The organism is Streptomyces maremycinicus (assembly GCF_001184025.1).
Lineage (GTDB): Bacteria > Actinomycetota > Actinomycetes > Streptomycetales > Streptomycetaceae > Streptomyces > Streptomyces maremycinicus.
On record NZ_BBYG01000008.1, the window covers coordinates 226,206 to 335,518 of the forward strand.

The 109,313-nt window shown below is 70.1% G+C and carries 122 protein-coding genes and 3 tRNA genes (2 of these 125 cut by a window edge); 82 read left to right on the forward strand and 43 right to left on the reverse strand.

What is annotated here, in order from left to right:
- The 5 genes from AOQ37_RS01085 to AOQ37_RS01105 form a co-directional block, all read right to left on the reverse strand.
- On the reverse strand, positions 1-614 hold the beginning of the coding sequence (locus AOQ37_RS01085) for a hypothetical protein (RefSeq protein WP_062640223.1). 931 nt of this gene lie to the left of the window's left edge; the window shows 614 of its 1,545 coding nt (coding positions 1-614); the start codon lies at positions 612-614; its stop codon lies off the left edge, out of view.
- 82 nt (positions 615-696) lie between these two features.
- Positions 697-1,038, reverse strand: a complete 342-nt coding sequence (locus AOQ37_RS01090) for an RRQRL motif-containing zinc-binding protein (protein ID WP_062640225.1) — start codon at positions 1,036-1,038, stop codon at positions 697-699.
- Positions 1,035-2,012 (reverse strand): hypothetical protein, encoded by a 978-nt coding sequence (locus AOQ37_RS01095; RefSeq protein WP_062640228.1) that lies wholly within the window; start codon positions 2,010-2,012, stop codon positions 1,035-1,037. The genes AOQ37_RS01090 and AOQ37_RS01095 overlap by 4 nt, the downstream gene beginning before the upstream one ends.
- Positions 2,009-2,296, reverse strand: coding sequence for a DUF6303 family protein (locus AOQ37_RS01100; RefSeq protein WP_062640230.1), 288 nt, complete (start codon positions 2,294-2,296; stop codon positions 2,009-2,011). Before AOQ37_RS01100 ends, AOQ37_RS01095 begins: the two co-directional genes overlap by 4 nt.
- Positions 2,296-2,553, reverse strand: a complete 258-nt coding sequence (locus AOQ37_RS01105) for a DUF6284 family protein (protein WP_062640232.1) — start codon at positions 2,551-2,553, stop codon at positions 2,296-2,298. The genes AOQ37_RS01100 and AOQ37_RS01105 overlap by 1 nt, the downstream gene beginning before the upstream one ends.
- A gap of 361 nt (positions 2,554-2,914) precedes the next feature.
- Here AOQ37_RS01105 and AOQ37_RS01110 point away from each other — a divergent pair, with 361 nt between their 5' ends.
- Both AOQ37_RS01110 and AOQ37_RS01115 read left to right on the forward strand, forming a co-directional pair.
- On the forward strand, positions 2,915-3,673 hold the full coding sequence (locus AOQ37_RS01110; RefSeq protein ID WP_062640234.1) for a GntR family transcriptional regulator: 759 nt from the start codon (positions 2,915-2,917) through the stop codon (positions 3,671-3,673).
- Positions 3,670-4,350 (forward strand): P-loop nucleotide/nucleoside kinase family protein, encoded by a 681-nt coding sequence (locus AOQ37_RS01115; RefSeq protein ID WP_062640236.1) that lies wholly within the window; start codon positions 3,670-3,672, stop codon positions 4,348-4,350. The genes AOQ37_RS01110 and AOQ37_RS01115 overlap by 4 nt, the downstream gene beginning before the upstream one ends.
- A 210-nt stretch (positions 4,351-4,560) precedes the next feature.
- On the opposite strand, the gene AOQ37_RS01120 is transcribed toward AOQ37_RS01115, so the two are convergent.
- Positions 4,561-4,872 carry a hypothetical protein gene (locus AOQ37_RS01120; RefSeq protein ID WP_062640238.1) on the reverse strand — a complete coding sequence of 104 codons (312 nt, stop codon included), beginning with the start codon at positions 4,870-4,872 and terminating at the stop codon, positions 4,561-4,563.
- Positions 4,873-4,970: 98 nt separating this feature from the next.
- Between AOQ37_RS01120 and AOQ37_RS41030 the strand changes: the two genes are divergently transcribed.
- Positions 4,971-5,192: a hypothetical protein gene (locus AOQ37_RS41030; RefSeq protein ID WP_078889988.1), complete on the forward strand. Its 222-nt coding sequence runs from the start codon at positions 4,971-4,973 to the stop codon at positions 5,190-5,192.
- A 55-nt stretch (positions 5,193-5,247) separates the two neighbouring features.
- On the opposite strand, the gene AOQ37_RS01125 is transcribed toward AOQ37_RS41030, so the two are convergent.
- Both AOQ37_RS01125 and AOQ37_RS01130 read right to left on the reverse strand, forming a co-directional pair.
- Positions 5,248-5,904, reverse strand: a complete 657-nt coding sequence (locus tag AOQ37_RS01125; RefSeq protein WP_062640240.1) for an SDR family oxidoreductase — start codon at positions 5,902-5,904, stop codon at positions 5,248-5,250.
- 212 nt (positions 5,905-6,116) lie between these two features.
- Positions 6,117-7,385 carry an amidohydrolase family protein gene (locus AOQ37_RS01130; protein WP_062640242.1) on the reverse strand — a complete coding sequence of 423 codons (1,269 nt, stop codon included), beginning with the start codon at positions 7,383-7,385 and terminating at the stop codon, positions 6,117-6,119.
- Positions 7,386-7,675: 290 nt separating this feature from the next.
- On the opposite strand from AOQ37_RS01130, the gene AOQ37_RS01135 reads away from it, so the two are divergent.
- The 8 genes from AOQ37_RS01135 (at position 7,676) to AOQ37_RS01170 (ending at position 12,699) form a co-directional block, all read left to right on the forward strand.
- Positions 7,676-7,748: transfer RNA gene (locus tag AOQ37_RS01135), tRNA-Thr, on the forward strand.
- 46 nt (positions 7,749-7,794) lie between these two features.
- Positions 7,795-7,867 (forward strand) — tRNA-Met (locus AOQ37_RS01140).
- 89 nt (positions 7,868-7,956) lie between these two features.
- Entirely contained in the window at positions 7,957-8,121 is a 165-nt protein-coding gene (gene rpmG, locus AOQ37_RS01145; protein WP_018834916.1) for a 50S ribosomal protein L33, read from the forward strand.
- Positions 8,122-8,256: 135 nt separating this feature from the next.
- Complete coding sequence (locus AOQ37_RS01150; RefSeq protein WP_054238750.1) at positions 8,257-8,739, forward strand: MaoC family dehydratase N-terminal domain-containing protein; 483 nt, start codon at positions 8,257-8,259, stop codon at positions 8,737-8,739.
- 7 nt (positions 8,740-8,746) lie between these two features.
- Positions 8,747-9,175 (forward strand): MaoC family dehydratase, encoded by a 429-nt coding sequence (locus tag AOQ37_RS01155; RefSeq protein WP_062640244.1) that lies wholly within the window; start codon positions 8,747-8,749, stop codon positions 9,173-9,175.
- A gap of 103 nt (positions 9,176-9,278) precedes the next feature.
- On the forward strand, positions 9,279-9,848 hold the full coding sequence (locus tag AOQ37_RS01160) for a TetR/AcrR family transcriptional regulator (protein WP_199824911.1): 570 nt from the start codon (positions 9,279-9,281) through the stop codon (positions 9,846-9,848).
- Between the two features lie 103 nt (positions 9,849-9,951).
- A complete protein-coding gene (locus AOQ37_RS01165) occupies positions 9,952-11,412 on the forward strand; it encodes a DHA2 family efflux MFS transporter permease subunit (RefSeq protein WP_062640246.1) in 1,461 nt (486 codons plus the stop codon).
- A gap of 231 nt (positions 11,413-11,643) precedes the next feature.
- Positions 11,644-12,699 carry a UDP-N-acetylmuramate dehydrogenase gene (locus tag AOQ37_RS01170; RefSeq protein ID WP_062640248.1) on the forward strand — a complete coding sequence of 352 codons (1,056 nt, stop codon included), beginning with the start codon at positions 11,644-11,646 and terminating at the stop codon, positions 12,697-12,699.
- A 15-nt stretch (positions 12,700-12,714) separates the two neighbouring features.
- On the opposite strand, the gene AOQ37_RS01175 is transcribed toward AOQ37_RS01170, so the two are convergent.
- Both AOQ37_RS01175 and AOQ37_RS01180 read right to left on the reverse strand, forming a co-directional pair.
- Positions 12,715-13,743 carry an adenosine deaminase gene (locus AOQ37_RS01175; RefSeq protein WP_062640250.1) on the reverse strand — a complete coding sequence of 343 codons (1,029 nt, stop codon included), beginning with the start codon at positions 13,741-13,743 and terminating at the stop codon, positions 12,715-12,717.
- 130 nt (positions 13,744-13,873) lie between these two features.
- Positions 13,874-15,100, reverse strand: a complete 1,227-nt coding sequence (locus AOQ37_RS01180) for a pyridoxal phosphate-dependent aminotransferase (protein WP_062641342.1) — start codon at positions 15,098-15,100, stop codon at positions 13,874-13,876.
- 216 nt (positions 15,101-15,316) lie between these two features.
- Between AOQ37_RS01180 and AOQ37_RS01185 the strand changes: the two genes are divergently transcribed.
- The 11 genes from AOQ37_RS01185 to AOQ37_RS01235 all read left to right on the forward strand — a co-directional run bounded on the left by AOQ37_RS01185 (position 15,317) and on the right by AOQ37_RS01235 (position 29,467).
- Positions 15,317-15,389, forward strand: a tRNA-Trp gene (locus tag AOQ37_RS01185).
- Positions 15,390-15,502: 113 nt separating this feature from the next.
- Entirely contained in the window at positions 15,503-15,790 is a 288-nt protein-coding gene (secE, locus tag AOQ37_RS01190; RefSeq protein WP_062640252.1) for a preprotein translocase subunit SecE, read from the forward strand.
- An 80-nt stretch (positions 15,791-15,870) separates the two neighbouring features.
- Entirely contained in the window at positions 15,871-16,716 is an 846-nt protein-coding gene (gene nusG, locus AOQ37_RS01195) for a transcription termination/antitermination protein NusG (protein WP_062640254.1), read from the forward strand.
- A gap of 167 nt (positions 16,717-16,883) precedes the next feature.
- Positions 16,884-17,318, forward strand: coding sequence for a 50S ribosomal protein L11 (gene rplK / locus AOQ37_RS01200; protein ID WP_020132675.1), 435 nt, complete (start codon positions 16,884-16,886; stop codon positions 17,316-17,318).
- Positions 17,319-17,403: 85 nt separating this feature from the next.
- Positions 17,404-18,129, forward strand: coding sequence for a 50S ribosomal protein L1 (rplA, locus tag AOQ37_RS01205; RefSeq protein ID WP_062640256.1), 726 nt, complete (start codon positions 17,404-17,406; stop codon positions 18,127-18,129).
- Positions 18,130-18,275: 146 nt separating this feature from the next.
- Complete coding sequence (locus AOQ37_RS01210) at positions 18,276-19,190, forward strand: SCO4651 family lipoprotein (RefSeq protein WP_062640258.1); 915 nt, start codon at positions 18,276-18,278, stop codon at positions 19,188-19,190.
- 93 nt (positions 19,191-19,283) lie between these two features.
- Complete coding sequence (locus AOQ37_RS01215; protein ID WP_062640260.1) at positions 19,284-20,105, forward strand: SCO4651 family lipoprotein; 822 nt, start codon at positions 19,284-19,286, stop codon at positions 20,103-20,105.
- Positions 20,106-20,401: 296 nt separating this feature from the next.
- Positions 20,402-20,932 carry a 50S ribosomal protein L10 gene (gene rplJ, locus AOQ37_RS01220; RefSeq protein ID WP_062640262.1) on the forward strand — a complete coding sequence of 177 codons (531 nt, stop codon included), beginning with the start codon at positions 20,402-20,404 and terminating at the stop codon, positions 20,930-20,932.
- 110 nt (positions 20,933-21,042) lie between these two features.
- Positions 21,043-21,426: a 50S ribosomal protein L7/L12 gene (rplL, locus tag AOQ37_RS01225; RefSeq protein ID WP_062640264.1), complete on the forward strand. Its 384-nt coding sequence runs from the start codon at positions 21,043-21,045 to the stop codon at positions 21,424-21,426.
- 558 nt (positions 21,427-21,984) lie between these two features.
- Positions 21,985-25,470: a DNA-directed RNA polymerase subunit beta gene (gene rpoB / locus AOQ37_RS01230; protein WP_062640266.1), complete on the forward strand. Its 3,486-nt coding sequence runs from the start codon at positions 21,985-21,987 to the stop codon at positions 25,468-25,470.
- A 97-nt stretch (positions 25,471-25,567) separates the two neighbouring features.
- Entirely contained in the window at positions 25,568-29,467 is a 3,900-nt protein-coding gene (locus AOQ37_RS01235; protein ID WP_062640268.1) for a DNA-directed RNA polymerase subunit beta', read from the forward strand.
- 100 nt (positions 29,468-29,567) lie between these two features.
- Here the strand turns inward: AOQ37_RS01235 and AOQ37_RS01240 are convergent, their stop codons facing one another.
- The 16 genes from AOQ37_RS01240 to AOQ37_RS01315 all read right to left on the reverse strand — a co-directional run bounded on the left by AOQ37_RS01240 (position 29,568) and on the right by AOQ37_RS01315 (position 43,386).
- Positions 29,568-29,834, reverse strand: coding sequence for a hypothetical protein (locus AOQ37_RS01240; protein WP_062640270.1), 267 nt, complete (start codon positions 29,832-29,834; stop codon positions 29,568-29,570).
- Positions 29,831-30,109 (reverse strand): hypothetical protein, encoded by a 279-nt coding sequence (locus tag AOQ37_RS01245; protein WP_062640272.1) that lies wholly within the window; start codon positions 30,107-30,109, stop codon positions 29,831-29,833. Before AOQ37_RS01245 ends, AOQ37_RS01240 begins: the two co-directional genes overlap by 4 nt.
- Positions 30,110-30,124: 15 nt before the next feature.
- Positions 30,125-31,024, reverse strand: coding sequence for a peptidoglycan-binding protein (locus AOQ37_RS01250; protein WP_062640275.1), 900 nt, complete (start codon positions 31,022-31,024; stop codon positions 30,125-30,127).
- Between the two features lie 121 nt (positions 31,025-31,145).
- Positions 31,146-31,646 carry a hypothetical protein gene (locus tag AOQ37_RS01255; RefSeq protein WP_063781098.1) on the reverse strand — a complete coding sequence of 167 codons (501 nt, stop codon included), beginning with the start codon at positions 31,644-31,646 and terminating at the stop codon, positions 31,146-31,148.
- Between the two features lie 29 nt (positions 31,647-31,675).
- Positions 31,676-32,416, reverse strand: coding sequence for a hypothetical protein (locus AOQ37_RS01260; RefSeq protein ID WP_062640277.1), 741 nt, complete (start codon positions 32,414-32,416; stop codon positions 31,676-31,678).
- On the reverse strand, positions 32,416-33,561 hold the full coding sequence (locus AOQ37_RS01265; protein WP_062640279.1) for a hypothetical protein: 1,146 nt from the start codon (positions 33,559-33,561) through the stop codon (positions 32,416-32,418). The genes AOQ37_RS01260 and AOQ37_RS01265 overlap by 1 nt, the downstream gene beginning before the upstream one ends.
- 36 nt (positions 33,562-33,597) lie before the next feature.
- Positions 33,598-34,620: a hypothetical protein gene (locus AOQ37_RS01270; RefSeq protein ID WP_062640281.1), complete on the reverse strand. Its 1,023-nt coding sequence runs from the start codon at positions 34,618-34,620 to the stop codon at positions 33,598-33,600.
- Positions 34,621-34,661: 41 nt separating this feature from the next.
- Entirely contained in the window at positions 34,662-35,849 is a 1,188-nt protein-coding gene (locus AOQ37_RS01275; RefSeq protein WP_062640283.1) for a hypothetical protein, read from the reverse strand.
- Positions 35,850-35,887: 38 nt separating this feature from the next.
- Complete coding sequence (locus AOQ37_RS01280; protein ID WP_062640286.1) at positions 35,888-37,102, reverse strand: hypothetical protein; 1,215 nt, start codon at positions 37,100-37,102, stop codon at positions 35,888-35,890.
- A gap of 73 nt (positions 37,103-37,175) precedes the next feature.
- Positions 37,176-38,492: a hypothetical protein gene (locus AOQ37_RS01285; protein ID WP_062640288.1), complete on the reverse strand. Its 1,317-nt coding sequence runs from the start codon at positions 38,490-38,492 to the stop codon at positions 37,176-37,178.
- A gap of 4 nt (positions 38,493-38,496) precedes the next feature.
- Entirely contained in the window at positions 38,497-39,417 is a 921-nt protein-coding gene (locus AOQ37_RS01290) for a phage distal tail protein (RefSeq protein ID WP_062641343.1), read from the reverse strand.
- A gap of 19 nt (positions 39,418-39,436) precedes the next feature.
- Complete coding sequence (locus AOQ37_RS01295; RefSeq protein WP_062640290.1) at positions 39,437-40,726, reverse strand: phage tail family protein; 1,290 nt, start codon at positions 40,724-40,726, stop codon at positions 39,437-39,439.
- On the reverse strand, positions 40,723-41,916 hold the full coding sequence (locus tag AOQ37_RS01300; protein WP_062640291.1) for a phage tail protein: 1,194 nt from the start codon (positions 41,914-41,916) through the stop codon (positions 40,723-40,725). Before AOQ37_RS01300 ends, AOQ37_RS01295 begins: the two co-directional genes overlap by 4 nt.
- 18 nt (positions 41,917-41,934) lie before the next feature.
- The gene (locus AOQ37_RS01305; protein ID WP_159401280.1) at positions 41,935-42,618 is read right to left on the reverse strand and encodes a hypothetical protein; all 684 of its coding nucleotides are present in this window, start codon (positions 42,616-42,618) and stop codon (positions 41,935-41,937) included.
- An 80-nt stretch (positions 42,619-42,698) separates the two neighbouring features.
- Positions 42,699-43,127, reverse strand: coding sequence for a DUF3592 domain-containing protein (locus AOQ37_RS01310; RefSeq protein ID WP_062640294.1), 429 nt, complete (start codon positions 43,125-43,127; stop codon positions 42,699-42,701).
- Between the two features lie 43 nt (positions 43,128-43,170).
- Complete coding sequence (locus tag AOQ37_RS01315) at positions 43,171-43,386, reverse strand: hypothetical protein (RefSeq protein WP_062640296.1); 216 nt, start codon at positions 43,384-43,386, stop codon at positions 43,171-43,173.
- Between the two features lie 279 nt (positions 43,387-43,665).
- Between AOQ37_RS01315 and AOQ37_RS40720 the strand changes: the two genes are divergently transcribed.
- Positions 43,666-45,036: a hypothetical protein gene (locus AOQ37_RS40720; RefSeq protein ID WP_199824930.1), complete on the forward strand. Its 1,371-nt coding sequence runs from the start codon at positions 43,666-43,668 to the stop codon at positions 45,034-45,036.
- Positions 45,037-45,088: 52 nt separating this feature from the next.
- On the opposite strand, the gene AOQ37_RS42050 is transcribed toward AOQ37_RS40720, so the two are convergent.
- The 5 genes from AOQ37_RS42050 to AOQ37_RS01345 all read right to left on the reverse strand — a co-directional run bounded on the left by AOQ37_RS42050 (position 45,089) and on the right by AOQ37_RS01345 (position 48,631).
- Positions 45,089-45,466, reverse strand: coding sequence for a hypothetical protein (locus AOQ37_RS42050; RefSeq protein WP_078889928.1), 378 nt, complete (start codon positions 45,464-45,466; stop codon positions 45,089-45,091).
- A gap of 131 nt (positions 45,467-45,597) precedes the next feature.
- Positions 45,598-45,888, reverse strand: coding sequence for a hypothetical protein (locus AOQ37_RS01330; protein ID WP_062640301.1), 291 nt, complete (start codon positions 45,886-45,888; stop codon positions 45,598-45,600).
- 176 nt (positions 45,889-46,064) lie between these two features.
- Positions 46,065-46,667 (reverse strand): phage tail tube protein, encoded by a 603-nt coding sequence (locus AOQ37_RS01335; protein WP_062640303.1) that lies wholly within the window; start codon positions 46,665-46,667, stop codon positions 46,065-46,067.
- Between the two features lie 146 nt (positions 46,668-46,813).
- Entirely contained in the window at positions 46,814-47,227 is a 414-nt protein-coding gene (locus AOQ37_RS01340; RefSeq protein WP_062640305.1) for a phage tail termination protein, read from the reverse strand.
- A gap of 912 nt (positions 47,228-48,139) precedes the next feature.
- Positions 48,140-48,631: a helix-turn-helix domain-containing protein gene (locus AOQ37_RS01345; RefSeq protein WP_062640309.1), complete on the reverse strand. Its 492-nt coding sequence runs from the start codon at positions 48,629-48,631 to the stop codon at positions 48,140-48,142.
- Positions 48,632-48,868: 237 nt separating this feature from the next.
- Here AOQ37_RS01345 and AOQ37_RS01350 point away from each other — a divergent pair, with 237 nt between their 5' ends.
- From AOQ37_RS01350 to AOQ37_RS42305, 3 genes are all read left to right on the forward strand, one after another.
- The gene (locus tag AOQ37_RS01350; protein ID WP_107085069.1) at positions 48,869-49,210 is read left to right on the forward strand and encodes a WhiB family transcriptional regulator; all 342 of its coding nucleotides are present in this window, start codon (positions 48,869-48,871) and stop codon (positions 49,208-49,210) included.
- Positions 49,203-49,865 carry a hypothetical protein gene (locus AOQ37_RS01355; RefSeq protein WP_062640310.1) on the forward strand — a complete coding sequence of 221 codons (663 nt, stop codon included), beginning with the start codon at positions 49,203-49,205 and terminating at the stop codon, positions 49,863-49,865. Before AOQ37_RS01350 ends, AOQ37_RS01355 begins: the two co-directional genes overlap by 8 nt.
- Before the next feature lie 110 nt (positions 49,866-49,975).
- On the forward strand, positions 49,976-50,143 hold the full coding sequence (locus tag AOQ37_RS42305; RefSeq protein WP_468581997.1) for a MerR family transcriptional regulator: 168 nt from the start codon (positions 49,976-49,978) through the stop codon (positions 50,141-50,143).
- An 8-nt stretch (positions 50,144-50,151) separates the two neighbouring features.
- On the opposite strand, the gene AOQ37_RS01365 is transcribed toward AOQ37_RS42305, so the two are convergent.
- Positions 50,152-51,429: a putative hexosyltransferase gene (locus AOQ37_RS01365; RefSeq protein WP_062640312.1), complete on the reverse strand. Its 1,278-nt coding sequence runs from the start codon at positions 51,427-51,429 to the stop codon at positions 50,152-50,154.
- A gap of 140 nt (positions 51,430-51,569) precedes the next feature.
- Between AOQ37_RS01365 and AOQ37_RS01370 the strand changes: the two genes are divergently transcribed.
- From AOQ37_RS01370 to tuf, 5 genes are all read left to right on the forward strand, one after another.
- Complete coding sequence (locus AOQ37_RS01370) at positions 51,570-52,721, forward strand: glycosyltransferase family 2 protein (protein ID WP_107085070.1); 1,152 nt, start codon at positions 51,570-51,572, stop codon at positions 52,719-52,721.
- Between the two features lie 257 nt (positions 52,722-52,978).
- Complete coding sequence (rpsL, locus tag AOQ37_RS01375; protein ID WP_003948652.1) at positions 52,979-53,350, forward strand: 30S ribosomal protein S12; 372 nt, start codon at positions 52,979-52,981, stop codon at positions 53,348-53,350.
- Positions 53,351-53,353: 3 nt separating this feature from the next.
- A complete protein-coding gene (gene rpsG, locus AOQ37_RS01380; RefSeq protein ID WP_020132641.1) occupies positions 53,354-53,824 on the forward strand; it encodes a 30S ribosomal protein S7 in 471 nt (156 codons plus the stop codon).
- A 39-nt stretch (positions 53,825-53,863) separates the two neighbouring features.
- Positions 53,864-55,990, forward strand: a complete 2,127-nt coding sequence (gene fusA, locus AOQ37_RS01385; protein ID WP_062640316.1) for an elongation factor G — start codon at positions 53,864-53,866, stop codon at positions 55,988-55,990.
- Between the two features lie 155 nt (positions 55,991-56,145).
- Positions 56,146-57,339, forward strand: a complete 1,194-nt coding sequence (gene tuf, locus AOQ37_RS01390; protein ID WP_057602878.1) for an elongation factor Tu — start codon at positions 56,146-56,148, stop codon at positions 57,337-57,339.
- Positions 57,340-57,449: 110 nt separating this feature from the next.
- Here the strand turns inward: tuf and AOQ37_RS01395 are convergent, their stop codons facing one another.
- Together AOQ37_RS01395 and AOQ37_RS01400 are read right to left on the reverse strand one after the other, a co-directional pair.
- Complete coding sequence (locus AOQ37_RS01395; RefSeq protein ID WP_062640317.1) at positions 57,450-58,484, reverse strand: hypothetical protein; 1,035 nt, start codon at positions 58,482-58,484, stop codon at positions 57,450-57,452.
- Positions 58,477-59,082: an RNA polymerase sigma factor gene (locus AOQ37_RS01400; protein WP_062640325.1), complete on the reverse strand. Its 606-nt coding sequence runs from the start codon at positions 59,080-59,082 to the stop codon at positions 58,477-58,479. Before AOQ37_RS01400 ends, AOQ37_RS01395 begins: the two co-directional genes overlap by 8 nt.
- A gap of 533 nt (positions 59,083-59,615) precedes the next feature.
- On the opposite strand from AOQ37_RS01400, the gene rpsJ reads away from it, so the two are divergent.
- From rpsJ to truA, 31 genes are all read left to right on the forward strand, one after another.
- Entirely contained in the window at positions 59,616-59,924 is a 309-nt protein-coding gene (rpsJ, locus tag AOQ37_RS01405) for a 30S ribosomal protein S10 (RefSeq protein WP_003948644.1), read from the forward strand.
- 18 nt (positions 59,925-59,942) lie between these two features.
- Positions 59,943-60,587, forward strand: a complete 645-nt coding sequence (gene rplC / locus AOQ37_RS01410; RefSeq protein ID WP_020132636.1) for a 50S ribosomal protein L3 — start codon at positions 59,943-59,945, stop codon at positions 60,585-60,587.
- 7 nt (positions 60,588-60,594) lie between these two features.
- Entirely contained in the window at positions 60,595-61,251 is a 657-nt protein-coding gene (gene rplD / locus AOQ37_RS01415) for a 50S ribosomal protein L4 (RefSeq protein ID WP_057602879.1), read from the forward strand.
- Complete coding sequence (rplW, locus tag AOQ37_RS01420; RefSeq protein WP_020132634.1) at positions 61,251-61,670, forward strand: 50S ribosomal protein L23; 420 nt, start codon at positions 61,251-61,253, stop codon at positions 61,668-61,670. Before rplD ends, rplW begins: the two co-directional genes overlap by 1 nt.
- A 40-nt stretch (positions 61,671-61,710) precedes the next feature.
- Positions 61,711-62,547: a 50S ribosomal protein L2 gene (gene rplB / locus AOQ37_RS01425; RefSeq protein WP_020132633.1), complete on the forward strand. Its 837-nt coding sequence runs from the start codon at positions 61,711-61,713 to the stop codon at positions 62,545-62,547.
- Between the two features lie 12 nt (positions 62,548-62,559).
- Positions 62,560-62,841 carry a 30S ribosomal protein S19 gene (gene rpsS, locus AOQ37_RS01430; protein WP_020132632.1) on the forward strand — a complete coding sequence of 94 codons (282 nt, stop codon included), beginning with the start codon at positions 62,560-62,562 and terminating at the stop codon, positions 62,839-62,841.
- 41 nt (positions 62,842-62,882) lie between these two features.
- Positions 62,883-63,230, forward strand: coding sequence for a 50S ribosomal protein L22 (gene rplV / locus AOQ37_RS01435; RefSeq protein ID WP_003974262.1), 348 nt, complete (start codon positions 62,883-62,885; stop codon positions 63,228-63,230).
- On the forward strand, positions 63,230-64,057 hold the full coding sequence (rpsC, locus tag AOQ37_RS01440) for a 30S ribosomal protein S3 (RefSeq protein WP_020132630.1): 828 nt from the start codon (positions 63,230-63,232) through the stop codon (positions 64,055-64,057). The genes rplV and rpsC overlap by 1 nt, the downstream gene beginning before the upstream one ends.
- 5 nt (positions 64,058-64,062) lie before the next feature.
- Positions 64,063-64,482, forward strand: coding sequence for a 50S ribosomal protein L16 (rplP, locus tag AOQ37_RS01445; protein ID WP_006140905.1), 420 nt, complete (start codon positions 64,063-64,065; stop codon positions 64,480-64,482).
- Positions 64,482-64,706, forward strand: coding sequence for a 50S ribosomal protein L29 (rpmC, locus tag AOQ37_RS01450; RefSeq protein ID WP_005481220.1), 225 nt, complete (start codon positions 64,482-64,484; stop codon positions 64,704-64,706). The genes rplP and rpmC overlap by 1 nt, the downstream gene beginning before the upstream one ends.
- Positions 64,706-64,993, forward strand: coding sequence for a 30S ribosomal protein S17 (rpsQ, locus tag AOQ37_RS01455; RefSeq protein ID WP_057602880.1), 288 nt, complete (start codon positions 64,706-64,708; stop codon positions 64,991-64,993). Before rpmC ends, rpsQ begins: the two co-directional genes overlap by 1 nt.
- A 104-nt stretch (positions 64,994-65,097) precedes the next feature.
- A complete protein-coding gene (gene rplN / locus AOQ37_RS01460; protein ID WP_003992364.1) occupies positions 65,098-65,466 on the forward strand; it encodes a 50S ribosomal protein L14 in 369 nt (122 codons plus the stop codon).
- 2 nt (positions 65,467-65,468) lie between these two features.
- Positions 65,469-65,792, forward strand: a complete 324-nt coding sequence (gene rplX, locus AOQ37_RS01465; RefSeq protein ID WP_030039760.1) for a 50S ribosomal protein L24 — start codon at positions 65,469-65,471, stop codon at positions 65,790-65,792.
- Positions 65,792-66,349 carry a 50S ribosomal protein L5 gene (gene rplE / locus AOQ37_RS01470; RefSeq protein WP_030788262.1) on the forward strand — a complete coding sequence of 186 codons (558 nt, stop codon included), beginning with the start codon at positions 65,792-65,794 and terminating at the stop codon, positions 66,347-66,349. The genes rplX and rplE overlap by 1 nt, the downstream gene beginning before the upstream one ends.
- 5 nt (positions 66,350-66,354) lie before the next feature.
- The gene (locus AOQ37_RS01475) at positions 66,355-66,540 is read left to right on the forward strand and encodes a type Z 30S ribosomal protein S14 (protein ID WP_030890724.1); all 186 of its coding nucleotides are present in this window, start codon (positions 66,355-66,357) and stop codon (positions 66,538-66,540) included.
- A gap of 214 nt (positions 66,541-66,754) precedes the next feature.
- Positions 66,755-67,153 (forward strand): 30S ribosomal protein S8, encoded by a 399-nt coding sequence (rpsH, locus tag AOQ37_RS01480; protein WP_030788259.1) that lies wholly within the window; start codon positions 66,755-66,757, stop codon positions 67,151-67,153.
- Positions 67,154-67,177: 24 nt separating this feature from the next.
- The gene (gene rplF / locus AOQ37_RS01485; RefSeq protein WP_057602881.1) at positions 67,178-67,717 is read left to right on the forward strand and encodes a 50S ribosomal protein L6; all 540 of its coding nucleotides are present in this window, start codon (positions 67,178-67,180) and stop codon (positions 67,715-67,717) included.
- A gap of 3 nt (positions 67,718-67,720) precedes the next feature.
- Positions 67,721-68,104 (forward strand): 50S ribosomal protein L18, encoded by a 384-nt coding sequence (gene rplR / locus AOQ37_RS01490; RefSeq protein WP_020132625.1) that lies wholly within the window; start codon positions 67,721-67,723, stop codon positions 68,102-68,104.
- Between the two features lie 64 nt (positions 68,105-68,168).
- Positions 68,169-68,774: a 30S ribosomal protein S5 gene (gene rpsE / locus AOQ37_RS01495; protein WP_020132624.1), complete on the forward strand. Its 606-nt coding sequence runs from the start codon at positions 68,169-68,171 to the stop codon at positions 68,772-68,774.
- Positions 68,774-68,956 carry a 50S ribosomal protein L30 gene (gene rpmD, locus AOQ37_RS01500; protein WP_005313525.1) on the forward strand — a complete coding sequence of 61 codons (183 nt, stop codon included), beginning with the start codon at positions 68,774-68,776 and terminating at the stop codon, positions 68,954-68,956. The genes rpsE and rpmD overlap by 1 nt, the downstream gene beginning before the upstream one ends.
- Before the next feature lie 2 nt (positions 68,957-68,958).
- Positions 68,959-69,414 (forward strand): 50S ribosomal protein L15, encoded by a 456-nt coding sequence (gene rplO / locus AOQ37_RS01505; protein ID WP_062640327.1) that lies wholly within the window; start codon positions 68,959-68,961, stop codon positions 69,412-69,414.
- Positions 69,415-69,671: 257 nt separating this feature from the next.
- Positions 69,672-70,985, forward strand: coding sequence for a preprotein translocase subunit SecY (gene secY, locus AOQ37_RS01510; RefSeq protein WP_062640328.1), 1,314 nt, complete (start codon positions 69,672-69,674; stop codon positions 70,983-70,985).
- Positions 70,985-71,647 (forward strand): adenylate kinase, encoded by a 663-nt coding sequence (locus AOQ37_RS01515; protein WP_062640330.1) that lies wholly within the window; start codon positions 70,985-70,987, stop codon positions 71,645-71,647. The genes secY and AOQ37_RS01515 overlap by 1 nt, the downstream gene beginning before the upstream one ends.
- A gap of 104 nt (positions 71,648-71,751) precedes the next feature.
- On the forward strand, positions 71,752-72,588 hold the full coding sequence (gene map, locus AOQ37_RS01520) for a type I methionyl aminopeptidase (RefSeq protein ID WP_062640331.1): 837 nt from the start codon (positions 71,752-71,754) through the stop codon (positions 72,586-72,588).
- Between the two features lie 292 nt (positions 72,589-72,880).
- Positions 72,881-73,102: a translation initiation factor IF-1 gene (gene infA / locus AOQ37_RS01525; RefSeq protein ID WP_003948620.1), complete on the forward strand. Its 222-nt coding sequence runs from the start codon at positions 72,881-72,883 to the stop codon at positions 73,100-73,102.
- 72 nt (positions 73,103-73,174) lie between these two features.
- Complete coding sequence (gene rpmJ / locus AOQ37_RS01530; protein ID WP_003998809.1) at positions 73,175-73,288, forward strand: 50S ribosomal protein L36; 114 nt, start codon at positions 73,175-73,177, stop codon at positions 73,286-73,288.
- A 211-nt stretch (positions 73,289-73,499) separates the two neighbouring features.
- On the forward strand, positions 73,500-73,880 hold the full coding sequence (rpsM, locus tag AOQ37_RS01535; protein ID WP_020132619.1) for a 30S ribosomal protein S13: 381 nt from the start codon (positions 73,500-73,502) through the stop codon (positions 73,878-73,880).
- Between the two features lie 71 nt (positions 73,881-73,951).
- A complete protein-coding gene (rpsK, locus tag AOQ37_RS01540) occupies positions 73,952-74,356 on the forward strand; it encodes a 30S ribosomal protein S11 (protein ID WP_010354218.1) in 405 nt (134 codons plus the stop codon).
- 255 nt (positions 74,357-74,611) lie between these two features.
- On the forward strand, positions 74,612-75,634 hold the full coding sequence (locus AOQ37_RS01545) for a DNA-directed RNA polymerase subunit alpha (RefSeq protein ID WP_062640332.1): 1,023 nt from the start codon (positions 74,612-74,614) through the stop codon (positions 75,632-75,634).
- Positions 75,635-75,811: 177 nt separating this feature from the next.
- Positions 75,812-76,324 (forward strand): 50S ribosomal protein L17, encoded by a 513-nt coding sequence (gene rplQ, locus AOQ37_RS01550; protein ID WP_062640333.1) that lies wholly within the window; start codon positions 75,812-75,814, stop codon positions 76,322-76,324.
- An 88-nt stretch (positions 76,325-76,412) separates the two neighbouring features.
- Positions 76,413-77,270: a tRNA pseudouridine(38-40) synthase TruA gene (gene truA, locus AOQ37_RS01555; RefSeq protein WP_062640335.1), complete on the forward strand. Its 858-nt coding sequence runs from the start codon at positions 76,413-76,415 to the stop codon at positions 77,268-77,270.
- A 58-nt stretch (positions 77,271-77,328) separates the two neighbouring features.
- Here truA and AOQ37_RS01560 read toward each other — a convergent pair whose 3' ends face one another.
- Entirely contained in the window at positions 77,329-78,201 is an 873-nt protein-coding gene (locus AOQ37_RS01560) for a hypothetical protein (RefSeq protein ID WP_062640337.1), read from the reverse strand.
- 440 nt (positions 78,202-78,641) lie between these two features.
- On the opposite strand from AOQ37_RS01560, the gene rplM reads away from it, so the two are divergent.
- The 3 genes from rplM (at position 78,642) to glmM (ending at position 81,278) form a co-directional block, all read left to right on the forward strand.
- A complete protein-coding gene (rplM, locus tag AOQ37_RS01565; RefSeq protein WP_020132189.1) occupies positions 78,642-79,085 on the forward strand; it encodes a 50S ribosomal protein L13 in 444 nt (147 codons plus the stop codon).
- 40 nt (positions 79,086-79,125) lie between these two features.
- Positions 79,126-79,647 carry a 30S ribosomal protein S9 gene (rpsI, locus tag AOQ37_RS01570; protein WP_062640338.1) on the forward strand — a complete coding sequence of 174 codons (522 nt, stop codon included), beginning with the start codon at positions 79,126-79,128 and terminating at the stop codon, positions 79,645-79,647.
- 272 nt (positions 79,648-79,919) lie between these two features.
- On the forward strand, positions 79,920-81,278 hold the full coding sequence (glmM, locus tag AOQ37_RS01575; RefSeq protein WP_062640339.1) for a phosphoglucosamine mutase: 1,359 nt from the start codon (positions 79,920-79,922) through the stop codon (positions 81,276-81,278).
- Positions 81,279-81,541: 263 nt separating this feature from the next.
- On the opposite strand, the gene AOQ37_RS01580 is transcribed toward glmM, so the two are convergent.
- Together AOQ37_RS01580 and coaA are read right to left on the reverse strand one after the other, a co-directional pair.
- Complete coding sequence (locus AOQ37_RS01580; RefSeq protein WP_062640340.1) at positions 81,542-82,480, reverse strand: TIGR00271 membrane domain-containing protein; 939 nt, start codon at positions 82,478-82,480, stop codon at positions 81,542-81,544.
- 16 nt (positions 82,481-82,496) lie between these two features.
- Entirely contained in the window at positions 82,497-83,465 is a 969-nt protein-coding gene (gene coaA, locus AOQ37_RS01585; protein WP_062640341.1) for a type I pantothenate kinase, read from the reverse strand.
- 162 nt (positions 83,466-83,627) lie between these two features.
- On the opposite strand from coaA, the gene glmS reads away from it, so the two are divergent.
- Positions 83,628-85,475, forward strand: coding sequence for a glutamine--fructose-6-phosphate transaminase (isomerizing) (gene glmS, locus AOQ37_RS01590; RefSeq protein WP_062640343.1), 1,848 nt, complete (start codon positions 83,628-83,630; stop codon positions 85,473-85,475).
- A gap of 238 nt (positions 85,476-85,713) precedes the next feature.
- On the opposite strand, the gene AOQ37_RS01595 is transcribed toward glmS, so the two are convergent.
- Both AOQ37_RS01595 and AOQ37_RS01600 read right to left on the reverse strand, forming a co-directional pair.
- Positions 85,714-87,474 carry a M16 family metallopeptidase gene (locus AOQ37_RS01595; protein WP_062640345.1) on the reverse strand — a complete coding sequence of 587 codons (1,761 nt, stop codon included), beginning with the start codon at positions 87,472-87,474 and terminating at the stop codon, positions 85,714-85,716.
- Entirely contained in the window at positions 87,471-88,460 is a 990-nt protein-coding gene (locus AOQ37_RS01600; protein WP_062640346.1) for a hypothetical protein, read from the reverse strand. The genes AOQ37_RS01595 and AOQ37_RS01600 overlap by 4 nt, the downstream gene beginning before the upstream one ends.
- A 184-nt stretch (positions 88,461-88,644) precedes the next feature.
- On the opposite strand from AOQ37_RS01600, the gene AOQ37_RS01605 reads away from it, so the two are divergent.
- From AOQ37_RS01605 to tsaE, 6 genes are all read left to right on the forward strand, one after another.
- Positions 88,645-89,016, forward strand: coding sequence for a holo-ACP synthase (locus tag AOQ37_RS01605; protein ID WP_062640348.1), 372 nt, complete (start codon positions 88,645-88,647; stop codon positions 89,014-89,016).
- 57 nt (positions 89,017-89,073) lie between these two features.
- A complete protein-coding gene (locus AOQ37_RS01610) occupies positions 89,074-90,513 on the forward strand; it encodes a bifunctional ADP-dependent NAD(P)H-hydrate dehydratase/NAD(P)H-hydrate epimerase (protein WP_062640350.1) in 1,440 nt (479 codons plus the stop codon).
- 107 nt (positions 90,514-90,620) lie between these two features.
- Positions 90,621-91,451 (forward strand): L,D-transpeptidase family protein, encoded by an 831-nt coding sequence (locus tag AOQ37_RS01615; RefSeq protein ID WP_078889930.1) that lies wholly within the window; start codon positions 90,621-90,623, stop codon positions 91,449-91,451.
- 34 nt (positions 91,452-91,485) lie between these two features.
- Positions 91,486-92,667, forward strand: a complete 1,182-nt coding sequence (gene alr, locus AOQ37_RS01620; protein ID WP_062640352.1) for an alanine racemase — start codon at positions 91,486-91,488, stop codon at positions 92,665-92,667.
- Between the two features lie 54 nt (positions 92,668-92,721).
- Positions 92,722-93,975, forward strand: coding sequence for an alpha/beta fold hydrolase (locus AOQ37_RS01625; protein WP_062640354.1), 1,254 nt, complete (start codon positions 92,722-92,724; stop codon positions 93,973-93,975).
- Positions 93,941-94,492 carry a tRNA (adenosine(37)-N6)-threonylcarbamoyltransferase complex ATPase subunit type 1 TsaE gene (gene tsaE, locus AOQ37_RS01630; RefSeq protein ID WP_078889931.1) on the forward strand — a complete coding sequence of 184 codons (552 nt, stop codon included), beginning with the start codon at positions 93,941-93,943 and terminating at the stop codon, positions 94,490-94,492. The genes AOQ37_RS01625 and tsaE overlap by 35 nt, the downstream gene beginning before the upstream one ends.
- 73 nt (positions 94,493-94,565) lie before the next feature.
- Here tsaE and AOQ37_RS40730 read toward each other — a convergent pair whose 3' ends face one another.
- Complete coding sequence (locus AOQ37_RS40730; protein WP_199824912.1) at positions 94,566-94,736, reverse strand: hypothetical protein; 171 nt, start codon at positions 94,734-94,736, stop codon at positions 94,566-94,568.
- A 300-nt stretch (positions 94,737-95,036) separates the two neighbouring features.
- Complete coding sequence (locus tag AOQ37_RS01635) at positions 95,037-95,588, reverse strand: L,D-transpeptidase (protein WP_062640358.1); 552 nt, start codon at positions 95,586-95,588, stop codon at positions 95,037-95,039.
- Between the two features lie 111 nt (positions 95,589-95,699).
- Between AOQ37_RS01635 and tsaB the strand changes: the two genes are divergently transcribed.
- Genes tsaB through AOQ37_RS01655 form a run of 4 tightly spaced genes read left to right on the forward strand, consistent with a single transcriptional unit; the run spans position 95,700 to position 98,251 of the window.
- The gene (tsaB, locus tag AOQ37_RS01640) at positions 95,700-96,353 is read left to right on the forward strand and encodes a tRNA (adenosine(37)-N6)-threonylcarbamoyltransferase complex dimerization subunit type 1 TsaB (RefSeq protein WP_062640360.1); all 654 of its coding nucleotides are present in this window, start codon (positions 95,700-95,702) and stop codon (positions 96,351-96,353) included.
- Positions 96,354-96,394: 41 nt separating this feature from the next.
- Entirely contained in the window at positions 96,395-96,901 is a 507-nt protein-coding gene (gene rimI, locus AOQ37_RS01645) for a ribosomal protein S18-alanine N-acetyltransferase (RefSeq protein ID WP_062641350.1), read from the forward strand.
- Entirely contained in the window at positions 96,894-97,991 is a 1,098-nt protein-coding gene (gene tsaD, locus AOQ37_RS01650) for a tRNA (adenosine(37)-N6)-threonylcarbamoyltransferase complex transferase subunit TsaD (protein ID WP_062640362.1), read from the forward strand. Before rimI ends, tsaD begins: the two co-directional genes overlap by 8 nt.
- On the forward strand, positions 97,988-98,251 hold the full coding sequence (locus tag AOQ37_RS01655) for a hypothetical protein (protein ID WP_062640364.1): 264 nt from the start codon (positions 97,988-97,990) through the stop codon (positions 98,249-98,251). The genes tsaD and AOQ37_RS01655 overlap by 4 nt, the downstream gene beginning before the upstream one ends.
- A gap of 345 nt (positions 98,252-98,596) precedes the next feature.
- Here the strand turns inward: AOQ37_RS01655 and AOQ37_RS01660 are convergent, their stop codons facing one another.
- The gene (locus AOQ37_RS01660; RefSeq protein ID WP_062640365.1) at positions 98,597-100,900 is read right to left on the reverse strand and encodes a beta-xylosidase/alpha-l-arabinosidase; all 2,304 of its coding nucleotides are present in this window, start codon (positions 100,898-100,900) and stop codon (positions 98,597-98,599) included.
- Positions 100,901-101,053: 153 nt separating this feature from the next.
- On the opposite strand from AOQ37_RS01660, the gene AOQ37_RS01665 reads away from it, so the two are divergent.
- The 6 genes from AOQ37_RS01665 (at position 101,054) to AOQ37_RS01690 (ending at position 108,936) form a co-directional block, all read left to right on the forward strand.
- Entirely contained in the window at positions 101,054-102,115 is a 1,062-nt protein-coding gene (locus AOQ37_RS01665; protein ID WP_062640366.1) for a LacI family DNA-binding transcriptional regulator, read from the forward strand.
- A gap of 102 nt (positions 102,116-102,217) precedes the next feature.
- Positions 102,218-103,573 carry a glycoside hydrolase family 10 protein gene (locus tag AOQ37_RS01670; RefSeq protein WP_062640367.1) on the forward strand — a complete coding sequence of 452 codons (1,356 nt, stop codon included), beginning with the start codon at positions 102,218-102,220 and terminating at the stop codon, positions 103,571-103,573.
- A gap of 117 nt (positions 103,574-103,690) precedes the next feature.
- Entirely contained in the window at positions 103,691-104,746 is a 1,056-nt protein-coding gene (locus tag AOQ37_RS01675; RefSeq protein WP_062640368.1) for an LCP family protein, read from the forward strand.
- A gap of 149 nt (positions 104,747-104,895) precedes the next feature.
- Complete coding sequence (locus tag AOQ37_RS01680) at positions 104,896-105,252, forward strand: YciI family protein (protein ID WP_062640370.1); 357 nt, start codon at positions 104,896-104,898, stop codon at positions 105,250-105,252.
- A gap of 189 nt (positions 105,253-105,441) precedes the next feature.
- Positions 105,442-106,671 (forward strand): RNA polymerase sigma factor, encoded by a 1,230-nt coding sequence (locus AOQ37_RS01685; RefSeq protein WP_062641351.1) that lies wholly within the window; start codon positions 105,442-105,444, stop codon positions 106,669-106,671.
- 222 nt (positions 106,672-106,893) lie between these two features.
- Positions 106,894-108,936, forward strand: a complete 2,043-nt coding sequence (locus AOQ37_RS01690) for a cell wall-binding repeat-containing protein (RefSeq protein WP_234436761.1) — start codon at positions 106,894-106,896, stop codon at positions 108,934-108,936.
- Here the strand turns inward: AOQ37_RS01690 and AOQ37_RS01695 are convergent.
- A protein-coding gene (locus tag AOQ37_RS01695; protein WP_062641355.1) for a THUMP-like domain-containing protein crosses the window boundary here: on the reverse strand, positions 108,914-109,313 show its end. It continues 797 nt past the right edge of the window; the window shows 400 of its 1,197 coding nt (coding positions 798-1,197); its start codon lies off the right edge, out of view — the gene reads right to left on this strand; the stop codon is at positions 108,914-108,916. The genes AOQ37_RS01690 and AOQ37_RS01695 overlap by 23 nt on opposite strands.

Below are 109,313 nucleotides of genomic sequence, written 5' to 3' on the forward strand. Positions count from 1 at the left end.
TTCGTGGTCTGCGCCCGCTGCCCGCCGCGCGAGCCAGCCGCGGCCTTCTGTGCGGCCCGCAGCGTCTTGACCTGCCCGGCCCGAACCGCGGCTTTGCCCGCCGCGGTCGGCGCGTGCTTGGACAGGCTGTGACCGGTCTTGCTGGGAGTCTTCGCGGCGGTGTTGCGGCGGTGCTGGCCGGGCACCTTGCCCGACCGGCCACCGCCACCACCAGCGCGCGAGCCTGCCGAACGGCTTCCCGAGCCACCACGGGCGCCCGTTCCGGCGCTGCGCAGACCCGCGGAGCGTGCGGCGGAACGACCGGCAGCGCGCGCCGCGGACCGGCGGGCCTCACGGCGCGGGCTCGCCTTGCGGGAGCGGGACGCGGCGACCGTACCGAGGACAACCATGCCGGTCGCGGCGACGGCCGCGGCGATCGGCCCACCGGCCAGCGAGGCGGCGGCGACCGCGCCGACGGTGCTGTTCGCGCCGGACAGGGCGAGCGGGACGATGGGCCACCCGCCGGGCGTGTGGTCCACCTCCTTCACCGCTGTGGCCTTGGCCACGGGCGGGGTGTTGGGCGGCGGGGGCGGTGCGGCCGGGACTACTACCGGCTCAGTGCTGAGTTCCGTCATGCTGTGGGCACTCCTTAAGGGGAGTAGGGCCCGACCGGAAGCCCTGGAAAGTTGCCGGTCGGGCCTGCTGACGTGTGGGGTTTCAGGCGGCGCGCTGTTCGTCGTCGGGGTAGGCGCAGGGCACGCACACGCCCAGCTGGGCGGGGATGACGTAGCCGGCATCCCGGAGGCACTGCGGGCAGGTGCGGCGAGCCTGGTTGGCCTTGTCCAGCGCGGCCTGCTTGGCCGGCGTCATGGGCCGTACGGGCTTCGCTGCCTCGATGAGGTAGAGGTAGGCGACCAGCGGGCCGCGCCGGTAGCGGGGCCGCTCGATCTGCGCGACCACGTCCTGACCTCCCGGGCGCAGTCCCTTCGCGCGGAGCTGACGTCGGGTGGCCAAGCCTTCCGGCGCGAGGCGCCAGGAGTAGACCGGTAAGGCGCTCATCCCTGGCCCACGATCGCGAGTTGCGCGCCACCGTCACCGGGGTCGCGGTACTCGGCGTAGCGGGCGGAGACCCAGCCGACCGACCAGCCACACAGATCCGCGGCGCGCCGCACCGACACGCCCTCAGCGACCGCGGCGGCGACGATCCGCCGGGCGTGGTCCTCGGGCAGCTTGGTGTTCACGGGCGGACCATCGAGCAGCGCGGCGCGTTCACGGCGGGAGGCTTCCGCACGCTCGCGGGCCTCCTGCGCTACCCGTTCGGCGGCCTCGCGTTCAACGTGTTCACGGTTCCGCTCGCGCTGTTCACGCTCGCGTTCACGGCGTTCACGCCCCTCGCGTTCGGCAGCCTCGCGGGCGGCGCGGTCCTCGCGCTCCTCCCGACGTTGGCGTTCCTCCCGCTCGGTTGCTTCCGCGGCCAATCGGGCTTCGTGTTCACGCTGTTCACGCGCCAGCGTCGCGGCGTGCTCGCGCTCCTCGCGCGCTTCCCGCCGGGCGGCTTCCTCGCGCTCGCGGGCGGCCTGCTGGGCTGCTTCGCGTTCGGCCCGCTGCCGCGTCTCCAGCGCGGTGACGGCGGCGGTGATGGCGCGGCGGTAGGCGAGCCCGGTTTCCGCGGTGACGATCAGCAGGAGCGGCGCCACGGAATGGACCGCCACTCCGACCAGGTCTTTCTGCAACGCGGAGTCGGCGGTGTTGAGGGCGAGGGTCATGGTGCCGGTCATCCACCGCAGCACGATCGGCCACCGGCCGCCGTGCCCACCCAGGCGGGCAAGGACGGAGTCGAGACGGACCACGATGACCACCGCGGCGTCCACGACGAGCGGCAGGATCGGCGCCGTCCACCCCCACTTGGCGGGGGTGTGAGCGGACATGAGCGGGGTGACGGTGAGGATCGAGTACAGCATGGCGCCGCACACGATCAGCCACGTCCCCACGTTCAGCGCGCGCTCTGCTGAACGGATATGAACACCGTTCACGCGGCAGCCTCCTGCCGTGAACGCACCCAGACGGAGGCGAGCAGCCATACCGGCGAGGCGGGGTCGTCGGGGTCCGTGCTGAACTCCGTCCACTCCCACTCAGCCGCCGGCGCCTGAACGAACCCAAGCGCCGTGAGCGCCTGCGCCCGCTCCGTGAACGTCGGCACCCGCTCACCGGGACCGAAGCTGTGCTCGGGCCACGGATCGAGCGAACCGCGCACTACCACGTACAGGCGCCAGCCACCCTGGCTCGCGGACAGTTGCGCCCGCAGTTCCCGTGCCATCACGCCACCGCACCCGAGACGGTGCGGTTGGCGAGCGTCGCCCGCTCGGACAGCACCCGGCGCCGGTCGCGGCGCACCCGCCGCTGGTCCAGCTCGGTGGGCGCCTGGTCCAGCAGCGCGATCTGGACGTCCAGCGCCTCGACGTCCGCGAGGATCCCCGGCATCTCAGCCTCGATCGCGTCCAGCTCGCCGTCCGTCGGCTCCATCCAGTCGGCGAACGCGGTAACAGCGTCCTGAACAGTGACGATGTGTTCCATTGGGTCGTGTTCTCCCTGCAAGGTGGAACGGCCCGAATGCGGCTCCCGGGAGGCACCCCGGGAGCCGCTCGCCGTTGTTGTTGGTCTGCTCGGCCGAGCAGCCACGGCCCATGACGCCCCGTGGAAAGGCGTCAAGGACCGTGAGCACTCGGGCTCACTTCGCGATCCATCGACCGCCCGTGTACAGGCGGCTGGATCGGCACTCTGTTGAGTTTTCAATCAATGCGTGCTCACTTCGTACTCACCCCCCGTCGTGCGGGGGCTTTCTTCCGGGCACATCCCTAAGGTTCCCTAGGGTTCCCTGCGGTGTCAAGCGGTAAGGTAGGGAACCTCAGGGAAGTGACGACAGGGAGCAGGCGATATGGCAGGCCAGGCCGACAATCGGGCGCCGTACGCGAAGATTGCCGCCCACTACACGGAGCTGATTACGTCCGGTCAGCTACAGCCGGGGTCACTCTTGCCAAGCATCAAGAACCTCGCGGAAGAGTGGAAAGTGAGCACCGCGACGGCAGAGAAAGCCTTGCGCAAGCTGCGCAACGAGGGTCTCGTGCGAGGGATCCACGGGATCGGGACGGAGGTCCTGGACCAGCCGGCGCCTATGTCTTCGGGCTCCCAACGCCAGGACCGGGGGCGCCGTACCGGGTCTAGCTGGGGGGCGGGTGAACGGTCTGACTCGCATCAGGCCGGTGTGGTCCCCGCGCCCGCTGAAGTCTCTCAGGCGCTGGACATTCAGCCCGGCTCCGACGTGATCCGCCGAAGCCGGGTTTACCGAGACCGGCACGGCATCGTGGCCCACAGCACGTCATGGATTCCTGCTAGGTACGGGAAGTTGATCCCCCAACTGGCGGCGAGTGAGCGACTGACAGGGGGAACGTCACTCCAGCTCATTGCGCAAGTGACTGGCCATCCGATCAGTCACCGCATCGACACGGCCTCTGCACGTTTGCTCACCCCTGAGTACGCACGGCTCTTGGAGCTGAATCCCGAAGATCCGTCGGCGGAGCCGGTGGTCGTGATGACGGCGAAGTTCGTCGACAGCGAAGGCAACATCGTGGAGTACGGCGTGGATCTCGGAGGCCCTGGCCGTACATGGCGCACAGAATCGGAGGTCGCTCCATGACGGTCATGGATGACACTCTCGCGAGCGTGCTCGAAGACCGCCTGGGGGCGCTGCTCGAGGCCCGTAGGGCTGGCACAATCACGCTCGAAGCCGAAGCGGAGATGGCCGCCATCTCCCAGACCATGACGAGACCGATGCCGCCACGCCCACCGTTCTGTGTCCTGATGGCCGGACTACCCGGCTCCGGCAAGACGACTTTGTCCCGTGTCCTCACGGACCGTGGATTCGTCCGGCTATGCCCTGACGAAGAGATGTACCGTCGGCACGGCGTGTATGGGGTGGACTTTCCCCGGGGGATCTTCCCCACGCTTGAACAGCCGGTCCTGGATGACGTGGCAGAGGAACTCAGGGAGCAACTCAAAGCCGGGCGTGATGTCGTGGTTGACCACGGCTTTTGGACGCCTGAGGTACGGGCTGCGTGGCGAGCAATCGCCACCGACGTTGGCGCCACCCCCGTACTCGTGTATCTCGCAGCAAGCCACGAAGAATTGTGGGCGAGGGTCAGCAAGCGCAACGAATTCCACGCTGACGATCCCAACTCGATCTACTTCTCAGAGAGCGACCTTCAGCGGTACCGAACACGGTTCATCCCGCCTGAGGCGGACGAACCGTACATCCTGTACGACGGTGATGCAGCGGCCGTGATCGCGGCTCTGGAGACCGCTCCCGGGGCCTGATTCCCCCAGGTGTCCCCCAGAAGCGGTAGCCGCAGGAAAGACCGCAGGTCAAGACCATCGAACCCGTCCCGCTGTAAATCTGCCGGCTCAGCCTTCCCAGGTTCGAATCCTGGCGCCGCCACGCTGAGAGAGGGAACCCCTCCGAACTGCGGAAACGCAGAGCGGAGGGGTTTCTTCGTCTGCACGGGGAAACCCGGGCGGTCGCGCGACTCACTTCCCTTCGGCGGAGTCCTCCGGGGGTTCGGAGGCTTCGGACGTGGGCGTCTTCGCCGCTCTTTTCACCTCTGCCTCGACGTCGTTCCGTGGTCTGTTCTCGTCCTTGGCGTGTTCGGTCACCGCCGCCTGGACGTCGCGGGCGAGGTCGCGCCAGGCGCGCCAGGCGGTTTCGTAGGTGTCGGTCTGGATCTCCGGCCAGGGGGTGGCCGTGGGTGCGCCGTACGTGTCCCGCAGCGCTTCGACCCTCGCGTGTGCCTCGTCGGCCGCGCGTTGCTTCTCCACGAGTTCCTCGAAGGTATGTGCCACGTGTACGGATGCTAAGGAGGTGGCCGCACTTCCGCGCGGCGAGCGGGGCGCGTCCCGTCGCGGGGTACCCGCGTGGCCCACTGGGGCAGACTGATCACATGTCCAGCGCGTCCAGCCGTCGTAGAACCTGTCCGGTATGCCGTCGCGAGATCGCCGTCGTCGCCGGACGGTTCGCCCGGCACGACCCGCCGGGGGCGCGCGGGACCGGGGACCTCGTCTCCTGCCCCGGCTCCCGCAGTACGGCACAACTGGGTGCTGCCCAGCCGTCGTTGGACGGCTATGTGGTCCCGGATTTCCCGGGACAGCTGCCCCTCTTCTAGGCCCGCTGCCAGGCCCGCTTCGTGACGACGGTGTTCCTCGGTCGCGCGGCGTTCCTCAGTTGCCCGCGACCGCCTTGACCGCGACCGGCACCGGCGCCGAGCCGCTGATCAGCTCCAGGGTGAGGCCCGCCGTCGCCGGGGTGTCGAGCAGTTCGGCGATCACGGCGGCCACGTCGTCGCGCGGGACGGAGCCGCGGCCCGTTCGGGCCTCGAGACGGACCAGGCCGGTCCCGGCGTCGTCCGTCAGCGTGCCCGGGCGCAGGATCGTCCAGTCGAGGGAAGTCAGGCCCTGCACGTGCGCGTCCGCCTCGCCCTTGGCGCGCAGATAGACGTCGAAGACCTCGTTGCCGCGGTGATCCGGGTCCGCGCCCATGGAGGACACGATCACGAAGCGCCGGACGCCCGCCCGGACCGCCGCGTCCGCGAACAGGACCGCCGCTCCCTTGTCCACGGTGTCCTTGCGGTTCACCCCGCTGCCGGGGCCGGCACCCGCCGCGAAGACCGCCGCGTCCGCGCCGCGCAGCCGCTCCGCGACCGCCTCGACGGACGCCGACTCCAGGTCCAGGACGACCGGTTCGGCACCGGCCGCCCTCAGGTCGTCGGCCTGTTCCGCCTTGCGGATGATCCCCGCGACCTCGTTCCCGCGCGCGGCGAGCAGACGCTCCAGCCGCAGCGCGATCTGACCATGACCACCAGCGATGACAATGCGCATGTTTCCGACCGTACGCCCGCACCACCGCATCTGCCGCACGGCTTCGCCGCACCACCGCATCTGCCGCACGGCTTCGCCGGAAGCCCGGCCCGGTGCCGCCCGACTCCCCGGTCCCGTCCGCGCCGTCCTGTGCGCGCCATCCTGTGCCCGCCGCGCCGCGCCGCGCCGTGCCGTGCCTGTCGTCCCGGCCCGCCGTGCCGGGCCCCGTGGTCCTACGACAGTTCTCCGCGTCCTTGCCTGGGCAGGCCCCACTCCGGTGCGGCCGTCGAGTTGCGGTACTCGCGGACCGCGCTGGTACGGGCCACGACGCGGCCCTGGTGGATGACGATCCTGCTGTACGCCAGGCACAGGGCGCCCGCCAGCCGGTCGCCGCGCACGGCCAGGAGATCGGCCGGGAAACCCGCCTCCACCCGGACCTCGGGCAGGCCCAGCGCGGCCCGCGCGGACGTGCTCACGGCGTCGTAGGCGTCCTCGGCGCGCAGGCCGTGGTGGGAGGCGAGCAGATAGGCCGCTTCCAGAGGGTCGCCGCGGCCGACCGGGTTGGAGACGTCCCGCAACGCCCCGCTGCCCGCCGCGACCCGCACACCGGCCGCGCGCAACAGCCGTACGGGCGCCGCGTCCCGGTGCTCGACGGTGCCGCAGCCGCCCTGCGGGAGGCAGACCACCGTCACGCCGGCGGCGGCGAGTTGGTCGGCGGTGCGGCCGGCCGCGTCCGCCGGTAGGCCGTCGAGGCCGCCGCAGGGGCTCAGGGTGACGCCGGGGCGCAGGCCGCCGGCCATCGCGGCGAGACGGGCGAGGCGGGCCGGGTCGGCGGCGTCGGTGTGCAGGTCGACGGGGCAGCCGTGCTCGGAGGCGACTTCCAGGACGGTCTCCACGTAGCCGGCCGGATCGGGGTCCAGGTCCGGGCAGCCGCCCACCACCGAGGCGCCCATCTTCACCGCGTCCCGCAGCATCGCGAGCCCGTCCGCCCCGGCCGCGCCGGTCAGGACCCGGGGCATCGCCACCGCGGTCAGTTCGACGAGCCCGCGCAGTGAACGCCGGGCCTGGAGCACGGCGTCCAGCGCGCCGAGGCCCTGGACGTCGCCGACGTGCACATGCGCGCGCAGCGCCGTCGCGCCGTGGCCCAGTTGGAGCAACGCGGCCTCCGTGGCGCGGCGCTGGACGTCCTCGGGCGCGTACGAGACCGGGCCGTCGGCGTCGGCCGTGAGCGCGGTGTCGGCGTGCGCGTGCGGCTCGGCGGGGGCGGGGAGCAGGAGGTAGCCGCCGAGGTCCACGCGGGTGCCGCCGCGGGCGGGGCCGTTCGTCAGGCTGCCCGCCGTGCCGACCGCCTCGATGCGCCCGCGGCCCAGCCGTACGTCCACGGTCCGGCCGTCCGCCAGGCGCGCCCCGCACAGCAGGAGGGCGGCCGGGTCCGGCGCACCTCCGGAGGTGCCGGACGAGGACGACGGCCAAGGGGGTGGCTGCGGCTGGCTGTCGGGCATCGCGCTCCAGGGGCTCGGCTCGGGACCGCGCGGGGACGCGGGTGACGCGCGGTCGCGCGGTCGCGGGGACGCAAGATCACGCAGAGTGAGTCGAGCCTAGGACGGCGTTTCGGCGCGAGCGGGGAGGAGCGCAATAGTCGTACCGGTGTGGTCCGCGTGTGGTCCGGCGGGCGGGAGGGGCTCGGGAGGCCGCCGGGACCTCGGGGAAACGGCCCTCCGGGCGGTCCTGGAAGGCCTCGCCAAACGGATTTGGGTGAACGGCTGCGGACCGTGTAATGTCTTCATCGCTCGCCCCAATAGCTCAGTCGGTAGAGCGTCTCCATGGTAAGGAGAAGGTCTACGGTTCGATTCCGTATTGGGGCTCTGGTGGGTGAGGTTCCCGTCGCAAGGCGGGACCTGATCCCATCAAAGCGGTGTAGCTCAGTCGGTAGAGCAAGCGGCTCATAATCGCTGTGTCACCGGTTCAAGTCCGGTCACCGCTACTGACAGTAGCCGATTGTGGGGTCGGTCCTTCGATCGGCTACTCTTTCATGCGTTATATCGTCCCATCCGTTCGTCAAGGAGCACTCCTGTGGCTGCCACCGACGTCCGCCCGAAGATCACGCTGGCCTGCGTGGAGTGCAAGGAGCGGAACTACATCACCAAGAAGAACCGGCGTAACAACCCGGATCGAATGGAGATGAAGAAGCACTGCCCGCGTTGCAACGCGCACACCGCGCACCGCGAAACGCGATAGATCAGGCTCGTATGCGAGGCCGTCCCCGAGTGATCGGGGGCGGCCTCGTGTCGTTGAACGACCCGTACCGGTCAGTAGAGCAACGCTGAGCGCTACGACGACAGAGCAGCAGAGCAACCAGGAGGTGCCGAGGCCATGGCGCTCGACCAGTCCTTCGTCGGGCGGACCTACCCGCCCACCGATCCCTATGAGGTCGGTCGGGAGAAGATCCGCGAGTTCGCCGAGGCCGTGGGGGACGCGAACCCGGCGTACACCGATCCGGAGGCAGCCAAGGCGCTCGGGTACGCCGATGTGATCGCGCCGCCGACCTTCGTGTTCTCCATCACCTTCAAGGCGGCGGGGCAGGTCGTCCAGGACCCCCGGCTGGGCCTCGACTACAGCCGGGTGGTGCACGGCGACCAGAAGTTCGCCTACCGGCGCCCGGTGCGCGCCGGAGACCGGCTCACGGTCACCTCGACGATCGAGGCGGTCAAGTCGATGGCCGGCAACGACATCCTGGACATCCGTGGCGAGGTCCACGACGAGAGCGGCGAGCACGTCGTGACCGCCTGGACCAAGCTCGTCGCCCGCGCGGCGGAGCCGGCGGAGTCCGTGGACGCCACGGACGGGAAGGCGTGAGGAACCGATGACGGCGAAGATCGCTTACGAGGACGTCGAGGTCGGCACCGAACTGCCGGCCCGGTCCTTCCCCGTCGACCGCGCCGCGCTGGTGCGGTACGCGGGCGCCTCCGGGGACTTCAACCCCATCCACTGGAACGAGAAGTTCGCCAAGGAGGTGGGCCTGCCGGACGTCATCGCGCACGGCATGTTCACCATGGCCGAGGCGATCCGCGTCGTCACCGACTGGACCGGCGACCCGGGCGCGGTCGTCGATTACGGGGTCCGCTTCACCAAGCCCGTCGTCGTCCCGAACGACGGCCAGGGCGCCGTGATCGAGGTCACCGGCAAGGTGGGCGCCAAGCTCGACGACCACACCGTGCGGGTCGACCTGACCGTGACCAGCGGCGGGCTGAAGGTTCTCGGGATGTCCCGGGCGGTCGTACGCCTGGCCTGATCCCGGGGTCGTACGTGATGTAAGGGGCGCTCTCCATGAGGAGGCGCCCCTTACGCGTCGCCGGGCCTTGACCTAGTTAGTGATTGAGTACTAACTTATTCGCATGGTCAGGATGAGCGCAGACGAGAGGCGTGAGAGCGTCATCCGCGCGGCGACGAGCGAGTTCGCCCGCGGCGGCTATCACGGCACCTCCACCGAGGCGATCGCCAAGCGGGTGGGTGTCTCGCAGCCGTATCTCTTCCGGCTCTTCCCGGGCAAGAAAGCGATCTTCCTCGCGGCCTCCGAGCGCTGTATGGAGGACACCGTCCGTACGTTCGCGGACGCGGCCGAGGGGCTGGAGGGCGAAGAGGCCCTGCATGCCATGGCCAACGCGTACACCAAGGTCATCGCGGAGCAGCCCGAACGGCTGATGATGCAGATGCAGATGTATGTCGCGGTGGCCGCCGCGGAGGCGGAGGGTGACCACGCCTTCGGTGAGGCCGTGCGCGCCGGGTGGATGCGGCTCTGGGACACCGTCCACCTGCCCCTCGGTGCCGACGTGAACGAGACGACGGTCTTCATGGCGTTCGGCATGCTCATCAACTGCCTGGTGGCCATGGGGTTCCCGCCCGGACACCGGGTCTGGGAAGGGATGTATCCGTCGGCCCGGTTCCAGGGCCGGCTGGAGAAGTAGCGCGGCGGCGCGGTGCGCCGACGCCGAGTGTGGGCGCCCTTTTGCGGGCGCGAAAGTTAGTAATCAATTACTAGCCGAATTCTGATCGCCCGCTGGGGGAGCGATGTCACAGCAGACCGAACGTCGCGGGGGAGCCGTCTGGGCCCTCGTCATCACCAGCGTCGCCGGGTTCATGGCGGCACTCGACAACCTCGTCGTCACCACCGCCCTGCCGTCGATCCGTGAGGATCTCGGCGGCGGCCTGGGCGACCTCGAATGGACCGTGAGCGCCTACACGCTCACCTTCGCCGTGCTGCTCATGTTCGGCGCGGCACTCGGCGACCGGTTCGGCCGCAGGCGGATGTTCATCGCCGGGCTCACCGTCTTCACCGCCGCCTCCGCGGCCGCGGCCATGGCCCCCGGCATCGGCTCCCTCATCGCCGCCCGCGCGGTCCAGGGCGTCGGCGCCGCCGTCATGATGCCGCTGACGCTCACCCTCCTGACGGCCGCCGTGCCCGTCGCGAAGCGGGGGATGGCGTACGGCATCTGGGGCGCGGTCAACGGACTCGCGGTCGCCTCCGGGCCGCTCATCGGCGGCAGCCTCACCGAACACGTGTCCTGGCACTGGATCTTCTGGCTGAACGTCCCGCTGGGCCTCGCCCTGCTGCCGCTCGCCCGGCTGCGCCTGGCCGAGTCCTACGGCACCGGAGCCCCGCTCGACTTCCCCGGCACGCTGCTCGCCAGCGGTGGCCTCTTCGGGCTGGTCTACGGCCTGGTGCGCGGGCCGGCCGACGGCTGGACCAGCCCGCTCGTGCTGACCGGCCTGTTCGCGGGCGCCGTCCTGCTGGTCGGGTTCGTCCTGCACGGGCTGCGGGCCAAGAACCCCATGTTGCCGATGCGCCTCTTCCGGTCCCGCGCCTTCGCCGGGATCAACGCGGCGAGCCTGCTGATGTTCCTCGGGATGTTCGGCTCGATATTCCTGCTCAGCCAGTACATGCAGGGCGTCCTCGGCTACTCGCCCACCGAGGCGGGCCTCAGGATGCTGCCGTGGACCGGTATGCCGATGCTCGTCGCACCGATCGCCGGCATCCTCTCCGACCGCGTCGGAGGCCGGCCGGTCGTCGCCACCGGGCTCTTCCTCCAGGCCGCCGGTCTCGGCTGGATGGCCGCCGTGGCGACCGTCGACGCCTCCTACTCCGTCCAGCTGCCCGGTCTGATCGTCAGCGGCATCGGCATGGCGCTGTTCTTCGCCCCGGCCTCCAACCTGGTGATGTCCAGCGTCCGGCCGCAGGAGCAGGGGATCGCCTCCGGCGCCAACAACGCGCTGCGGGAGGTCGGCGGCGCCCTGGGCATCGCGATCATGGCGTCGATCTTCTCGGCGCAGGGCGGCTACGAGTCCGGTCAGGCCTTCGTCGACGGGCTGCGGCCCGCGCTGGTCACGGGCTCCGCGGTGGTGGCCCTCGCCGGGTTCGCGGCCCTGCTGATACCCGCCCGACGGGCGGCCGGCCCCGTGGCGAAGGACTCCTCGGCGGCGCCCGAGGGCGACTCCGGGACGGCGCCCGTGCTGGAGACGGCCGCCCGCTGAGACCCGGCGCGCGGCACCTGAGGTGCCCGGACACGTCCGGCACGCGCGCGTACGGCGCCGTCCACCTCGGCGGGGCCGTACGCGCGCGTGCAGTGCGGTGCGGTGAGGTTGCCTGCGGTGCGGTGCGGTGCGGTGCGGTGTCGGTCCTCGGTCGGGCGGTCGGGCGGGTGGAGCGGGACGTCGGGGCCGGGGAGGGCGGGGCTGTCGGTGGTGTCTCGTACGCTTGGGCGCGTGCAGGAACTCCACGACACCCCGCTCGCCCCGCTGACCACCTTCCGGCTGGGCGGTCCCGCCACCAGGCTGGTGACCGCGACGACCGACGCCGAGGTGATCGCCGCCGTGCGCGAGGCCGACGCCGCCGGTACGCCGCTGCTGATCGTCGGCGGCGGCTCGAACCTCGTCATCGGCGACAAGGGCTTCGAGGGCACCGCCCTGCGCATCGCCACCCGCGGCTGCGAACTCGCCGGGACGCGCCTGGAGCTGGCCGCGGGCGAGGTCTGGACCGACGCCGTGGCCCGTACCGTCGAAGCCGGGCTGGCCGGTGTCGAATGCCTGGCCGGCATCCCCGGCTCGGCGGGCGCGACCCCGATCCAGAACGTCGGGGCGTACGGCCAGGAGGTCTCCACGACGATCACCGAGGTGATCGCCTACGACCGCCGGGAGGGCGAGACCGTCACCCTCACGAACGAGGAGTGCGCCTTCTCCTACCGGCACAGCCGCTTCAAGGCCGACCCCGAGCGCCATGTCGTCCTGCGCGTCCGCTTCGCCCTGGAGGACGCGGACGGACTGTCGGCCCCCTTGAGGTACGCCGAGACGGCACGCGCGCTGGGCGTCGAGCCCGGGGACCGGGTGCCGCTCGCCGAGGCCCGCAAGACCGTGCTGAAGCTGCGCGCCGGGAAGGGCATGGTCCTCGACCCAGAGGACCACGACACCTGGTCGGCCGGCTCCTTCTTCACCAACCCGATCCTCACCGACGCCGACTTCGCCGTGTTCCACGCGCGCGTGCGGGAGCGGCTGGGCGAGGGCGCGGAGCCGCCCGCCTACCCGGCGGGGGCCGGACACACCAAGACCTCCGCGGCCTGGCTGATCGACAAGGCGGGCTTCACCAAGGGGTACGGCAGCGGGCCCGCCCGCATCTCGACCAAGCACACCCTCGCCCTCACCAACCGCGGCGCGGCCACCACGGAGGACCTGCTGGCGCTGGCCCGCGAGGTCGTGGCCGGGGTGCGCGAGGCCTTCGGGATCACGCTGGTCAACGAGCCGGTGATGGTGGGCGTCGGGCTCTAGCCGCCCGGCGGCTCGCTACGCCAGCCAGTCGTCCACGCCCGCCAGGAGCTTCGCCCTGACGTCCTCCGGGGCCGCCGAGGCCCGTACGGACTGCCGGGCCAGTTCCGCCAACTCCTCGTCCGTGAAGGCGTGGTGGCGGCGGGCGATGTCGTACTGGGCCGCCAGGCGCGAGCCGAACAGCAGCGGGTCGTCGGCGCCCAGGGCCATCGGTACCCCGGCCTCGAAGAGCGTCCGCAGCGGCACGTCCTCCGGCTTCTCGTACACCCCCAGCGCCACGTTCGACGCCGGGCACACCTCGCAGGTCACGCCCCGGTCGGCGAGCCTCTTCAGCAACCGCGGGTCCTCGGCCGCCCGCACCCCGTGCCCCAGCCGGTTCGCGGCCAGGTCGTCCAGGCAGTCGCGGACGGACGAGGGGCCGGTCAACTCACCGCCGTGCGGGGCGGACAGCAGCCCGCCCTCCCGGGCGATCGCGAAGGCCCGGTCGAAGTCCCTCGCCATGCCCCGGCGTTCGTCGTTGGACAGCCCGAAACCGACCACGCCCCGGTCCGCGTACCGCACGGCCAGCCGGGCCAGGGTGCGGGCGTCCAGCGGATGCCTCATCCGGTTCGCCGCGACCAGGACCCGCATGCCGAGCCCGGTGTCCCGCGAGGCCGTCTCCACCGCGTCCAGGATGATCTCCAGCGCCGGGATCAGGCCGCCCAGCCGGGGCGCGTACGAGGTCGGGTCCACCTGGATCTCCAGCCAGCCCGAGCCGTCCTTCAGGTCCTCCTCGGCGGCCTCCCGCACCAGCCGCTGGATGTCCTCCGGCTCGCGGACGCAACTGCGCGCCGCGTCGTACAGGCGCTGGAAGCGGAACCAGCCCCGCTCGTCCGTGGCCCGCAGCCTGGGTGGCTCCCCGCTGGTCAGCGCCTCGTTCAGCGCGTCCGGCAGGTGCACGCCGTACTTGTCGGCCAGTTCCAGCACGGTGGTGGCCCGCATCGACCCGGTGAAGTGCAGGTGCAGATGGGCTTTCGGCAGCTCAGAGACATCACGTACACGCTCCATTCCAGGATCCTGCCGTACCTTCCGGCCGTCCCGGTAGCGCTTTCCCCGATCGTGGTCTTGCTCGCACAAAGCAACGGGCCGCCTCCCGGAGGGAGACGGCCCGCGGACTGCTCGCGTGAGTGGTCCGAAATCAGTCCCTGGCCTCGGCCAGCAGCTTCTGGATGCGGCTCACGCCCTCGACGAGGTCCTCGTCGCCCAGCGCGTACGACAGCCGCAGATAGCCCGGGGTGCCGAAGGCCTCACCGGGGACCACCGCGACCTCGGCCTCCTCCAGGATGAGCGCGGCCAGCTCGACCGAGTCCTGCGGACGCCTGCCGCGGATCTCCTTGCCGAGCAGCGCCTTCACCGAGGGGTACGCGTAGAACGCGCCCTCGGGCTCCGGGCACAGGACGCCGTCGATCTCGTTCAGCATCCGCACGATCGTCTTGCGGCGCCGGTCGAAGGCCTCGCGCATCTTCTCGACGGCCGACAGGTCACCGGAGACGGCGGCCAGCGCGGCGATCTGGGCCACGTTGGAGACGTTCGAGGTGGCGTGCGACTGGAGGTTGGTCGCGGCCTTCACGACATCCTTCGGGCCGATGATCCAGCCCACCCGCCAGCCGGTCATCGCGTACGTCTTCGCGACGCCGTTGACGACGATGCACTTGTCGCGCAGCTCGGGCAGGATCCCCGGCAGCGAGGTGAACTTCGCGTCGCCGTAGACGAGGTGCTCGTAGATCTCGTCCGTCATCACCCACAGGCCGTGCTCGACGGCCCAGCGGCCGATCGCCTCGGCGTCCTCGGCGTCGTAGACGGCGCCGGTCGGGTTGGACGGGGAGACGAAGAGCACGACCTTCGTGTTCTCCGTGCGGGCCGCCTCCAGCTGCTCGACCGAGACCCGGTAGCCGGTCGTCTCGTCGGCCACGACCTCCACCGGGACACCGCCGGCCAGCCGGATGGACTCCGGGTACGTCGTCCAGTACGGCGCCGGGACGATCACCTCGTCGCCCGGGTCGAGGATCGCGGCGAAGGCGTTGTAGATCGCCTGCTTGCCGCCGTTGGTGACCAGGATCTGCGAGGCGTCCACCTCGTAGCCCGAGTCACGCAGCGTCTTCGCGGCGATCGCGGTCTTCAGCTCGGGGAGACCACCGGCCGGCGTGTAGCGGTGGTACTTGGGGTTCTTGCAGGCCTCGACGGCCGCCTCGACGACGTAGTCCGGGGTCGGGAAGTCGGGCTCGCCCGCGCCGAAGCCGATCACCGGACGTCCGGCGGCCTTCAGGGCCTTGGCCTTGGCGTCCACGGCAAGGGTGGCGGACTCGGAGATCGCGCCGACGCGGGCGGAGACCCGGCGCTCGGTGGGAGGGGTTGCAGCGCTCATGGCACCCATGGTTTCAGACCGGAAACCGGCCCGGCACACGGGTTTCACGGACTGGTCAGCCGACTGAACACCAGAGTGATTCCGATCAAGGCCGCTTTCCGTTCGACGATGCGCTCAAGACCACGTACACTCACACGTCGTTGGCCTCCAACAGCCGTGCCACATCAGGTGCACACCGAGCACCCGGTCGGATGCGGTACGTTGGGGAACACACAAAGGGTCGTAGCTCAATTGGTAGAGCACTGGTCTCCAAAACCAGCGGTTGGGGGTTCAAGTCCCTCCGGCCCTGCTACACACTCCGTCACCAGGATGTGTGCGCAGCGCATGTACGTACAGCAATGCATCGCCGTGCGGCTCAGACCGGGCGCGGCACGGCCACGACCCGGGAACAGGTGAGGACGAATGGCGGACGCCGTGGGCTCCATCGACACGCCTGATGCCCAGGACGAGGTGCCTGAGGCGCAGAAGAAGACCCGCAAGGGCGGTAAGCGCGCCAAGAAGGGCCCGCTGAAGCGTCTCGCGCTCTTCTACCGGCAGATCGTGGCGGAACTCCGCAAGGTCGTATGGCCCACGCGGAGCCAGCTGACGACGTACACGACCGTGGTGATCGTCTTCGTCGTCATCATGATCGGCCTGGTGACCGTGATTGACTATGGACTCAGCCACGCCGCCAAGTACGTTTTTGGCTGAGCCTAGAGCGAAGGGCGCCGAGGTATCCGGCGCCCCTTTCGCATGTTCCACCCCTATGTATCCAGGAAGAAGCAGCCACCGTGTCTGACCAGAACCTGAACGACGCCATCGAGCCGGACGAGTCCGTGGACGACGAGCTCGACATCGTCGAGGGCTCGGACGAGGTGGACGAGTTCGAGGCTGCCGAGGCCGAAGCGGGCGAACCCGCGGAGGAAGCCGCACTCCACGTCGAGGGCGAGGAAGCCGACGAGGACGTCGAGACCGAGGACGTCGTCGACGAGGCCGAGGAAGAAGAGCCGGCCGAGCCCGTCGACCCCGTCGTCGCCCTGCGCGAGGAGCTGCGCACCCTCCCCGGCGAGTGGTACGTCATCCACACGTACGCCGGCTACGAGAACCGCGTGAAGACCAACCTGGAGCAGCGCGCCGTCTCGCTGAACGTCGAGGACTACATCTTCCAGGCCGAGGTGCCGCAGGAAGAGGTCGTCCAGATCAAGAACGGCGACCGCAAGACCATCCGTCAGAACAAGCTCCCCGGCTACGTGCTGGTGCGCATGGACCTGACGAACGAGTCCTGGGGCGTCGTCCGCAACACCCCCGGTGTCACCGGCTTCGTGGGCAACGCGTACGACCCGTACCCGCTGACGCTGGACGAGATCGTGAAGATGCTCGCCCCGGAGGCCGAGGAGAAGGCCGCCCGTGAGGCCGCCGAGGCCGAGGGCAAGCCGGCTCCGGCCCGCAAGGTCGAGGTCCAGGTGCTGGACTTCGAGGTGGGCGACTCGGTCACCGTCACCGACGGCCCGTTCGCCACGCTCCAGGCCACGATCAACGAGATCAACGCCGACTCGAAGAAGGTCAAGGGCCTCGTCGAGATCTTCGGTCGCGAGACCCCGGTCGAGCTGAGCTTCGACCAGATCCAGAAGAACTAGCGTCCTCTGGAGCCCAAGCCTCCGATCAGGTCAGACAGGCTTTCACAGCCAGTCTGACCTGCTCGGTTTTTGGCCGCGCATGGATACCCGTTATCGTTGTGCGGTATGCCTCCATCCGGATCATCCGGAATGAGGCTGAAAACTCTCACTAGGACCCGGAGAGAGCAATGCCTCCCAAGAAGAAGAAGGTCACGGGGCTCATCAAGCTCCAGATCAACGCCGGTGCGGCCAACCCCGCGCCGCCGGTCGGCCCCGCGCTCGGCCAGCACGGCGTCAACATCATGGAGTTCTGCAAGGCCTACAACGCCGCGACCGAGTCGCAGCGTGGCTGGGTGATCCCGGTGGAGATCACGGTCTACGAGGACCGCTCCTTCACCTTCATCACCAAGACGCCGCCGGCCGCGAAGATGATCCTCAAGGCCGCGGGTGTCGAGAAGGGCTCCGGCGAGCCGCACAAGACCAAGGTCGCCAAGATCACCGAGGCGCAGGTCCGCGAGATCGCCACGACCAAGCTTCCCGACCTCAACGCCAACGACCTGGACGCCGCGTCGAAGATCATCGCCGGCACCGCCCGCTCCATGGGCATCACGGTCGAAGGCTGATCACCAGCCCCGTAGCACCTTCGTAGCACCGTGGCAGGGCCTGCTCGGCCCGTACCACGACTCCTCAAGACACACAGGAGCAGTAGTGAGCAAGCGCAGCAAGTCCCTCCGCGCTGCGGACGCCAAGATCGACCGGGAGAAGCTCTACGCCCCGCTCGAGGCCGTCCGTCTCGCCAAGGAGACCTCCACGAGCAAGTTCGACGGCACCGTCGAGGTCGCCTTCCGCCTGGGTGTCGACCCGCGCAAGGCCGACCAGATGGTCCGTGGCACCGTGAACCTGCCGCACGGCACCGGCAAGACCGCCCGGGTCCTGGTCTTCGCGACCGGTGACCGTGCTGCGGCCGCGGAGGCCGCGGGCGCCGACATCGTCGGCTCCGACGAACTGATCGACGAGGTCGCGAAGGGCCGTCTGGACTTCGACGCCGTCGTCGCCACCCCGGACCTCATGGGCAAGGTCGGCCGCCTCGGCCGCGTGCTCGGTCCGCGTGGTCTGATGCCGAACCCGAAGACCGGCACCGTCACCCCCGACGTGGCCAAGGCCGTCACGGAGATCAAGGGCGGCAAGATCGAGTTCCGCGTCGACAAGCACTCGAACCTGCACTTCATCATCGGCAAGTCGTCCTTCGACGACGAGAAGCTGGTGGAGAACTACGGCGCGGCGCTGGAGGAGATCCTCCGTCTGAAGCCGTCCGCCGCCAAGGGTCGCTACATCAAGAAGGCCGCGATCAGCACCACGATCGGCCCCGGCATCCTGGTGGACCCGAACCGCACCCGGAACCTTCTCGTCGAGGAGGACCCGGCCGCGGTCTGAGCCTCACAGCTCACCCTCAGTCGGTGACGAGCCCCGCAACCTTTCGAGGTGCGGGGCTCGTCCCTTTTGCCGTACGACTCTTTCTCGTACGACTGTCAGTGCCGTGCGTTAGCGTTCGGTGACAGGAATCCATGGGGGTGGGACGAATGAAGAGCACGACCCTGCGCCGCGCGGGCCTCTCGGTCGCCGCGGTGACCCTGTTGGCGGGGATGACGGCCTGTAGCGGCTCCGGAGGCTCGGACACCTCGGACGGCTCCGGCGGTTCGGGCAAGGGCGGGGACGGCGATCCCCGGCTCAGCCCCGTCGCGGCCCTGCTCACCGCCGAGAAGTCCACCGACGGAGCCGACTCCGCGAAGGTCGAGTCGACCACGACCATGGGCTCGGTGATGTCCATGACCGCCGACGGCGCCCTCGGCTGGGGGGACGGCCTCACCGGCACGCTCACCATCACGTACACCGGCGGCACCATGGCCGACACCATGCGCCAGATGGGCACCACGTCGATGGAGGCCCGCTATCTGCCCGACGCCTACTACGCCAGGATGGGCGACACCTTCGCGGAGCAGGCCGGCGGCAGGCACTGGATCAGATACGCGTACGACGACCTGGAGAGCCTCGGCGGCAGCTCCGGCGCGTATCTGAAGGACCAGATGCAGAACACCACCCCCAACCAGTCGGTGAAGCTGCTGCTGGCCTCCGGGGACGTACGGGAGGTCGGCGAGGAGAAGGTGCGGGGCCAGCGGACCACGCACTACTCGGGGACGGTCGAGGTCGCGGATCTCGCCGAGAAGAACTCCCACCTGAGCCAGAGCCAGCTCGACGATCTGCGGAAGACGCTCGAGCAGGCCGGCGTCACCACCGAGACGGTCGACATCTGGGTCGACGACCGGGATCTGCTGGTCAAGAAGGTCGAGAAGGGCGAGACCACGGCGGGCGCCTACGCCCAGACCGCCTACTACAGCGACTACGGCACCGAGGTGTCCGCCGAGGAACCTCCGGCCGGTGACACCGCGGACTTCTCGGAGCTGGTGAAGCAGCAGGGAGCGGGCACCGGCTCGTAAATCACGGGACCCCTCCCGATCCCCTGGGATACGTTCACGGTCTTGCTGTGTATCGGCCGTGCGTTCGCTGTACGGGGTTCTGGGGGAAGTGGGATGAGGTTTTCCGTGGGCGTCCTCGGGCTGTCCGCGCTGCTCGTCGCCGGGTGTGCGGCGGCTGGCGGCACGGGCGGCGGGAGTGACGCGGCCGCCGCGGCCGCCGTCACCCGGGCCGCGGAGAAGGCCGAGGAGGGCGTGTCCCTGCGGTACCGCATGACCGGCCGGACGCCGGAGGAGGGCCGGATCGAGGCCGAGGCCGCCATCGGCGTGGCGCCGCCGGTCATGAGCCTGAAGTCCACCGTGCTCGGCGGGCCCGAGCGGGGCACGGGTGAGTTCCGGCTGGTCGGCGGTGTGCTGTACGTGGGCAGTGACGAAGCGGGCCAGGACGGCAAGCACTGGATCAAGTTCGGGGCGCCGGGCAGCTCCGACACCCCCAGCGGGATCAAGGTCGACACCGGGGCGATGGTGGACCGGGTCCGGGACAACCCCTCCCACGAGGGCGGTTTCCTCGCCTCGGCCGACGACCTGAGGAAGGCCGGCTCCGGGACCGTCGACGGCGTCCGCACCACCCACTACACGGGCACCGCCACGGTCGACGACATCCGCGCCTCCTACAAGGACGAGGACGCAGGCGTCCGGCAGCGGACCGAGAAGAGCCTCGCCCAGTACGAGAAGCAGGGGGTGGACGAACTCACCATGGACCTGTGGGTCGACGCCCAGGACCGTACCCGGCGGCTGCGGGTGCAGGGCTTCGGACGGCACGGCGAACTCGACCTCACCATCACGTTCCTCGACTTCGGCAAGCCCGTGACCGTGCGGGCGCCGCCCGCCTCGGACACCCTCGACATGGCCGAGGAACTGAGGAAGGCCCAGGACTGAGGACGTCCGTCCGGGTCCCGTACGGGCGGATTTGCTTGACCGCGCCCCGTTCCCGTACTCTCCACGAGAAGCCAAAGACCGCTGGTCGTTGCCGTTCTCTCGCAAGAGGGGGCGGTGGCCGAAGGATCCGCTGCAACGCGGACGACCCGCGCAGGTGTCAGTGGATACGCTCCCGGACCGAAATCCTTCCACGGAATTCTTCCGGTCGAGCTACGCCCCGTGCGCCTGCGCCGGGGCGTTTCGTTTTCCCAGTCTCCTTCTGAGCGGTCCTCATCACCCGGAAGGAGGCCACGCTTATGGCAAGGCCCGACAAGGCTGCCGCGGTAGCCGAGCTCGCGGAGCAGTTCCGCAGCTCGAACGCCGCTGTGCTGACCGAGTACCGGGGTCTCACCGTGGCGCAGCTCAAGACGCTGCGTCGTTCGCTCGGTGAAGACGCCCAGTACGCCGTGGTGAAGAACACGCTGACCAAGATCGCGGCCAACGAGGCCGGGATCTCTACGCTCGACGACCTGTTCAACGGTCCGACGGCGGTTGCCTTCATCACCGGTGACCCGGTGACGTCGGCGAAGGGTCTTCGTGACTTCGCCAAGGACAACCCGAACCTCGTCATCAAGGGCGGTGTCCTTGACGGCAAGGCGCTGTCCGCCGACGAGATCAAGAAGCTTGCGGACCTCGAGTCCCGCGAGGTTCTGCTCGCCAAGCTGGCGGGCGCCATGAAGGGCAAGCAGTCCCAGGCTGCCTCGCTCTTCCAGGCGCTCCCGTCGAAGTTCGTCCGCACCGCGGAAGCGCTTCGCGTCAAGCTGGCCGAGCAGGGCGGTGCCGAGTAACTCGGCTCGCACTCTGACCGCTGCCTGACGCAGTGGTCGACGCGGGCCGAACGTACGCCCGCCGACACGTAATCCGGCACCTGCCGAATTGAATGGAAGGATCGCCCACCATGGCGACGAAGCTGTCCCAGGAAGAGCTGCTCGCGCAGTTCGAGAACCTCACCCTCATCGAGCTCTCCGAGTTCGTCAAGGCGTTCGAGGAGAAGTTCGACGTCACCGCCGCCGCCGCGGTCGCCGCTGCCCCGGCCGGCCCCGCCGCCGCCGCTGAGGTCGCCGAGGAGCAGGACGAGTTCGACGTCATCCTCACCGGCGCCGGCGAGAAGAAGATCCAGGTCATCAAGGTCGTGCGCGAGCTCACCTCCCTGGGTCTGAAGGAGGCCAAGGACCTCGTCGACGGCGCTCCGAAGCCCGTCCTCGAGAAGGTCGCCAAGGAGGCCGCCGAGAAGGCTGCCGAGTCCCTCAAGGCCGCCGGCGCCTCGGTCGAGGTCAAGTAACACCTCCCGGTCGGCGACGACCGGACGCGAAGGCTGAATCAGTCCCTCCGGGGCTGTAACGCTCACGCACCGAAGAGCGATCATCCATCTGGGTGGTCGCTCTTCGGCGTTCCTGGGAGCGCGGCCACGGTTGCCTTGCACCCCCTTGACCGGGGGGTATGGTGATCTTCATCGTGTCTCCGAGCGCCCGAGTCCGCGCGGGGGGGCCTTGACGAACCGCACGCAGCGCGCAATTCTCAGGACGCGTCGTCACAAGGATCCGAATCCGAGGCATGGATCGACGGCGAAGAGGGCAGTATCACCGTGCGTTGAGGGCTAGCAGACCGAGGGCGTTGAGAACTACGAGGGTCTCCAGAAACCCGCACTGGACATCAGTGTGCCAAGTGGCTACACTGACCCTTTGCGCTGCCTGTTAGCTGTTCCCTGCCCGTCACCAGGGGCATGCCCTCACTTGAGTCGGACGACCGGACTATCCCCCACCTGGGATTTCTGTCTCTGTGCGCAGGATGAGGAGCCGGTACGCGCGTAGTGAGTCCGAGCCCTCGGAAGGACCCCCTCTTGGCCGCCTCGCGCAACGCCTCGATCGCGAATACGAACAACGCCGCCAGCACCGCCCCGCTGCGCATCTCCTTTGCAAAGATCAGGGAGCCCCTCGAGGTTCCGAACCTTCTCGCGCTGCAAACCGAGAGCTTTGACTGGCTGCTCGGCAACGACGCGTGGAAGGGTCGCGTCGAGGCCGCCCTGGAGTCCGGTCAGGACGTCCCCACCAAGTCCGGTCTGGAGGAGATCTTCGAGGAGATCTCGCCGATCGAGGACTTCTCCGGGTCGATGTCGCTGACCTTCCGCGACCACCGTTTCGAGCCTCCGAAGAACAGCATCGACGAGTGCAAGGACCGCGACTTCACGTACGCGGCCCCGCTCTTCGTGACGGCCGAGTTCACCAACAACGAGACCGGCGAGATCAAGTCCCAGACGGTCTTCATGGGCGACTTCCCGCTCATGACCAACAAGGGCACCTTCGTCATCAACGGCACCGAGCGTGTCGTGGTGTCCCAGCTGGTCCGTTCGCCGGGCGTCTACTTCGACTCCTCGATCGACAAGACGTCCGACAAGGACATCTTCTCCGCCAAGGTCATCCCCTCCCGGGGTGCCTGGCTGGAGCTGGAGATCGACAAGCGCGACATGGTCGGTGTGCGTATCGACCGCAAGCGCAAGCAGTCCGTCACCGTCCTTCTGAAGGCTCTCGGCTGGACCACCGAGCAGATCCTCGAGGAGTTCGGCGAGTACGAGTCCATGCGCGCCACCCTGGAGAAGGACCACACCCAGGGCCAGGACGACGCGCTGCTGGACATCTACCGCAAGCTGCGTCCGGGCGAGCCGCCCACGCGTGAGGCCGCGCAGACGCTGCTCGAGAACCTCTACTTCAACCCCAAGCGCTACGACCTGGCCAAGGTCGGCCGCTACAAGGTCAACAAGAAGCTCGGCGGCGAGGCCCCGCTCAACGCGGGTGTCCTGACCGTCGAGGACGTCATCGCGACGATCAAGTACCTGGTCAAGCTGCACGCCGGGGAGACCGAGACGGTCGGCGAGTCCGGTCGCTCGATCATGGTCGAGACCGACGACATCGACCACTTCGGCAACCGTCGTATCCGCAGCGTCGGCGAGCTCATCCAGAACCAGGTCCGTACGGGTCTGGCTCGTATGGAGCGCGTCGTGCGCGAGCGCATGACGACCCAGGACGTCGAGGCGATCACGCCGCAGACCCTGATCAACATCCGGCCGGTCGTCGCCTCCATCAAGGAGTTCTTCGGCACCAGCCAGCTGTCGCAGTTCATGGACCAGAACAACCCGCTGTCGGGCCTGACGCACAAGCGTCGTCTCAACGCCCTCGGCCCGGGTGGTCTGTCCCGTGAGCGGGCCGGCTTCGAGGTCCGTGACGTGCACCCGTCCCACTACGGACGCATGTGCCCGATCGAGACCCCCGAAGGCCCGAACATCGGTCTGATCGGTTCGCTCGCCTCCTACGGCCGCGTCAACGCGTTCGGTTTCGTGGAGACGCCGTACCGCCGGGTCACCGACGGTGTCGTCACCGACGAGGTCGACTACCTGACGGCCGACGAAGAGGACCGGTTCGTCATCGCGCAGGCCAACGCCACGCTCGACGACGACCTGCGCTTCACCGAGAACCGCGTCCTGGTCCGCCGCCGTGGCGGTGAGGTCGACTACGTCCCCGGTGACGACGTGGACTACATGGACGTCTCGCCGCGCCAGATGGTGTCGGTCGCGACCGCCATGATCCCGTTCCTCGAGCACGACGACGCCAACCGCGCTCTCATGGGCGCGAACATGATGCGTCAGGCCGTGCCGCTCATCAAGAGCGAGGCCCCGCTCGTCGGCACCGGCATGGAGTACCGCTCCGCCGTCGACGCCGGCGACGTGGTCAAGGCCGAGAAGGACGGTGTGGTCCAGGAGGTCTCCGCGGACTACATCACCACGACCAACGACGACGGCACGTACATCACGTACCGCCTGGCCAAGTTCTCCCGGTCCAACCAGGGCACCTCGGTCAACCAGAAGGTCATCGTCAACGAGGGCGACCGGATCATCACCGGTCAGGTCCTCGCCGACGGCCCGGCCACCGAGAACGGCGAGATGGCCCTGGGCAAGAACCTGCTCGTGGCGTTCATGCCGTGGGAGGGTCACAACTACGAGGACGCGATCATCCTGTCGCAGCGCCTCGTGCAGGACGACGTCCTCTCCTCGATCCACATCGAGGAGCACGAGGTCGACGCCCGTGACACCAAGCTCGGCCCGGAGGAGATCACCCGGGACATCCCGAACGTCTCCGAAGAGGTCCTCGCCGACCTCGACGAGCGCGGCATCATCCGTATCGGTGCCGAGGTCGTCGCCGGTGACATCCTCGTCGGCAAGGTCACGCCCAAGGGTGAGACCGAGCTGACGCCGGAGGAGCGCCTGCTGCGCGCGATCTTCGGTGAGAAGGCCCGTGAGGTCCGTGACACCTCGCTGAAGGTGCCGCACGGCGAGATCGGCAAGGTCATCGGCGTCCGCGTCTTCGACCGTGAAGAGGGCGACGAGCTGCCGCCGGGCGTGAACCAGCTGGTTCGTGTCTACGTGGCGCAGAAGCGCAAGATCACGGACGGTGACAAGCTCGCCGGCCGGCACGGCAACAAGGGTGTCATCTCCAAGATCCTGCCCATCGAGGACATGCCGTTCCTCGAGGACGGGACCCCGGTCGACATCATCCTCAACCCGCTGGGTGTGCCGTCCCGAATGAACCCGGGACAGGTGCTGGAGATCCACCTCGGCTGGCTCGCCAGCCGCGGCTGGGACGTCTCCGGTCTCGGCGAGGACTGGGCGCGGCGCCTCCAGGGCATCGGCGCCGACCAGGTCGCCCCCGGCACCAACGTCGCCACCCCGGTGTTCGACGGTGCGCGTGAGGACGAGCTCGCGGGTCTGCTGAACCACACCATTCCGAACCGCGACGGCGAGCGCATGGTGCTCCCGACCGGTAAGGCGCGGATGTTCGACGGCCGTAGCGGTGAGCCGTTCCCGGACCCGATCTCGGTCGGTTACATGTACATCCTGAAGCTGCACCACCTGGTCGACGACAAGCTGCACGCCCGCTCGACCGGTCCGTACTCGATGATCACCCAGCAGCCGCTGGGTGGTAAGGCGCAGTTCGGCGGTCAGCGCTTCGGTGAGATGGAGGTGTGGGCGCTGGAGGCATACGGCGCCGCGTACGCCCTCCAGGAGCTGCTGACGATCAAGTCCGACGACGTCACCGGCCGCGTGAAGGTCTACGAGGCCATCGTCAAGGGCGAGAACATCCCCGAGCCTGGCATCCCCGAGTCCTTCAAGGTGCTCATCAAGGAGATGCAGTCTCTCTGCCTGAACGTGGAGGTGCTGTCCAGTGACGGTATGTCCATCGAGATGCGTGACACCGACGAGGATGTCTTCCGCGCTGCGGAGGAGCTCGGCATCGACCTGTCCCGGCGTGAGCCGAGCAGCGTCGAAGAGGTCTGACGGGAGTTCGGCAGGGCTCACCACGTTGAGCCCTGCCGGCCCCAGGACCCCCGTATCAGACCCCAAGACTTACAACCCTGAGAGGGATTGACGCATAGTGCTCGACGTCAACTTCTTCGACGAGCTCCGGATCGGTCTGGCTACCGCTGACGACATCCGTCAGTGGAGCCACGGCGAGGTCAAGAAGCCCGAGACCATCAACTACCGCACGCTCAAGCCCGAAAAGGACGGACTCTTCTGCGAGAAGATCTTCGGTCCGACCCGGGACTGGGAGTGCTACTGCGGCAAGTACAAGCGTGTCCGCTTCAAGGGCATCATCTGTGAGCGCTGCGGCGTCGAGGTGACCCGCGCCAAGGTGCGTCGTGAGCGGATGGGTCACATCGAGCTCGCCGCTCCCGTCACGCACATCTGGTACTTCAAGGGTGTCCCGAGCCGTCTGGGCTACCTGCTGGACCTGGCTCCCAAGGACCTCGAGAAGGTCATCTACTTCGCGGCGTACATGATCACGTACGTCGACGACGAGCGCCGGACCCGTGACCTGCCCTCGCTGGAGGCGCACGTCTCCGTCGAGCGTCAGCAGATCGAGAACCGTCGCGACGCCGACCTCGAGGCCCGCGCCAAGAAGCTCGAGACCGACCTGGCCGAGCTCGAGGCCGAGGGTGCCAAGGCCGACGTGCGCCGCAAGGTGCGCGAAGGCGCCGAGCGCGAGATGAAGCAGCTGCGCGACCGTGCCCAGCGCGAGATCGACCGTCTCGACGAGGTGTGGGCCCGCTTCAAGAACCTCAAGGTCCAGGACCTCGAGGGCGACGAGCTGCTCTACCGCGAGCTGCGTGACCGCTTCGGCACGTACTTCGACGGCTCGATGGGTGCCGCGGCGCTTCAGAAGCGCCTGGAGTCCTTCGACCTCGACGAGGAGGCCGAGCGTCTCCGCGAGATCATCCGTACCGGCAAGGGCCAGAAGAAGACCCGTGCGCTCAAGCGCCTGAAGGTCGTCTCCGCGTTCCTCCAGACCAGCAACAGCCCCAAGGGCATGGTGCTGGACTGCGTGCCGGTCATCCCGCCGGACCTTCGCCCGATGGTGCAGCTGGACGGTGGCCGCTTCGCGACCTCCGACCTGAACGACCTGTACCGCCGTGTGATCAACCGGAACAACCGCCTGAAGCGGCTTCTCGACCTCGGTGCGCCCGAGATCATCGTGAACAACGAGAAGCGCATGCTCCAGGAGGCCGTCGACGCCCTCTTCGACAACGGTCGTCGTGGTCGCCCGGTCACCGGTCCCGGTAACCGCCCGCTGAAGTCCCTCAGCGACATGCTGAAGGGCAAGCAGGGTCGATTCCGTCAGAACCTGCTCGGCAAGCGTGTGGACTACTCCGCGCGTTCCGTGATCGTCGTCGGTCCGCAGCTGAAGCTGCACCAGTGCGGTCTGCCGAAGGCGATGGCGCTGGAGCTCTTCAAGCCGTTCGTGATGAAGCGCCTGGTGGACCTGAACCACGCGCAGAACATCAAGAGCGCGAAGCGCATGGTGGAGCGCGGCCGCACGGTCGTGTACGACGTCCTCGAAGAGGTCATCGCCGAGCACCCGGTTCTGCTGAACCGTGCGCCCACCCTGCACCGCCTCGGCATCCAGGCCTTCGAGCCTCAGCTGGTCGAGGGCAAGGCCATCCAGATCCACCCGCTCGTCTGCACCGCGTTCAACGCGGACTTCGACGGTGACCAGATGGCCGTCCACCTGCCGCTCTCCGCGGAGGCGCAGGCCGAGGCCCGCATCCTGATGCTGTCCTCGAACAACATCCTGAAGCCCGCCGACGGCCGTCCGGTGACGATGCCGACCCAGGACATGGTCCTCGGTCTGTTCTTCCTCACCACCGACGGCGAACTGCGTGACACCAAGGGCGAGGGCCGCGCGTTCGGCTCCACGGCCGAGGCGATCATGGCGTTCGACGCCGGTGAGCTCGCGCTCCAGTCGGCGATCGACATCCGCTTCCCGGTGGGCACCATCCCGCCGCGCGGCTGGACCCCGCCGGCCCGCGAAGAGGGCGAGCCGGAGTGGCAGCAGGGTGACACCTTCCGTCTGCGGACGACCCTGGGCCGCGCGCTCTTCAACGAGCTGCTGCCCGAGGACTACCCGTTCGTCGACTACTCGGTGGGCAAGAAGCAGCTCGGCGAGATCGTCAACGACCTCGCGGAGCGCTACCCCAAGGTCATCGTGGCGGCGACGCTCGACAACCTGAAGGCGGCCGGCTTCTACTGGGGCACCCGTTCCGGTGTCACCGTGGCCATCTCCGACGTCGTCGTCCCCGAGGCGAAGAAGGCCATCGTCGCGGGCTACGAGGCCCAGGACGAGAAGGTCCAGAAGCAGTACGAGCGTGGTCTGATCACCAAGGAAGAGCGCACGCAGGAGCTCATCGCGATCTGGACCAAGGCGACCAACGAGGTCGCCGAGGCGATGAACGCGAACTTCCCCAAGACGAACCCCATCTTCATGATGGTTGACTCGGGTGCCCGAGGAAACATGATGCAGATGCGGCAGATCGCCGGTATGCGTGGTCTGGTGTCGAACGCGAAGAACGAGACCATCCCGCGTCCGATCAAGGCCTCGTTCCGTGAGGGCCTGTCCGTCCTCGAGTACTTCATCTCGACGCACGGTGCCCGTAAGGGTCTGGCCGACACCGCCCTGCGTACCGCCGACTCGGGTTACCTGACCCGTCGTCTGGTGGACGTCTCGCAGGACGTCATCATCCGCGAGGAGGACTGCGGCACCGAGCGCGGTCTGAAGCTGCGGATCGCCTCGCACGACGAGGCCGGCGTGCTGCGCAAGGCCGAGGACGTCGAGACCAGCGTCTACGCCCGCATGCTCGCCGAGGACGTCGTCATCGACGGCAAGGTGATCGCGCCGGCCAACGTGGACCTGGGCGACGTGCTCATCGACCAGCTGGTGCGACACGGTGTCGAGGAGGTCAAGACCCGTTCGATCCTGACCTGCGAGTCCCAGGTCGGCACCTGCGCCATGTGCTACGGCCGCTCGCTGGCCACCGGCAAGCTGGTCGACATCGGTGAGGCGGTCGGCATCATCGCCGCCCAGTCCATCGGTGAGCCCGGTACCCAGCTGACGATGCGTACCTTCCACACCGGTGGTGTGGCCGGTGACGACATCACCCAGGGTCTGCCGCGTGTCGTCGAGCTCTTCGAGGCCCGTACCCCGAAGGGTGTCGCCCCGATCTCCGAGGCCCAGGGCCGCGTGCGGATCGAGGAGACCGAGAAGACCAAGAAGATCGTCATCACGCCGGACGACGGCAGCGACGAGACGGCGTTCCCGATCTCGAAGCGCGCCCGACTCCTGGTCAGCGAGGGCGAGCACGTCGAGGTGGGCCAGAAGCTCACCGTGGGTGCCACCAACCCGCACGACGTGCTGCGCATCCTGGGCCAGCGTGCCGTCCAGGTCCACCTGGTCGGCGAGGTCCAGAAGGTCTACAACTCGCAGGGTGTGTCGATCCACGACAAGCACATCGAGATCATCATCCGGCAGATGCTGCGCCGGGTGACGATCATCGAGTCCGGCGACGCCGAGCTGCTGCCCGGCGAGCTCGTCGAGCGCTCGAAGTTCGAGGTCGAGAACCGTCGTGTGGTGCAGGAGGGCGGTCACCCGGCCTCCGGTCGTCCGCAGCTCATGGGTATCACCAAGGCCTCGCTGGCCACGGAGTCCTGGCTGTCGGCGGCGTCCTTCCAGGAGACGACCAGGGTGCTGACGGACGCGGCGATCAACGCCAAGTCCGACTCCCTGATCGGCCTCAAGGAGAACGTCATCATCGGTAAGCTCATCCCGGCCGGTACGGGTCTGTCCCGCTACCGCAACATCCGGGTCGAGCCGACCGAGGAGGCCAAGGCCGCGATGTACTCGGCCGTCGGCTACGACGACATCGACTACTCGCCGTTCGGCACGGGCTCCGGCCAGGCCGTTCCGCTGGAGGACTACGACTACGGTCCGTACAACCAGTAGTAGTTGGTTCCGAAGGGCGGTCACCCCGTTGCGTACGGGGTGGCCGCCCTTCGGCGTGTCCGGAGCGTGTCCTGGGGTGGGACGGGGCCGGGGACCGGCCCTAGCGGCCGGTCAGTTCCCAGGCGGTGACGGCGACGGTCGCCAGGGCGGCCAGGGCGCCGATGCTGGCGAGCGGCCAGCGGGAGCGTTCCAGGGCGTCGAGGCGCTGCTCGTGGTCGGCGATCTGCCGGTCGGTCTGGTCGCTGCGCTGGACCAGCAGGGCGAGCGAGCCGTCGACGCGGGCGAAACCCGCTTCCACCGTGCCCCGCAGGCGTTCCAGCTCCACGGCGACGGCGGTCGGGTCGGAGAACGGGTGGGGTTCGTTCACGCGTCCTTCCCTTCCGCACCCTCGCCGTGCGCGAGGGACAGCAACCGGGCGTCGCCGTTGACGGGCGTGTTCGTCCGCAGCCATCCGGGGAGCAGTGCCTGGACGGCGGGCAGGGCCATGAGCCTGGTGACACCGGCGGCGGCGGTCAGTGCGCCGGCGACCCAGGGCAGGGTGCCGGGAAGGCCGGCGGCGTCGACGACCGTCGGCAGCAGGACGCACAGGCCGACAGCGGTCTGGAGAACGGTACGGAGGGTGCGCTTGGCGGCCTCTGACATCGTGAGCCTCGATTCTCAGGAGCTGTACGGGACCTTCAGGGCCGCCCAGGACGTGGCGCCCGGCCAGCCGTCGGCGGCGGAGCCGGTGTAGCCGAGCTTGCGCTGCCACTTGGCGTAGGAGAGCCGGTCGGCCTCGGTCCACTGCGGGCCGGGGCCGGAGGTGTAGGCGGAGCAGCCGACGGCGATCAGGCGCTTGCCGAGCGCGGTGACGACGGCGGACTTGGGGTTCTTCCGGAACCAGGCGGCGCCGGGGAACGGCTGATACCGCGGGGTGCCGGTGCCGGTGCCGGTGCCGGTGCCCGTGCCGGTGCTCGGGGTGGTCGGCTTGCGCAGCCGGGCGGCGACCCGGGCGCGGAAGTCGGCCATGCCGAAGCCGCGCGGGTCGATCTTGGTGTTCGTCCACTCCTTGTGGCCGATCACGGAGGCGGCGGACCAGCCGTGCGCCCGGCACAGTGCGGCCGAGGCGCGGACCATGGCCTCCAGCTGGACCGCCGGCCAGGGGTCCTTGCCGTCGCCGAGGTTGACGCACTCGAAGCCGTAGAAGTGGACGTTGCCGTCGGTGTCGTTCTCGTTCGGCGCGGGCAGCGCCTTCTCGGCGATGACCGCTTTCAGTACGTCGCCGTCGCCGCTGCCCGCGTGGTTGGCGCGGCCGTTGCCGACGAGGTGGACCGTGCCGTCCTTGGCGATCACGCCGTGGCAGAGGGGGCCGGGCAGGGCGGAGTGGCCGGCGAAGCACAGGCTCACGCTGTCGGCGGTGCCGGAGGTGACGGTGTGGTGGACGACCACTCCGTTGACCGGTCCCCAACTGCCCTTGTGGTTGCGGTTGTTGGTGCGCCAACCGGCGCGCTCGACGACGGTGACGCCCTCGGCCCGCAGTGCGGACACGAGGGCGTCGGGGGACAGGGGGTTGGCCATGGTGGTGCCTCCCTGGGGAGTGTTCGGGCATGAGAAAACCCCGGCCGGCGGGGGGCGGCACGGGGTGGCGGGGTGGTTCTTCTGCGAGGGGGAGGGGGAGCGGGGGTCGGGCGGTGACGCCTCAGAGCGTGGCGTCGGTCTCCGGATCCGGCTCGGGGTCCGGCTCGGGGGCCGCCTCCGGGTTCGTCCCCGGGACGGTTTCGGGGTCGGTCTCGGGGTCGGTCTCCGGGTCCGGGGCGGTGCCGTCGCCGTTCTCGGAGCCGTCGTCCTGCCAGCGGGCGCACAGGGCGGCGTACGCCGCCGCGCCGGCCGCGAAGTCGGCCAGGGCCGCGGCGACCGCCTGTCCGACGGCCGTCGGGTCGGGAACGACCGGGTCCGCGCCGACGGGCATGATCGTGATGCGGCCGGTGCCGCGCAGCACCGCGCCGCCCTCGCCGCTCTCGGTGAACTGGGCGGTGACGTTGACCGGCGAATAGGTATTGCTGATCGGGTCGGGGCCGATCACCGAACTGAGGCTGGTGTCGGAGATGTTGACGTGGATCGTGTGGCCGCTCTCGGTGAGGGTGGCCCGGCCCGCGTAGTCGATCGCGAGGCCCCAGGGCTGGGTGGGGTCGATGTCCATGGACGCGCTGCCTTCCTGTGGTGTCGGGGTCAGCTCTGGCGGCCGTGCATGAGGACCGGGGTGGCGTGGACGGTGCCGGAGGCCGAGGTGACGACGGCCTGGATCTCGACCTTGACCGTGGTCGTGTACACGGACGAGAAGGTGGTGCTGATCAGGTCCGTGTAGTCGAACTCGGTGCCCGCGGCCACCGTGGGCCCCCACTGGGCGCTGTTCACCAGCACCCTGACCTGGCCGGCCGCGCCGGAGCTGGCCGCGGTGCTCAGCCGCAGCCGCATCTTCGGCTGCCAGACCGGGTTGTACGACAGCGCGATCGTCGTCCAGGCCGTCGAGGCGGTCTGCGGCCAGCGTGCCGCCGCCGAGTCCTGCGGGGGCAGCATGGCCAGCCAGGGCCGGGCCAGACCGCCGCTGTTGACGTCGTCGGAGAAGATCTCCCGGTTGCCGTTGTCGTAGATCCGCAGCGGCTGGAGCGAGTTGGCGTTGCCGTCCCCGTTGAACAGGGTCATGGCGAGGCTGCCCGTCTGGCGGTGGATCTCCAGGCCGTACTCGGCGTCCTTCCAGGAGCCGACCCGGAACATCGTGTCGGTGCTGCCGGGGCGCTGGACCAGGAGGGTGCCGCCGTCGGTGACCTTCAGGGTGCCGTCCTTGATCTCCACCTCGCCGCCGGTGATCGTGTTGAGGGCGGGACGGGTGTTGACGGCGGTGGACAGCTGCTGGATGCGGCGTTCCATCTGGGTGAGCCGGTCGATGATGTCTTCGGGGAGCTGGGGCATCAGGCCTCCTCCAGGTAGAGCTCGGCGGTGTCGGGGCGGCCGCGCTGGGCCGGGCTGACCTTGACGCCGATGATCCGGTAGCGGGCGTCCAGGCCCTCGGTCCACCACTCGTCGGTGATCCGGAGCCGGACGGTGCGGCCCAGCAGCGCCGACGGCACCAGGTCGTCGAGGCGGACGCTGATCTCGGGGATCACCACGGCGCCGGTGCCCTCGGCGAGTTCGGCGTTGGCCAGGGACCGCAGGACCGTCGTGCTCGCGATGTCGTTGTGGTCCGAGGCGAGGTCGATCCGCGGGTAGCCGACCGCGATCAGGGCCTCGCCGTCGGGGATGTCGGCGTCCGCGAAGAGCGGACGGGACTCGACGGCCTGGTTGGTGTTGTCCGTGGCGCCGCGGGCCCGGGCGGTGGTCCCGCCGCGGGTGGCGTCGCGCGGGAAGGTGTACGACAGGATCGTGCCGGGCCGGTCCATCACCAGGTCGGTGCTGCCGGTGGTGATCCTCGGGCTGCCCAGCCGCAGCCGGCGGACCCGGGCGCCGTCGACCGGGTCGCGGTAGACGGCGATGTAGTGCTCGAAGCCGTTCTCCAGCGCGGCCAGGGCGTCGAGCGCCTCCAGGTACACGGTCTCGTCGCCGTCGCGGTACGACACCGAGCGCGCCCGTCCGGAGGTCTCGGTCCCGTAGGTGACGCCGATGTCGCCGCCGGTCGGTGCCGGCGGGGTGCCGTCGTCGACGAGCTCGCCGGTCTGGAGGTGCCGCCACAGCTTGCGGGCCACCTCCAGCTGGTCGTCGGTCCCGGGGAAGGAGAGGTCGGCCCGGATCCGGCGGCGGCCCGCGTACGACTCGAAGGTGGCCGCCTGGATGCCGAGGGTGAGGACGCCCCGGTCGTCGCTCTGGAGGGTGGCCGTCCAGATGATGCCGCCCCACCACAGGTCGTTGCCGCGCTGGAGGTAGACCGCGGTGCGGCCCTCCTCGATGCGGCGGACGCGGGCGGCCATCTCCGCGTTGGGCACGGGGACGGTGCCGGAGAGGGATCCGGCCTTGCCGATGTAGTCGTCGACGGTGACGTCCCGCAGCGGCAGGATGTCGATGGTGTCGTCGGTGCGCAGATCGCAGAAGATCGCGCGGTAGGGGGTGGTGGTCGTGGTCATACGGCGGTCAGCTCCCAGGGCCGGTGCGGGTCGCGCTCACAGCACGAAGCAGGCGGAGAAGCGCACGACGTTGCCGACCTGGATGACACCGCTGGTCGACCAGCTGATCAGCTGGACCGACCCGTCGGCGGCGATCCGGACGGCACCGTCGGCGTAGCCGTCGCTCGCGGACGCGTAGGTCTCGAGGACCGGCCGCCAGCCGGCCGGGAGGGTGCAGATCAGCTCGTCGCCCACGTTGCCCGGGTTGGTGGTGCCGGCGGCCGTCGCGGTGAGGGCGCTGGTGACGCGGGTGAGACCGACGCTGAACGAGCACACACCGCGGGTGCGGCGGGCGCCGAACCACGACAGCGACCAGTTGCCCTGGGCGGTGACCCCGGCGGTGGTCGTCTCCACGACGAGCGGCGGCTGGTAGTCGGTCCAGGCGGTGCCGGACCAGCGCTGGATCACGCCGCTCAGGTCCCGGTACTGGCCCGGGTAGGCGCCGTTGGAGGTGTCCGTGGTCACCGGGAGGATGCCGCCGACGCCGACCGTGGCGGTGCGGCGGCCGACCAGCGCGGTGGCCCAGGCGATGCCGCCGGTGCCGGCGCTCGCCTTGGCCGGCACGGTGACCTCGTACAGCGGGAGCGACAGGCCGGGCGGCGCCGGTACCGTCGGGGCGGCGGCCGGGGTGCCCGGGACGATCTCGACGACGGCCTCGGCGCGGCCCGTGCCGTCGTAGGCGTCGTCGTAGACCCGCAGGACGAGCAGGTCGACGCGGTTGTACTGGGCGTCGCCGTCCGCGAACGTCACCGGCAGGTACTCGGTGAGGGCGACCGGGTAGGCGCCCCTGGCGTCGGTGCTCTGGAGCACGGCACGGCCGGGGCTGACCGTGGCGGACATGCTGTTCGCGGTGCCGGTGAGCGTGAAGCCGGCGATGCGGAAGGCGCCGTCGGCGGAGCCCGGCAGGACGCCGGAGCGGGTGGCGACGGGCGAGGTGGGGGTCAGGGCGCCGAGCGAGACGAGACGGGTGTCCTCACGGGACTGGCCGTCGGGGGAGAGCCAGCCGGAGCGCACGGGCATGGTCGACTCCTTTCGGGAGAACGGGCGGGAGCGGACGCTGGTCAGGCGATCGGGTCGACGCGCAGGAAGATCGTGTCGAACGCGCAGGTGAAGCTCGCGTTGCTGGACCGGTGCATCGCGGTCACGGTGTAGGTCGAGCCGGCGGTGAGGGAGCCCAGGCGCAGCTGGGTGGACGTCGACTTGCTCACGGCGCCCGACCCGGAGGCGGCGCGCTCGTCGTCCGCCGCCCAGATCACCGTGGAGCCCAGGGTGACCTGCGGGGACATGTGCGCCTGCGCGGTCTCGCCGCCCGAGGACATCCGGGCGCCCAGACCGATGAGCACGGCGCCGGACGGCGGCGCGGTGAAGTTGAGCGTGAGCGCCGTGACGGCGGTGGAGGCCAGGGCGGCGGTGTACGTCGTCGAGGCGGTGGTCCCGGCGTCCAGCGACTGGGCGAACGCCGGCCCCGGCACGGCCGGCTGCCAGGCGCTGCCGTTCCAGCGCTGGAGCTGGCCGAGCGAGGAGTCGCGGTACTGGCCGGCATAGCCGCCGGTGGTCAGCACGCCGGCCGGGACGACCCCGCCGACGCCCTTGGGGTAGGGCACCCAGGCGGTGGAACTCCAGCGCTGGAGCGTGTCGTTGACGTCCCGGTAGTGGCCGGGGTAGCCGCCGGGGGCGGTGTCGTCGGAACGGGTCGGCAGGATGCCGCCGACCGGGACCGTGGTGGGGCGCAGATCGACGCGGGCGCTGTCCCAGTCGATGCCGCCGCTGCCCGCGCCGGCGTTCTTGGCGACGGCGACGGTGAACAGGACGAGCGAGGCGTCCGGCGCGGCGGGGGCGGCCGGGGTGGCGGCCGCGGTGCCCTTGACGATCTCCACGGCGGCCTCGGTGCGGCCGGAGCTGTCGTAGGCGTCGTCGTAGATCCGCAGGACGACGAGGTCGACGCGGCCGAACTGGGGGTCGCCGGCGTCGAAGGTGAGCGGGACCGGCTCGGTGACGGCGACCGGGTAGGCGCCGCGGGCCACGGACGTCTGGACGACGGCGCGGCCCACTCCGACGCTGGCGGTCATGCCGCCGGCGGTGCCGTTCAGCCAGAGCCCGGTGACCCGGTACAGGCCGTTCTCGGAGCCGGGCAGGACACCCGAGCGCCCCTTGATGTCGGTGACCGGGGTGACCGCCCCGATCTGGGTGACCCGGGTGTCCTCCCGGGTCTGGCCGTCGGGCGACAGCCAGGCGGAACGTACGGCCATGGTGGTTCCCTTCGTGAGGAGGCCCGCCGGCGGGCCGGCTAGGAGGCCGACTCGTAGGTGCCGTGGATCGAGAGGATGTCGTTGGCGGCCCAGGTGAACGGGGCCGACTTGTCCCAGGGGCTGGTGCCGGTCTTCAGGCTGTCGCGCAGCGAGCGGACGACACCGCCGTTGGCCACCGCGAGGAGCCCGCTGCCCTGGTACAGCAGGACGGCGGAGTCGTCGAAGGCCTCCGCGTTCAGGACCCGGCCGTCCAGCTTCCAGGCGGTGGAGACCGGTGCGGCCGGCAGCGAGAAGGACCAGTCGCCGTTGGCGTCCTGGGCGGACAGGTTGGTCGTCGAACCGATCTTGAGGTAGATCCGGAAGGTGACGACGGTGCCCGTCTTCACGTACGCCCCGGCCAGCGTGCCGTTGCCGATCGTGGGCGCCGTGCCGGTGTCGCAGCGCCAGACCGGGGTGTAGTTCGTCCAGGTCGGGACCGGCTGGTAGGTCACCCAGGCGGTGCCGTTCCAGCGCTGGAGCCCGGCCGGGGTGTCACGGTACTGGCCGGTGTAACTGGCCGTGGTGACCGCTCCGGAGGGGGCGATGCCGCCCAGCGCGCCGGGGTAGGACACCCAGGCGGAACCGTCCCAGCGCTGGAGGGCGCCCCCGGAGTCGCGGTACTGGCCCGGGTAGGCGCCGTTGCCGGTCTCGCCGTACACGGGCAGGATGCCGCCGACCGCGACGGTGGGCGTGCGCAGGTCGGTCACGTCGGTGCTCCAGTTGATCCCGCCCTTGCCGGCGCTGATGCCGGCCCGGACGGCCACCTGGTAGACCGGCAGCGCGATCTCCGGGAGCGCGGGCACGACGGGGGTGGCCGCCGGAGTGCCCCGGACGATCTCCACGGCGGCCTTGGTGAACCCGGAGTCGTCGTACAGGTCGTCGTAGACGCGCAGGACGACGACGTCGATCCGGCCGTAGGAGGCGTCGCCGTCGGCGAAGGTGAGGCCGATCGGCTCGGCCAGGGTGACCGGGTAGGCGCCCTGGTTGCTGTCGGCCTGGATGACGGCCCGGCCCTCGTGGACGGTGCCGGTCATGGTGCCCGCGCCGCCCTCCAGCCAGAAGCCGGCGAGGCGGTACTGGCCGTCGTAGGAGCCGGGCAGGATGCCGGAACGGACGTCCAGCGGGTTGGCCGGGGTGGTCGCGCCGAGCTGGGTCAGGCGGGTGTCCTCGCGGGTCTGGCCGATCTCGGCCACCCATGAGCTGCGCAGGTTCATCTGCTGGTCTCCCGTGGTCTTCGGAGGCGGACTCCGGGGGTGGGGAAAGGGAATGAGGGTCCGTCAGGGCGCGTCAGGACTTGAGCCATTCGGCGGCGAGGTTGGTGTAGTAGCCGGAGCCGCCGAGGGTGGTGATCGTCGAACCGGAGTTCTGGAGCCCGTAGAGCGCGAGCTTGTCGCCGGCCGCGCACCGGATCAGGGCGGTGCCGCCGACGGAGGTCGCGCCCGGGCCCGCGCCGATCAGCCAGGTCGCGCGGGCGACCCCGCCGCCGTTGAGGTAGACGCGGGCACCGCGCGAGCCCGAGGTGGACTCCGTGTACCAGGTGACATTGGCCGACACCCGCCACCAGCCGGCCCTCGGCACCGTGTAGGTGTTGGACCCCGACCAGCCGGCCGCGTCGTCCACGTCGGTGCTCTGCATGCTCATCTGGGTCCACGTGTTGTGGGCCACCGACTGCGAGACGGTCTGCGAGACGCTGAGCAGCACGGTGGTGCGGCCCTCCGCGTAACCCCAGGCCGAGCCGTTCCAGCGCTGGAGCAGACCGGCCGAGTCCTCGCGGTACTGGCCGGGGTAGGAGCCGGTCGCGACGGTGCCGGCGGGGGCGATGCCGCCGACGGACTTCGGGTACGCGACCCAGGCCTGGCCGTTCCAGCGCTGGAGCGGTCCGGTGGGGTCCTCCTGGTACTGGCCGGCGTAACTGCCGGCGGTGAGGGTCCCGGCCGGCGGGATCCCGCCGACGCCCTTGGGGTACGCGACCCAGGCGGTGCCGTCCCAGCGCTCCAGGACGCCCGCGTTGTCCCGGTACTGGCCGGCGTACGCGCCGTTGAAACCGGTGGCGGGGACGATGCCGCCCAGAGCCACCGTGGCGTAGCGCAGGCTGGTGACGGCGGAGTCCCAGGCCAGTCCGCCGGAGCCGGCCGACGCCCCGGCGGGCACCAGGATCCGGTAGAGCGGCAGGGTGCTGCCGTCGGGGCCCACCGGCTGCTGGGGCGTGGCCGCGGGGGTGCCCTTGACCAGCCGGACGCGTGCCACGGTGTCCGCGGTGCCGTCGTAGGTGCTGTCCTGGACGACGAGTTCGACCAGGTCGATCCGCTGGTGCGTGGGGTCGCCGTCGTCGATCGTCAGGCTCTCGGCCTCGGTCACCGCCACGGGGTAGGTGCCCTGGGTGGTCCGGCCGCCCTGCACGAAGGCGCGGCCGGTGCCGATCGTGCAGGTCATGGCCCCGGGGGCGCCGGTGAGGGCGAAGCCGCCGGGGACGATACCGCCGCGGGCCTTGAGCGGGACGTTCTCCGCGACCAGGGCGTTCGGGGTGAGCAGTCCGGAGAGGGTGACCCGGGTGTCCTCCCGGGTCTGGCCGGTCTCGGTGAGCCAGGCGGCTCGCACGGTCATGGGGTCACCACTCCGCTTCTCGCCAGCGCACCGTCATCTGGGCGCCGGTGCCGTAGGTGTCGGGCCGGAAGGCCAGCTGGGCGCGGCCGGGGGCGAACGCGAAGAGTTCCTCGGGGCTGCTGTCCGCGGCCGCGGTGTGCCGGCGGGAGGCGGTGCCGTTGAGGGTGACCGTGCCGGCGGCGGTGTCGACGACGAGCTCGTCGCCGGCGGCCAGCGCGATCTCGTAGCGCAGCCGCTGCGCCGACGTCCGGTCGGTCACCGTCGGTTTGGTGCACGGGCCGGTGAAGGTGATCACCGGGTGGGTGGGCGCGGAGCCGCCGTTGTCGGCGTTGACGTCCCCCGTGGAGGCCGCCTGGCCCCAGTACAGCGGCCAGGTCAGCGGCCAGGTCAGACCGCTCTCCGGCTGCGGTGCGCCGGTGACCGCGGTCTGCTCGGTGACCGAGTAGCGGCGCGGGTCGGTGGCGTACCACTGCACGGAGGCGCGCGAGACGCCCTGTGTGGTGTACGTCCGGTCGGCGGCCAGCACCCGCTGGCTCACCCGGGCCCGTACGGCCAGCGTCTCGCCGTGCAGCCGCACCGCCAGCCAGCGCTCCGCGTCGCCGAGCAGCAGGGCCTGGCGCAGGACGCGGGTGGCGGTCAGCGAGGAGGCGGTGTCGTCCTGCGCCGGTACGGTCCACACCGTGCCGCCGACTCGGCGCGGCTTGGCGTAGCGGGCGCCCGGCCAGGCGCCGTGCGCGGTGGGGTGGTCGGCGTCGGAGGAGTCGTACTCCGGCAGGTCCTCCCAGCCGCTGAGGCCGCCGCGGTCGATCTCGTAGGAGGTGCCGGGGCCCATCAGCAGTCCGGCCCACTGCATCTGCCCGTCGCGGGTGATGAGTGAGCCGGGAGGCACGTCGTCGGTGTGTTCGGTTGTCGTGATCTCGGCCATGGCGGCCGTCACCTCACTCTCATGTGCGGGCGTGGGCGGAGGCGAGGAAGAGCAGGTCTTCCGCGGTGCCGCGGGGGCCCGTGCCCGCGCTCTCGTGGAACTCCTTGACCCGGTGGGCCGGTCGGTGCGCCGGTGCGCCGGTGCGCCGGGCGAGCGCCCGCTGCCGCTCCAGGGTGGTCAGCGGCAGCACCCGGCCCGCGCCCCGGGACGCGCCGGGGACGGCGATGCCGCCCTCCGCGAGCATCGGGATCTTGTCCAGGTGGATGCCGAACTTCTTGCCGAGGATCGAGAAGCTCAGGGAGTTGAGCCCGTCGATGACCCAGTTGGCGAAGGCGATGAGCCCGGTGATCGGCCCCTTGACCACACCGGCGACGGTCTGCGCGCCGGTGGTCACGAACTTCCCCATCGCGCCCAGGGTGCTGGAGGTGGCCTCCTTGATCCGGGTGAACATCCGGGGGATGTCCTTGCTGATCCAGTCCAGCGCCGGTTTCACCGCGTCCTTGAACCCCCGCCAGAGCGACGACACCTTGCCGCTGAGCGCTCGGGTGTCGCCGGTGGTCAGTGCCCTGAGGACGGCGAAGCCGGTACCGAGGAGCGTGCCGATGACGGTGAGCGCGGTGGTGATGACGGCCAGGTAGCCGGTGACGTACGTGTTCACCGCGCTCGCGATCGCCTTGAGCAGCGGGGTCATGAGGGTCAGGTAGCCCTCGACGTACTTCAGGACGAGGGTGGCGAGCTGTTCCATCAGCCGTTGGCCGGTCTCGGAGTTCAGCGCCAGGTCCATCAGCCAGCCGGCCACCGGGAGGAGCAGGCCGGTGACGAACCCGATCGGGTTGGCACGGGTGAGGGCGTTGACGATCAGCATCACGCCGGAGCCGATGGTCATGGCGGTGCCGAAGGCGCCCATCAGGTCGCCGAGCACCCCGGAGGCCTCGATGAGCGCGCCGACGACGGCGAAGGCGCCACCGAGGGCGGACTTGACGGCGCCGAGTGACGTGCCGGCGCCCTTGGCGCGGGTGCCGGCCGAGGTGATGCCGGAGGCGGCTTCGGCGGCGGTCCGCCCGGTCTTCGCGACGGAGCGGCTCGCGGCGTCGGCGCCGGTCTTCAGCTGACGTACGGCGGTGGCGCCCTGGGCGGCGGCGGAACGGACGGCGTCGACGCCGGTGGCGGCGCTCCTGATCCGGCCGACGAGGGTGCGCGCGGTCGCGGTGCTCTGTCCCAGCCCGGTCCGGAAGGCCTGGAGGGCCGGTGCCACCCCGGCGAACAGGTCGGCCGCCCCGCCTCCCGCAGGCAGCGCGGCGGCGCTCATCCGCGTGCCTTCGCCAGGAACATCAGCGCGTCGGCGGTCCGCTGCGGGCTGCTGCTCTCGGCCGCGTAGTAGTGCTCGATGTGCAGCGCGCCGCCCGCCCCGGCGGCCCCGGCGTAGGCCGGCCCCTGGGCGGCGGCCCGCCGCAGCAAGCGGTCCAGCTTGCTCAGCGGCAGGACGGCCTCCGCCTCACCGGCTTCGGCGAGGATCGCCGGGACACCGCCGGAGCGGGGCATGACGACACCGCCGGTGGCCAGCATCGGGATCCTCGGCAGGCTGACGCCGAAGGTCTTGCCGCCGACGCCCGGGACCCAGCCCGGGATCGACACCTTGATGCCGTTGAGGGCGCCGATCGCGCGGTTGATGATGCCGATGACCGCGTTGATCGGGCCCTTCACCGCGCTCTTGATGCCGTCGAAGGCCCGGCCGGCGATGCCCTTGAGGCCGCCCCAGATGCTGGACAGCTTGTCCTTGACGGCCTTGAAGGCGTTCGGGATCGCGGACTTGACCCAGTTGACGACCGGCGAGATGACGGCCTTGATGCCCTTCCAGACGCTGGAGACGACCGTCTTGATCGCGTTCAGCGCGGTGGTGATGACCTTCTTCCAGATGGCCACGTAGGTCTTGATCACCGTGGCGACGGCCTTGACGACGGCCGAGATCGCCGTCTTGATGCCGTTCCAGACCGACTTGATGAGTTTGGCGGCGTTCTTCATGATCGGCCCGATGGCCTTCATGACGGTGCCGATCACGGACTTGATGACGTCGAAGGCGGTCTTGAGGACCTTCTGCATGGTCTTCGACTTGGTCGCCATGTCGACGACCTTCTCGATGAGCGGTGCGAGCAGGTCCATGAGCATGCCGAAGAAGTTGCCCTTCATCGACTTGTTCATTTTGTCCTGGCCCTTGGCCGCCTTGCTCGCCCCGGACTCGTACTTGCCGAGATTCGTCCCGGCGGCGGAACCGGTCTTCCCGGCCTTCCCGAGCGATTTCTCGGCCTGGTCGGAGGCGGTCTTGAGCTTCTTCAGCTCATCGCCGGAGTTCTGGGCGGACGACTTGAGGTTCTTGAGCCCGGAATCCGCGGCGCGAGCCTTGTCACCGATTTCCTTGGCGGCCGTGCCGGCGGCCGTGGACTTCCCTTTGAAGTCCGCAAGAGCGCTGGAGGTTCTCTTCAGCGACTGTACGAGAGACATGTTCCCTCAATTCGTTGGTCAGGCGCCCAGGCCGTCGAGCGCGGAGGCGAGCGCGTCCACGGCGTCGCGCACTTTGCCGACGTCCTTGGCCACGGGGCCGATCCGAGGTTCCTTGGCGTCGATTCCCTTGTGGTTCTTGGGGAGCCCATCTCGGTTGTTCCGGGCGTCGCGTGCCGAGTCGCGCGCCTTCTTCAGAACGTCCTCGATCCTGTCGACCCGCTCCGGTAGTTTTTTGAGGGTTTTCTCGAATTCGTCCTTGAGTGTTTTCGCGTCGGCCTTCCGCTGCTTCTCCGCCGCCAGCTCCGCCTTGGCCTGCGCGCTGAACAGTGCCAGCGTGTTGGCTTTCGCGATCTTGAAACCCTCGACGACGTCCTTCAGTTTCCATTCCTTGACGAGGGTGAGGTCGACTTTGAGAAGCTGCATGTCGAATTTGACAAGCTGAAGTGCGCCGACGGCGCCGATGATCATCCAGCGAGTCACTTTTATCTTTTCTTGCAACTTCTGGATCTCGGCGGTATGGGTTGCGACGTCGTTCTTGAGTTTCGCAGCGGCGGGATTGGTCATCTGCTCCAGATCGATGATCCGCTGGAGAACGGATCTGGGGTTTCCCAAGGGTGACCCCAGTTCCTTCTTGATGTCCTTGATGTCGCTCTCGGCTGTTTTGAGGTCCCCGTCGAGAGTGGGGAGATCTCGATTGGCCATGCGTCCTCCCTGGACAACAGGAAGGGCCCGGCTGCCGGAGCCGGGCCCTCTTCGGATGTGGCGGGTGTGCGGGTGTGGTCTCAGAACGTGTCCGCGAGGATCAGCCATGTGGTGGCGGCCAGGCCGAGGCAGCCGGCGCACAGCGAGAGGATCTCGGTCGTTCTGAGCCGCCCCGGCAGGACGGAGGGGAGAGTGAAGACGCTCGGTGCCGCTGGGTCGTAGAGGACCTCGGTGATGTCGCCCTCCTGTATGCCGCGGGGCAGATGGCGGACAGCTTCGCTCGTCTCCGCCGTCACCTCGCTGCCGTCGGGCAGGGCGAAGGTCACCACGGCGTAGTAGAGCTCGTGGCCGTCCTCCTCCCTCGCCTCGCGGAAGCGGACCAGTTCCGCGGTCGTCCTGACTCCGCGCAGCCGCAGACGGCATCGGCTCATGGCCTGGACCGCCATCAGTACGCAGAGGGTGCCGGTCGTCGCGGCGACGAAGCTGCCGCCCAGCTGCTCGATCGTCATGCCGGGACCGTACTCGCCGGGAGTGCCGCGGTTCCGGCGGTCTTCAGGATCGGCCTCGACGGGGATGCCGGGAGCGCCCCGCCTCCGTCAGGGCGTCCGACCAGCCGGCGGCGTAAGCGCGGGACTCCCGGGCGAGCAGCTCTTCGTACACCCGGTCCAGCAGGGCCTCGCGGTCGGGAGGCGTGGTGTGCAGGAGGTGGGCGAGGCGGGTGTAGGTATCGATCGGCTGCTTCGGGGAGTTGCTCGTGCCAGTCGCCATGTCGGCCTGCTTTCCGGTCTGTCCGCTGGGCTGTGGTACAGGTGGCGCCTCTGAGGCGTTCGAAACGCGTGTTCGAACTAGTGTACGAGTAATCCTGTGGTGCCGTTCTGTGTTTGGCGAGGAGCATCCGTCGTTCAGCCGTCGGGACCTGCGGTGATGCCGGGGTGCGCCCGAAGAGCCGCCCAGGTCGGTGGAGTAAGATCCGGCCGTTCTCCCGTCGGCTACGAAAAAGGTGAACAGCGGCGCTCCGCAAGGGAACTGAGTGTCCGCCATACGACGGTGGACGGCGACGGGCAGCCGTCCTCGCGCGGGGGCGCGATGGGGCCAGGGGACGAGAGCAGGGCCTACGGGGTGGACGGGGACGCGAGCGACGTGCGGCGCGAGCAGGTGATCGACTGGCTCGAACAGGCCGCCGATCTGCCGCATCTCATCGCCCGTGTCTCGGAGCTGGTGCTGCGGCTCGGCCATGAACCGGAGGACCTGGTGGTCCTTCCCCGCGGCGAACTCGACCGGCGGGAACTGGCCGCGTACAGCGCGGGCTGGGCCGACGTGGTGGACGAGCAGCTGCCCGCGATCCGCCGCGCGTACGAGGAGCGGATCACCGCCGCCTACCTCCAGGGCCAGGAGGACGCCCGCACCGGCCACCGTCCCCGCCGGGCCCGACGGCCCGAGGGGGAGCACGAGCACGAGCGCGGCGGCGAGGTCATTCCGCTGCCCTACATGGGACTGCTGCGCCCTCCGTCCGCGTGGACGCGCGTGGAGCAGCGCGGCGACCGGGAACGTTCGATGGCGGACGGCGCCCCGGTGCCGACACCTTCCCCGACGGCGCCGACGGGAGAGCCGGACGGGCGGACGGACGGGCGGACGGACGCGAGCAGCGATGGGGGCAGGGACGGGAGCAGGGAGGGTGGGGACGGCGGTCCGGGCGCGGCCAACGTTGTCGGTACGGCGGACCCGACCGGCCCTACCGGCCCGATGAGCTCGACCGGTCCGACCGGTCCGACCGGTCCGACCGGACCGACGCGCCCGAAGGCGGACGAGACCGGCGGTGCCGGTGGCGCCGGTGGCGCCGGTGGGGTCGAGGCCGGCTCCGGTGCCGAGGGGGACATCCTGCTCTCCGCCCGTGAGGTGCGGGGAAAGGGCGCCGCGTCCTCCGACCGGCGGCCGGTGGTCCGGCGCAACGGTCGGCCGAGCGTGCCCCCGCTGACCCTGCCCGGCGAGCTCGGAGCCGCCGGACGGGAGCGAGCACGCAGGCCGGACGGTGCCGGAACCGCGGAACGACCACAGCAGGCGCAGCCCGAGCGGACCGAGCGGAACGGTGACGTCGGACGGACCGAGCGGACCGCGGACGTCGAGCGGACCGAGCGGAACGGCGACGTCGGACGGACCGAGCGGAACGGCGATGTCGAGCGGACCGAGCGGAACGGCGATGTCGAGCGGACCGAGCGGAACGGCGATGCTGAGCGGACCGAGCGGAACGGTGAGGTCGAGCGGGCGGAGCCGGTCGCGCCGGCCGATCCGGGGGGCACCCCTGACGAACCCAGGGCCCGGCTGCTCTCGGACAAGGCCCGGGCGCTCGCGGACGAACTGGAGGGCAGGGCCGGCGGCCGCCGCCGGGACGAACGGAACGGCCCGCCGGGTTCCCGCTGAGCGGGGCCGACGGGCACGACGTGACCGGCCGTCCGGTGGGCGGCCGGGCGGATCAGCCGAAGAAGCGGGCCAGTTGGGACGCCGACGGCGCCTCGTCCGGGCTGGATGCCCGCGACCCGTCGGTCGAGGGACCCGGCCCCGAGGCCGAACGCCCGCCGCCCCCGGAGCGCTCGCCGGACTTCTCGTACTCCTGGTACTCCCCGCGCTCCTCGTACTCGCCGTCGTCCTGGCCGCCGTTCCCGGCCAGGTCCGCCGGACGCGGTACCGGGACCGGGGCGTCCGGCTGTTCCCCCTCCTCCGAGTTGACGCAGGCGAACATCCAGTTGGCGGCCGCCAGGTGGTCCACGGCGGCGGCCAGCAGATGGTCGGACACCGACCAGTCGGCGGCCTCGCCGTGCAGTTCCCGGTTCAGCGCGCTGTCGCGCGGCAACTGCTTGACGAGTACCGCGAGCCGCCGCGTGGAGAGGCGCTCCCGGTGCCAGTCGAGCAGATCGATCCCGTAGTAGCGGAGGAGGTCCGCCTCGAGGGCCTCGGCGTGTTCTTCGACGAACCCGACGAGGCTCAGCCTTCCCCCAGGCCGAGCCCGGTCTCCTTGCCGTAGGCCTCCAGGATCGCCGCGATGTCCTGCATGGTGACCTCGTGCCGCTCGAAGCGGGCGAACTGCTGCTCGCCCATGAGCAGGCCGAGCAGCCCGTCCACGTCGTTGTCGTCGAGCTCGCGCAGCGCCTTGGCGGTGCCGCGGGTCAGCTCGGTGGGCAGGGTGAAGCTCTCGTCGTCCAGCTCGAACGACCAGGTGCGGCCGAGGGCCTCGAGGCGCTGGGCGCGGGCGGCGTTGACGTCGAAACGGGCCATGGCTATGGGTGCTCCTTGGGTTCTCGGGTCATCGGAGGTCGTCGGAGGTCGGGGGTCGTCTGAAGTCATCAGGCGTCACCGGGACGCGGGGGCCTGGGACGCCAGGGCCCGCGGGGGTACGGGGCCCGGGGCGGTGCGGGCGGCCGGTGTCGGCGCGCCCGCCCCGCCCCGGTGGGTCAGGACGCGGCGTACGCGGCGTCCTTCATCACGAAGCTGGCCAGCGCCGAACCGTCGGCGGCGGCCATCGCCGTGTAGGTGATGCCGAGCTGGGCCGCCGACTTGCGGGCCAGCTTGATGTCGTCCGCCGCCGTGACCTGGCCGCGCGGCACACCGAAGCGGTAGGTCACCGTGGCGCCGTCCGAGGCGCGGACGTCCGTGAACTCCAGGCCGAGGGCACGCACATCGGCGTACGGACGGTCGGCGATCTCGTACTTGTAGACGCCGGTCGAGCCGGTGACCGCCTCGACCGCGCCGCCGCCCATGAAGAACGGCAGCGTGTCCTCGTTGAACTGAAGCAGCGAGAACTTCAGCGTCAGGTCGCGGTCCGAGTAGACGAAGTGCACCGGGCTCACGGCCTGCCACACGTCGACCGGCTCCAGCTTGTCCTTCTTGCTGAAGGTGACGCCGTCACCGGAGGTGAAGCCGAGGTTCTTCCAACCGGTGGCCCAGTCGGTAGACGGGTCGGTGGAGAAGGTCGTCGGAACCTTGGTGTCGGCGGCGGCGACGTAGAGCCGGCCGACGCCTGCGATGCGGATCTCGGAGGAGTTGGTTCCTGCCATGGGTGGGTCTCCTTATAGAGGGGTGATGCGGGGCGCCGTCCCCGGCCGTTCCGGGTACGGCGAAGGCCCCGCCGACTCGCGGCTGCGAGGGCGGGGCCTTCGGTCTGTGGGGCACGGCGTCCTGACGGATCGCCCGTGCGGGCCGGTCAGTGGACGTCCAGGAACACCTTGAGCACGGTCACGTAGCGGTGGGCCGCGCGGTAGAGGTAGTCGGGCAGCCAGCGCGGGCCGTCCTGCTCCTCCACCTCGGTGATCAGGTTCGTGCCGTACCGGTTGCCGGCCGCGGCCAGCAGCGCGCGACGGGCGGAGTTGGCCAGGACGTGCGCGGCCTGCTTGGTCGGGCCGTACACCTCCAGCTCGATCAGCGGCTGGTCGACGTGCAGCTCGCCGATCCACGCGCCGCCGCGCCGGTTGACGAGGACGGCGGCGGTCGTGCCGTCGAAGTTCGCGGGCGGCTCGACGGCGACGAGCGCCGTGGAGAGCGCCGAGTCGGCCTCCAGGATGTCGACGACCAGGGCCTCGACGTCCGGGAAGGCGCTCGGTGGGGTGGGTGTGGTCATGCCGGGTCACCTCGCCGTGAAGAAGGGGAAGTCGCCGGGCGGGCGCCGCGCGGGGGCGGGGGAGGGGAGGCGCGCGGCGCCTCGGCCCGGCGTACGGCGGCGGGTGCGGCCCGCTCGGGGCTCGCGGGCACAGCTCCGCCGCTGCACCAACTGTGACAGACGATCGTGCGCGCACGCAACTAAAACGGCGAGGCGGATGTGAGGGGAGGTACGGAAGGGGCGGGGATCCAGCGCAGCAGGGGAGCCGTCGACCGACTCCCTCGACCCGCAGGAAGGGGGCAAGCGGTCGATCCGGCCCCTCGACCCGTAAGGGGGAGCGGGCTCGACCCGTAAAGGGGAGCGAGCGGGCGGGCGTCGATCCGGGCCCCGCGGGACCACAGGGAAGGAGCGCGTCGCCGGCCCACGGACCTCTCGCGACCTGTGGCGAAGGGGGGGCGCGTCGCAACCCGGGCTCGGCCGGGGGAAGGGGGTGTGCCGTTCCGATCCGGGTCCCAGGCGCCGCAGGAAAGGAGCGCGTCGCCGGTCCGAGGACCCCTCGCGACCCGTAGTGAAGGGGGCGCGAGTGAAGGGGGCGCGTCGCAATCCTGGCTCCCGGCCGGGGAAAGGGGGTGTGCCGTTCCGATCCGGGCGCTCGGCCCAGGAGCGGGACGGGTCGTCGATCCGGGACCCCTGATCCGGGACCCCTCGACCCGTAGGGAGGGGATGAGTCGCCGATCGGGGTCCCTCGACCCGTAGGGAGGGGCGCGTCGCCCGCTCGGACATTCGGCCCGCGGGAACGGGCGGGACGTCCGGTCCGGGGCTCTCGGTCCCGCGGAGGGGGAGAGGGTGACTCGTCGGTCGGAGCTCCCGTCGGCCCACGGGTGCCCTTCGACCGAGGCCGGCGCGTCGTGCGTGGCCGGCACTCGCGCTCGGTCAGTCCGCGGTGGGCGCGGCCGCGGCCGTCTCCACCAGGACTCGCCCGTCCTCGCGCGCCCGCGTCACCTCGGCCTCGGCCTGGCTCGGCAGGAACTGTTCCACCACCCTGACGAACATCTCCCGTCGGTCGGCGGGCACGCCCAGCAGGTCGGCGACCTCCTCCAGCGTGGGGCGGCGGCCGAGATCCGCGCCGGGCGCGGGGGAGGCCAGGACGTCGTGCGGGTCGGCCAGTTCCTCCGCGGTCAGCCGGCCGGAGCGGATGAGCATGTCCCGCACCGGCACGCCGAGCACGCGGGCGAGCCTGCGGGTGGTCTCCAGGTCCGGCATGCTCTGCCGCTGGAGCAGCCGGGTCACCGCGGCACGGTGCACGCCTGCCTCGTCCGCGATTCTCGACTTGCCGCCGCCGCGCGGACTGTCGATGTCGTAGCCGCGTTCGCGCATGAGGTCTTCGACCCACGCGGCGAATGCGTCCAAGCCCTGGTTGGTCATGTCTTTCTCTCTTCCTTCGGGGGTGGGCAAGAGTTTAGCTTGCTTGCGCGCACGGAATTACGTGCTCTCGAGCAAGCACTGAGGAAAATTCGTGCAGTTCGTGGAGATTCGGGGGACGTTCCGGCTCGGGCCTCTAGGAAATTCGTTGCGGGCGCGCACGCAACGTGTAAGTCTGGAAGGCGTTCACCCAGCACGGCCAGATACGGCTCGATCACGAACCCAGGGGGTCCCTTGTCCATGCCCGAAACGAGTTCCTGCCCTTCGGCCCCAGGCTGGCAGTCCGCGGCGGCCTGCGCCGGGCTCGCCCCGCAGGTCGTCTTCTCCAAGAAGGCCAAGGTCGCCGCCCCCGCGCTCCGGGCCTGTGCCGGCTGCCGCGTACGGCGGGCCTGCGAGGAGACGGTGGCACCGGCCGACAACTGGTTCGACGGTGTCTGCGGCGGCCGGCTCTGGCGCTCCGGCCGCCCGGTCCCCGTTCCCGCGCATCTCCTCCCGCCGGCCCCGACCCCGGCCCCGACCCCGACCCCGGCCCCGACCCCGGCACCGACCCACCTCCCGGTCCGGGGAGGCACCCGTGGCTGAGCCCTGCGAGGACCGCCCCACCGCCCAGGCCGCCCTCTGGATCGGCACCCTTCTCCAGCAGTTCCCCGAGTTGTCCACGGAACTGGTGCCCGGCCGCACCACCCCCGCCCACCGCCCCGCCGCGTCCCGGCCGCCCGCCGATCTCGGCGCCCGGCTGCGAGCGGAGCGCGAGGAGCAGCTGCTCCTGCGGCAGCGGCACGGCCTCGTGGCCCCCGGCCACGGCGCGGCCCCGCTCCGGCTGCATGTCTCCGACGCCATCCGCGACATCACCGACGGCGTGCTCGAACTGGAGGAGGCGGTGCGCGACCGGCTCGGCCTGCCCCGTCCGCGTCGCGCCTCCGTGCCCGAGCGGCTGCGCCGGATCGCGTCCCTCCTCGACCGCGTGGCCGCCGACACCGTCCTGGCCGCGCATGTGCGCGACGAGACCCGCCGGATGGCCCGTCGCTGTGCCCGCGCGCTGGGCGACACCGAGACCGTCGTACGGGTCGCCGGCCGTTGCCCCTGGTGCGACTCCGTCTCGCTGCGGGCGTTCCCCGACCGCGCGGCCGTCCTCTGCGTCAACCCGGCCTGCCGGTGCCCGGCACCGGACTGCGGCTGCCACGACGACCCGGCCTACCGGCACACCTGGGACGAGGGGGAGTGGGCGCCCGCATGACCGACCCGGACCGACGCGACCCCGGCCGACGCGACTCCGACCGACGTGACTCCGACCGACGTGACTCCGACCGGCGCGTCCCCGGCCGACGTGCCGACGATCGACCGACCCTGATCCCCGGCCCGCTCGCGGCTCAGGAGGTCGGTGTGGCCCCCGCCACCATTCGCAAGTGGGTCCAGCTCGGCCACCTCGAGCCGGCCGGCAAGGCGGGCCGGGCCCAGCTCTTCCGCCTGGAGGACGTGTTCGCCGCCGAACGCGCCACCCGCCGGGCCCGGTGACCCCCGGCCTACGGAATGCCCAGCTCGAAGATCACGTAGTGCGCGTACCACCCCGACGCGACGGCCGCCGTCCCGAAGAACACCGCGAGGCTCGGCCACTTCAGCCGGCCCAGCGCCGCCGCCGGGGCCAGCAGCAGCGGGAAGACCGGCAGCAGGTACCGCCCCGTGTTGCCGAACATCTGCTGGGTGCCCAGCACGGTGATCACGCTCGCCAGGGTGTACGCGACCAGCACCAGCGGCGGCTTCTTGCGGAGCATCAGCGCGATCAGGAAGGGCAGCGCCAGCACCAGCTGGACGCCGAGGAGGTCGGGGACCGAGAACGCGAACAGATAGTCGTGGCGGCCGACCGCCGTGTTGCCCAGCACGTCGAGGGTGTAGGAGCCGAAGTCGAAGTAGTGCGCCCACCCCTCGCGCTGGAGCGTGAAGTACGCGGTGAGGTCGCCCATGGAGAGGCCGACCCAGGTGATGTAGGTGAGCAGGCCGAGCGGTGCGGCGAACATGGCGTACAGGGGCCCCGAGATCCCGTGCTCGCGCCTGCTCTCCCGCCGCGCCAGGGTGACGATCGCGGCCAGCCCGACCGCGCCGATGAGCGCGGCGGAGGTCGGCCGGTTGAGCCCGGCGACGAAGGCGAGCAGCCCCGCCGCGACCCACCGCCGCTTCATCACGCAGTAGCAGCACCAGGAGGCGATGGCGACGAAGACCGACTCCGAGTAGACCGCCCACTCCACGCCCGCGCCGGGCACGACCGCCCACAGGCCGGCCGCTGTCGTGCCCGCCCGTACCCCGGCGAGCGTCGAGACCACGGCGTAGATGCCGGCGGCCGCGACGAAGGAGGCGAGCACCGAGACCAGGATCCCGGAGCCGTACAGCCCCAGCCCGGTGATCTCGGAGACGCCCCGGATCAGGCCCGGATAGAGCGGGAAGAAGGCGACCGAGTTCTGCTTGACGGTGAACAGCCCGCCCGGCGCGAGCCGCTCCAGCGGCCGGGGGTCGTACCCCTTCTCGGCGACCTGGAGGTACCACCAGCCGTCCCAGGTGGCCAGGACGTCCCACCAGTGGGCGCCGCCGCCGAAGCGCGGGTTCTTCTTCTGGTATTCGTCGGCCGATTCCAGCAGCCAGGCGAAGACCGTCAGGCCCACGAGCTTCGTGACGCCGTAGAGGAGCACCGGAGCGAGGTACGGTCGTACACCGTCCGGCAGGGTGAGGCGGCGCGGTCTCCGCGAGCGCTGCTCCGGTCCGTCGGGCACGGCGGGGTCCGTCGCCGTGTCGCTGGAAGCCGTGCTCATGGCTGGGGTCCCCCCTCGGCCGACCGCCGGACAGCCAGGGGCGCCACATTGTCCGGATGATCGTGAAGTGTGGTCATAAGAGTGTGGTCATAAGATCGCAACAGAGTCGCACATGTGCGCCACAGGTTGGGGGAGGACGGGTGACCGAAGTGCCGAACACCACGGCCGCGGCGACCGTCTTGTCGGTCGTCATACCCATGTACAACGAGGAAGAGGTGCTGCCCGCGCTGGTGAGCCGGCTGCGTCCGGTCCTGGCGGACCTCGGTGTCGGCTACGAGGTGGTCGCGGTCGACGACGGCAGCACCGACCGCACGGCTGAGCTGCTGGCCGCCTTCCGGCTCGGCTGGCCGGAACTGCGGGTCATCGGCCTGCGCCGCAACTCCGGCCACCAGGCCGCCCTCACCGCGGGCCTGGACCGGGCGCACGGCGCGTACGTCGTCAGCATCGACGCCGACCTCCAGGATCCGCCCGAGAAGATTCCCGAGATGCTCGCGCTGGCCGGCGCCGAGGACCTCGACATCGTCTACGGCATCCGCGCCGACCGGGCCAGCGACACCGGCTTCAAGCGCTGGACGGCCGGCCTGTACTACCGGCTCGTCCGCCGTCTCGCCGGGCCCTCGGTCCCGGCCCAGGCCGGCGACTTCCGGTTGCTGAGCCGGGCGGCCGTGGACGCCCTGAAGGCGCTGCCGGACCAGCAGCGCGTCTACCGCCTCCTGGTGCCGTGGCTGGGCTTCCCCAGCGGCGAGGTCCGCTACGAGCGTGCCCCGCGGCCGGCCGGCCGGAGCAAGTACCCGCTCGGCCGGATGATCCGGCTGGCCGTCGACAGCGTCACCGGCTTCTCGGCCGCACCGCTGCGCATCGCCACCTGGCTGGGCGGCTTCGCGTTCCTGGTCTGCCTGGGCCTGATGGTCTACACCCTGAGCGCCCACGCCTTCCAGCACACCGTCCCCGGCTGGACGTCCCTCTTCACCGGCGTGCTGTTCATCGGCGCGGTCCAGCTGATCTGCGTCGGCCTGCTCGGCGAGTACGTCGGCCGCATCTATACGGCCGTACAGAACCGTCCGACGTATTTCATCGGCCACGACACGGCGGCGGGCACGACAGGCGCGGCAGGTACGGCGGTACAGGCGCAGGCGCAGGCGTCGGTGGATGTCGTGGTGGATCCGGCGGTCGGAGCCGTGAAGAGCCCGTTCCGGCCCGGTGAGCCGGTCGTACCGTCCCCCGGGCCGCCTCCCGGAGGCTCCGCGGACTCCTCTGCTCCGCTATCACAGGGGCTGGGCCGGCGCTCGTAAACCTCCTGCGTGTCGGCGGCGCGGCTTCTGTTTTGACCGGAGTGAATGCGCTAGGTACGCTCAGACCTTGTGCCTGGGGTGTGCCCTGGCCCTCGTGCGTGTCTTCAACCGCACACGGGGCCCAGCTAGCGGCCACCGTGATCTGCGCCTCTTCTCGCCTCGCGGCGGAAGTCCGCCGGATCCGACACACCCGACCGCGTGGGTCGGCGAAGTTCCAGGTTAGCTTCACCATTCGGCACACAGAAACCGGAGAAGTAGTGCCTACGATCCAGCAGCTGGTCCGGAAGGGCCGGCAGGACAAGGTCGAGAAGAACAAGACGCCCGCACTCGAGGGTTCGCCCCAGCGTCGCGGCGTCTGCACGCGTGTGTTCACGACCACCCCGAAGAAGCCGAACTCGGCCCTGCGTAAGGTCGCGCGTGTGCGTCTGACCAGCGGCATCGAGGTCACTGCTTACATTCCGGGTGAGGGACACAACCTCCAGGAGCACTCCATCGTGCTCGTGCGTGGTGGCCGTGTGAAGGACCTGCCCGGTGTTCGCTACAAGATCATCCGCGGTTCCCTCGACACCCAGGGTGTCAAGAACCGCAAGCAGGCCCGCAGCCGCTACGGCGCCAAGAAGGAGAAGTAAGACATGCCTCGTAAGGGCCCTGCCCCGAAGCGCCCGGTCATCATCGACCCGGTCTACGGTTCTCCTCTTGTCACGTCGCTCATCAACAAGGTGCTGCTGAACGGCAAGCGCTCCACCGCCGAGCGCATCGTCTACGGCGCCATGGAGGGCCTGCGCGAGAAGACCGGCAACGACCCGGTCATCACGCTCAAGCGCGCTCTCGAGAACATCAAGCCGACCATCGAGGTCAAGTCCCGCCGTGTCGGTGGCGCGACCTACCAGGTCCCGATCGAGGTCAAGCCGGGTCGCGCGAGCACCCTGGCGCTGCGCTGGCTCGTCGGTTACTCCCGCGCCCGTCGCGAGAAGACCATGACCGAGCGCCTCCTCAACGAGCTTCTCGACGCGTCCAACGGCCTCGGCGCCGCTGTGAAGAAGCGCGAGGACACCCACAAGATGGCCGAGTCCAACAAGGCCTTCGCGCACTACCGCTGGTAGTCGCTACCCACATCGAGACCGAGAGAAGACGAAAGCCTTATGGCTACCACTTCACTTGACCTGGCCAAGGTCCGCAACATCGGGATCATGGCCCACATCGACGCGGGCAAGACGACCACCACCGAGCGGATCCTGTTCTACACCGGCGTCTCCTACAAGATCGGTGAGGTCCACGACGGCGCCGCCACGATGGACTGGATGGAGCAGGAGCAGGAGCGTGGCATCACGATCACCTCTGCTGCCACCACCTGTCACTGGCCGCTTGCCGATGTCGACCACACCATCAACATCATCGACACCCCGGGCCACGTCGACTTCACCGTCGAGGTGGAGCGTTCGCTGCGCGTGCTCGACGGTGCCGTGACGGTGTTCGACGGCGTCGCGGGTGTCGAGCCCCAGTCCGAGACCGTTTGGCGTCAGGCGGACCGCTACGGCGTGCCGCGTATCTGCTTCGTCAACAAGCTCGACCGGACCGGTGCCGAGTTCCACCGCTGTGTCGACATGATCAGCAGCCGCCTGGGTGCGACGCCGATCGTGATGCAGCTCCCGATCGGTGCCGAGGCCGACTTCAAGGGCGTCGTCGACCTGGTCACGATGAAGGCCTTCGTGTGGTCCGCCGAGGCGGAGAAGGGCGAGATGTACGACGTCGTCGACATCCCGGCCACCCACACCGAGGCTGCCGAGGAGTACCGCGGCAAGCTCGTCGAGACCGTCGCCGAGAACGACGACGAGATCATGGAGCTGTACCTGGAGGGCCAGGAGCCTTCCGTGGAGCAGCTGTACGCCGCGATCCGTCGGATCACCATCGCGTCCGGCAAGTCCGACGGCGTCACGGTCACCCCCGTGTTCTGCGGTACCGCGTTCAAGAACAAGGGCGTCCAGCCCCTGCTCGACGCGGTCGTGCGCTACCTCCCCTCCCCCCTGGACGTCGAGGCCATCGAAGGCCACGACGTGAAGGACCCGGAGCTGGTCGTCAAGCGCAAGCCGTCCGACGACGAGCCGCTCTCCGCCCTCGCGTTCAAGATCATGAGCGACCCGCACCTGGGCAAGCTCACCTTCGTCCGGGTCTACTCGGGCCGCCTGGTGTCCGGCACCGCCGTGCTGAACTCCGTCAAGGGCAAGAAGGAGCGCATCGGCAAGATCTACCGCATGCACGCGAACAAGCGTGAGGAGATCGAGGCGGTCGGCGCCGGCGACATCGTCGCCGTCATGGGTCTGAAGCAGACCACGACCGGCGAGACGCTGTGCGACGACAAGGCCCCCGTGATCCTGGAGTCCATGGACTTCCCGGCTCCGGTCATCCAGGTCGCCATCGAGCCCAAGTCGAAGGGCGACCAGGAGAAGCTGGGCATCGCGATCCAGCGCCTGGCCGAGGAGGACCCGTCGTTCCAGGTCCACTCGGACGAGGAGACCGGCCAGACCATCATCGGTGGCATGGGCGAGCTGCACCTCGAGGTGCTGGTCGACCGTATGCGCCGTGAGTTCAAGGTCGAGGCCAACGTCGGCAAGCCGCAGGTGGCCTACCGCGAGACCATCCGCAAGGCGGTCGACCGGGTCGACTACACGCACAAGAAGCAGACTGGTGGTACCGGCCAGTTCGCCAAGGTGCAGATCGCGATCGAGCCGATCGAGGGCGGCGACGCCTCGTACGAGTTCGTGAACAAGGTGACCGGTGGTCGTATCCCGAAGGAGTACATCCCTTCGGTCGACGCCGGTGCGCAGGAGGCCATGCAGTTCGGCATCCTCGCCGGTTACGAGATGACCGGCGTGCGCGTCACCCTGCTCGACGGTGGCTACCACGAGGTGGACTCCTCCGAGCTCGCCTTCAAGATCGCCGGTTCGCAGGCCTTCAAGGAGGCCGCGCGCAAGGCCAGCCCCGTGCTGCTCGAGCCGATGATGGCCGTCGAGGTCACCACGCCCGAGGACTACATGGGCGAGGTCATCGGCGACATCAACTCCCGCCGTGGCCAGATCCAGGCCATGGAGGAGCGGGCGGGTGCCCGCGTCGTCAAGGGCCTGGTGCCCCTGTCGGAGATGTTCGGCTACGTCGGCGACCTCCGCAGCAAGACGTCGGGTCGCGCAAGCTACTCGATGCAGTTCGACTCCTACGCCGAGGTTCCGCGGAACGTCGCCGAGGAGATCATCGCGAAGGCCAAGGGCGAGTAACACACTCGGTTTACACGCCGTAGGCTTGACTCCGGAGCCTCAGGGGCAAACAGCCGCATCCCCGGATGTTTGCCCCCTGGACCCGGGCTTTCCAGCAAAGATCACCTGGCGCCGATGAAGCAAGGCGTTCCAGAACCACTCCCAGGAGGACCCCAGTGGCGAAGGCGAAGTTCGAGCGGACTAAGCCGCACGTCAACATCGGCACCATCGGTCACATCGACCACGGTAAGACGACCCTCACGGCCGCCATTACCAAGGTGCTGCACGACAAGTACCCGGACCTGAACGAGGCCTCGGCCTTCGACCAGATCGACAAGGCTCCCGAAGAGCGGCAGCGCGGTATCACCATCTCCATCGCGCACGTCGAGTACCAGACGGAGACGCGTCACTACGCGCACGTCGACTGCCCGGGTCACGCGGACTACATCAAGAACATGATCACCGGTGCTGCCCAGATGGACGGCGCCATCCTGGTCGTGGCCGCCACCGACGGCCCGATGCCGCAGACCAAGGAGCACGTGCTCCTGGCCCGCCAGGTCGGCGTTCCGTACATCGTCGTCGCCCTGAACAAGGCCGACATGGTGGACGACGAGGAGATCCTGGAGCTCGTCGAGCTCGAGGTCCGTGAGCTCCTCTCCGAGTACGAGTTCCCGGGCGACGACCTGCCGGTCGTCAAGGTCTCGGCGCTCAAGGCGCTCGAGGGCGACGCCGAGTGGGGTCAGTCGGTTCTCGACCTCATGCAGGCCGTCGACGAGTCCATCCCGGAGCCGGAGCGCGACGTCGACAAGCCGTTCCTCATGCCGATCGAGGACGTCTTCACGATCACCGGTCGCGGTACGGTCGTCACCGGCCGTATCGAGCGTGGCATCCTCAAGGTCAACGAGACCGTCGACATCATCGGCATCAAGACCGAGAAGACCACCACCACGGTCACCGGTATCGAGATGTTCCGTAAGCTGCTCGACGAGGGCCAGGCCGGTGAGAACGTCGGTCTGCTGCTCCGCGGCATCAAGCGCGAGGACGTCGAGCGCGGCCAGGTCATCATCAAGCCGGGTTCGGTCACGCCGCACACCGACTTCGAGGCCCAGGCCTACATCCTGTCCAAGGACGAGGGTGGCCGCCACACGCCGTTCTTCAACAACTACCGTCCGCAGTTCTACTTCCGTACGACGGACGTGACGGGCGTTGTGACCCTCCCCGAGGGCACCGAGATGGTGATGCCGGGTGACAACACCGAGATGAAGGTGGAGCTCATCCAGCCCATCGCCATGGAAGAGGGCCTGAAGTTCGCCATCCGTGAGGGTGGTCGCACGGTGGGCGCCGGCCAGGTCACCAAGATCACCAAGTAGTTCTTGGCCGATCGACCTGGTAGCTCCAGCCTGAGCTGAAGCACCTGAGAGGGCCCGTACGACCTCGGTCGTACGGGCCCTTTCGCATGTTCCCGGCCGCCCGGGCAGGCTCAGTTGCGCTCGCCGGCCTTGTCGACGACGACGGTGGCGACACGGGTGGCCGTGGCGAGGACCGTCCCCTTCGCCACGAACGGGCCGCCGGAAGCCCTGCCGCCCACGTAGTAGTCCGTTCCGGCCACCCAGCGGACACCTCGGTAGGCGAAGGTCTCCGGGTCGAGCAGCACCTGCATGCTGTTGCGCTCGTACGCGGCGTCACGGAAGTTGCCGTCGACGCCGATCGCCACGGCCTTCCGTCCCTGGCCGTCGGTCACCTCGACCGGCTCGGTCGCTCCCTCCAGGCCGGTGATGATCCGGTGGATCGTCCGAGCCTTGTCGGCCGGGACGGCGGAGGCTCCGGAGAGCACCTCGACCACCTCGTCGAAGTCGCGCTGGGCCTGGGTCAGCCGGTACGCGCTGGTGACGCGGGTGGGGACGGACTTCTTGAGGATCGCCTTCAGGGCGGCGTCGGGGTCCTCGGGCAGGGTGGTCAGCAGGGCGTCCGTCTGCTGGGGCGGGAGCATCTGTCCGGACGCGGAGCCGGCGGGCTGGGCCCACGCCCGAACGTCGTCCGGATCTCCGGTGCCGGTGTCCGGCTCGGCCGTGGACCGGCCGTCGTAGCGGATCCAGTGCTCCGAATCGAACGACTTCCGTGTCTTCGTGTCGCACGGGCGCGTGGTGGGTGACAGATCGAACGAGCCGACCTCGCCGTACCCGGAGAAGCTCATGCCGGCGGGGCAGTTCAGCAGGACCAGCCGAACCCGGTGGTACACCCACGAGTCCGGCCGGGCGGTCGCCGTCGGAGCCGGTTGCGTCGGCGTCCGGTCGTCCTCGCGCAGTGTCAGGGTGGAGAGGAGCGCCGCGGCCGTCACCGCGGCGACCGCTCCGGCCGCCTTGAGCTTCCAGCCGGCCCTGCCGTGCCAGGGACGTCCCTCGATCTCGTCCAGCAGTCGTCGGCGGGCCGGGGCGAGCCGGGCGTGGTCGGGCAGGGGGGCGTCGGCGCGCAGCCGCCGGACCGCTGTCATCTCGTCCATCGCCGGCTCAGCCATGGCCGATCACCTCCTGGGCGTCGGGTACGAACGTGGGGTCCACGTCGCCGAGTGCGCGGCGGACCTTTCTGCGGGCCCGGTTGAGGCGGGAACGCACCGTGCCCACCGGGATGGACAGCGCCTCGGCGACCTCCTGATAGCCGAGGTCCCCCCAGGCGACCAGCAGCAGGACGTCCCGGTCGCCGCGCGAGAGACCGGCCAGCGCGCCCGCCAGGCGGCCCTGGGCGGCCTGGGCGGCCACCCGGCTGTCGCTGCGGTCGGTCCAGGAGTCGGCCACGGGGTCGTGGCCCGTGCGGGCCATGGCCCTGAGCGCCCGCACCTCGGCGCGGCGGTGCTTGCCGATCAGGTTCGCGGCGATCCCGTACAGCCAGGGCCGCGCCTTGGCGCGTGACATGTCGTAGCGCCCGCGCGTGCGGAACGCGGCCAGAAAGGTCTCGGCGGTGATGTCCTCGGCCGCGTTCTCACCCAGCCGACGGGCCGCGTACCGGTGGATCACCGCCGCGTGCCGGTGGTAGATCTCCCCGAACACCTCGGGCCGGGCCAGTGAGTCGGCGATGACGGCGGCGTCCTCGTCATGTCTGCCAGGGGGGCTGTTCACGCGGTCTCCGTGTCTGCCGTCGGTCGGATGCACCGGTTGTTACCCGCAGCCCTCGAACGGGTTCACGGTGACCGGCCTCACGTCCCGCGGCGGACAGGGCCCTGATCGGCCCGGTCGGCGTTTGACCTACGTCACGTCCGGGGTATTGTCTCCGGCTCGATTGGCTAAGGCAGTGCCCCATATGGCAGACTGTCGGAGTTGCTCGGTCGAGTGTTGATGTTGCGCGCCTCCCGCCGGGAGGACCGAAAGCGAGTCCCACAGTACTCGTCGCCCTAACTGCCCACGGGCAGCGCTGGGGCGGACGTACGGGAATCTTTCGGGAAGTGTCAATGGAGCGCCGACCAGGCACCCGGTGGGCCTTTCGTCCCCGGCTTGCGGTTCCGGAAGGGCCGTGCTTTCCCAGCAGGGATGTTCGATCATGGGGCATCTGTGTCGGCGAGAGCGCGACACACCCGACCGCGTGGGTCGGAGGAACGAAGTAAACAGACCATCTGGTTCCAGAGCGTTAGAAGAGACAGGACTACTGAGTAGCCATGGCGGGACAGAAGATCCGCATCCGGCTCAAGGCCTACGACCACGAGGTCATCGACTCCTCGGCGAAGAAGATCGTCGAGACGGTGACGCGCACTGGTGCGTCGGTCGCGGGCCCGGTGCCGCTGCCCACTGAGAAGAACGTGTACTGCGTCATCAAGTCGCCGCACAAGTACAAGGACTCGCGCGAGCACTTCGAGATGCGCACGCACAAGCGTCTGATCGACATTCTCGACCCGACGCCCAAGACCGTTGACTCTCTGATGCGACTCGACCTCCCGGCCGGTGTCGACATCGAGATCAAGCTCTAGGGGCCGGTGATCTGAAGAATGGCTAAGCAGATCAAGGGCATCCTGGGCGAGAAGCTCGGCATGACGCAGGTGTGGGACGAGAACAACCGTGTTGTTCCGGTCACCGTCGTCAAGGCCAGCCCCAACGTCGTGACCCAGGTCCGTACGAACGACAGCGACGGCTACGAGTCCGTCCAGATCGCCTTCGGCGAGATCGACCCGCGCAAGGTGAACAAGCCCCTCAAGGGTCACTTCGCCAAGGCCGACGTCACCCCCCGTCGCCACCTTGTCGAGATCCGCACCGCGGACGCCTCCGAGTACACGCTCGGCCAGGAGATCACCGCTGAGGTGTTCGAGGCCGGCGTGAAGGTCGACGTGACCGGCAAGAGCAAGGGCAAGGGCTTCGCCGGTGTCATGAAGCGTCACAACTTCAAGGGCCTCGGCGCCGGACACGGCACCCAGCGCAAGCACCGCTCGCCCGGTTCCATCGGTGGCTGCGCCACCCCGGGCCGCGTGTTCAAGGGCCTCCGCATGGCGGGTCGCATGGGCAACGAGCGCGTGACCACCCAGAACCTGACCGTCCACGCCGTTGACGCGGAGAAGGGTCTGCTGCTCATCAAGGGCGCTGTCCCCGGTCCGAACGGCGGCCTCGTCCTGGTCCGCACCGCGGCCAAGGGGGCCTGAGGTACCGATGAGCACTGTTGACATCCTTTCGCCTGCCGGCGAGAAGACCGGAAGCGTCGAGCTCCCCGCGGAGATCTTCGGCGTGGAGAAGGTCAGCATCCCGCTGATCCACCAGGTCGTCGTCGCGCAGAACGCGGCTGCCCGTCAGGGCACGCACAAGACCAAGACCCGCGGCGAGGTTCGCGGTGGCGGTAAGAAGCCTTACCGTCAGAAGGGCACCGGCCGCGCACGCCAGGGCTCGACCCGCGCGCCGCAGTTCGCCGGCGGTGGCGTCGTCCACGGCCCGCAGCCGCGTGACTACTCGCAGCGGACCCCGAAGAAGATGAAGGCTGCCGCTCTGCGTCACGCCCTCACCGACCGGGCCCGCCACAACCGCATTCACGTCGTCACCGGCGTGATCGAGGGCGAGGCTCCCTCCACGAAGGCCGCTCGCACGCTGTTCGGCAAGATCTCGGAGCGCAAGAACCTGCTCCTGGTCGTCGACCGCGCCGACGAGGCCGCGTGGCTGTCCGCCCGCAACCTGCCCCAGGTGCACATCCTGGAGCCGGGCCAGCTGAACACGTACGACGTGATCGTCTCGGACGACGTGGTCTTCACCCAGGCCGCTCTCGAGTCCTTCGTCGCCGGCCCGAAGGCCAACGACACCGAAGGGAGTGACGCCTGATGGCTACGCGTCACCCGAGCATCGCCTCCAAGGCGGCCAAGGTCGCCAAGGCCGCGCGCGTCGCCAAGGCGAAGCGCCACGCCACCGAAGGCAAGAACACCGTCGTCACCGCGCCCAGCAAGGCGTTCACGGACCTCCGTGACGTGCTGCTGAAGCCGGTCGTGTCGGAGAAGAGCTACGCGCTCCTCGACGAGAACAAGTACACGTTCATCGTCGCCCCGAACGCCAACAAGACCCAGATCAAGCAGGCCGTCCAGGCGGTCTTCTCGGTCAAGGTCACCGGCGTCAACACGATCAACCGCATCGGCAAGCGCAAGCGCACCAAGACCGGTTTCGGTCAGCGTGCCGGCACGAAGCGCGCGATCGTGACCCTTGCCGAGGGCGACCGTATCGACATCTTCGGCGGTCCGACCGCCTGAGGGCGGTCCGGATCGTCCGATATCGGACGAGGACTGAATAATGGGAATCCGCAAGTACAAGCCGACTACGCCGGGCCGTCGTGGCTCCAGCGTCGCCGACTTCGTCGAGGTCACGCGGTCCACGCCGGAGAAGTCGCTGGTCCGCCCGCTGCACAGCAAGGGCGGCCGTAACAACGCCGGTCGTGTGACCGTTCGCCACCAGGGTGGCGGACACAAGCGCGCCTACCGAGTGATCGACTTCCGTCGTCACGACAAGGACGGCGTGCCGGCGAAGGTCGCGCACATCGAGTACGACCCCAACCGCACCGCGCGCATCGCGCTGCTGCACTACGCGGACGGCGAGAAGCGCTACATCCTCGCCCCCCGCAACCTGTCGCAGGGCGACCGCGTCGAGAACGGTCCCGGGGCCGACATCAAGCCGGGCAACAACCTGGCGCTCCGCAACATCCCGGTCGGTACCACGATCCACGCGATCGAGATCCGTCCCGGTGGCGGCGCCAAGTTCGCCCGCTCCGCCGGTGCCTCGGTGCAGCTGCTCGCGAAGGAGGGCACGATGGCCCACCTTCGTATGCCGTCCGGTGAGATCCGTCTGGTCGACCAGCGCTGCCGCGCCACGGTCGGCGAGGTCGGCAACGCCGAGCAGAGCAACATCAACTGGGGCAAGGCCGGCCGTAAGCGCTGGCTGGGCGTCCGCCCGACCGTTCGCGGTGTGGCGATGAACCCGGTTGACCACCCCCACGGTGGTGGTGAGGGCAAGACCTCCGGTGGTCGCCACCCGGTCAGCCCCTGGGGTCAGAAGGAGGGTCGTACTCGTTCGCCGAAGAAGGCTTCGAACAAGTACATCGTCCGCCGCCGCAAGACGAACAAGAAGCGCTAGGAGCGGGTTTAGATGCCGCGCAGTCTCAAGAAGGGGCCCTTCGTCGACGGACACCTCGTAAAGAAGGTGGACGCCCAGAACGAAGCCGGTTCCAAGAACGTCATCAAGACCTGGTCCCGTCGCTCGATGATCATCCCGGCCATGCTGGGTCACACGATCGCGGTGCACAACGGCAAGACCCACATTCCGGTGTTTGTCACCGAGTCGATGGTCGGCCACAAGCTCGGCGAGTTCTCGCCGACGCGCACCTTCCGGGGTCACGTCAAGGACGACCGGAAGTCGAAGCGCCGCTAACGCGGGGTGGAATGACCATGACAGACACTGGAAGGACAACCATGGAAGCCAGGGCCCAGGCGCGGTACATCCGCGTCACGCCCATGAAGGCCCGCCGGGTGGTGGACCTTATCCGTGGCATGGACGCCACGGAGGCTCAGGCGGTCCTGCGTTTCGCCCCGCAGGCCGCGAGCGTGCCGGTCGGCAAGGTGCTTGACAGCGCCATTGCCAACGCCGCGCACAACTACGACCACACTGACGCCGACAGCCTCTTCATCTCCGAGGCGTACGTCGACGAGGGTCCGACCCTGAAGCGGTTCCGTCCGCGTGCCCAGGGCCGTGCCTACCGGATCCGCAAGCGGACCAGCCACATCACCGTGGTCGTCAGCAGTAAGGAAGGAACCCGGTAATGGGCCAGAAGGTTAACCCGCATGGGTTCCGGCTCGGCATCACCACGGACTTCAAGTCCCGCTGGTACGCCGACAAGTCTTACAAGGAGTACGTCGGCGAGGACGTCGCCATCCGTCGGATGATGACGTCCGGCATGGAGCGCGCCGGTATCTCGAAGGTGGAGATCGAGCGCACCCGTGACCGGGTCCGCGTCGACATCCACACCGCGCGTCCGGGCATCGTCATCGGCCGCCGCGGCGCCGAGGCCGACCGTATTCGTGGCGACCTGGAGAAGCTGACCAAGAAGCAGGTCCAGCTGAACATCCTCGAGGTCAAGAACCCCGAGGTCGACGCTCAGCTGGTGGCCCAGGCCGTCGCCGAGCAGCTCTCCTCCCGCGTCTCCTTCCGTCGCGCCATGCGTAAGAGCATGCAGTCGGCGATGAAGGCGGGCGCCAAGGGCATCAAGATCCAGTGCGGTGGCCGCCTCGGTGGCGCCGAGATGTCCCGCTCGGAGTTCTACCGCGAGGGCCGTGTGCCCCTGCACACGCTCCGCGCGAACGTGGACTACGGCTTCTTCGAGGCCAAGACGACCTTCGGCCGCATCGGCGTGAAGGTCTGGATCTACAAGGGCGACGTCAAGAACATCGCCGAGGTCCGCGCCGAGAACGCTGCTGCCCGCGCCGGCAACCGCCCGGCCCGTGGCGGCGCTGACCGCCCGGCCCGTGGTGGCCGCGGTGGCGAGCGTGGCGGTCGCGGTCGCAAGCCGCAGCAGGCTCCCGCTGCCGAGGCCCCCAAGGCCGACGCTCCGGCTGCCGCTCCGGCTGAGAGCACCGGAACGGAGGCCTGACCGACATGCTGATCCCCCGTAGGGTCAAGCACCGCAAGCAGCACCACCCGAAGCGCCGTGGTCAGGCCAAGGGCGGTACGACGGTCTCGTTCGGCGAGTACGGCATTCAGGCCCTCACGCCGGCGTACGTGACCAACCGCCAGATCGAGGCGGCCCGTATCGCGATGACCCGCCACATCAAGCGTGGCGGCAAGGTCTGGATCAACATCTACCCGGACCGCCCGCTCACGAAGAAGCCTGCCGAGACCCGCATGGGTTCCGGTAAGGGTTCTCCGGAGTGGTGGATCGCGAACGTGCACCCGGGACGGGTCATGTTCGAGCTGTCCTACCCCAACGAGAAGATCGCCCGTGAGGCCCTCACTCGCGCAGCCCACAAGCTGCCGATGAAGTGCCGGATCGTCAAGCGCGAGGCAGGTGAAGCGTGATGTCGGCCGGTACCAAGGCGTCCGAGCTGCGCGAACTGGGTGACGAGGAGCTTCTCAACAAGCTCCGCGAAGCCAAGGAAGAGCTGTTCAACCTCCGCTTCCAGGCGGCGACGGGTCAGCTCGAGAACCACGGTCGGCTGAAGGCCGTCCGCAAGGACATCGCGCGGATCTACACCCTGATGCGTGAGCGCGAGCTGGGCATCGAGACGGTGGAGAGCGCCTGATGAGCGAGAGCAACGTGACCGAGAACACCACTGAGGCGCGCGGATTCCGCAAGACCCGTGAGGGTCTCGTCGTCAGCGACAAGATGGACAAGACCGTCGTCGTCGCCGTCGAGGACCGTGTGAAGCACGCGCTGTACGGCAAGGTCATCCGCCGTACGAACAAGCTCAAGGCTCACGACGAGCAGAACGCCGCGGGCGTCGGCGACCGTGTCCTCCTCGCGGAGACCCGGCCGCTGTCCGCCACGAAGCGCTGGCGCGTCGTCGAGATCCTCGAGAAGGCCAAGTAATTCCTGCGGCAATCCCCGCAGGTCAGTTCCGCCAGGCTCGGCAGGGGCGCACCTCGTGACGAGGCCGCCCCTGCCGGGAACCGGCAGACACACAGGAGATAGACGTGATCCAGCAGGAGTCGCGACTGCGCGTCGCCGACAACACTGGTGCGAAGGAAATCCTTTGCATCCGTGTGCTCGGTGGCTCCGGTCGCCGCTACGCGGGCATCGGTGACGTCATCGTCGCCACCGTCAAGGACGCGATCCCCGGCGGCAACGTGAAGAAGGGTGACGTCATCAAGGCGGTCATCGTTCGCACCGTCAAGGAGCGCCGCCGTCCGGACGGCTCGTACATCCGCTTCGACGAGAACGCCGCTGTCATTCTGAAGAACGACGGCGACCCTCGTGGCACCCGTATCTTCGGCCCGGTCGGCCGGGAGCTGCGCGAGAAGAAGTTCATGAAGATCATCTCGCTGGCTCCGGAGGTGCTGTAAGCATGAAGATCAAGAAGGGCGACCTGGTCCAGGTCATCACGGGCAAGGACAAGGGCAAGCAGGGCAAGGTCATCGCGGCCTTCCCCCGCGAGGACCGTGTCCTGGTCGAGGGTGTCAACCGGGTCAAGAAGCACACGAAGGCCGGTCCGACCGCCAAGGGCTCGCAGGCCGGCGGCATCGTGACCACCGAGGCCCCGATCCACGTGTCCAACGTTCAGCTGGTCGTGGAGAAGGACGGCAACAAGGTCGTCACGCGCGTCGGTTACCGCTTCGACGACGAGGGCAACAAGATCCGCGTTGCCAAGCGGACGGGTGAGGACATCTGATGGCTACCACCACGACTCCGCGTCTCAAGACGAAGTACCGCGAGGAGATCGCGGGCAAGCTGCGTGAGGAGTTCTCCTACGAGAACGTCATGCAGATTCCCGGCCTCGTCAAGATCGTGGTCAACATGGGTGTGGGCGACGCCGCCCGCGACTCCAAGCTGATCGAGGGCGCCATCCGCGACCTCACCACGATCACCGGTCAGAAGCCGGCCGTCACCAAGGCCCGCAAGTCCATCGCGCAGTTCAAGCTGCGTGAGGGTCAGCCGATCGGTGCACACGTCACGCTTCGTGGCGACCGCATGTGGGAGTTCCTGGACCGCACCCTGTCGCTCGCGCTCCCGCGCATCCGCGACTTCCGTGGTCTGTCCCCCAAGCAGTTCGACGGCCGTGGCAACTACACCTTCGGTCTCACGGAGCAGGTCATGTTCCACGAGATCGACCAGGACAAGATCGACCGTGTCCGGGGTATGGACATCACCGTGGTCACCACGGCGACCAACGACGCTGAGGGCCGTGCGCTCCTTCGTCACCTCGGCTTCCCCTTCAAGGAGGCGTGAGCGAGATGGCGAAGAAGGCTCTGATCGCAAAGGCTGCTCGTAAGCCCAAGTTCGCTGTGCGCGCGTACAACCGCTGCCAGCGTTGCGGCCGTCCCCACTCCGTGTACCGCAAGTTCGGCCTCTGCCGTGTGTGCCTTCGTGAGATGGCTCACCGCGGCGAGCTGCCGGGCGTGACCAAGAGCTCCTGGTAAACCCCCTTTTTAGGGGTTCCAGAGGCTCTCGGTAAGCAATGGGCGTGTCAGGCGCCCACCTCTTCATGGCTTAGGCTTGGAGGGTTGGGCGCCTGACAGTCGCCCGTACGACTTACTACGCCGTAGGTCCACCGCGCCGCACCCGTCCCGTCCCGGATCGGGGAGAGGGATGGCGCACCAGGAAACCCCGGCGAGAGAGGCCACAGGCCAATTCATGACCATGACTGATCCGATCGCAGACATGCTGACGCGTCTGCGGAACGCGAACTCGGCGTACCACGATTCCGTGACGATGCCGGCGTCCAAGATCAAGTCGCACATCGCGGAGATCCTCCAGCAGGAGGGCTTCATCACGGGCTGGAAGGTCGAGGACGCCGAGGTCGGCAAGAACCTCACCCTCGAGCTCAAGTTCGGCCCGAACCGTGAGCGCTCCATCGCGGGCATCAAGCGGATCTCCAAGCCCGGTCTCCGGGTTTACGCGAAGTCCACCTCCCTGCCCAAGGTGCTCGGTGGCCTCGGCGTGGCGATCATCTCCACGTCGCACGGTCTCCTCACCGACAAGCAGGCCGGCAAGAAGGGCGTAGGCGGAGAAGTTCTCGCCTACGTCTGGTAGCGGAAGGGAACGGAGGAAACAGCTATGTCGCGCATTGGCAAGCTCCCTATCACGGTTCCCGCCGGCGTGGACGTCACCATCGACGGCCAGACGGTTTCGGTCAAGGGCCCCAAGGGCTCGCTGACCCACACCGTCGTAGCGCCGATCGAGATCGCCAAGGGTGAGGACGGCGTTCTGAACGTCACCCGCCCCAACGACGAGCGTCAGAGCAAGGCCCTGCACGGCCTGTCCCGCACGCTGGTGGCGAACATGATCACCGGCGTGACCCAGGGTTACGTGAAGAAGCTCGAGATCAGTGGTGTCGGTTACCGCGTGACCGCGAAGGGCTCGAACCTCGAGTTCGCGCTCGGTTACAGCCACCCGATCACCGTCGAGGCCCCCGAGGGAATCTCCTTCAAGGTCGAGAACCCCACCCGGTTCTCGGTCGAGGGCATCGACAAGCAGAAGGTCGGCGAGGTTGCGGCCAACATCCGCAAGCTGCGCAAGCCCGACCCGTACAAGGCCAAGGGCGTCAAGTACGAGGGCGAAGTCATCCGCCGCAAGGTCGGAAAGGCGGGTAAGTAAGCCATGGCATACGGACAGAAGATCCTCAAGGGCGACGCTTACAAGCGTGCCGCGATCAAGCGTCGCCACATCCGGATCCGTAAGCACATCTCGGGTACGGCTGAGCGTCCGCGTCTCGTCGTGACGCGCTCGAACCGCCACATCGTGGCCCAGGTCATCGACGACATCAAGGGTCACACCCTGGCGTCGGCGTCGACCCTGGACACGACGATCCGCGGCGGCGAGGGCGACAAGTCCGCGCAGGCCAAGTCGGTCGGCGCCCTGGTCGCCGAGCGCGCCAAGGCCGCCGGTGTCGAGGCTGTCGTATTCGACCGTGGCGGCAACCAGTACGCGGGGCGCATCGCCGCCCTGGCGGACGCCGCCCGCGAAGCCGGACTCAAGTTCTGAGTCGCCCGTCGCGCTAGCGACTTCGGTCGCTGCGTAGCTAGCGGAAAAAGAGAGAGGTAATCCAATGGCTGGACCCCAGCGCCGCGGAAGCGGTGCCGGTGGCGGCGAGCGGCGGGACCGGAAGGGCCGTGACGGCGGCGCTGCTGCCGCCGAGAAGACCGCGTACGTTGAGCGCGTCGTCGCGATCAACCGTGTCGCCAAGGTTGTGAAGGGTGGTCGTCGCTTCAGCTTCACCGCGCTGGTCGTGGTGGGCGATGGTGACGGCACCGTCGGTGTCGGTTACGGCAAGGCCAAGGAGGTGCCGGCCGCCATCGCCAAGGGTGTTGAAGAGGCCAAGAAGCACTTCTTCAAGGTCCCCCGTATCCAGGGCACCATCCCGCACCCGATCACGGGCGAGAAGGCCGCGGGCGTCGTCCTGCTCAAGCCTGCTTCCCCCGGTACCGGCGTCATCGCCGGTGGCCCGGTGCGTGCGGTGCTCGAGTGCGCCGGCGTTCACGACATCCTGTCGAAGTCGCTCGGTTCGTCGAACGCGATCAACATCGTGCACGCGACCGTGGAGGCCCTGAAGGGTCTTCAGCGTCCCGAGGAGATCGCGGCCCGCCGCGGTCTGCCCCTCGAGGACGTCGCTCCCGCGGCTCTGCTTCGTGCGCGTGCCGGGGCTGGTGCGTAATGGCCCGCCTCAAGATCACGCAGACGAAGTCGTACATCGGCAGCAAGCAGAACCACCGCGACACGCTGCGTTCGCTCGGGCTCAAGCGCCTGAACGACGTGGTCGTCAAGGAGGACCGCCCCGAGTTCCGCGGAATGGTGCACACCGTCCGCCACCTCGTGACGGTTGAGGAGGTCGACTGATCATGGCGGAAAGCAACCCGCTCAAGATCCACAACCTCCGTCCCGCCCCGGGCGCCAAGACCGCCAAGACCCGTGTGGGTCGTGGTGAGGCGTCGAAGGGTAAGACGGCCGGTCGTGGTACCAAGGGCACGAAGGCCCGTTACCAGGTTCCGGAGCGCTTCGAGGGTGGGCAGATGCCCCTCCACATGCGCCTCCCGAAGCTCAAGGGCTTCAAGAACCCGTTCAAGGTCGAGTTCCAGGTCGTGAACCTCGACAAGCTGGCGGCGCTGTACCCCGAGGGTGGCGAGGTCACCGTCGAGGGCCTCATCGCCAAGGGTGCCGTTCGCAAGAACAGCCTCGTCAAGGTCCTCGGCCAGGGCGAGATCTCCGTGGCGCTCCAGGTGACGGTCGACGCCGTCTCCGGCTCCGCCAAGGAGAAGATCACCGCCGCCGGCGGTACCGTCACCGAGCTCGTCTGAACACCACAGGCGTCTCGATGACTTGAGCGATCCCGACCGGGGATACCCCACATATGGGGTATCCCCGGTTGGTCGTTCCTAGGGCGGTACTCTCGCCGGTAAGGTGACCTGCACTGCCCACTTTCACAAGATGCTTCCCATGGGGCACCTTGAGCGGCAGTCGACCGTTACACATGTCGTTGTCGTTGTCGTTGTTCTTATTGGACCCTCAAGACCGTCACCCTTGACGCAGATGCGTGGGGGTCGCAGGAGGCACCGTGCTCACCGCGTTCGCCCGGGCGTTCAGGACGCCCGACCTGCGCAAGAAGCTGCTCTTCACGCTCGCCATCATCGTGATCTACCGGCTCGGAACGCATATCCCGATCCCCGGTGTCGACTACACGTCCGTTCAGCGGTGTGTGGACGAGGCGTCCGGCAACCAGGGCCTCTTCGGTCTGGTGAACATGTTCAGCGGCGGCGCGCTGCTCCAGATCACCATCTTCGCGCTGGGCATCATGCCGTACATCACCGCGAGCATCATCCTTCAGCTGCTGACCGTGGTGATCCCGCGTCTGGAAGCCCTCAAGAAGGAGGGTCAGGCCGGCACCGCGAAGATCACGCAGTACACCCGCTACCTCACCGTGGCGCTCGCCATCCTCCAGGGCACCGGCCTGGTGGCCACCGCCCGCAGCGGCGCCCTGTTCTCCGGTTGCACGGTCGCCTCGAGCATCGTCCCGGACCAGGCGATCTTCACCACGATCACCATGGTGATCTGCATGACCGCCGGTACGGCCATGGTCATGTGGCTCGGTGAGCTCATCACCGACCGCGGTATCGGCAACGGCATGTCGATCCTGATGTTCATCTCGATCGCCGCGACGTTCCCCTCGGCCCTGTGGGCCATCAAGAAGCAGGGCACGCTCGCGGGCGGCTGGATCGAGTTCGGCACCGTCATCCTGGTCGGCCTGGTCATGGTCGGTCTGGTGGTCTTCGTCGAGCAGGCCCAGCGCCGGATCCCCGTGCAGTACGCGAAGCGCATGATCGGCCGCCGGTCCTACGGCGGTACCTCGACGTACATCCCGCTGAAGGTGAACCAGGCCGGTGTGATCCCGGTCATCTTCGCCTCGTCGCTGCTCTACATCCCGGCTCTCGTCGCCCAGTTCTCCAGCGGGACCTCCGGCTGGAAGACCTGGATCGAGACCAACCTGACCAAGGGTGACCACCCGATCTACATCAGCATGTACTTCCTGCTGATCGTTTTCTTCGCGTTCTTCTACGTGGCTATCTCCTTCAACCCCGAGGAAGTAGCCGACAACATGAAGAAGTATGGTGGCTTCATCCCGGGCATCCGGGCTGGCCGACCGACCGCTGAGTACCTCTCCTACGTACTCAACCGGATCACCTGGCCGGGTTCGCTGTATCTGGGTCTGATCGCTCTTGTACCGACGATGGCGTTGGTTGGCTTCGGGGCAAGCCAGAACTTCCCGTTCGGTGGTACCAGCATCCTGATCATCGTGGGTGTCGGTCTCGAGACGGTGAAGCAAATCGAGAGCCAGCTCCAGCAGCGCAATTACGAAGGGTTCCTCCGCTGATGCGTATCGTCCTCGTCGGGCCGCCGGGCGCCGGAAAGGGAACGCAGGCCACACGTCTGGCCGAGAAGCTCCGCGTTCCGCACATCTCCACGGGCGACCTGTTCCGCGCCAACATCAGCAAGCAGACGGAACTCGGGAAACTCGCCAAGTCCTACATGGACGCCGGCAACCTCGTCCCCGACGAGGTCACCATCGCCATGGCCAAGGACCGCATGGAGCAGCCGGACGCCGAGCGAGGCTTCCTGCTGGACGGTTTCCCGCGCAACGTCTCGCAGGCCGAGGCGCTGGACGAGCTCCTCACCAACGAGGGCATCAAGCTGGACGCGGTACTGGACCTGGAGGCCCCGGAGGAGGAGGTCGTCAAGCGGATCGCCGGCCGGCGCATCTGCCGCAACGACTCCTCGCACGTCTTCCACGTGACGTACAAGAAGCCCGCCAAGGAAGGCGTCTGTGACGTCTGCGGCGGCGAGCTGTACCAGCGGGACGACGACTCAGAGGAAACGGTCCGCACGCGGCTCGAGGTCTACCACACGCAGACCGAGCCGATCATCGACTACTACAAGGCTCAGGGCCTGGTCGTGACCATCGAGGCCATGGGCCCGGTGGAAGAGGTCACCACCCGTGCGCTGGCCGCACTGAAGCGCGAGGGCGACGACCAGTAGTCGTCGCTCGCAGTACGGCCGTGGAGTCCCGTCGGACACCACGGCCGTACTGTTGTGTACATACGTAACCGACCCACCTCAGTGACGGAGAGCGCAGGCCCCCCATGGTGCAGATCAAGAGCCCCGAGCAGATCGCCAAGATGCGCGAGGCGGGACTGGTCGTCGCCGCCATCCACGCGGCCACGCGCGAAGCGGCGGTGCCGGGGGCGACGACGAAGGACCTGGACGACGTCGCCCGCAAGGTCCTGGCGGAGAACGGCGCGAAGTCGAACTTCCTCGGCTACGGCGGCTTCCCCGCGACGATCTGCACCTCGGTGAACGACGTGGTGGTGCACGGCATCCCCTCCGACGAGGTCGTCCTCAAGGACGGCGACATCATCTCCATCGACTGCGGCGCGATCGTCGACGGCTGGCACGGCGACGCCGCGTACACGGCGTTCGTCGGCTCGGGGCACGCTCCGGAGCTGATCGAGCTCTCCCGGGTCACCGAGGAGTCGATGTGGGCGGGCATCGCCGCGATGAAGGCGGGCAGCCGGCTGGTCGACGTGTCCCGTGCGATCGAGACGTACATCCGCCGTCAGCCCAAGCCGGGTGGCGGGCGCTACGGCATCATCGAGGACTACGGCGGCCACGGCATCGGCACCGAGATGCACATGGACCCCCACCTGCTGAACTACGTGGACCGCAGGCGGGGCAAGGGGCCGAAGCTGGTGCCCGGCTTCTGCCTGGCCATCGAGCCGATGGTGTCCCTGGGGACCCCGCGGACCGAGGTCCTCGAGGACGACTGGACGGTCATCACGACCGACGGCACGTGGTCCTCGCACTGGGAGCACTCGGTCGCGCTGACCGAGGCGGGGCCGCTGGTGCTGACCGCGGTGGACGGCGGCAGGGCGAAGCTGGCCGAGCACGGGGTCGAGGCGGCGCCGGACCCGCTGGGCTGAGCCTCCCTCCGGGGTGAGCGCCGGGGGTGACTCGCCCCCGCCGCCCGTTCCCCTCCCGACCCCGGGGGCTGTGCCCCGGGACCCCTCACGCCCCTGACGGGCCTCGTCCTCGAACGCCGGACGTGCCGATCGTTGCTTAGGGATCTCCCTGGCGGGGCAGACTTCACGATTCGTCTTTCGGCGGGGCCTGACGTAGACTGACTCGTCGGCTCTCGTGCACTCGCATGTCTGCATGCACCCTTACGGGAAACGCAGGGGAGTCGATCAAGGTAGTCGATTCGAAGGGCGAAGCGTGGCCAAGAAGCAAGGTGCCATCGAGATCGAGGGCACTGTCGTCGAGTCTCTTCCGAACGCCATGTTCAAGGTCGAGCTCCAGAACGGCCACCAGGTCCTGGCACACATCAGCGGCAAGATGCGTATGCACTACATCCGTATCCTCCCTGACGACCGGGTCGTGGTGGAGCTGTCTCCGTACGACCTCACGCGTGGCCGGATCGTCTACCGCTACAAGTAGATCTTGCCCATGCCCTGTGCGCGGTTCCGCGTGCGGGGTTGCCGGCAACTGACCCGGAGAACCTCACATCCCATGAAGGTCAAGCCGAGCGTCAAGAAGATCTGCGACAAGTGCAGGGTGATCCGCCGTCACGGTCGGGTCATGGTCATTTGCGAGAACCCGCGCCACAAGCAGCGCCAGGGCTGATCGCTCAGAGATCACACCCTCTGCATCGACATCGCAGAGACTTCGCGCGACGCGAGCAGTTTATGTTCATACGCAGATCCCAGACGGGTGCTCCCGTCTGATACCCCCGGCTCGGAGGCCGGGGACCCATCCGTACCTAATCCTCACGAGGAGGCCGGCGGGTGGGAGTCGGTTCTGCGGAAGACCTCCGAAGATCAACTGGAGCCATTGAATGGCACGCGTTTCCGGTGTCGACATCCCGCGCGAAAAGCGTGTGGAGGTCGCCCTCACCTACGTGTTCGGCATCGGCCGGACCCTCTCCCAGGAGACGCTGGCAGCGACCGGCGTCGACCCGAACACCCGCGTTCGCGACCTCTCCGAGGAGCAGCTCGTCGCGATCCGCGAGTACGTGGACGCCAACATCAAGACCGAGGGTGACCTCCGTCGCGAGATCCAGGCCGACATCCGCCGCAAGGTCGAGATCGGTTGCTACCAGGGTCTCCGTCACCGTCGTGGTCTGCCTGTCCGCGGTCAGCGCACCAGCACGAACGCTCGTACCCGCAAGGGCCCGCGTCGCGCCATCGCCGGCAAGAAGAAGCCGGGCAAGAAGTAGTCCTCAGCGGACAACGCTTCATCAGCGGTCTTCAGCTGTAGGACCGACCACCTCCCCGTAGGAGTTTGTAGATGCCCCCCAAGGGTCGTCAGGGCGCTGCCAAGAAGGTGCGCCGCAAGGAAAAGAAGAACGTCGCGCACGGCCAGGCGCACATCAAGAGCACGTTCAACAACACGATCGTGTCCATCACGGACCCGGCCGGAAACGTGATCTCGTGGGCCTCCGCCGGCCACGTCGGTTTCAAGGGCTCGCGCAAGTCCACGCCGTTCGCCGCGCAGATGGCCGCCGAGTCGGCCGCCCGTCGCGCGCAGGAGCACGGCATGCGCAAGGTCGACGTCTTCGTCAAGGGCCCGGGCGCCGGTCGTGAGACCGCCATCCGTTCGCTCCAGGCGACGGGCCTCGAGGTCGGCTCCATCCAGGACGTCACCCCGACCCCGCACAACGGTTGCCGTCCGCCGAAGCGTCGTCGCGTCTGACGTATCGACCTACGGTGGTCAGGCCTCCGGCTGGGGGTGTGGGGGTCGTCCCCCACATATCGCAGTACGGTTGCCGTCCGCCGAAGCGTCGTCGCGTCTGACGTACGGCCGCGTGTCGGTTTGAGGCTTTCGGGCGGTACGGCTCCGTAAAAGGGCCGTATCGCCCGTACCCTTGCAGTACCCGTGCGGTAGGTACGCACGGTTCCGTCGGACGTCAAATAGCGGGCGTCCACGAAAGAAGGATCTGATCGCCACATGCTGATCGCTCAGCGTCCCTCGTTGACCGAAGAGGTCGTCGACGAGTTCCGCTCCCGGTTCGTCATCGAGCCGCTGGAGCCGGGCTTCGGCTACACCCTCGGCAACTCCCTCCGCCGTACCCTCCTGTCCTCGATCCCGGGTGCCGCCGTCACCTCGATCCGGATCGACGGCGTGCTGCACGAGTTCACCACCGTGCCGGGCGTCAAGGAGGACGTCACCGACCTGATCCTCAACATCAAGCAGCTGGTCGTCTCCTCGGAGCACGACGAGCCGGTCGTGATGTACCTGCGCAAGCAGGGGCCGGGTCTGGTCACCGCCGCCGACATCGCGCCCCCGGCCGGTGTCGAGGTGCACAACCCCGACCTCGTCCTCGCCACGCTCAACGGCAAGGGCAAGCTGGAGATGGAGCTGACCGTCGAGCGCGGTCGCGGTTACGTCTCCGCCGTGCAGAACAAGCAGGTCGGTCAGGAGATCGGGCGCGTTCCGGTCGACTCGATCTACTCGCCGGTTCTCAAGGTCACGTACAAGGTCGAGGCCACGCGTGTCGAGCAGCGCACCGACTTCGACAAGCTGATCGTCGACGTCGAGACCAAGCAGGCGATGCGTCCGCGTGACGCCATGGCCTCCGCGGGCAAGACGCTGGTCGAGCTGTTCGGTCTCGCCCGCGAGCTGAACATCGACGCCGAGGGCATCGACATGGGGCCGTCCCCCACGGACGCCGCCCTCGCCGCCGACCTCGCGCTGCCGATCGAGGAGCTCGAGCTCACCGTTCGGTCGTACAACTGCCTCAAGCGTGAGGGCATCCACTCCGTGGGTGAGCTCGTCGCCCGTTCCGAGGCCGACCTGCTGGACATCCGCAACTTCGGCGCGAAGTCCATCGACGAGGTCAAGGCGAAGCTGGCCGGCATGGGTCTCGCGCTCAAGGACAGCCCGCCCGGATTCGACCCGACCGCCGCCGCCGACGCCTTCGGCGCCGACGACGACGCGGACGCCGGCTTCGTCGAGACCGAGCAGTACTGAGAGCTCGGGACCGACTGCCGGTTCCCGGGAGCGGGTGCGCTGTGGCTTGTCGCGCAGTTCCCCGCGCCCCTTCCGACCCGCCCTTCGGGGCTCGTCGGATCTTCGACGGGCAATCGCCCGCTCGGACACTGACCCCGGTACCTGATACGGCCGGGGCAGACACCTAGGAGAAACGCCATGCCGAAGCCCACCAAGGGTGCCCGTCTGGGCGGCAGCGCCGCGCACGAGAAGCTGCTCCTCGCGAACCTCGCGAAGTCGCTCTTCGAGCACGGCCGCATCACCACCACCGAGGCGAAGGCGCGCAAGCTGCGCCCGTACGCCGAGCGTCTGGTCACCAAGGCGAAGAAGGGCGACCTTCACAACCGCCGTCAGGTGCTCCAGGTGATCACGGACAAGAGCATCGTGCACACGCTCTTCACCGAGATCGGCCCGCGCTACGAGAACCGTCCCGGTGGCTACACCCGCATCACCAAGATCGGTAACCGTCGTGGCGACAACGCGCCCATGGCTGTCATCGAGCTGGTCGAGGCGCTGACCGTCGCGCAGCAGGCCACCGGTGAGGCCGAGGCCGCCACCAAGCGTGCGGTCAAGGAAGACGCCCTCAAGAAGGACGAGGTCGTCGAGGACGCCAAGCCCGCCGACGAGGCTGCGGCCGACGAGGCTCCGGCCGAGGAGTCCAAGGACGCCTGAGGCACCGCCTCGCAGTGGACGGGTCCGCCCTTCGGGGCGGGCCCGTTCCGCGTTTTTCCGAAGGTCGCAGGGTGGAGAGGAACCAGGAGTGAGTGACGAAGCGGCGCCCGGGTTCGTACGGGTGCGGATGGACCTCTCGTACGACGGGAGCGGGTTCTCCGGGTGGGCCAAGCAGGCCGGCGGGCGGCGGACCGTGCAGGGCGAGATCGAGGACGCCCTGCGGACCGTGACCCGGTCGGGGGAGACCACGTACGAGCTGACCGTGGCGGGGCGCACGGACGCCGGTGTGCACGCGCGCGGACAGGTGGCGCACGTCGATCTGCCGGAGGACCTCTGGGCCGAGCACCGGGAGAAGCTGCTCAAGCGGCTCGCCGGTCGGCTCGCCAAGGACGTCAGGATCTGGTCCCTGGAGGAGGCGCCCGCCGGGTTCAACGCGCGGTTCTCGGCGATCTGGCGCCGGTACGCGTACCGGGTCACCGACGACCCGGGGGGTGTCGACCCCCTGCTGCGCAGCCACGTCCTCTGGCACGACTGGCCCCTCGACGTCGACGCCATGAACGAGGCCGCCCGGCGGCTGCTCGGTGAGCACGACTTCGCCGCCTACTGCAAGCGTCGGGAGGGGGCCACGACCATCCGCACGCTCCAGGAGCTGAGCCTGGTGCGCGGTGAGGACGGGGTCGTCACCGCGACCGTCCGTGCCGACGCCTTCTGCCACAACATGGTGCGTTCGCTGATCGGGGCGCTGCTGTTCGTCGGCGACGGGCACCGGGGCGCGGAGTGGCCCGGGAAGGTGCTTGCGGCAGGCGTGCGGGACTCGGCCGTGCATGTCGTACGGCCGCACGGGCTGACGCTGGAGGAGGTCGGCTATCCGGCCGACGAGCTGCTCGCCGCCCGTAACAAGGAGGCGCGCAACCGGCGGACGCTGCCCGGGGCCGGCTGCTGCTGAGCCGGCCGCCGCCGGGCCGTCGGCCGCCGTGCCCCCGGTCCGGCGTCGGCGTCCGCGGTCAGTTCGCGGCCGCCGCCGACGCCTGGGCCTCGCCGCGCTGACGGATGCGCTGGAAGGCGAACTCCGCGAGGTCGTCGCCCGCGGCGAAGACCGCCGTGTCCTTCGTGGTCACGTCCTTGCCGTCCGTGAAGCCCGTGATCGTGAAGTAGGCGTACCGGCCGTAGGAGTTGGTCGTGGAGCGGCAGATCGCGCCGGCGCAGAAGGGCTTGACGCCGCCGCCGGTGAGGGCCTTGACGATGCTCTGCTTGTCGGCCTGGGCCTTGACCTTGAGGGCCTGTGCCTCGGTGTCGAAGACCGCCACACCGACCGTGACCGCGATGTTGTCCTTGGTGTACGTGATGCGCATGAGGCGCGTGCAGTCATTGGCCGTGAGCACCTTGGGCAGGGTGCCCTGGACGCCCGTGGTGCAGGTGGTGCTGTCGGCCTTGGGGCCCTTCTTGTACACGGCCGAGCCCATGGTCAGCTGTGTGCCGGGGAAGAGCAGGTCCGGCCCGTTGGGGGCGGTGTCCTTGGCCTTGCTGGCGACGAACTCCTTCGGGTCCAGCGGGGGCGGGGCGCTCGTCGGGGCGAAGGAGGGGGTGCCGGACGCGCTCGGCAGGTCGGTCGCGGCCTGGGAGGAGGTCGGCTTGTTCGCCTCGTCGCTGCCGTTGGCCGACACCACGGCCATGGCGACGGCGGTGCCGACGGCGACCGTGGCGAGCACGCCGCCGCCTATGAGGAACAGCCGGCGGCGTTTGTTGCGCGTCTCGGACGCCTCCGCGAGCGCGGCCCAGTCCGGGGTCGGCCCGTCATCGCCGCTGGTCCACGGCTGCTGGGAGTTCGGTTTCCACGGATCCCACTGGGACTGAGGTCCCCCCTGCCCATAGCTCATGGGGCGCATCTTAGACGGGGAGCGGGGGATGCTGTTCCGCCCCAACCGGCGCTGAAGTCCCCGGTGTTCCCGGCGCGAGTGCGGGCAAAGGCGACATCTCCGGGTGGTTGGTGCGGCATATTCGCAGGCCGGTGCCGGTAGTGTGGCGCAGGCCACTCCGGCAGGGGGTTTCCCGTGGCCGGATCCGGTGAGGCTGACATGCTCACGCGTGATCGGGCGACAGGGCCCGTTTTGACCCGGCGCCCGAGACCCGGGTATCCTGCATCTTCGTTGTGTATTGGCGCGCTCTTCTCACGGGACGGGCCCTTACACCGGTCCACCGGGCCGATGACCAGCGACCAGCACGCGGTTTGCGTCACCGCAGTGCGGTCTGGGCTGTCGTGATCGTCTTCGGTGACCTTGTCAGGACCAATTCACTGAAGAAGCGAAGGCTACGAACCGTGCGTACGTACAGCCCCAAGCCCGGCGATGTGACGCGCCAGTGGCACGTCATCGACGCTCAGGACATCGTCCTGGGCCGTCTCGCCACCACTGCCGCGTCCCTCCTCCGGGGCAAGCACAAGCCGATCTACGCGCCCCACGTCGACACCGGTGACTTCGTCATCATCATCAACGCGGACAAGGTGCACCTCTCCGGCAACAAGCGGACCCAGAAGATGGCCTACCGCCACTCCGGGTACCCGGGCGGTCTGCGCTCCGTGCGCTACGACGACCTGCTGGCGAACAACCCCGAGAAGGCCGTCGAGAAGGCCGTCAAGGGCATGCTCCCCAAGAACACGCTGGGCCGTCAGATGCTCTCGAAGCTGAAGGTCTACAAGGGTGACGTGCACCCGCACGCGGCGCAGCAGCCCGTGCCGTTCGAGATCACCCAGGTCGCGCAGTAATTCCGGCCACACCCCTAGCTGAAAAGAACTGAGGAGAACCGTGGCCGAGACCACTGCCGAGCAGCCGCTCGAAGAGACCGAGCTCGTCGACATCGAGAGCTACACCACCGAGTCCGAGGTCCCCGTCGAGGGTGAGTACACCTCGGAGTCCCTCGCGTCCCGCTTCGGTGAGCCCCAGCCGGCCGCCGGCCTGGGCCGTCGCAAGAACGCCATCGCCCGCGTCCGGATCGTCCCGGGCTCCGGCAAGTGGAAGATCAACGGTCGCACCCTCGAGGACTACTTCCCGAACAAGGTGCACCAGCAGGAAGTCAACGAGCCCTTCAAGGTGCTCGAGCTCGAAGGCCGCTACGACGTCATCGCCCGTATCTCGGGTGGCGGTGTCTCCGGTCAGGCCGGTGCGCTCCGTCTCGGTGTCGCCCGCGCGCTGAACGAGGCCGACGTCGACAACAACCGTGGCGCCCTCAAGAAGGCCGGCTTCCTCACGCGTGACGACCGTGCGGTCGAGCGCAAGAAGGCCGGTCTCAAGAAGGCCCGCAAGGCCCCGCAGTACAGCAAGCGTTAAGCTTCGCTGCCTGCTCGTACGTATTCCGGGTCGGACCCGTGCGGTTCGCTCGTACGTACTCCGAACGCCCCGGCGGCACGCCACAGTGTCGCCGGGGCGTTCGTTTTCTCGCAGCCGTGGGCGTATAACGGCACAAGGTGCTCAAAGGCTTGTGTGATCGGATGTTCAGGGCATCCAATGCCTGGACGCGGAGCCGCCGTGGACCGACCGACCGGTCGAGCGTCCGACGCACCCGCACGGCTTTTGAAACTGATGCTTCCTCAGGAGGACAAGTGGGACGACTCTTCGGCACGGACGGCGTGCGCGGTGTCGCCAACGCGGATCTGACGGCGGAGATGGCGCTCGGCCTGTCCGTCGCCGCGGCGCACGTGCTGGCCGAGGCGGGTACGTTCGAGGGCCACCGGCCGGTGGCGGTCGTCGGACGGGACCCGCGTGCGTCCGGGGAGTTCCTCGAAGCCGCCGTGGTGGCCGGTCTGGCCAGTGCCGGCGTCGACGTGCTGAAGGTCGGCGTGCTGCCGACGCCCGCCGTCGCGTACCTCACCGGCGTGCTCGGCGCCGACCTCGGCGTGATGCTCTCCGCCAGCCACAACGCCATGCCCGACAACGGCATCAAGTTCTTCGCCCGGGGCGGCCACAAGCTCGCCGACGAGCTCGAGGACCGGATCGAGTCCGTCTACGACGAGCACCGCACCGGCGCGCCCTGGGAGCGGCCGACCGGCGGCGGTGTCGGTCGCGTCCGCTCGTACGACGAGGGCTTCGACCGCTATGTGGCGCACCTCATCGCCGTACTGCCCAACCGGCTGGACGGGCTGAAGATCGTCCTCGACGAGGCGCACGGTGCCGCCGCCCGGGTGTCGCCGGAGGCGTTCACGCGGGCCGGCGCGGAGATCGTGACCATCGGTGCGGAGCCGGACGGGCTCAACATCAACGACGGGTGCGGGTCCACGCACCTGGACAAGCTGAAGGCCGCGGTCATCGAGCACGGGGCCGCCTTCGGCATCGCGCACGACGGGGACGCCGACCGGTGCCTGGCCGTGGACCACACGGGTGACGAGATCGACGGGGACCAGATCCTCGCCGTGCTCGCGCTGGCCATGCGGGAGCGGGGCGCGCTGCGGTCCGACACCGTTGTCGCCACCGTCATGTCCAACCTCGGCTTCAAGCTGGCCATGGAGCGGGAGGGCATCCAGCTCGTGCAGGCCGCCGTCGGCGACCGGTATGTGCTGGAGGAGATGAAGGAGCACGGGTACGCGCTCGGGGGCGAGCAGTCCGGGCACGTGATCATCCTCGACCACGCGACGACCGGTGACGGCACGCTGACCGGGCTGATGCTCGCGGCTCGCGTCGCCGAGAGCGGACGGTCGCTGCGGGAGCTGGCGTCCGTGATGGAGCGGCTGCCGCAGGTGCTGATCAATGTGCCGGACGTCGACCGGTCCCGGGTCGGGAAGTCGGCCGAGCTGGCGACCGCCGTCGGAGAGGCGGAGCGGGAGCTCGGGTCCACCGGGCGGGTGCTGCTTCGGCCTTCGGGTACGGAGCCGTTGGTGCGGGTGATGGTCGAGGCCGCGGACATCGATCAGGCTCGCTCTGTTGCCGGGCGGCTGGCGGATGTCGTGAAGTCGGCGCTGGGTTAATCGGCGGGGGCCGGCTTCTCGGGCGGGTTCCTGGCGGCTGCCGGCGGTTGGGGGCGGGTCCGGAGCGGGTCCGGAGCGGGTTCGGGGTGGGGGTTCTGTGGGGTGCGGGCCGCGGCTGCGTCGTGGCTTGTCGCGCAGTTCCCCGCGCCCCTCGACGCGCTGTGGCCGGGCGGTGTTGAGCCGCGCCCTCCGTGTGTGAAAGCCGGGTGGGTGGGGTCGTGTTGAGTCCTGTTCTCTGCTGCTGAACAGCAGGGTGTTTCGTGCTAGGCCGGGTTCGGGCGTCGGCGTTGTTTTGACCAGAACCATTTCTGGGCCAGCAGGGTCAGGGTGCCGGCCAGGATGATGCCCAGGAGGTTCAGCAGGAGTTGTTCCGTCGAGCCGCGGGTCTGCGCCATGTCGCCGAAGCTGAGGGCCACGGCGGCGTTGGCGGCCGCCGGGACCGTCGTGACCGAGATCGCCACGCCCACCAGGGCGCCGGACTTCGCCGAGGTCAGGGAGAGGGTGCCGGCGGCGCCCGCCAGGACGGCCACGATGAAGGAGAAGGCGTCGGGGGCGTAGACGAATCCGGTCTGCGGGCGGTCGGCCTCCAGCTGCTTCTTGCTGAACAGATCGATCGCGTCCATGAAGAGGCTGAAGCCCACCGTCACCGCCATCGCCACCGCGAAGCCGGCCAGCAGGGCGATCAGTGAGCGCAGGGCCAGCCGGGGAGCCCGCTGCACGATCGACGTGCAGACACCCGCGAGGGGGCCGAACTCCGGGCCCACCGCCATCGCGCCCACGATCAGGACCGCGTTGTCGAGCACCACGCCGCAGGCCGCGATCATCGTGGCGAGGGTGATGAACGCGAGGTAGGTGACCGAGAGCGTCGACTCCTCGTGCGTGGCGTCCGTGAGGTGTTCCCACAGCACCGCGTCGGCGCCCTCGCCCGGCGCCTCCTCCTCGGCCTTGTCGGCGCGCAGCGAGAGCGACAGATCGATGTTCTCCACGGCGATCGAGCCGTTCTTGTCCAGGCCCAACTCCTGGAGCCCGGTGAGGAGTTCGTCGCCCGCCTCGCGCGCCACATCGCACAGCACGACATCGCCGGCCGGGTTGCGGGCCGCGCCCGGCAGCACCACGAGGTGGGTGGTGCCGACGGTGTTCTCGATCAGGGCGACCACGGCGTCGGTGCTGCCCGACGGGGTGATCAGACGCAGGTGCAGCATGCAGGCAGGGTAGCCGTCAGAGTTTGCGCAGGCTCAGGCGCTGCACCTTGTGGTCCTGGCCCTTGCGGACGACCAGCGTGGCGCGGCCCCGGGTGGGGGCGATGTTCTCCACCAGGTTGGGCTTGTTGATGGTGCGCCAGAGGGTGCGGGCGTAGTCGACGGCCTCCTCCTCGGAGACCTGGGTGTACTTCCTGAAGTACGAGTCCGGGTTCTGGAAGGCCGTCTGACGGAGTTTCCTGAACCGGTTGAGGTACCAGCGCTCGATGTCCTCGGCGCTCGCGTCGACGTACACGCTGAAGTCGAAGTAGTCGGCGAGGCCGACACGGGTGCGGCCGTCCTTGCCCGGCAGGGCGGGCTGGAGGACGTTCAGACCCTCGACGATGAGGATGTCCGGGCGGCGGACGGTGAGTTTGCGGTCCGGGACGATGTCGTAGATCAGGTGGGAGTAGACGGGCGCGGTGACCTCGCCCTTGCCCGCCTTGATGTCGGCTACGAAGCGGGTCAGCGCGCGGCGGTCGTAGGACTCGGGGAAGCCCTTGCGGGACATCAGGCCGCGGGCCTCGAGTTCCCTGGTGGGGAGCAGGAAGCCGTCCGTGGTGACCAGCTCCACGCGGGGGTGTTCCGGCCAGCGGGAGAGCAGTGCCTGGAGGAGCCGGGCGACCGTCGACTTGCCGACCGCCACCGAGCCCGCGACGCCTATGACGAACGGGGTGCCGGACTGGGAGCCCTGTTCGCCGAGGAAGGTGTTCAGGGCGCCGCGCAGGCCGTCGGTGGCGCCCACGTAGAGGTTGAGCAGGCGCGACAGCGGGAGGTAGATGTCGCGCACCTCGTCGAGGTCGATGACGTCGCCGAGGCCGCGCAGCTTCTCGACCTCCTCGGCGGTCAGCGGCAGCGGAGTCTTCTCCCGCAGCGCGCTCCACTCGGAGCGGGTGAGGTCGACGTAGGGAGTCGCCTCCGGCCTGTGCCGGTGGGCGCTCCGGGGCATCGGGGAGACCGGAGAGATCACAGTCCATTGTTAACGGAGTTTGAACAGGATGGTGGGTGGGGTCCGTCACGCCCCGCCGGGGTGGCGTACACCCGTGGGAATTTCCGAAATCGGGCACGCTGAGGCTCTTTCCGTGCGGGATTCGGTCGTAGGCTGCCGCGCATGTGCGGAATCGTGGGATACGTGGGGTCTCAGTCGGCTCTTGAGGTCGTCATGGCCGGGCTGAGGCGGCTGGAGTACCGGGGGTACGACTCGGCGGGGGTCGCCGTGCTGGCGGACGGAGGGCTCGCCGCCGCGAGAAAGGCGGGCAAGCTCGTCAATCTGGAGAAGGAGCTCGCGGCCCGGCCGCTGCCGAGCGGGACGACGGGCATCGGGCACACCCGGTGGGCCACGCACGGCGGGCCGACGGACGCCAACGCGCATCCGCATCTGGACAACGCCGGGCAGGTAGCCGTCGTGCACAACGGGATCATCGAGAACTTCGCCGGACTGCGGGCCGAACTGGCCGAGCGGGGGCACGAGCTGCGCTCCGAGACCGACACCGAGGTCGTGGCCCATCTGCTCGCCGAGGAGTTCTCGGCGACGGCCGACCTCGCCGAGGCCATGCGGCTGGTCTGCCGACGGCTCGAAGGGGCGTTCACGCTGGTCGCGGCGCATGCCGGCGAGCCGGACGTGGTGGTCGGCGCGCGGCGGAACTCGCCGCTCGTGGTGGGCGTCGGGGAGGGCGAGGCCTTTCTCGCCTCGGACGTCGCCGCGTTCATCGCGCACACCCGGTCGGCGATCGAGCTGGGCCAGGACCAGGTCGTCGAGCTGCGGCGGGACGGGGTGACGGTGACCGGCTTCGACGGGCGTCCGGCGGAGGTCCGGTCGTACCACGTCGACTGGGACGCGTCGGCCGCGGAGAAGGGGGGCTACGACTACTTCATGCTCAAGGAGATCGCCGAGCAGCCCAAGGCCGTGGCCGACACCCTGCTCGGCCGTATCGACGCCTCCGGCGCGCTGACGCTCGACGAGGTCCGGATCCCGGCCTCCGAACTGCGGGAGGTCGACAAGGTCGTCATCGTCGCCTGCGGTACGGCCTTCCACGCGGGCCTCATCGCCAAGTACGCCATCGAGCACTGGACGCGGATCCCGTGCGAGGTCGAGCTGGCCAGCGAGTTCCGCTACCGGGACCCGATCCTGGACTCGCGGTCGCTGGTCATCGCGATCTCCCAGTCCGGGGAGACGATGGACACGCTCATGGCGCTGCGGCACGCGCGCGAGCAGGGGTCCAAGGTGCTGGCGATCTGCAACACGAACGGGTCGACGATCCCCCGGGAGTCGGACGCGGTGCTGTACACCCACGCCGGGCCGGAGGTGGCGGTCGCCTCGACCAAGGCGTTCCTGACGCAGTTGGTCGCCTGCTATCTCGTCGCGCTGTATCTCGGCCAGGTGCGCGGCACCAAGTGGGGCGACGAGATCCGGGCCGTCGTCCGGGACCTCGCGCAGATCTCCGGCGCGGTCGAGCGGGTGCTGGAGACCATGGGGCCGGTGCGGGAGCTGGCGCGGTCGCTCGCGGACAAGGACACCGTGCTGTTCCTCGGGCGGCACGTCGGGTATCCCGTCGCGCTGGAGGGCGCGCTGAAGCTCAAGGAGCTCGCCTACATGCACGCGGAGGGGTTCGCCGCGGGGGAGCTGAAGCACGGGCCGATCGCGCTGATCGAGGAGGACCTGCCGGTCGTCGTCGTGGTGCCCTCGCCGCGGGGGCGGTCCGTCCTGCACGACAAGATCGTGTCCAACATCCAGGAGATCCGGGCCCGGGGGGCGCGGACGATCGTCATCGCGGAGGAGGGGGACGAGACGGTGGTGCCGTACGCCGACCATCTCGTGCGGATCCCGGTCACGCCGGTGCTGTTGTCGCCGCTCGTCGCGACGGTTCCCTTGCAGGTGTTCGCGTGTGAGCTGGCGACCGCGCGAGGCAACGAGGTGGATCAGCCTCGTAACCTCGCGAAGTCGGTGACGGTGGAGTGAGGAAGTTTTGAGCGGGGGGTGGGGGGTTCTCGCCGTGAGCGGGCGCGGGTACGTCGTGGCTGGTCGCGCAGTTCCCCGCGCCCCTGGGGGGCTGGACCGTCTGCGACGGTCCTCGCCCCCATCCGTTTCCGCGTCCCCGCAGTTCTCCGCGTCCCTTGGGGGGCTGGCCCGTCTGTGACGGTCCAGCCCCCGGCAGTTTTCCGCGCCCCGCGGGTACCCGTGGCCCGAGGGCGGTCTGTCAGCTTCGGGTGCGTTGTCTTCTGGCTGTGTAGATCTTCCAGGTGGCGAAGGCGAGGGGGAGTTCCAGGATCCAGACGCCGGTCACCGCGTCCCACTCCGGGGCGGTGGCCGAGGCCTCGTCGGCCGTGATGATCCCGCACAGCAGTCCCCAGGCCGCCGCGAGCAGGCCGACCAGCCAGAGCGCGGTGGTCCACCCCCAGGTTGAGCGGCCGTTGCCGGAGCTCCGCGGGCCGGAGGTCCGCTTGCGCGGCCGCGGTTGGGGGATCTGGTCGGGCTCGCGGGCCGGCATCGGCACCACCGCCGCCGCGGGCACGCCCGCGTCCAGGGCGGCGACGCGGTCCGGCGTCACCCCCCGGTACAGGGTGGGTTCGACGGTGACCGAGAAGCCGTCGTGGCCGGTCAGGACGCGGGCGCCGTCGGGGCGGGTGGTCATCGCCGCGCAGGCGTCGTACCGGACGGTGACCGGGCCCCTGGGAGTCAGCAGGCTCACCCCCTCGGCACCGATGACCAGCGTGACCTCGTCGTCCTCCAGGGAGCGGTGGCGGGTGCCGGTCACGGCGGCCTGCGAGTGCTGCGGGGCGAGGGTGAGCCCCGCCCAGTCGACGCCGCGGCCCGGGACCTGGAGGAGCGCGTTGCCCCAGGCCTCCCGGGCGACCTCGCGCAGGTCCTGCGTCGTCACCGCGTTCAGCTCCGCCCGGTGCTGTTCGGGGGTGAGGATCCGGTGTCCGAGCAGCAGGCTCAGCGCGTACGAGGGCAGCGCGGCCGCCGCCAGGTCGGGGGTGTCGTACATCTTGAGGAGCTTGGTGCGGACGGAGTCCAGCTCGGACTGCTCGATGCGGCCGGCGCGCAGCCGGGCGAGGGTGTCGACGAAGCCGCCGACGACCGCGTCCTGCTTCTGCGGGAGGGCGTCCGCGTACGCGGTGAGGGTGGCGAACTCGGCGTCCCGCGGGGTGTAGTCGGCCTCAGCGGAGTAGGAGTAGCCGCCCTCCTGGCGCAGGTCCTGGAAGAGGGCCCGGCCGAGGACGTCCGCGAAGACACTGGCCGCGGTGGAGCGGCGCAGCACCGAGGTGAGGACGACATGGCCGTCGTCGCCGCTGATGTACGCGGGCGTGGTGGGCAGTGCGCTGGTCGCGGCCGGGGCGGGGAAGCGGGTGCCCTGGGGGAGCGTGAGGTCCAGGCCGTCCGGGACCTGCTCGCTGGTGATCCACAGCACCGCGTTGTCCCTGGTGAAGCGGGTCTCCGCCCACCGGCGCACCTGGTCCGGGGTCAGGCTCCGGGTACCGAGCTCGTTGTAGCTGGACAGGCCGTAGCCCTGGGCGCCGTACCGCCACAGCGGCATCTGCTGCTGGGGGCCGCCGCCGCGGCCGGCCGCCTCGGTGCGCAGGATCTCCTTCTCGGTCTCCAGCCGCTCCATCGGCAGGTCCCGCAGCCCCGCGCAGACGCTGTTGAGGTACCTGACGACCTCCTCCTCGCTGCCGGTGACGTGGAAGAGGGTGTACGCGTTCGCCGTCGCGCCGTTGTAGTGCAGATCGGACAGGCCGAGGCGGTGCAGCGCGAGGTGTTCGACGAGGTGGGTGAGGCCGGCGGTGGCCAGGGTCTCGTCGGCGCGGCCCACCCGGAAGAAGAGGCCGGCGGTGATCTCGTTGCCCGAGGCCGGGGCGTACAGGGTGGGGATGTGCTGCGTGGTGGTGTGCGAGACGAGGCCGGTGAGCGCGGCGAGGCCGGAGTCGCGGTCGTGCTCGTGCAGGTCGGTGGTCATCGGGTGCCGCCTCCTCGGGATTCCAGCGCGGCCTTGCGGGACTTGAGGAACGCCGACCTGTGGTCGGGCACGTAGTGCCACGGGGACTCGGTCGCGCGGTCGCCGAGGAAGGCGAAGTGCGGGGCCGCGTACTCCCAGTGGTTGCCGAGCGAGAAGGCGAACGCGAACGCGTTGTGCGCGCCGATCGTGTTCCAGTCGGGCCGGTGGGCCGGGTGCAGCACCGAGACCCGGGCGGCGTTGCGCAGGTCGTCGCGGACGGGCAGGCCGCGCATGTAGGCGGCGTCCTCGCCGATGTCCAGGTCCAGCCAGCGCTCGATGTGGGCGAGGGCGACCAGCGTGCCGGAGTTCGAGCCGTCGGGGGCCTCGGTGGCGCAGGCGCGGGCGAAGCCGTGCGCCGCGTCCCAGGAGCCGCCCCACTTCGGGCACAGCTGCTGGAGCAGCTGGACCTGGGCGCGGTAGTGGTGCGGATGGTGGGCGTGGAGGCGGTCGTAGCGGCGGCGCGCCTCGGCCTGCCCCAACTGGAGGCCGCGCGCGGTCATCAGCCGGGCGGTCCAGGCGGGGGCGTACGAGGGCTGCTCGGCGCAGACCTCGATCAGCAGCTGTTCGGCCCTGCGCAGCCATTCGTGGAACTGGGTGAACTGGTCCCGCGAGACGTGGTCGGCGCGGGCGCCGCTGCGGATGTCCCAGCCGATGTAGACGTACCGCTCGGCGAGCAGGGTGCGCGGCAGCGGGTCGGCGGGCGATTCCGCCGCCGCCCGTTCCAGGAAGTTCTCGACGCCGGGGAGGTCGGCGAGCAGGCTCGAGGCGGTGGAGAGCTTGTCGACCGAGTCGAGGCCGGTGAGGAAGGCCCGCACGGCGGGCCAGTCCCCGGCCTGTGCGGCGGTGCGCAGCGGGATCAGCTCGGGTGTGTTGTCGTACGGGTCGAAGGTCGGTCCCCAGGTGTTCGTGGGTCCGCCGCCGGCCGTGCCGTTGGTGGTGCTGGTCATTCCTCCGCCCCCTGGCGTAGCTGTCCGCGGCGCGCGGGCTGGCCCCCCAGGGCGCGCGGCGGGTCCTCACCGGTGTGACCGGACGCCCTGCGCGGTGACGCGGCGTCATCCGGTGCGGTCCGGCTTGATCAAGTCGCCGCAGGCTAGCAGCAGGCTGTGACAGTCCGGCCGTAGGGTGCTCGGCATGAGCATCATCGGGGTCGGTATCGACGTGGCCGAGATCGAGCGGTTCGCGGCGTCGCTGGAGCGGACGCCGGGGCTGGCCCGGCGGCTGTTCCTGGACAGCGAGTTGCTGCTGCCGAGCGGGGACCGGCGGGGTGCCGCGTCGCTGGCGGCCCGGTTCGCCGCGAAGGAGGCTCTCGCCAAGGCGCTGGGGGCCCCGCCCGGACTGCTGTGGACGGACGCGGAGGTGTTCGTCGAGGAGAGCGGACGGCCTCGGCTGCGGGTGCGCGGGAGTGTCGCCGCGCGGGCGGCCGAACTGGGGGTGCGGAGCTGGCATGTGTCGTTGAGTCATGACGCGGGGGTCGCCTCGGCGGTGGTGGTGGCCGAAGGCTGAGCCACGCGGCGGGGCGACGGCGTGCGGGGGCGGGGGAGTCCGGGGCAGACTCACCGTATGCGTACTGCCTACCGTGTCGAGACCGTCCGTCGTGCCGAGCGGGAGCTGATGGCCCGGGTCCCGGAAGGGGCCCTCATGCAGCGGGCCGCCGCGGGGCTCGCCGCGGCCTGCGCCGATCTGCTGGGGCGGGTGTACGGGCGGCGGGTCGTGCTGCTGGTCGGCAGCGGTGACAACGGGGGTGACGCCCTGTACGCCGGTGCCCGGCTCGCCCGGCGCGGGGCGGGGGTGACCGCGGTGCTGCTCTCGCCCGGGCGGACCCACGCCGCGGGGCTGGCGGCCCTGCGGCGCGCGGGCGGGCACACGGTCGGGCCGGACGGCGCCGAGACCGTCGTCCGGCGGGCCGACCTCGTGCTCGACGGCATCGTCGGGATCGGCGGGAAGGGCGGGCTGCGGCCGGACGCGGCCTCGCTGGCGTCGGTCGTCGCCGGGGCCCGGGCCGCCGTCGTCGCCGTCGATCTGCCCAGCGGTGTCGACGCCGACACCGGGGAGGTGCACGGGAGCGCGATCCGCGCCGACCTCACCGTCACCTTCGGTACGCACAAGCCGGGGCTGCTCGTCGATCCGGCGCGGGAGTACGCCGGGTCGGTGCGGCTGGTCGACATCGGGCTCGGCGGCGACCTGCCCGCCGAGCCCGAGCTGGTGGCCCTCCAGCACGCGGACGTGGCCGCCCTGTTGCCCGTGCCGGGCGGGGAGAGCGACAAGTACCGGCGGGGTGTCGTCGGGATCGCCGCCGGGTCCGCCCGGTATCCGGGGGCCGCCGTGCTGGCCGTCGCGGGGGCGCTGCGGGGCGGGGCGGGGGCGGTGCGGTACGTCGGTCCGGCCGGGGACGCGGTCGTCGCGCGGTTCCCCGAGACGCTCGTGTCCGACCAGGGGCCCCACAAGGCCGGGCGGGTACAGGCCTGGGTCGTGGGGCCGGGTGCCGGGGACGACGCCGGGACGGTGGCGGAGGTGCTGTCCGCGGAGGTGCCGGTGCTGATCGACGCGGACGGGCTGCGGCTCGCGGACCCCGACGCGGTGCGGGGGCGGACCGCGCCGACGCTGATGACCCCGCACGCGGGGGAGGCGGCCGCGCTGCTGGGGGTGGCGCGCGAGGAGGTGGAGGAGGGCCGGCTGCGTGCCGTGCGGGAGCTGGCGGCCCGCTACCGGGCGACCGTGCTGCTGAAGGGGTCGACGACGTTGGTCGCGGACGCGGGTGGGACGGGGCCGGTGCGGGTGAACGCGACGGGCACGGCGTGGCTGGCCACGGCCGGGAGCGGGGACGTGCTGTCCGGGCTCGCGGGGTCGTTGCTCGCGGCGGGGCTGAGTGCGTGGGACGCGGGCAGCGTGGGGGCCTATCTGCACGGGCTGGCGGGGCGGTTCGCCGCCGACGGGGCGCCGGTGGGGGCGCACGACGTGGCCGCGGCGGTCGCGGAGGCCTGGCGGGACGTGCGGCGGTAGGCCCCCGGTCATCAAGTCCCCGGCCGGGCCGGGAGTCCCCCCGCTGAACGGGTGAAGCCGCCGCGCGGCAGTCCCGGGTGCCCCGGATCGCGCGTTTCTCTGATCGGATGTTCAGCACACGAACCGTGGCCCTGGTGCTCGCCGCCGTCGCTCTTCTTCCCCTCGGGACACCCGCCCGGGCCGCGCCTCCTCCGGCCCCGCCGTCCTGGGAGGTCGACACGCCCGACCAGGTGCTCGCGCCGAGGGTGTACACGCCCACCGCCGCCGAGGACGCCGTCGAGCCGAGGGACGCGGCGGACGGGACGTACGCGCTCGTCGAGCACGTGCCGCTGGACGAGGTGATGACCCGGGTGGCGTGCAGCAAGCGGGTCGGGCCGTACCAGCGGGCGGTCGAGCGGTGGCTGAGGCTGCCGGTGGACGGGAAGCAGTCCGCCGCCGACTGCAAGGCGATCCGGGCGTTCCAGCGGCAGCAGGGGATCGAGCCCGCGATCGGCTTCGCCGGGCCCGTCACCTGGTCGCGGATGCAGCTCATCGCCGCGAGGAAGAATCCCAACGCCGCGAAGAAGTGTCCGGTGCGGGTCCACCGGGTCGCCTGTGTCGATCTCGACCGGCAGCTGACCTGGGTGCAGAAGGGGACCAAGGTGCTCTTCGGGCCCGTGCCGATGCGCAGCGGGCGGGCCGTGCACCCGACCCGCAAGGGATGGCACACCGTCTACTGGCGGCACAAGAACCATGTCTCCACGCTCTACAACGCCCCCATGCCCTATGCCCAGTTCTTCGACGGCGGCCAGGCCTTCCACGCCGTCTACGACAGCATCCACACCACCGTCGGCTCCATGGGCTGCGTCAATCTCACGGTCGGCGACGCGCGCAGGCTCTGGGGCGTGCTGAAGAAGGGCGACCGGGTCTACGTGTGGGGCCACCGGCCCGGTACCTAGGGGCCGTCCCGGGGCCTCTGAGAGACTGGGCGCGATGAGTGAGACTGCCAAGCCGCCCGCCGCCCCGTCGCGCGCCCGCGCCGAGATCGACCTGGCCGCGCTGCGGGCCAACGTGCGTACGCTGCGCGCCAAGGCGCCGGGCGCGGAGTTCATGGCCGTGGTGAAGGCCGACGGGTACGGGCACGGAGCCCTTCCCTGTGCCCGCGCCGCGGTCGCGGCCGGCGCCCGCTGGGTGGGCACCGCCACGCCCGAGGAGGCGCTGGCGCTGCGCGCGGACGGCGGGCTGCCCGCTGACGTCAGGATCATGTGCTGGCTGTGGACGCCGGGCGGGCCCTGGCGCGAGGCGGTCGAGGCCGGCATCGACGTGTCGGTGAGCGGGCTCTGGGCCCTGCGGGAGGTCGTCGAGGGGGCACGGGCCGCCGGGCGGCCCGCCCGCGTGCAGCTCAAGGCCGACACCGGGCTCGGCCGCAACGGCTGCCAGCCCGCCGACTGGCCCGAGCTGGTCGGCGAGGCGCTGCGGGCCGAGGACGAGGGACTGCTGCGGATCACCGGTCTGTGGTCGCACTTCGCCTGCGCCGACGAGCCGGGGCACCCCTCCATCGCGCCGCAGCTCGACCGCTTCCACGCGATGGTGGCGTACGCCGAGGGGCAGGGCGTGCGGCCCGAGGTGCGGCACATCGCCAACTCCCCGGCGATGCTCACGCTCCCGGAGACCCACTTCGACCTGGTCCGCCCCGGCGTCGCGATGTACGGCCTGTCGCCCAGCCCGGAGCTGGGCTCGGCCGCCGACTTCGGGCTGCGCCCGGTGATGACCCTCGCGGCCTCGCTGGCCCTGGTGAAGCATGTGCCGGGCGGCCACGGGGTGAGCTACGGCCACCACTACGTCACCCCGGGCGAGACGACCCTGGGGCTGGTGCCCCTCGGCTACGGGGACGGTGTTCCCCGGCACGCCTCCGGCAGCGGTCCGGTGCTGGTCGCCGGCAAGTGGCGGACCGCGGCCGGACGGATCGCCATGGACCAGTTCGTCGTCGACCTCGGCGGCGACGAGCCCGCTCCGGGCACGGAGGCGATCCTGTTCGGGCCCGGTGACCGCGGTGAGCCCACGGCGGAGGACTGGGCCCAGGCGGCCGGGACCATCGGATACGAGATCGTCACGCGCATCGGAGCGCGCGTTCCCCGCGTCTATGTCAATGAGCCCGTTCAGGTGAATGAGTAACCGGACGGGTACCCCGCAGTCGGACCACGGACATCGGCCACGGAGGAGCGGTACGTGAGCGAGAGCAGCGCGGAGGCGGTGGCGGGCGCCGCCGCGGCGGTGGTGGCCGCCTCCGCCACGGGGGAGGGCGGGGGCTGGCGCCGGGCGACCGGCATCGCCGGCGCCGCGATAGGCGTGATCGCCGCGGGCGCCGCGGCGGGTGTCGCCCTGGAGCGGATGACCGTTGGGCGCGGCATGCGGGCGAAGGCCCGGCTGGCCCTGGACTCGACGGGGCCGTACGGCGGACTGCGCGGCACCCCCGACAAGGCGTACGCCGACGACGGCACCGAGCTGTACTACGAGGTCGACGACGTCGAGCCGCAGGGCGGACCGCCGAACCGGCGGCGCAGGCTCTTCGGGCGCAAGGCCCCGCTCCCCGTCACCGTGGTCTTCAGCCACGGCTACTGCCTCAACCAGGACTCCTGGCACTTCCAGCGGGCGGCCCTGCGGGGCGTCGTACGGACCGTGCACTGGGACCAGCGCAGTCACGGCCGGTCCGGCCGCGGCAACGCCCAGATACGGGACGGCGAGCCGGTCACCATCGATCAGCTGGGGCGCGATCTGAGGGCCGTGATCGACGCGGCCGTGCCGGAGGGGCCGATCGTGCTCGTCGGGCACTCCATGGGCGGGATGACGGTGATGGCCCTGGCCGCGCTGTACCCCGAGCTGATCCGCGAGCGGGTCGTCGCCACCGCTTTCGTCGGTACGTCGTCCGGGCGCCTCGGCGAGGTCAACTTCGGGCTGCCGGTCGCGGGCGTGAACGCGGTGCGGCGGGTGCTGCCGGGAGTGCTGAAGGCTCTGGGGCAGCAGGCGGCCCTGGTGGAGAAGGGGCGGCGGGCCACCGCCGATCTGTTCGCGGGGATCATCAAGCGGTACTCGTTCGCGTCACGGGACGTGGATCCGGCGGTGGCGCGGTTCGCCGAGCGGATGATCGAGGGCACGCCGATCGACGTGGTCGCCGAGTTCTACCCGGCGTTCACGGATCACGACAAGACCGAGGCCCTCGCCTGTTTCACCGACATGCCGGTGCTGGTGCTCGCCGGGATCGGGGACCTGGTCACGCCGAGCGAGCACAGTGAGGCCATCGCCGACCTGCTGCCGGACGCCGAGCTGGTCCTCGTCCCCGACGCCGGTCACCTCGTGATGCTGGAACACCCGGAAGTGGTCACCGACCGCCTCGCCGACCTGCTCACCCGCGCGGGTGCCGTGCCCGCAGGAGCTACCGTGAACGGCTATGGAAGCACCAGCAGCAGCGCACAGCCCGGCTGAGCCCGGACGGTCCGGACCGTCCGGCCCTCTCGGAAACCGTGTCGAGATCGTCGTCGAGTCCCCCGAGCAGATGGGCGAGCTGGGCCGTCGCCTCGCCGCCCTGGTGCGGGCGGGCGATCTCGTGATGCTCAGCGGGGAACTCGGCGCGGGCAAGACGACGCTCACCCGCGGACTCGGTGCCGGGCTCGGCGTCCGGGGCGCCGTCACCTCCCCGACGTTCGTGATCGCCCGGGTGCACCCCGCGCTCGGGGACGGTCCGCCGCTCGTCCACGTCGACGCGTACCGCCTGGGCGGCGGGCTCGACGAGATGGAGGACCTCGACCTCGACGTGTCGCTGCCCGCGTCGGTGATCGTCGTGGAATGGGGCGAGGGCAAGGTCGAGGAGCTCACCGACGACCGGCTCCAGGTCCTCATCCACCGGGCCGTCGGCGACACCACGGACGAGGTGCGGCACGTGACGGTGACGGGGCTCGGGGACCGCTGGGCGTCGACGGACCTCGGCGTGCTGTCGGCCTGACCGGCGCGCGGTGGGCCGGACGGGTGTCCGGGGTCCCGGGTTCCACGGCCGGTCGCCGGTCGCCGGTCGGCCCTCAGGCCGCTTTGGGGCGCTCCACGGGGCGCTTGACGAGTGCCGGGTCGGGCAGCCGCGGAGGTGTCGAGACCGCTTCCGCGGCCGCGCACGAGGCGAGCAGATCACGCATGGACACACCGGCGAGCGTGAACGGCCGCGACGGCCGGCCCTTGGGCTCGGTGACCGACATGGACGCCTCCTGAGGTTCGGGGGCGGGCGTAGTTAGGTAGACCTAACTACGAAGTTGATACCATGTGACCACGCACGGGACACCCGACGCAACATTTTGCCGACGTCTTGTCGGAACGTTCACGAGATACTCGGCCGTGGCACCTCCGGCCCTCCCCCCCCGGCATCCCGACACCCGGGCATCCCGGTACCTGGACATCCCGGCATCCGGGCACCCCGCCTCCCAGCCACCCCGGCGCTCGGGCGGCCCGTCGGTCCGCCGGCCCGGCGTCCGTGCCACTCGGCTCGGTCCGTGTCGCGCCTACGGGATCACGACGACGGACTGTCCGATCGTCGCGAAGTCCCACATCGCGTCGCCGTCCGCGACGGTCTGCCGGATGCCGCCCGTCTTCACCGTCGGGTCGGGCTCGGGCAGCGAGCCGTCCAGCGCCGCGCTGAAGCCGATCGTCACGTCGTTAGCGGTGGCGAAGCGCACGACGTGCTCGATGGGGGTGCCGTCCGTGCCGGTGATAGCGCCCGCCCGGGAGGTGACGGCGTAGTTGCCGGGGAGCGGGTCCACACTGCCGGGGGCGACCTTGAACGTGCGCTCGACCCCGCCGTCCGACCCGACCAGCCACACCCGGTCGTCGTCCAGCGAGTACACGACCCGCTCCCCGAGACCGGAGTCGGCCGGCAGCGCCGCGGGGCGGTTCTTGTCCCGGGGTGCCTTCGCCGCCTTCGCGGGAGCGCCGCTGCGCTGCGGCCGGGACAGGTCGGCGGGCGCGTTCGCCGACGCCTGGAAGGTGAGGAACGCGACCGCCGCCAGGGCCGCCGAGGTGAGCCCGGCCACGAAAGTCGCGCTGTTGCTTGGCATCGGCGATCACCCAGTCTGTCCCGTACGTCACGTTTCGCGGCGACGTTAGCAGTCATTGCGCCTCCGGCCGGCGCGGCCATGTCCGGGGCACGGGAGCCGTAGGCTGTTTGCGTGCTCTTGCTCGCTCTGGATACCGCCACCCCCGCCGTCACCGTCGCGCTGCACGACGGAACGGACGTCGTCGCCTCCTCGAGTCAGGTGGACGCCCGCCGGCACGGCGAGCTGCTGCTGCCGGCCGTCGACCGGCTGCTCGCCGGGGCCGGGCTCGCCCTCGACGCCGTCACCGGGATCGTCGTCGGCATCGGCCCCGGCCCGTACACGGGACTGAGAGTCGGCCTGATGACCGCCGACACCTTCGGGCTCGCGCTCGGCGTCCCGGTGCACGGTCTGTGCACGCTCGACGGCCTGGCCTACGCGTCCGACCTCGAAGGCCCCTTCGTCGTGGCGACCGACGCCCGCCGCAAGGAGGTCTACTGGGCCCGCTACGCCGACTCCCGGACCCGGTTGTCGGACCCCGCGGTGGACCGGCCCGCCGACATCGCCGACGAGGTGGCCGGGCTGCCGTCCGTCGGCGCGGGCGCGCTGCTGTACCCGGACACCTTCCCCGGAGCGCACGCGCCCGAGCACGTCTCCGCGGCCGCCCTCGCCTCGCTCGCCGCCGAGCGGCTGGCCCGGGGCGAGGAGCTGCCGGCCCCGCGCCCGCTGTACCTGCGCCGGCCGGACGCCCAGGTGCCGAAGAACTACAAGGTGGTCACCCCCAAGTGACCGAAGCCGCCGACCCGACCGGCCCGCCCGCGCTGCGTGAGATGCGCTGGTGGGACATCGAACCCGTGCTGGAGCTGGAGAAGGAACTCTTCCCCGAGGACGCCTGGTCACGGGGCATGTTCTGGTCCGACCTGGCCCATGCCCGCGGCCCCGAGGCGACCCGGCGGTATCTCGTCGCGGTCGAGACCAGGTCCGACGGCGAGCGGATCGTCGGGTACGCGGGCCTCGCCGCGGCCGGTGACCTCGCCGACGTGCAGACCATCGCCGTCGCCCCCGGCCACTGGGGCACCGGCCTCGGCGGCCGGCTGCTGACGGAACTGCTGCGCGCGGCGACCGCCTTCGAGTGCGCCGAGGTCATGCTGGAGTGCCGCATCGACAACGTGCGCGCCCAGAAGCTCTACGAGCGCTTCGGTTTCGAGGCCATCGGCTTCCGGCGCGGCTACTACCAGCCGGGGAACGTGGACGCCCTGGTGATGCGGCTGACCGATCCATCGACATCCGTACCGACCCCGGTACAAGGGACACAGGAAACCGAGAACAATGGCTGACGAACCCCTGGTTCTGGGGATCGAGACCTCCTGCGACGAGACCGGCGTGGGTGTCGTGCGCGGCACGACCCTGCTGGCGGACGCGATCGCCTCCAGCGTCGACGAGCACGCCCGCTTCGGCGGGGTCGTGCCGGAGGTGGCCTCCCGGGCCCACCTGGAGGCCATGGTCCCGACCATCGAGCGGGCACTGAAGGAAGCGGGGGTGAGCCCGAAGGACCTCGACGGCATCGCGGTCACCGCCGGTCCCGGTCTCGCCGGTGCGCTGCTGGTCGGCGTGTCGGCGGCGAAGGCGTACGCCTACGCGCTCGGCAAGCCCCTCTACGGCGTGAACCACCTCGCCTCCCACATCTGTGTGGACCAGCTGGAGCACGGGGCGCTGCCCGAGCCGACGATGGCGCTGCTGGTGTCCGGCGGCCACTCGTCGCTGCTGCTGTCCACCGACATCACCTCCGACGTCCGCCCGATGGGCGCGACCATCGACGACGCGGCGGGCGAGGCCTTCGACAAGATCGCGCGGGTGCTGAACCTGGGCTTCCCGGGCGGCCCGGTCATCGACCGCTACGCGCGCGAGGGCGACCCGAAGGCGATCGCGTTCCCGCGCGGCCTGACCGGCCCGCGTGACCCGGTGTACGACTTCTCCTTCTCCGGGCTGAAGACGGCGGTCGCCCGCTGGATCGAGGCGAAGCGGGCGGCGGGCGAGGAGGTCCCGGTCCGTGACGTTGCGGCCTCCTTCCAGGAGGCGGTCGTGGACGTCCTGACCCGCAAGGCCGTACGGGCCTGCCGGGACGAGGGCGTCGACCACCTGATGATCGGCGGCGGCGTCGCCGCCAACACCCGGCTGCGGGCCCTGGCCCAGGAGCGCTGCGAGGCGGCCGGTATCCGGCTGCGCGTCCCGCGCCCCAAGCTGTGCACGGACAACGGCGCGATGGTGGCGGCCCTGGGCGCCGAGATGGTGGCCCGGGGGCGGGCCGCGTCCGCCTGGGACCTGTCGGCGGACTCCTCGCTGCCGGTGACCGAGCCCCATGTGCCGGGCCGGCCGCACGACCACGACCACGTGCACGAGGTCGGCAAGGACAACCTCTACTCATGACGGTCGCGCTGATGTGGGAGGCCCGGGCGGTCACCGGCCGGGGCGAGGACCTGCTCGCCTGGACGCGGGCGCAGGAACTCGCGCCCGCGCCCGTGCGCCGGGAGACCTTCCGCGCCCCGCAGGACCGGGTGCTGGTCATCACCTGGTGGGACGCCGACCACGACGCCGTCCTGCCCGAACTTCCCGATCCCGACGGGTCGTTGGTGAGCCGGGCCGTGCACCGCTGGCGGTTCGAGCCGGTGCCGGACCCGACGGCCTGAGCGGGCGCCCGTCCACGGCGCGCGGCTGCGGTACCGGCCGCGCGCCCCCATCGACGTCGCCGGTGCTCCCGCACACCGGGTGAAGGCGCCCGCCGGGACCGGGTTTCCCCGCCGGTCGGGAAAGCGGGGAGGACGAACGCGCCCCGCAGAGCCGCACGGACCGCCGCGGGGCCCCGTCCGGCGTGTCCGGGCGTCTCGCCCCGTCCGGCGCGCCCGGGGTGTCGGGCGTGCCGGTGTGCCGGTGTGCCCAGGGTCTCGGGCGTACCCGGTTCTCCGCCCGCCCGGCGGGTCCGGGGGTGTCCGTCTCGTCCGTCTCGTGGATGGCCGACGTCGGCCGGGGGCGCGTCAATCCTGTCGGACGTCCGCCGTGCAGCGCAGCCGTCGCTCCGCGCCCACCTCGCGGACCGGCCCGGTGAGCCGCACCCGGGCCACCTCCCGCACCTGCCCGCTGGACGTTCCCAGCCGCAGCTCCAGATCCCCGGGTTCGACCACCCGGCGTCCCGCGCGGTCGGTGAACGCCGACAGGTCGGCGTGGAAGCGGAACGTCACCCGCGCCGCTCCGCCCGCCGCCAGCTCCAGCCGCTGATAGCCGATCAGCCGTACGTCGGGACGGGTCACGCTCGCCACCGGGTCGTGCAGATACAGCTGAACGACCTCCGCGCCCGCCCGCTCCCCGGTGTTGCGGACGGTGACGGACAGGTCGTACGAGCCGTCCGTGCCGATCTCCGCGTCCGGCCCGGAGAAGTCCTCCCACGCGAACTCCGTGTAGGAACGCCCGTGTCCGAACGGGTACAGCGGGGTCGGATCCAGGTTGCTGACCTCGCCCGCCAGGCCCAGCGGCGGCTGGAGATAGGTCCAGGGCTGGCCGCCCGGCGCGTGCGGCACGCTCACCGGGAGACGGCCCGAGGGGTTCACCCGGCCCGAGAGCACGCCCGCCACCGCGGGGCCGCCCTCCTCGCCCGGGAAGAACGCCTGGACGACCGCCCCGAGCCGTCCGTGCCAGCGGCCGAGCGCGTACGGGCGGCCGGTGAGCAGGACCAGGACGACCGGGACGCCGGTCGCTACCAGCGCGTCCAGCAGCGCGCCCTGGACGCCGGGCAGGCTCAGGTCCGCCACGTCGCAGCCCTCGCCCGAGGTGCCCCGGCCGAACAGGCCCGCCCGGTCGCCCAGGACGGCCACGCACACGTCCGCCTCGGCGGCGCGGGCGATGGCCTCGGTGAAGCCGGACCGGTCGGGGTCGGAGACCCCGCACCCTTCCGTGAACGTGACCTTGGCGTCCGGGAGTTCGGCCCGCAGGGACTCCAGCACGGTGGGGATCTCGATCCCGAGGTCCACCTCGGGGTGGTGGGTGAGGACATGGGAGGGGAAGGAGTAGCAGCCCAGCATCGCCAGCGCGTCGGCCGCCCGCGGGCCCACCACGGCGACCCGCGTGTCGGGGGCGAGGGGGAGCAGCCCGTCGGGGTTGTCCAGCAGGACCACCGACTCCTCCGCCAGCCGGCGGGCCAGGGCGCGGTTCGCCGCCGGGTCCAGGTCGACCGACTCGGGGCTCGGCGGCTGCCAGTCCTCGTCCAGCAGGCCCAGTTCGCACTTCTGGAGCAGGACGCGGTGGGCGGCCCGGTCGACCAGCTCCTCGGGGAGCTCGCCGGCGCGCACGGCCGCGACCAGTGTCCCGCCGTAGTACTTCACGGTGGGCAACTCGACATCGATGCCGGCCGCCAGGGCGAGGTGGGCCGCCTCCGCGGGGGTGCCGGCAACCCGGTGCAGGGTCTGGAGGAAGCCGATGCCGAAGTAGTCGGCGACGACGGTGCCGGTGAAGCCCCACTCCTCGCGCAGGAGCCGGGTGAGCAGCTCGGGGTCGGCGGAGGCCGGGACGCCGTCGCGTTCGGTGTAGGCGGCCATCACCGAGCGGGCGCCGCCCTCGCGCAGCGCCATCTCGAAGGGGGGCAGGGTCACGTCGGCGAACTCCCGGGTGCCCGCCCGCACCGGGGCCAGGTTGCGGGCGCCGGCCGAGGAGGCGTACCCGGCGAAGTGCTTGAGGGTGGCGACGATCCCGGCGGACTCGAGTCCGCGGACATAGGCCGTGCCCACCGTGCCGACCAGATAGGGGTCCTCGCCGATCGTCTCCTCGACCCGTCCCCAGCGCGGGTCGCGGACGACGTCCAGGACGGGGGCGAGGCCTTGGTGGACGCCGACCGCGCGCAGGTCGCGGCCGATCGCCCGGCCCATCTCCTCCACCAGCGGCGGATCGAAGGCGGCGCCCCAGGCCAGCGGGACCGGATAGGCGGTGGCCCGCCAGGCGGTGAAGCCGGCCAGGCACTCCTCGTGCGCGACCGCCGGGATGCCGAAGCGGCCTGCCCCGGCGATCCGCCGCTGGGCGAGGGCGAGGGCGCGGGCGCCGAGCGCGGGGTCCACGGGCGCGGTGCCGAAGGACCGGGTCAGCTGGCCGAGCCCCTGGGTGATCAGCTCGTCCCAGTCGTGGTCGGCGGTCATGTCGTGCTGGTGCGGGGCGACTCCGTCGCCGTCCGTCGCGGCGCCGACCCACACGCCGTACAGCTGGGCGGTCTTCTCCTCCAGGGTCATCCGGGAGAGGAGGTCGTCGACGCGGGCGGCGGCGGGCAGGGCGGGGTCACGCCAGGGGGCGGTGGTCATGAAACTCCTGTCAGAGGTCGGTGAGCCACCAGGTGGACAGTCAGTGCGGACAGCGAGGTGAACGAATGTTTCGAGCTGTACTTCGAATGTTCCGGGAACCTATGGCGTCGCCATAGGTTCGTCAAGAGGTGGCGTGGCGATACGATCGCCGCCATGACACCCTCGGAGCCCGCGGAAACGCGGACAGAAGCGCGGCCGACGCAGACCGCCACGCTCGCGGAGATCGCCCGCGAGGCCGGCGTATCGGCACCGACTGTTTCGAAGGTCCTCAACGGCCGCGCCGATGTCGCCCCCACGACCCGCACCCGCGTCGAGGAACTGCTGCGCGCCCACGGCTACCGCCGCCGCCGCGCCGAGGCGACCCGCTCCCCACTGATCGACCTGGTCTTCCACGAACTGGAGAGCGCCTGGGCGATGGAGGTCATCCGAGGCGTGGAGAACGTGGCGCGCGACGCCGGGCTGAGTGTCGTGCTGAGCGAGAGCGCCGGACGGCTCACGCCCGGCCGGACCTGGGCCGACCAGGTCGCGGCCCGCCGCCCGCACGGTGTCGTGCTGGTCCTGTCCGGGCTCGACGAGTCCCAGCGGGCGCTGCTGACCAGCCGGTCCATCCCGTTCGTGGTGATGGACCCCGCCGGCGACCCGGGCGCCGACGTGCCGTCCATCGGGGCCACCAACTGGCAGGGCGGCCTCGCCGCGACCCGGCATCTGGTCGAGCTGGGACACCGGCGGATCGGGGCGATCAGCGGCCCGCCGCAGATGATGTGCAGCCGCGCCCGGATCGACGGCTACCGGGCCGCGCTCGAGACGGCCGGGCTGCCGGTCGACCAGCGGCTGATCAAGACCGGCGACTTCCACCACGAACTCGGCTACCGGCTCGGCCGTGAGCTGCTCGACCGCCCCGACCGGCCGACCGCCGTCTTCGCGGGCAACGACCTCCAGGCGCTCGGCTTCTACGAGGCCGCCCGTGAGCTGGGGCTGCGCATCCCGGAGGACGTGAGCGTGGTCGGCTTCGACGATCTGCCGGTGGCCCGCTGGGTGGGCCCGCCGCTGACGACCGTGCGGCAGCCCCTCACGGAGATGGCCGAGGCGGCCGCCCGGCTGGTCCTGGAGCTGGGGCGCGCGCCGTCCGCGGAGACGCCGACGGCGACCCGGGTGGAGCTGGCGACGAGCCTGGTGGTGCGGACGAGCACCGGGGCGCCGCCCGCCCGGCAGTGACGCGGGTGGCCGGAAGTTGACGTATTGACGGGTGTGGCGGACACCTCCACACTCCTCCGAAGTCAATCGGTTGCACGACCGAAACTTTCGGAGGCACCCGCAATGAGATCCTCCAGTTCATCGATACGTGCACGTCTGGCCGCCCTGCTCGCCGGGGCGGCCACCGTCGGAGCCCTCCTGAGCGGAGTGGCGCACGCCGCGGACACCCCGCTGCGCGATCTCGGCGCCGCCAAGGGCAAGGTCGTCGGCACGGCGGTCACCGGCTCCAAGCTCACCGGGACCTACGGCGACATCGCCGGGGCGCAGTTCGGCTCGCTGACCCCCGGCAACGCCATGAAGTGGGGCTCGGTGGAGCCGTCCCAGGGCTCCTTCGACTGGGCCGAGGCCGACCGGATCGTGGCCTTCGCGCAGGCCCACGACCAGCAGGTGCGCGGCCACACCCTGGTCTGGCACAGCCAGAACCCGAGCTGGCTGACCGGCGGCAGCTGGACGTCCGCCCAGCTGAGCACCCTGCTCCGGAACCACATCGACACCGAGGTCGGCCGGTACAAGGGGCGGATCGCGGCCTGGGACGTCGTCAACGAGCCCTTCAACGAGGACGGCACCTACCGCTCGACCCTCTGGTACAACGGCCTCGGCGCCGACTACATCGCCGACGCCCTCACCTGGGCCAGGGCCGCCGACCCCGCGGCGAAGCTGTACATCAACGACTACAACGTCGAGGGCGTCAACGCGAAGAGCACCGCCCTCTACAACCTGGTCAAGTCGCTGAAGGAGCGCGGCGTCCCGGTCGACGGGGTCGGCCTCCAGGCCCACCTCGTCCTCGGCCAGGTCCCCTCCACCCTCCAGCAGAACATCCAGCGCTTCGCCGACCTCGGCGTCGACGTGGCCATCACCGAGCTGGACATCCGGATGACGCTCCCGTCGGACAGCGCCGAGCTGGCCCAGCAGAAGGCCGACTACCAGGCGGTCACCGCGGCCTGCGTGGCGGTGGCGCGCTGTGTGAACCTCACCGTGTGGGGCTTCACCGACTCCGACTCCTGGGTGGAGAGCACCTTCCCGGGGCAGGGGGCGGCGACGCCGTACGACGCGAACTACGCGCCGAAACCGGCGTACCACGGCATCGCGGAGGCGCTGGGCGGCACGACGACACCGCCGCCGACCGGCGCGTGCGCGGCGGCGTACAGCGTGGGCAGTCAGTGGAACACCGGGTTCACCGGGAACGTGACGATCTCCTGCTCGGGCGCCGCGCTGACCTCCTGGAAGGTGACCTGGACGTACGGCGCGGGACAGCAGATCACCCAGGCCTGGAACGCCGGCTGCACCCAGTCGGGGGCGGCCGTGACGTGCGTGAACGCCTCGTACAACGGGTCGGTTCCCAGCGGGGGTTCGGTGAGCTTCGGGTTCAACGCCGGTTGGAGCGGCAGCAATCCCCTGCCGACGGTGACGCTGGGCTGACGGTGACGCCGGTCCGACGGCGACACCGGCCTGAGGATCGTGAGATTTTCACAAGAAGTTCGCCGTCGGGCCGTGGTCCTAACAGTCCGCTCATAATCCGGACTTACGTTCGTGTGTGTGACGCGACACGAGGAGCAGGGCGACGCGGGCAGACGGACGGGCCGGCGGTCGGCGGTGCTGAAGGCCGCCGGTCTCGCAGTGGCCGCCGCCCTGGTGGTGGGCATCGGGACGGCGGGCTGGGCCTACTGGCACCTGGACGACAACATCCAGAGCGTCGACATCGACAACGCGCTCGGCGACGACCGCCCCGCGAAGGCGGTCACGACCCCGGCCCCCTCCGACTCGGCGTCCGCGGCCCCGCTGCCCACCGAGGCCGTGAACATCCTGGTGCTGGGTTCGGACTCGCGCAGCGGCGAGGAGAACCAGGCGCTCGGCGGGGGCGACAGCTCCGGCGCCCGGTCCGACACCGCGATGGTCGTGCACATCGACGCGGGCCGCACCACGGCCACCGTCGTCAGCATCCCGCGCGACACCCTGGTCACGCGCCCCTCCTGCCCGCTGTCCGACGGCGGTTCGACGGCGGTGGCGTACGGCGCGATGTTCAACACCGCCTATGCGGTCGGCGGTCCGGTCTGCGCGGTCAAGACGGTCGAGTCGATCACCGACGTCCGGATGGACCACTACGTCGAGGTCGACTTCGCGGGCTTCGCCGAGCTCGTCGACGCGCTCGGCGGGGTCACCGTCACCACCGACGAGGACATCGACGACGACGACAGCCATCTGCACCTCGCGGCCGGCACCCACCATCTGGACGGCACCCGGGCGCTCGCCCTGGCCCGCACCCGGCACGGCATAGGCGACGGCAGCGACCTCGGCCGCATAGGCCTCCAGCAGACGCTGGTGAAGGCCCTGCTGGAGCAGATCGCCTCGACCGACCTGCTGACCAGCCCCACGAGGCTGTACCAGGTCGCCGACGCGGTCACCGGCAGTCTCACCACGGACACCGGCCTCGACTCCCTCGCCGAGCTGACGGAGCTGGGCCGCAGTCTCGAGGGACTCTCGGCCACCGGCCTCAGGACCGTGACCATGCCCGTGGTGACCGCTCCCTCCGACCCCAACCGGGTGGTGGCACAGGAACCGGCGGCGAACGAGCTGTGGGCGTCGCTGAGGTGAACCGGGGCCCGCGGGGTCCGAGCCGCGTGAACGACGCCGGAAAAGTTTTCCGGGAAAAGCCGTCGAGGGTGTCGATCCGGCCGTCCGCCGTTCGACGAAGGGGTGAGAGGCCGGGAAAGGATCCGGTCCACCGCACCCGAGGAGTCACCATGCCCCGCTACCTGTCGCTCGTGAAGATCGACGAGGCCACCGCCCCCGCCGAGGGCCCCAGCCCCGAGCTGATGCGGCGGATGGGCGAGCTGATCGAGGAGGTCACCAAGGCCGGCGTCATGCTCGACACCGCCGGGCTCACGCCGTCCGCGCAGGGCGTCCGCGCGCACTGGGAGGGCGGGAAGATCTCCCTGACCGACGGCCCCTTCACCGAGTCCAAGGAGGTCGTCGGCGGCTACGCGCTCATGCAGTGCAAGGACATGGCCGAGGCCGTCGAATGGACGAAGCGGTTCCTGAAGGTGCACGAGGAGCACTGGACGGTGACCTGTGAGGTCCGGGAGATCGCGGAGGGCTGAGCCTTCCCTGGCCCGAACGGTCCCCGGGGTGTTCGATGGTGGGCTGTGGAACAACAGCCCGCCTCGGACCCCGAGAGCCCGTCGGATCCCCGAAGCCCCTCGGCCCCCGGTAGCCCGTCGGACCGCCGAGGCCCCTCGGACACCCGCAGCCCCTCAGGAGCCCGAAGCCCCTCCGATCCCCGTGCCGCCATCGAGACCGTCTTCCGGCTCGAGTCCCCCCGTGTCATCGCCGCCGTGGCCCGTGTCGTCCGGGACGTCGGCGTCGCGGAGGAACTGGCGCAGGACGCTCTGGTCGCGGCCCTGGAGCAGTGGCCGCGCGACGGGGTGCCGGACAACCCCGGCGCCTGGCTCACCGCCACCGCCCGGCACCGCGCCGTCGACCTGGTCCGCCGCCGGGAGAACTACGCCCGCAAGCTCCAGGAGATCGGCCGCGGCCTGGACCCGGCGGCCCCGCCGGAGGAGCCCGCCGACCCCGACGCCATCGACGACGACCTGCTCAGGCTCGTCTTCACCGCCTGCCACCCGGTGTTGTCCGCACAGGCCCGCATCGCCCTCACCCTGCGCCTGCTAGGCGGCCTGAGCACGCCCGAGATCGCCCGCGCCTTCCTGGTCCCCGAACCGACCGTCGCGCAGCGCATCGTCCGCGCCAAGAAGACCCTGGCCGGCAGGAACATCGCCTTCGAGGTGCCGTACGGACCCGACCGCGAGGCCCGGCTCGGCTCGGTCCTCGACGTCATCTACCTCATCTTCAACGAGGGTTACGCGGCCACCGCGGGCGACGACTGGCTGCGCCCGGCCCTGTGCGAGGACGCGCTGCGGCTGGCCCGGCAGCTCGCGGCCCTGATGCCGAAGGAGCCCGAGGTCCACGGCCTCGTCTCGCTGCTGGAGTTCCAGGCGTCCCGTACGGCCGCCCGTACCGCCCCCGACGGCAGGCCGGTCCTCCTCAAGGACCAGGACCGGCGCCGCTGGAACCGCATGCTCGTCGCCCGTGGCATCGCCGCCCTGGACCGGGCGGGCGCCGCGTCCACCGGCGCTCCCGGCCCGTACGCCCTCCAGGCCGCGGTGGCGGCCTGCCACGCGCACGCCGACACCTACGAGGACACCGACTGGAGGTCCATCGCCACCCTGTACGCGCTGCTGGCCGCCCGGGCCCCGTCCCCGGTCGTCGAACTCAACCGCGCGGTCGCCGTGTCGATGGCGGACGGGCCGGGGCCCGCGCTGGAGATCGTCGACCGTCTCGTCGCCGAACCGTCCCTGCGCGACTACCACCTCCTGCCCAGCGTCCGCGGCGACCTGCTGCTGCGGCTGGGCCGGGCGGCGGAGGCCAGCGCCGAGTTCGAACGGGCGGCGGAGCTTACGGGCAACGAGCGGGAACGGGAGCTGCTGCGGGCACGGGCCGACGAGTGCAGGCCGGGCTGAAGGGCTGCATACCTGGCATCCCGCAGGTCGCGAGTCCAAAGCCTCGGCAATTTCGAACATGTGTAGGCAGTAAACCCGTTCCCTTCGTCGCGGTGGCGACCTAAAGTGATCGGGCCGCTGTGAAACGACTGTGCGGCCGAGGGAAACAGGCGACGGGGGACGACGCCGACCCGGCCCACGCGCGGCTCCGACGACATCATGTGATCCCCGGGGGTCGACAACTTGAGACTGTTCACGCGCCGCCGTACCGCGGCGCTCGCCACCGTGGCGGCGCTCGCCGCCGCGGGCGCCCTGGCCGCCGCACCCGGCGCCGTCGCCGACGACGCCGGTCCCTGGCCGGGAACCGAGGGCAAGATCCTCAATGACGGCGGGTTGCTGGTCGACCCCGTCACCGGCACCACCAGCACCATCCCCAACGTGGGGAGTTACGCCACCTGGGCGCCGGACGGAAGCCGCGTGGTCAGCGTCTCCGGCCAGATCTCCAGCGTGCTGCCCAACGGCACCAAGAAGATCACCCTGCCGTGGGCGCAGGGCCTGCGCTCCAGCGCCCCGTACGAGGACCTGACCTTCTGGAACGGCGGCCGTTTCGTCGTCTTCGCCAGCGGCGGCCAGCTCGTCTACGGTCCCTCCGACGCCTCCTGGGCACCCGGCCCGCTGCTGCCGGCGAACCTGGAACCGGCCACCGTCTGCGACTCCGAGCCGAGCGTGAACGTCAAGGGCCTGGTCGCCTTCGAGCGCCGCGCGGGCAGTTGCGACGCCGCGGCCGGCGTGTACGTCTTCGACGCCGCGGCGAACACGGTCAAGCTCGCCCTGGCCGACGCCGAGCAGCCCGCCTGGTCGCCGGACGGCACCAAGCTGGCGTTCGTCCGCAAGGACACCGACGGCAACCCGCAGATCTTCACGGCGAACGCCGACGGCACCGACGTCAAGCAGCTCACCACCGGCCCGCGCCGGTACGCCGCCCCGTCCTGGTCGCCCACCGGCAAGCGGATCGTCTTCGACGCCCACACCTCGCCGAACAGCGACGACGTGCACACCGTCGAGTACGTCGACACGGCCACCGGTGAGCTGACCGCGGTCACCGGCGCGACGCAGAGCAGCAACCCCAGCTGGCAGCCGCTGCGCAAGAACAGCACCGCGCGGGTCTGGGGCGCCAACGCCTATCTCACCGCCACCGCCTCCTCCCGCTGGACCTGGAACACCATCGGCCAGAGCGTGCCCGGCCTGATGGACGCCAAGTCCGCCGTCCTGGTGAACCAGGACGACCCGGCGTACGCCGTCACCGCGCCCGCCCTGGCCGGCCGGAAGGAGGGCCCGGTGCTGATGACGCAGAAGACCGGGCTGTCCTCGACGACGAAGAACGAGCTGAAGCGGATGCTGAAGCCCGGCAAGCCCGTGTACCTGGTCGGCAGCACGTCCGTCCTCGACAACAACGTCCTCAACCAGGTGAAGGCGCTCGGCTACGTCCCCGTGCGGCTGACCGGCGCGGACCGCTACGCGACCTCGGTGATGGTGAGCAAGACCATCAGCTCCGCCCCGAAGTACGTCTTCCTGGCCGGCGGCACCGAGTACCGCGCGGCCCTGTCGGCGGCGGCCGCGGCCGGCTCGGACGGCGCCGCCAGCGCGGGTGGTGTCGTGCTCACGAACGGCACCAAGCTGACCGCGTCGGTGCAGTCGTACCTGAACAGCCTGAACCCCGACAAGACCATGATCATCACGGTCGGTTCGGCGGCGAAGTACGCGCTGACCCACTCGAGCTTCTCGCGCTGGCCGTCGACGTACTCCTACTACCCGATCTCGGGTACCACGGACCCGTCGATCTCGGTGGCCATCGCCCTGTTCTGGTGGTCCGCGCCGAGCCAGACCGGCCTCGCCTACTCCGGCTCCTGGCGCGACGGCGTGTCGGCGGCCTCGGCCATGAACGTCTTCGGCCCGCTCCTGTGGACCAGCAGCGCCGCCGCCCCGTCGGCCGAACTCACCAGCTACTACCAGCGGGAGACGGCCAGCGTCCACTTCACGGCGGCCTTCGGCGTCAACAGCTCGATCTCCCCGGCCGCGCTGAACACCGTGGGTGCCACGATGGGCGCGGGCAGCGCCTACGTCGAGTACCGCCCGTACTTCAACGGTGTCATCCCGCCGAGCACGTCGGCGAGCGCCTTCGCCGCGCCCACCGGCGGCGAGGCCGCGGTCACCACCGGGCAGCGTCCCGGCCCGGTCGGCGCCCAGCCGAACCTGGCAGCGCTCAAGACGCTCCACCGGCAGTAACGGCCGGCCCGGCGGGGGCGCCGACGAGCATCGTCGGCGCCCCCGCCACCCGGGTCAGGAACACGGTCGCCGCGTTCGGCCCGTGACCCTTGGGAAGCACCTTCCTGCGCAGCTCCTCCGGCTCCACCGCCGACCCCCGCTTCTTCACGGTCAGGATCCCGACCCCGCGTTCGCGCAGCAGCGCCTTCAGCTTCTTCACGTTGAACGGAAGCCGGTCGGTGATCTCGTAGGCGGTGGCGTACGGGGTGGGGCGCAGGGTGTCGGCGGTGACGTAGGCGATGGTCTCGTCGATCAGTCCGCCGTCGAGGTCCCGGGCCACGTCGGCGACCAGATGGGCCCGGACGACGGCGCCGTCCGGCTCGTACAGATACCGGCCG

Coding starts and splice junctions, on each gene's coding strand:
- AOQ37_RS01560 (WP_062640337.1), bottom strand. CDS start 78,201: ATGAGCTATGGGCAGGGGGGACCTCAGTCCCAGTGGGATCCGTGGAAA.
- rplB (WP_020132633.1), top strand. CDS start 61,711: ATGGGAATCCGCAAGTACAAGCCGACTACGCCGGGCCGTCGTGGCTCC.
- AOQ37_RS01160 (WP_199824911.1), top strand. CDS start 9,279: ATGGTCAGGATGAGCGCAGACGAGAGGCGTGAGAGCGTCATCCGCGCG.
- tsaE (WP_078889931.1), top strand. CDS start 93,941: ATGGAAGCACCAGCAGCAGCGCACAGCCCGGCTGAGCCCGGACGGTCC.
- AOQ37_RS01165 (WP_062640246.1), top strand. CDS start 9,952: ATGTCACAGCAGACCGAACGTCGCGGGGGAGCCGTCTGGGCCCTCGTC.
- AOQ37_RS01340 (WP_062640305.1), bottom strand. CDS start 47,227: ATGACCACACCCACCCCACCGAGCGCCTTCCCGGACGTCGAGGCCCTG.
- AOQ37_RS01310 (WP_062640294.1), bottom strand. CDS start 43,127: ATGACGATCGAGCAGCTGGGCGGCAGCTTCGTCGCCGCGACGACCGGC.
- AOQ37_RS01285 (WP_062640288.1), bottom strand. CDS start 38,492: ATGACCGTGCGAGCCGCCTGGCTCACCGAGACCGGCCAGACCCGGGAG.
- AOQ37_RS01365 (WP_062640312.1), bottom strand. CDS start 51,429: ATGAGCACGGCTTCCAGCGACACGGCGACGGACCCCGCCGTGCCCGAC.
- AOQ37_RS01090 (WP_062640225.1), bottom strand. CDS start 1,038: ATGAGCGCCTTACCGGTCTACTCCTGGCGCCTCGCGCCGGAAGGCTTG.
- fusA (WP_062640316.1), top strand. CDS start 53,864: ATGGCTACCACTTCACTTGACCTGGCCAAGGTCCGCAACATCGGGATC.
- AOQ37_RS01300 (WP_062640291.1), bottom strand. CDS start 41,916: ATGTCTCTCGTACAGTCGCTGAAGAGAACCTCCAGCGCTCTTGCGGAC.
- AOQ37_RS01655 (WP_062640364.1), top strand. CDS start 97,988: ATGACGGTCGCGCTGATGTGGGAGGCCCGGGCGGTCACCGGCCGGGGC.
- AOQ37_RS01105 (WP_062640232.1), bottom strand. CDS start 2,553: ATGGAACACATCGTCACTGTTCAGGACGCTGTTACCGCGTTCGCCGAC.
- AOQ37_RS01155 (WP_062640244.1), top strand. CDS start 8,747: ATGACGGCGAAGATCGCTTACGAGGACGTCGAGGTCGGCACCGAACTG.
- AOQ37_RS01670 (WP_062640367.1), top strand. CDS start 102,218: ATGAGATCCTCCAGTTCATCGATACGTGCACGTCTGGCCGCCCTGCTC.
- rpsH (WP_030788259.1), top strand. CDS start 66,755: ATGACCATGACTGATCCGATCGCAGACATGCTGACGCGTCTGCGGAAC.
- AOQ37_RS01265 (WP_062640279.1), bottom strand. CDS start 33,561: ATGACCACGACCACCACCCCCTACCGCGCGATCTTCTGCGATCTGCGC.
- rplC (WP_020132636.1), top strand. CDS start 59,943: ATGGCTAAGCAGATCAAGGGCATCCTGGGCGAGAAGCTCGGCATGACG.
- AOQ37_RS40730 (WP_199824912.1), bottom strand. CDS start 94,736: ATGTCGGTCACCGAGCCCAAGGGCCGGCCGTCGCGGCCGTTCACGCTC.
- AOQ37_RS01330 (WP_062640301.1), bottom strand. CDS start 45,888: ATGGCCCGTTTCGACGTCAACGCCGCCCGCGCCCAGCGCCTCGAGGCC.
- rplE (WP_030788262.1), top strand. CDS start 65,792: ATGGCTACCACCACGACTCCGCGTCTCAAGACGAAGTACCGCGAGGAG.
- rimI (WP_062641350.1), top strand. CDS start 96,395: ATGCGCTGGTGGGACATCGAACCCGTGCTGGAGCTGGAGAAGGAACTC.
- rpmD (WP_005313525.1), top strand. CDS start 68,774: ATGGCCCGCCTCAAGATCACGCAGACGAAGTCGTACATCGGCAGCAAG.
- AOQ37_RS01180 (WP_062641342.1), bottom strand. CDS start 15,100: ATGAGCGCTGCAACCCCTCCCACCGAGCGCCGGGTCTCCGCCCGCGTC.
- map (WP_062640331.1), top strand. CDS start 71,752: ATGGTGCAGATCAAGAGCCCCGAGCAGATCGCCAAGATGCGCGAGGCG.
- AOQ37_RS01175 (WP_062640250.1), bottom strand. CDS start 13,743: ATGGAGCGTGTACGTGATGTCTCTGAGCTGCCGAAAGCCCATCTGCAC.
- rplD (WP_057602879.1), top strand. CDS start 60,595: ATGAGCACTGTTGACATCCTTTCGCCTGCCGGCGAGAAGACCGGAAGC.
- rplL (WP_062640264.1), top strand. CDS start 21,043: ATGGCGACGAAGCTGTCCCAGGAAGAGCTGCTCGCGCAGTTCGAGAAC.
- tsaD (WP_062640362.1), top strand. CDS start 96,894: ATGGCTGACGAACCCCTGGTTCTGGGGATCGAGACCTCCTGCGACGAG.
- AOQ37_RS01210 (WP_062640258.1), top strand. CDS start 18,276: ATGAAGAGCACGACCCTGCGCCGCGCGGGCCTCTCGGTCGCCGCGGTG.
- rplR (WP_020132625.1), top strand. CDS start 67,721: ATGGCATACGGACAGAAGATCCTCAAGGGCGACGCTTACAAGCGTGCC.
- rpsG (WP_020132641.1), top strand. CDS start 53,354: ATGCCTCGTAAGGGCCCTGCCCCGAAGCGCCCGGTCATCATCGACCCG.
- rpmJ (WP_003998809.1), top strand. CDS start 73,175: ATGAAGGTCAAGCCGAGCGTCAAGAAGATCTGCGACAAGTGCAGGGTG.
- rpsJ (WP_003948644.1), top strand. CDS start 59,616: ATGGCGGGACAGAAGATCCGCATCCGGCTCAAGGCCTACGACCACGAG.
- AOQ37_RS01580 (WP_062640340.1), bottom strand. CDS start 82,480: ATGCTGCACCTGCGTCTGATCACCCCGTCGGGCAGCACCGACGCCGTG.
- AOQ37_RS01345 (WP_062640309.1), bottom strand. CDS start 48,631: ATGACCAACCAGGGCTTGGACGCATTCGCCGCGTGGGTCGAAGACCTC.
- AOQ37_RS01245 (WP_062640272.1), bottom strand. CDS start 30,109: ATGTCAGAGGCCGCCAAGCGCACCCTCCGTACCGTTCTCCAGACCGCT.
- rplP (WP_006140905.1), top strand. CDS start 64,063: ATGCTGATCCCCCGTAGGGTCAAGCACCGCAAGCAGCACCACCCGAAG.
- AOQ37_RS01305 (WP_159401280.1), bottom strand. CDS start 42,618: ATGGCCAATCGAGATCTCCCCACTCTCGACGGGGACCTCAAAACAGCC.
- AOQ37_RS01615 (WP_078889930.1), top strand. CDS start 90,621: ATGTTCAGCACACGAACCGTGGCCCTGGTGCTCGCCGCCGTCGCTCTT.
- glmS (WP_062640343.1), top strand. CDS start 83,628: ATGTGCGGAATCGTGGGATACGTGGGGTCTCAGTCGGCTCTTGAGGTC.
- AOQ37_RS01335 (WP_062640303.1), bottom strand. CDS start 46,667: ATGGCAGGAACCAACTCCTCCGAGATCCGCATCGCAGGCGTCGGCCGG.
- AOQ37_RS01255 (WP_063781098.1), bottom strand. CDS start 31,646: ATGGACATCGACCCCACCCAGCCCTGGGGCCTCGCGATCGACTACGCG.
- coaA (WP_062640341.1), bottom strand. CDS start 83,465: ATGCCCCGGAGCGCCCACCGGCACAGGCCGGAGGCGACTCCCTACGTC.
- AOQ37_RS01130 (WP_062640242.1), bottom strand. CDS start 7,385: ATGCCCGACAGCCAGCCGCAGCCACCCCCTTGGCCGTCGTCCTCGTCC.
- AOQ37_RS41030 (WP_078889988.1), top strand. CDS start 4,971: ATGTCCAGCGCGTCCAGCCGTCGTAGAACCTGTCCGGTATGCCGTCGC.
- AOQ37_RS01595 (WP_062640345.1), bottom strand. CDS start 87,474: ATGACCACCGACCTGCACGAGCACGACCGCGACTCCGGCCTCGCCGCG.
- rplV (WP_003974262.1), top strand. CDS start 62,883: ATGGAAGCCAGGGCCCAGGCGCGGTACATCCGCGTCACGCCCATGAAG.
- AOQ37_RS01290 (WP_062641343.1), bottom strand. CDS start 39,417: ATGGCCGAGATCACGACAACCGAACACACCGACGACGTGCCTCCCGGC.
- rplF (WP_057602881.1), top strand. CDS start 67,178: ATGTCGCGCATTGGCAAGCTCCCTATCACGGTTCCCGCCGGCGTGGAC.
- AOQ37_RS01545 (WP_062640332.1), top strand. CDS start 74,612: ATGCTGATCGCTCAGCGTCCCTCGTTGACCGAAGAGGTCGTCGACGAG.
- secE (WP_062640252.1), top strand. CDS start 15,503: ATGGCGGACGCCGTGGGCTCCATCGACACGCCTGATGCCCAGGACGAG.
- AOQ37_RS01315 (WP_062640296.1), bottom strand. CDS start 43,386: ATGGCGACTGGCACGAGCAACTCCCCGAAGCAGCCGATCGATACCTAC.
- rplQ (WP_062640333.1), top strand. CDS start 75,812: ATGCCGAAGCCCACCAAGGGTGCCCGTCTGGGCGGCAGCGCCGCGCAC.
- rpsQ (WP_057602880.1), top strand. CDS start 64,706: ATGAGCGAGAGCAACGTGACCGAGAACACCACTGAGGCGCGCGGATTC.
- AOQ37_RS01110 (WP_062640234.1), top strand. CDS start 2,915: ATGGCAGGCCAGGCCGACAATCGGGCGCCGTACGCGAAGATTGCCGCC.
- AOQ37_RS01125 (WP_062640240.1), bottom strand. CDS start 5,904: ATGCGCATTGTCATCGCTGGTGGTCATGGTCAGATCGCGCTGCGGCTG.
- AOQ37_RS01350 (WP_107085069.1), top strand. CDS start 48,869: ATGCCCGAAACGAGTTCCTGCCCTTCGGCCCCAGGCTGGCAGTCCGCG.
- AOQ37_RS01600 (WP_062640346.1), bottom strand. CDS start 88,460: ATGACCAGCACCACCAACGGCACGGCCGGCGGCGGACCCACGAACACC.
- AOQ37_RS01260 (WP_062640277.1), bottom strand. CDS start 32,416: ATGCCCCAGCTCCCCGAAGACATCATCGACCGGCTCACCCAGATGGAA.
- AOQ37_RS01605 (WP_062640348.1), top strand. CDS start 88,645: ATGAGCATCATCGGGGTCGGTATCGACGTGGCCGAGATCGAGCGGTTC.
- AOQ37_RS01635 (WP_062640358.1), bottom strand. CDS start 95,588: ATGCCAAGCAACAGCGCGACTTTCGTGGCCGGGCTCACCTCGGCGGCC.
- rpsE (WP_020132624.1), top strand. CDS start 68,169: ATGGCTGGACCCCAGCGCCGCGGAAGCGGTGCCGGTGGCGGCGAGCGG.
- AOQ37_RS01215 (WP_062640260.1), top strand. CDS start 19,284: ATGAGGTTTTCCGTGGGCGTCCTCGGGCTGTCCGCGCTGCTCGTCGCC.
- AOQ37_RS01270 (WP_062640281.1), bottom strand. CDS start 34,620: ATGCCCGTGCGCTCCGGCTGGCTCTCCCCCGACGGCCAGTCCCGTGAG.
- rpmC (WP_005481220.1), top strand. CDS start 64,482: ATGTCGGCCGGTACCAAGGCGTCCGAGCTGCGCGAACTGGGTGACGAG.
- AOQ37_RS01395 (WP_062640317.1), bottom strand. CDS start 58,484: ATGGCTGAGCCGGCGATGGACGAGATGACAGCGGTCCGGCGGCTGCGC.
- rplW (WP_020132634.1), top strand. CDS start 61,251: ATGGCTACGCGTCACCCGAGCATCGCCTCCAAGGCGGCCAAGGTCGCC.
- AOQ37_RS01680 (WP_062640370.1), top strand. CDS start 104,896: ATGCCCCGCTACCTGTCGCTCGTGAAGATCGACGAGGCCACCGCCCCC.
- AOQ37_RS01610 (WP_062640350.1), top strand. CDS start 89,074: ATGCGTACTGCCTACCGTGTCGAGACCGTCCGTCGTGCCGAGCGGGAG.
- AOQ37_RS01295 (WP_062640290.1), bottom strand. CDS start 40,726: ATGAGCGCCGCCGCGCTGCCTGCGGGAGGCGGGGCGGCCGACCTGTTC.
- AOQ37_RS01280 (WP_062640286.1), bottom strand. CDS start 37,102: ATGAACCTGCGCAGCTCATGGGTGGCCGAGATCGGCCAGACCCGCGAG.
- AOQ37_RS01250 (WP_062640275.1), bottom strand. CDS start 31,024: ATGGCCAACCCCCTGTCCCCCGACGCCCTCGTGTCCGCACTGCGGGCC.
- rpsM (WP_020132619.1), top strand. CDS start 73,500: ATGGCACGCGTTTCCGGTGTCGACATCCCGCGCGAAAAGCGTGTGGAG.
- AOQ37_RS01515 (WP_062640330.1), top strand. CDS start 70,985: ATGCGTATCGTCCTCGTCGGGCCGCCGGGCGCCGGAAAGGGAACGCAG.
- alr (WP_062640352.1), top strand. CDS start 91,486: ATGAGTGAGACTGCCAAGCCGCCCGCCGCCCCGTCGCGCGCCCGCGCC.
- rpsC (WP_020132630.1), top strand. CDS start 63,230: ATGGGCCAGAAGGTTAACCCGCATGGGTTCCGGCTCGGCATCACCACG.
- rplO (WP_062640327.1), top strand. CDS start 68,959: ATGGCGGAAAGCAACCCGCTCAAGATCCACAACCTCCGTCCCGCCCCG.
- AOQ37_RS01100 (WP_062640230.1), bottom strand. CDS start 2,296: ATGGCACGGGAACTGCGGGCGCAACTGTCCGCGAGCCAGGGTGGCTGG.
- rplK (WP_020132675.1), top strand. CDS start 16,884: ATGCCTCCCAAGAAGAAGAAGGTCACGGGGCTCATCAAGCTCCAGATC.
- AOQ37_RS01660 (WP_062640365.1), bottom strand. CDS start 100,900: ATGACCACCGCCCCCTGGCGTGACCCCGCCCTGCCCGCCGCCGCCCGC.
- rplJ (WP_062640262.1), top strand. CDS start 20,402: ATGGCAAGGCCCGACAAGGCTGCCGCGGTAGCCGAGCTCGCGGAGCAG.
- AOQ37_RS01665 (WP_062640366.1), top strand. CDS start 101,054: ATGACACCCTCGGAGCCCGCGGAAACGCGGACAGAAGCGCGGCCGACG.
- AOQ37_RS01475 (WP_030890724.1), top strand. CDS start 66,355: ATGGCGAAGAAGGCTCTGATCGCAAAGGCTGCTCGTAAGCCCAAGTTC.
- AOQ37_RS01150 (WP_054238750.1), top strand. CDS start 8,257: ATGGCGCTCGACCAGTCCTTCGTCGGGCGGACCTACCCGCCCACCGAT.
- rpsS (WP_020132632.1), top strand. CDS start 62,560: ATGCCGCGCAGTCTCAAGAAGGGGCCCTTCGTCGACGGACACCTCGTA.
- AOQ37_RS01115 (WP_062640236.1), top strand. CDS start 3,670: ATGACGGTCATGGATGACACTCTCGCGAGCGTGCTCGAAGACCGCCTG.
- rpsK (WP_010354218.1), top strand. CDS start 73,952: ATGCCCCCCAAGGGTCGTCAGGGCGCTGCCAAGAAGGTGCGCCGCAAG.
- AOQ37_RS01275 (WP_062640283.1), bottom strand. CDS start 35,849: ATGGCCGTACGTTCCGCCTGGCTGTCGCCCGACGGCCAGACCCGGGAG.
- rplX (WP_030039760.1), top strand. CDS start 65,469: ATGAAGATCAAGAAGGGCGACCTGGTCCAGGTCATCACGGGCAAGGAC.